The organism is Flavobacterium glaciei (assembly GCF_003350545.1).
Taxonomy (GTDB): Bacteria; Bacteroidota; Bacteroidia; order Flavobacteriales; family Flavobacteriaceae; genus Flavobacterium; species Flavobacterium glaciei.
The window spans coordinates 1-111,543 of sequence record NZ_QQBA01000011.1 but is presented as its reverse complement, the minus strand read 5'-3'; the positions used below and the strand labels follow the sequence as shown (position 1 = coordinate 111,543).

Below are 111,543 nucleotides of genomic sequence, written 5' to 3'. Positions count from 1 at the left end.
CGCTTATAACGGATGTTTAAAATCCTGTTATAAGCGTTTCTTTATTGTCTAAAAAACGACTCTAATCAAAATAAGCGAAGTTTTTCAGTGCCCTCATTTTCTTGGGAGGCTTTTGCTATATAAGTTTTAATTTAATCTTAAGCAATACGCGACCCACAGGAATTTTCCTTAATGGATTTTGACATATTACAAACATTAAATTTCATATTTTGTTTTTTATTAAATCAAAAATGTTAACTATTTCTGAATTTTCCAAATATGTTATAAAAAAATTAAGAAATCCCAACACTCTCTCCTTTTTTGAATGCACATACGAATAGAAAAACATTTATCATCAAAAAAAAGTTAAGTTTAATTTGCAATTCAAAATGGTTTCATACATTTGCACCCAAATACAAGAGGAAAAATTTGAACTGATTGCAACCTCTTCATAATGAAACAAATTCATTATGGATGCTGATAATTTTTCAGTAGAAAAAATGCTAAAGCAGGAACCCTCCTTTAGTCCTTTTCAGCAATTATTTTTTCTCGCTTAATTTAAAAATAATAATTATTATGGCCTATTTATTTACGTCAGAATCTGTAAGCGAAGGACATCCAGACAAAATTGCAGATCAAATTTCAGACGCATTAATTGACAATTTCTTAGCATTTGATGCTGACTCAAAAGTAGCTTGCGAAACTTTAGTAACTACTGGCCAGGTAATTTTGGCAGGTGAAGTAAAATCAAATACGTATTTAGACGTACAACAAATCGCTCGTGATGTAATCAAAAAAATTGGTTACACGAAAAGCGAATATATGTTTGAAGCCAATTCTTGTGGAATCCTTTCTGCTATTCACGAACAATCTGCTGATATCAATCAAGGTGTTGACAGAGCAAGCAAAGAAGAGCAAGGCGCTGGTGACCAAGGAATGATGTTTGGTTATGCAACTAACGAGACTGAAAATTACATGCCATTGGCACTTGATTTGTCTCATAAATTATTACAAGAATTAGCTGTTTTAAGACGTGAAAATAACGAAATAACATATTTACGTCCTGATGCTAAATCACAAGTAACTTTAGAATACAGTGACGATAACAAACCAACTCGTATTGATGCGATTGTTATCTCTACTCAACACGATGATTTTGACGAAGAAGCTGCCATGCTAACTAAAATCAAAAAAGATATTATCGAGATATTGATCCCGAGAATCATTGCTAAAAATCCTGAGCATGCTCATTTATTTAACGATGCGATTCAATACCACATTAACCCAACGGGGAAATTTGTAATTGGAGGACCTCACGGAGATACTGGACTTACTGGAAGAAAAATCATTGTAGATACTTACGGTGGAAAAGGTGCTCACGGTGGTGGTGCATTTTCTGGAAAAGATCCAAGTAAAGTAGATAGAAGTGCGGCGTATGCTACACGTCATATCGCTAAAAATCTTGTTGCAGCGGGTGTTGCTGACGAGATTTTAGTACAGGTTTCCTATGCGATTGGTGTGGCTAAACCAATGGGGATTTTTATTGATACCTACGGAACTTCAAAAGTGAATTTGACTAATGGTGAAATTGCTAAAAAAGTAGAAGCTATTTTTGATATGCGTCCGTACTTTATAGAGCAACGATTAAAGTTAAGAAACCCAATTTATAGCGAAACTGCTGCTTACGGACACATGGGACGTACTCCAGAAACTGTAACCAAAACTTTTAAAGCTCCTGGTGGATTAGAAAAAACAGTTACTGTTGATTTATTTACTTGGGAAAAATTAGATTTTGTTGACCAAGTTAAAACTGCTTTCGGATTGTAATACACAATTTATATTATAGAAAAAGGGGATTTTGCCAACGCAAAATCCCCTTTTTTAGTTTCCGAACTTTCTCCTATAAGTTGTACTTTACAATAAAAGTTACAAAGCGTGGTAAAATTACGTTTTCATTGGCATTAAAACCATTTACACTAAAACTGTTGTTCAACCTAGATCTAGTATTTAACAAGTTATTCGCCTGAATTCGGTATTCAAACTTTGCATCTTTCTTGATGTAATTCAAACTAGCAGTCATGATTTTAAAATCGTTTGTCACACCATTGGTTTCATTTTTAAATCTGTTAAAAGCATAATCCCAATTAACATTCAAACCATTCAAGAAATAATAATTAAGCTTTACAGTTGGCGTCTGTGTGGTGAATTTATTAGATGCTTGCTCTGAAAAATTCACACGGTAACCCAAATCTAGGTTTGGATATTTTTTGAATTGCGTTGCAAAGGCCAGGTTGTACGAATGATTTACATTTTCAATTCCTTGAATAAACTCTTGAGTAGCGCCGTTACTAACTCTTCTGTTTAATACAAAATTACGGTTCCAACCTGCATTGGCGCCAGCGGTAACTTTGTAATACTTTTTGAAACTTTTAGAGTAAAACAAATTTCCGTTTAAATTTTCGTTTTCAGCATCTAAATTCAAACGATCCGAAGTGGAATAAATACTTTGAAAAGAAACTCCATTAACCACTGGATCTTTGGTAGTTGTATAACTGATGTTAGCAAAAATTGTAGTGAAATTATACAAGTTGTACTTAGAATAATTCAAACGATGGCTGGTAATTAATGAATTTTCTAATTGCGCATTTCCTCGTGACAAACTGTTAAAATTGGTAAAAATAAATCCTTCAACTAAAGCATTTACATCATTAAAGCCGTTACGCATGTTGAAATTGTAGGTTACATTTTCTGATTTCTTCAAGTCCCAACGCGCAAACATATCAGGCAATAATCTGGTAAAATTAAGTTTGAATGGCGATTCAAATTGTTCGTTTGAAGTGTTGTATTGGTGCAAAGAAAAACCAGGATTAAAAGTAAACTTACCTCTAATAAACTTATAATGTAAACCTATAAAAGCATCATTAAATTGGTAACGCACATCATTATTATACGTTGCTTGCTCCACTGGATTTACTGAATTATCTTGAAGAATTTGCAAAATACTAGAATTGTACGATTGGTAAGCATTCGTATTTCCCGCAGTTACATTCAAGATACTTTTGTTCGAGATTTGATAAAAATAGTCAATTTTTGCATCTAACTTATTGGTTTTTACAAAACGAGATTGCTGGATGTTTAGGGCATTTTCATTTACAAAAACTGCACTTGGATCGTTGGGATTTGTCGAACTCGCATTTTGATACGGATTTATCGAAAGCTGCGGATTGTAAAATGGATCTTCATCCTCGTATTGATGTTGCATTTCTAACACCCAAGTTGACTTTGGATTTTGAGTATAAAACATATTCAAACTCTGATTGAACGATGCTGGCGCTTGCTTTTGAAAAGCAATTACAGTGTTATTATTAGTTACCGTATTGCCGTTTGAAGTAGAGGTGAAATTGGTTTGACTATTGTCTACATCTTGCTGATCATTCTTCCTGAAAAACGCGTCATAATCCAATTGAAAATTATCATTAGCCTTGTATTTCGAACCAAACTTAGAAATGAAAGCATTATTACGAGACTCGGTATTATTTTTTCTGTTTTCTAAAGTTGCAATATTGGTGGTATTAGGTTCAAAAATTCCGCGTTCTGAATTGGTAATAGACTGATTGAATGTTGCTGAATACGCCGCAAACCCAGACAATGTCCATTTTTTAGAAACCGAATGATTGATGTTGATCGTTCCAAATTTATCACTCGCTTTGGCCACATTATCGCCACCTGATAAACCAAAAAAGTTTCGATTAAGAGATAATGAAGTACCGTTACGGCCAATCGTGTTTCGAGCGCCACCATTAATTCTGAAAAAATCAGCCGAAGTCAATGAAACCTCACCAATGTTATTGAGGTTTACAATGGAGTTGATGCTTGTTTTTGGCGAATAATAAAACAATTTCGGGTTAAAAATATACCCTTTATCGTTTGCCAAACCACCACTAACATCCCCAAACCAAAATTTATCTTTACCTTTTTTGAGTTTGATATTAATAGCAATATCGTCATTATTGTTTTCGAGGCCTTTCATTTGCGACACCTCATTAAAATTACGCAATACCTGCACTTTATCAACCGCATCAGATGGAATGTTTTTAGAACCCAGTTTCGTATCGCCTTCCATAAATGGCTTTCCGTCTACAAAAAGTTTAGTTACTTTTTTCCCTTCCACTTGCACCTGTCCATCACTTGTTACTTCAAAACCCGGTAATTTTTTAAAAACATCCTCTAATTTACGTTCTTCTCCGGTTTTAAACGAATCAGTATTATACACTATGGTATCCCCTTTGATAGAAACTGGCATTTCGCGCACAATTTCTACACCATCAAGCTCAATTCCACCAGATTCCATGGTGATATTTTGTACCATGTTTTGAGCAAGTGTAGAAATGGTGACTTCCTTATTTTGCATACCTAGATAACTTAGTTTTAAAACATAAGTCGTGTTAGCTTTTAAATTCAAAATGAACTTTCCTTTATCGGTGGTAATGGCGTAAGCATCCATTGCCTTGGTGGTTTGATTCACTGCCATTACGTTGGCCATTTCTAAAGGTTGTTGTTGTTTATCTTGCACCAAACCTTCTAATTTTATGTTTTGGGCATAAGAAACAGACACCGCAATTAGAGCGATAAATACTAAAATTTTTCTCATTATAAAATGGTTGTAACTATTGGGTTGGTATTAATTTCCGAAACGTATTTGCATGCCGCCATTTCCTCCACGACCTTGATTCATTTCCCTAAATTCTTCCATTTTTTTTATCACGGCATCATCATACTCTTTTTGAGAAACTACTTTTCCTTTGGCAACAGCTTTAATTTCAACTTTATCTTTTGGGTTTAAAACTACTTTTGAACACAAAATAGTGGTGCGTCCGTCATTGACTTCCAAAATTAATCCTGGCAAACCCCAATAGCCTTCAGGTCCTTGGCTTACTGGAATTTCGGGAGTATACCAAGCAGTGATTACGATTTCTTTTGGCACCTCAATTGCATCCAAGAAATTGGTTTTTTTCTCCTCAGCAGGTTTTGCACTATCTTTTATCTCGCTTTGTTCTTTTCGAGGACGCATATTTCTAAAATCAGTAGCACTTGGTTTTTTGATAGCAGTTGCTTTGTAACAGGTATATCCACCAATCACTCGAGTTTCAGCTTCCATTTTCCAATTCAAACTGGTTAAGGAATCTTTTATCATAAATTCTTTCCCCATAAACTCTTTATCGTTGCTGTATTGTTTGTCTTTTACGTTTTTGTAATACGTTCCGCCACCACCAGCAAAACTTGACATCATACGGAAACCGCCACCTTGAGCCGAAGCTTCAAGTTTTTCTTCTTCTTTATAAATAGAAGCCGTTTTGTTAAAGTTGAGAATAAATGTTTTTTCGAACATTTTTTTCATTCGTTCTTCAATCATTTTTTGCATGTCCGGAGTCATGTCCTTATTGCCTTCCATTCGAGTTTTGAAATCGGAAGTACTGGTTTTTGATTCATAAACAGCCATTCCTTGGAATTCCTGAGCTTGAAGTCCCATAAATGATGCGACTGTTACAATTAATGCTAAAATTACTTTGTACATAACTATTGGATTTTAATAAATAAGAGTGAAAAATACTATTTTTGTTACAAGTATTCTGTTAAAATAATAATAAGACTATCATAATTATATATGGTTTAATCTTCAAGAATTTGTAATTGAATCACGCCATCTTCATCTTTCATCTTTTCTAATTGTTTCTCAACTAAAATATCATATTCTTTTTTAAAAATCATTTTCCCTTTTGTTGGAATTTTAACGATTGTCTTTTTTAACGGATTTAATATTAATTTTGAACATGACCAAACCGCACCATCATCATTGACCTCTAAAATCAATCCAGGCAGCCCTTGATATTTTTCTGGACCATGACTCACGGGTATTTCAGGTGTATACCAAGCGATGATAGTTTTGTCCTTTGGTGGATCTATCGATAATAAACTGATACTTTTTAAATTATTTTTTGAAATTTGATTTTCATAATCAGCAACATCTTTGTCTGAAACTTTTACAACAGAAATTGCCTTATAGCAGATATAGTCTCCTATTGTTTTTGTACTGTTTTCCAATGTCCAATTGTATCTTGATAAACTATCTTTAACCAAATATTTTCTAGAGTCCCACTCGTTCTCAACCTCTTCAATCAATACCTTTTTTGAAAGGTTTGAATACAGCCTATCAAACGTAGCGTTTCCTGAACCGTCTTTCATAGTAACCTTTTGAAATTCTTGATAAATTGCTTCTGTTTGATTAAAACGTAATTCAAAAGTTTTTTCATAACTCTTTTGAATTTTTTGCATTATATTTTGGTCCAACGCTTCAGATCCGTTTGAAGTTTGAAAAGTAACCTTCCCAGCCATATCTTCTTTGTATTCATAATGTACAATCCCGTGGGAATCTTGAGAGAATATTGCGGTAGAAAATGCTAAATTCGTGATAAGCATTACTAAGTTAAATCTTTTTTTCATAGTGTGTTTTTTTTCGATTAGTATGCAAAACAAAGACTATTATTGATGGTAAATGGTTAATGAAAGTTAACGTTTGTTAACCATATGTATAATGAACAATAAGTCCCTATTTTTGTGAAATGAAAAACATAAAAACCAATTTAGTAGTCTGTTTTATAACCGTTGTAATAATTATAACAGTTGCCATTCAATTATTTTGGAATATAAAAAACTACGAAGAGAACAAGCGAAGACTTCTTAATGACGTACATACAGCATTTGAAAAAAGTGTCACTAATTATTATGAATTGGGCATTAAAGATGATTATGTGATATTTATAAATCAAGATGCAAATCTTAGTGAATCTGATTTTTTTGATCAATTAATTAAAAGCAATGTTTTTAAAAAAGAAATCTCGAAAGGTAAAAAGAAGCCAACAAACAAAGAAAGCAATTCGGCTCCGAGCCTTTATGTAAGCTACGATGTCACTCCAGATTCTCTCATTTTGGCACATAATGAATTGCAAAAAAAAGAAATGCAATCTCTTACAAAAACTAAAGATAAAAACCTAAAAACAAGAACCCTTAAAGGGATTAAAACTTTTGATAGCATTGCGAGCCTTAAAAACAAAAAAAATACTATTTCTTTTGCAACTGTACGAGATTCTATCGATTTCCAGTTTGTTAGCAAATCATTCGATAATGAACTTAAAAATAAGGATATTAAACTTTCCTATCGAATAGAACACTACCGCTCAAACGCACTTTTTGATCATTACAAAAATGATATTAATTCTATTTTACCTTTAAAAATAAAGTCGAACTCAAAATACCTACCTAAAAATGAAGAACTTGTTGTGCGCTTTTCAAATCCAAAATATGTATTGTTTAAGTACAGTTTAGCAGGAATACTGCTATCACTAATTCTCTCATTATCTGTTATCAGTTGCCTACTATATTTAGTTCATATCATAAAGAAACAGAAAAAAATTGACGCCATTAAAAGCGATTTAATCAGCAATATAACTCATGAATTTAAAACACCTATAACAACTGCTTCTGCCGCATTAGAAGGAATAAAGTTCTTTAACAATGAAAAGGATATTGATAAAACAAACCGCTACATTGAAATCTCGCAAAGTCAATTAAAAAAACTTGAAATACTAGTTGAGGAATTTTTAGAAACCGCTTACTTAGAGAATGAACAATTACAATTAGAGAAACAAAGAGAAAACATTGTACCACTATTGTACAAGCTAGTTGATACTTTTGCAAAATCAAATCCTAACAAGATTTTCAAATTCGAAACCAACATTGATAGCATCTTACTTGATATTGACCTCTTTCATTTTGAAAATGCTATTTCGAATTTAATTGATAACGCAATAAAATATGGAGGTGATTCCATAAAAATTAATCTAAATAAGAACCATGATGAATTAAAAATAATAGTGAGCGATAATGGAAATGGCATTGCAAAAAAAAATCTCTCTTATATTTTCGATAAATTTTTCAGAGAGTCCGAAGGAAATATTCACACTGTAAAAGGATTTGGTATAGGTCTTTTTTATACAAAAAAAATTATAGAAAAACATGGCGGGGTCATACAAGTTGAAAGCAGTCCTAATCTAACCAATTTCACAATCTACTTAAATGACAAAAAATAAAATAACAGCTTTATTAGCAGAAGATGAAGAAACGCTGGCACAAATAATAAAAGAAAGTCTTGAAACAAGGGATTTTAAAGTTTTTCATTGTCATAACGGACAAGAAGCGATCGATTCTTTTTATGAATTTAAACCCGACGTAATGATTCTAGACGTAATGATGCCTGTAAAAGATGGTTATTCCGTTGCTGCTGAAATTCGGAAAACAGATAAGCATATTCCAATAATTTTCCTTTCAGCAAAATCGCAAACACATGACGTTATTGATGGGTTCAAAAGTGGAGGAAATGATTATCTCAAAAAACCATTTAGTATGGAGGAATTGATCATTAGAATACGAGCTTTATTATACAGAAATGAATTGATGCAAGAAGACACAATATTTAAAATTGGTAAATACAATTTTAGTAGGGTAAAACAAGAATTAGTTTTTCAAAATACTTCCCAAAAACTAACGCATCGCGAATCAGAGCTTTTATATTGCTTGTACCAAAACAAAAATCGCATTATCGAGCGTTCTATTATTTTGATTCTTTTATGGGGGACCGAAGATTTTTTCACCACTCGTAGTATGGATGTTTTTATCACCAAATTAAGAAAAAAATTAGATCAAGATGACTCGATAGAAATTATAAATATTCGGAACCAAGGGTACAAACTACTGTGCCCCTAACAAATTTTTATTTTTTGTACTGCTCAATTTTATATAAGCCGATAAACATTTAATAAAATAAAAGAATTAATCGTAATTTCGCTTTCATGAAAAAATTAGTACTTTTGCTCTTTATTACCTCGTTTTCAATTGTTTTCAGTCAGAACCCAAAACTAACTGCTGTTAAAATCGATTCTATTCGTTTTGATGGAGATGCATTTGTAGGTTACGATTCATTTGGTTTTTATTACACCATCAAAAACAATGTTTTTTCTAAAATAGGAACACTTCAAACTTTAGAATATAAAAATATTTCATTGGGCAAAATCACAAAAGTTGACCTACAAAATCCGCTTAAAATTGTATTGTTTTACGAAAATTTTAATACAGTTGTCATTTTAGACAATCAATTAAATGAGACGCAAAAAATCAATTTTTCAGAAAGTATTAGTCCAATCGTAGCCACTGCAATTGGGATTTCTTCTCAAAATCAGTTGTGGGTTTTCAATAGTTTGAATCAGCAATTGGGTTTTTTTGATTATTTAAACAAGGAATATAAAACCGTTTCTGTTCCTTTTGTAGAAAGTATTAAGAATTATTCTTCAGATTTCAATATCTTTCAATGGATTGATAATAAGAACAATTGGTACGCTTGCGATATTTTTGGTAAAATAAAAAGCAAAGGAATAATTCCTGATTTTGAATGGATTGAAATAATTAATGAAAAGCAGTTTATTTATTCTAAGGACGCTGTTTTGATTTTATATGATTTAGAAAAAGATAAAAAAACTGAAATTGAAATTTCAGAAAAAACGTTTAAAAAATTCTGTTACAAGGACCAAATTTTATCTATTTTTACAACAGCAGGAATTACAAATTATAAAATCTCAATACCGTAATGCACATAGCAATAGCAGGAAATATAGGTTCCGGAAAAACAACCTTAACTCGATTATTAGCGAAACATTTTAAGTGGGAACCGCATTTTGAAGATGTCGTTGACAACCCATACTTAGACGATTTTTATCATCAAATGGAACGTTGGTCGTTTAATTTACAAATTTATTTCTTAAATAGTCGTTTCCGTCAGGTGATGCAAATTCGCGAAAGCGGTAAAAAAATTATTCAGGACCGAACTATTTATGAAGATGCCCATATTTTTGCTCCTAATTTATATGCAATGGGTTTGATGACCAATCGTGATTTCCAGAATTATTCTTCTCTGTTTGAATTGATGGAGTCTACAGTTAAAGCGCCTGATTTATTGATTTATTTAAGAAGCTCCATTCCTAATCTAGTAGGGCAAATACACAAGCGTGGTCGCGAATATGAAAATTCGATTTCTATTGATTATTTGAGCCGTTTGAACGAACGATATGAAGGTTGGATTCAAACCTATGACAAAGGAAAATTATTAATTATTGATGTTGACAACATAAATTTCGTGGATAATCCAGAAGACTTAGGAAATATTTTTAACCGTATTGATGCGGAGTTGAATGGGTTGTTTTAGATTAAAAAAAAAAGATAACCCGTTATTATAAAACATAAATGCCTTGCAAATTGCAAGGCATTTATGTTTTATATGATATGCTGTTTTACTTCGCAGCTTCAATTTTAGCTTCTACTTCAGCTTCTGTACCTTCAAAAACCGCTGTTGTTGTTTTTCCGTTTACTATTTTAGTTACTTTCCCAACGGTCTTTCCGTTTGTATAAGAGATACTAACATTTACGGTTTTTTTCTCGTATTTACTGGTATCAAAACAATCTGTTTTTTGATATTTATATTTACCATTGGCATCAAAATTTGCCAAACATTTTGCTGTTTGTATAGGTGTACATCCGTTTTCTTTACACATCGCTTTACATTCTACTTTTGTCATGTTAGCCATTTTTGATGGGTCACATTTGCCAGTATCGTAAACCATTTCTGTTTTTGAATGAGCAGTGCAACAAGACATAACTGAAGCCACATCTGAATGACCATTCCCTAAAATAGGAGCAATAACCAAACCTATTAAACAAGTCAATTTGATCAAAATATTCATAGATGGTCCTGAAGTGTCTTTGAAAGGATCACCAACAGTATCTCCGGTAACCGCTGCTTTGTGCGCATCAGAACCTTTATATGTAATTTCACCATTAATCATAACTCCTGCTTCAAAAGATTTTTTGGCATTGTCCCAAGCACCACCAGCATTATTTTGGAACACTGCCCAAAGTACACCTGAAACGGTAACTCCAGCCATATAACCACCTAACATTTCGGCAATTAATTGATTGTTATCAGCATACACTAACTTCCCTAAAAGTACAATAGCAATAGGGAAACCTATAGTCAAAATTCCCGGTAACATCATTTCGCGTAAAGCTGCTTTTGTAGAAATATCGACACATTTTGCATACTCCGGTTTTCCGGTTCCTTCCATAATTCCTGGAATTTCCCTGAACTGACGACGAACTTCATACACCATATCCATTGCCGCTTTCCCCACAGAATTCATGGCTAAGGCAGAGAAAACTACAGGTATCATTCCACCCACAAATAGCATTGCTAAAACTGGCGCTTTAAAAATATTGATTCCATCAATTCCCGTAAAAGTTACATACGCTGCAAATAAAGCTAAAGACGTCAATGCTGCCGAAGCAATAGCAAATCCTTTTCCAGTTGCTGCAGTTGTATTTCCTACAGAATCCAAGATATCAGTTCGGGTACGTACTTCTTTTGGTAATTCGCTCATTTCAGCAATTCCACCTGCGTTATCTGATATTGGTCCGAAAGCATCTATTGCCAATTGCATTGCTGTTGTTGCCATCATCGCTGAGGCAGCCAAAGCCACACCGTAGAATCCTGCTAATGCATACGAAGTCCAAATTGCTGCTGCAAATAATAAAACCGTTGGAAACGTAGAAATCATTCCCGTAGCTAAACCTGCAATTACATTTGTTCCTGCTCCTGTTGAAGATTTTTGAACAATAGCCATAACAGGTTTTGTACCCAATCCTGTGTAATATTCAGTAACAGATGAAATCACAGCGCCCACTACTAGTCCAACTATAGTCGCATAAAAAACACGCATGGACGAAATCTCTTTAGTGCCTTCACCAAAGAAATCCATTTTCATCGTTTCTGGGAGCATATAGTCAACTAAAAAATAACATGCAATTAGGGTTAATCCTATCGAAAGCCAATTCCCCATATTTAAAGCACTTTGTACTTGCGCTTCTTTAGCATTATCATCGGTAATTTTAACAACCATAGTTCCTACAATAGAAAATAAAATTCCAAAACCTGCAATAGCCATTGGTAATAAAATAGGCCCTATTCCGCCAAAAGCATCTTGAATATTTCCTCCCATATCTTTGATAACATAATTCCCCAGAACCATAGCCGCTAAAACGGTTGCTACATAAGAACCAAATAAATCAGCTCCCATTCCGGCAACATCACCCACATTATCTCCTACGTTATCTGCAATTGTAGCAGGGTTACGCGGGTCGTCTTCAGGGATCCCAGCTTCTACTTTTCCCACTAAATCAGCTCCAACATCGGCAGCTTTAGTATATATTCCGCCACCAACTCTGGCAAACAAAGCGATAGACTCTGCTCCAAGAGAAAAACCTGCTAAAGTTTCTAGAACAATAGTCATATCTTCGGTTGAAGTCCAAATTCCATTCATAAAAAAGTGAAAGAAGAAAATAAAGAAAGTAGTTAGCCCTAAAACAGCTAAACCTGCAACACCTAATCCCATTACGGTTCCACCGCCAAAAGAGACTTTTAAAGCTTGCGGCAAACTCGTACGTGCTGCTTGTGTAGTTCTAACATTTGTTTTTGTTGCTATTTTCATCCCCATATTACCTGCTAAGGCCGAGAAAAAAGCACCAAAAATAAAAGCTACCACTATTAATATATGTGTGGTGGGAACAATAAATGAAATTCCTGCTAAAACAATACTTGCTCCAATTACAAAGAAAGACAATAATCTATATTCTGCTTTCAGGAAAGCCAAGGCTCCTTCGTATATGTAATCTGAAATTTCTTTCATCTTACCGTCACCCGGATCTTGTTTTAAAACCCATGCACGTTTTGTAAACATAAATGCCAGTCCAATAAATGCCATAGCAATTGGCAAATAAATCATTATTGTATTCATAATTTTGGTTTGGTTTTTGGTTAATATTAATAGTGTAACAAAACGAATTTAAACAAAAAAGCAATACTCTTAACAGAATATTGCTTTTTTTGTTTAAAATAAAATGTAAAATTACTTAATACTAAATAATCCTTCTGGTTTATTTTCAATTTGATTGAAACGCTCTGTACATTCTTTAATAATTGCGTACGCTTCATTTACATCTCCCCAACCTTCAACATCTACTTGTTTGTTTTCAAGATCTTTGTAAACTTGAAAGAAATGTTCAATTTCTTTTAATAGGTGTGGATTCATATCTGTTAGGTTTTCCAATGAATTCCAAATTGGATCTGAAACTGGTACACAAATTACTTTTTCATCTGGTCCTTTATCATCTGCCATGTGGAAAACACCAATAGGCTTCACTTCCATTACACAACCAGGAAAAGTTGGTTCGTTTACCAAAACCAAAACATCTAATGGATCTCCGTCTAATGCTAATGTCTCAGGAATAAATCCGTAATCAGCAGGATACATCATTGACGAAAATAACATCCTGTCAAAACGCATTCTTTTTATTTCGAAATCATATTCGTATTTATTTCTACTTCCTCTTGGTATTTCGATTAAAACATCGAAAGTTGTTAATTTGTCTGCAGTCATTTTAGTTTTTCTTATCTATAATTATGGCTGCAAAAGTAAGGAAAGTATCCCTTTTTACAATAAAAAATTCATGTTATCTATTGATTAAATTTTAACAGTGAGTGCTTTAGTAAACCACTGTCCTATTTCGTTTCTTTAAATAATGATGCCACAAAAGATAAGTAGCATAAGAACGATACGGACTCCATTGTTTTGCATGAATTTCCATAGCATCTTTATCGTGAATATCCAGCAATTCCTTTATGGTATTTACGACCGCAATATCTCCTAAAGGCAATAAATCAGGGGATTCCAGACAAAACATTAAGTAAATATCGATGGTCCAGTTTCCTATTCCTTTGATTTTGATGAGTTCTTCGCGTACTTGATGAGCCGTTTTTGCTGGTAAACTTTCTAAATCTAGCTCTTTATTTAATATCGCTGTTGCCAAAGCTTTGATATAAGATGTTTTTTGTCGGCTTACGCCAAGATTCCTAAATTCTTCGTCCGATACGTGAAGAAGAATTTCAGGGGCTATGGCTTTTTGACTGGCTTTTATTTTTAAAAAAGTGGCTTTCGCCGAATCTATCGAAACTTGTTGTTCTAAAATCAACAACACCAAAGTCTCAAAACCTTGTGGTCTTTTGGGAATAATTGGCATTCCGTATTCTTCAATGATTGACTTGAAAATGGTATCTTTTTCTAAAAGGTAGTCGATGGCTTCTTGCATAATCTGATGTTTTTTTAGCCCGGATGGAAACGACATCGTTTTTTATAAGGCGATTTTTCTTCGCCTTATAAAAAGATATAGTGTATCCCGATGCATCGGGAGAAATAGCTCCTAAAAATTAAACCCGAACGAGCCTTTTACCGTAAAATTATTGGCTCCAGGAGTGTTGAGATAATTGCCTCGCCAAGCAAAATCGATGCGGAATACTTTGAAGATATTCCCAATTCCGGCGCTGTATTCCCAATAGCCTTTTTCAGGTGCATTGTAAATTAAACCCGATGCATTAATCGCTCGATTTTTATCAGAAATGGTTCCATAAACCCCTTTTACAGATACAATTTCTCTCCAATTGAGTTTGCGCATAAACGGAATTCTGGAAAAAATTCGGCCATTGAAATTGTGATTCCACTGCAAAGTAGCATACTGGTCTGACACAAATTCATAGAAATTAAGGTTGCTAAACGTGTTTTCGATTGTAAAATAAGTCTGATTCCCAGGAATAACACTCAGTAATCCTAACGGCACTTTCCCGAAGGTTTTCCCCACTTCCATAATAATATTTGTTCTTCCTAAAGGCCCTATAATTATGGGCTGTTTATAATACAATTGTACTTTATCATATTTAAAATCACTGTTCAAAAGCCCTTTGAATCCATGACTATAATTAATAAAGAAACGACTAAACGGACTGTCAACATTGCTTCTTTCAACCCCAAAACCAATTGTTTTACGCTTTGGCGAATATTCGATCTGAAAGTTCGCTTCAGATTGTTTTACATCACTTTTAGTAATCAAATTTGCTATATCCGTATAATAATCCAAGCTAAAAGTTGGCGATGCGGATTCCAGCGTACGGTAAGAAATACCAGCCTGGAAAATCAAATTCTTAACAGGCTCAATTTCTAAGGCTATATTTGTCAAATTGATGTTAGTCAATTTCCCGTTGCTACCGGACGAAAACACGGAGGAGGAAGCAAAACTTCTGCCCAAGACATCGTTAGTAGTGGTTAAACTGGCGCCTATTTGTTCAATGTCACGTCTATTTCCTCCGGACAAAATGATTCGGTTTTTCTTGTCAACCATCCATTTTCCTGAAAGTCCGTATTTAAATTTATCATCATCAAATCCATACGCCGTGTAGGCTTGAATACGCCAAGGATCGTTGGGTCCAAAATAAGTTCTACCTCCCACTCGCAAGCGCACACCTTCTACTTCATTGTATCCAAATGTGGAAAAAACAGGTCCGTAATCGAAGTTTTTAAATTCGACATAACCGCTTCCAAGAATAGAAACCAAACTATACAATCGCTTAAACTTATCTACTGTTTGCAACGTATCCAGTATTTTATAAACGCCCAATTCATCCTTACTCAAGTTCTCAAAACGGTTTTCATTCCAGTATTCATCAGATTTATTATAGACTTCATCATCCATATAATTGACTTCATCTTTATAGAAAGCTACTGGTTTCTCCTTATTAAATTGATGATTCCTATAAAAGCTGGTTCGTTTACCGTAAACTCCTTTAGAATTTTCTTTTTTGTTCAAAGCAAAGTCGGACATTAGATAATCCTTAGTCAATAAGAAAACCGAATCACTTAATACTTCAAATTCTTGCTCTAAGTAAATATCTTTTACCCAATTGATATTAGCGCTTTTAGTAACCGCCATATTTATTTTCTTGAGGGCAAATGTGGAATCATTGACCCAGAAATCCCCTTTGAAAGTCAATTCATTTTTACGTCTTGGATAAAAAACAATATTATAACACCATTTATTGTCAATATATGCACTGTCTTTTAAGACATAATTATAGACATCAATCCCTGTTTTAGATAACGGACTAGTGAAACTTTTGTCAAAAAAAGTTAAATAGTTATTGTAAATATCATAATTAGAATACAAATCTTTTACAAAAGATAAAATTTGCTGGTTTCCATTAAACCCAGAAGTTTTATTCGCTTTGATTTTCTCTTTTACTTTCTTTAATTTATTATCTCCGTAAACATCCTGGAGTGATTCGTTTACAAAAATGGGTAAATAGGTTTTTCCGGTTACTCTTGAAGTGTCCATTTGATTAAAAATAAACTCCATTCCTTTAAAGAGCTTGCTTTTCATAAAAGCACTATCAATAGAATTCATATCAAATTCTATTTTCTCATACTTCTCCATCTGGTATTGGTCAAACTGATACAATCCATTTTTACGTTTTCTTTCCCATATTTTTCTGAGAATATCTAGCGCAGGATTATTTTTTTTAGATGTTTTTCCGGCAAAAACCATAACTTCACTTAAACTCTCTGCTTCACTCAGTTGAATTTTGAAATTGTAATTTACTTGCTTGTCTAATATAATTTCCTTCTCCGAAAAACCAACTGAAGATATTAGCAAAATGGAGTATACTTTTTGGGATTCAAGATAAAACTTACCGTCTTCATTAGTCACAATCCCTTCACTGGAACCTTTAAAAACAACATTGGCAAAAGGAATAGGTTGATTTGATTTATCTACTACAACACCACTCACCTTAGTTTGTGCATAAACTGCACTTGCAGAAACCAACAACAAAAGCAGGAAAAACAAGAAATTCTTTTTCATAATCATTCAAAAAAAAACTTCATCAAAAAAATAATTGATGAAGTTTCAAATATAGGCATTTAGATATCTAAATTATTTTAAGTTTAGACAGTCGTTTGTTAAAATTTATATAAAAATCAAAAGCTAAAAAAAAATCTATTTTTTATACATTACTTTTTTAACCGCTTTTACAACATCACCCGCATTTGGCAACCATTCTTTCAATAAAACTGGAGAGTAAGGTGCTGGAGTATCTGCTGTTGTGATACGTTGGATAGGCGCATCTAAGAAATCAAAAGCACGCTCTTGTACAATATAAGTAATCTCCGAAGCCACACTTGCAAAAGGCCAAGCTTCTTCAAGAACCACTAATCTGTTTGTTTTTCTAACAGAAGTCAAAATAGTGTCATAATCCATAGGACGAACTGTTCTCAAATCTATAATTTCACAAGAAATTCCTTCTTTAGCTAATTCATCAGCAGCAATATGTGCTTCTTTAATAATTTTTCCGAAAGAAACAATCGTTACATCGGTACCTTCGCGTTTGATATCCGCAACTCCTAACGGAATAACATATTCACCATCTGGAACTTCACCTTTATCACCATACATTTGTTCTGATTCCATGAAAATCACAGGATCATTGTCACGAATAGCCGCTTTCAACAAACCTTTAGCATCATAAACCGTAGATGGAACTACTACTTTAAGACCTGGAGTATTCGCAAACCAGTTTTCTAATGCTTGTGAGTGTGTCGCTCCTAATTGTCCCGCTGAAGCTGTTGGACCACGAAAAACGATAGGCACATTAAATTGCCCACCAGTCATCTGACGCATTTTAGCAGCATTATTTATAATTTGGTCAATCCCAACTAAACAAAAATTGAACGTCATGTATTCCACAATCGGTCTGCATCCGTTCATAGCTGATCCTACTGCAATTCCAGTAAAACCAAGCTCCGCGATAGGAGTATCAATAACTCTTTTCTCGCCAAATTCAGCAAGCATTCCTTTTGATGCTTTGTAAGCACCATTATATTCTGCAACTTCTTCACCCATTAAGTATATGGACTCATCGTGACGCATTTCTTCACTCATCGCTTCGCAAATAGCCTCTCTAAATTGTATCGTTCTCATATTTTTTTTATATTTTATCCTCCTCAGCGCAGTCGAAGGATATTTTTCGAAAAGCAAAAATAAATATTTTATATTACTTAAAAGCATAAATTACCCTAAATTAATTCAGGATTTACAACGTTAATTTTCAGGAGCTATTTCCGGCTCTCCGCTGTATCTTCCTGTGTCTAAAGGAGCCACAAGAAGGATGTCGCTACTATCCGGGCTACGAAATCGAAATAGTAACAAAAAATATTATGCGTGCATAGTAAATTATTCGAATTAATATTTTAAATTTGTAAAAGAAATTACGAATAATAAAAAATATAAGTATGAAAATATTAGTTTGCATCAGTCACGTTCCTGATACTACTTCAAAAATTAACTTTGTCAACGGAGATTCAGAGTTTGACACTAACGGAGTACAATATGTAATCAACCCTAATGATGAATTTGGTTTAACACGTGCTATTTGGTTTCAAGAGCAACAAGGCGCAACGGTTACTGTTGTAAATGTTGGAGGACCTGATACGGAACCAACATTAAGAAAAGCTTTAGCAATAGGCGCTAACGAAGCAATCCGTGTCAACGCTACTCCTACTGATGGATTTTTTGTAGCCAAACAACTTGCGGAAGTTATTAAAAACGGAAATTATGATGTTGTAATCGCAGGTAAAGAATCTTTAGATTATAATGGTGGAATGGTTCCTGGAATGATTGCTGGAATTTTAGGATACAACTTCCTTAATTCTTGCACCAGTTTGACTGTTGATGGAACAAGCGTAAAAGCAGTTCGCGAAATTGATGGTGGAAAAGAAACCGTTGCTACATCTTTACCATTAATTATTGGTGGACAAAAAGGACTTGTAGAAGAAAAAGACTTGCGTATTCCAAACATGAGAGGAATCATGACTGCAAGAACTAAAGTATTGACAATTCTAGAGCCTGTTGACGCTACTGTAAACACAAAAGCAGTAAAGTTTGAAAAACCAGCTCCTAAATCAGCCGTGAAATTAGTAGCAGCTGATAATTTAGATGAATTAATCAATTTATTACACAACGAAGCGAAAGTAATCTAACTGTCATAAAGTCGAATGTCGAAAGTCGAAAGGATAGAAGTTGACAATAATTTCCCTTTATGACTTTAGACTATAAAAACTTTAAGACTAAAATAAAAAATTATGTCAATATTAATATACGCGGAATACGCAGAAGGAAAATTTAAAAAAGTTGCATTCGAACTAGCTTCTTATGCAAAAAAAGTTGCTGAAAGTTTAGGGACTACGGTTACGGCTGTGACTGTAAATGCTGGAGATGTTTCAGAATTATCAAAATATGGAGTAGACAAAGTTTTAAAAGTAAACAACGATAAATTATCAGGATTTACAGCAAAAGCGTATGCTGATGTAATCAAACAAGCTGCTCAAAAAGAAAACGTAAAACTAGTTTTACTTTCATCAACTACAGATAGCATTTATCTTTCCTCACTTGTTGCAGTAGCTTTAGAGGCTGGTTATGCATCAAATGTGGTTGGATTACCAGTTTCAACGTCGCCTTTTCAAGTAAAAAGAACCGCTTTTTCAAACAAAGCTTTCAATATTACTGAAATCGCTACAGACGTAAAAGTGCTTGGCCTTGCTAAAAACTCTTATGGGATTTTTGAAACACCTTCAACACTAACAGAAGAAGATTTTAATCCAACAATTGGAGATAATGATTTTGGTGTAAAAGTAGAATCTGTAGAAAAAGTTACTGGAAAAGTTTCTATTGCCGATGCAGATATTGTTGTTTCAGCTGGTCGTGGATTAAAAGGACCAGAAAACTGGGGAATGGTAGAGGAATTAGCAACCGTTCTTGGTGCAGCAACTGCTTGTTCTAAGCCAGTATCTGACTTAGGATGGAGACCTCACGGAGAGCACGTAGGACAAACAGGAAAACCGGTAGCTACAAACCTTTATATTGCGATTGGAATCTCTGGAGCAATACAACACATAGCAGGAATCAACTCCTCAAAAGTAAAAGTGGTAATCAACAGTGACCCAGAAGCACCATTTTTTAAAGTAGCTGACTACGGAATTGTAGGCGATGCTTTTGAAATTGTACCTCAATTGATTGAGAAATTTAAAGCTTTCAAAGCTCAGAATTCATAAATTAGAGCATCCCATTAATTTAAATGCTACTTAAAAACAAGATTTTGTATCTTTGCTTTTAAGTAGCATTTCTTTTTAGAAATTGCTACTTAATTTTTATCAAAAAAAGTACAACGTACTTTCCCATAACAACAATTATGAGCTTAGTTAAATTATCCATAAAAGGAATTTCATACAGTCAAACTCAGAACGGAGCCTACGCTTTGATCTTGAATGAGGTTGACGGCGAAAGAAAATTACCCATTGTAATAGGTGCTTTTGAAGCCCAATCCATTGCTATTGCATTAGAAAAAGAAATAAAACCACCACGTCCTTTGACGCATGATTTGTTTAAAAATTTCGCAGAACGTTTTGATATTGTGGTCAAACAAGTAATCATCCATAAGTTAGTCGATGGAGTTTTTTATTCGAGTATCATTTGCGAAAGAGATAAAATCGAAGAGATTATTGACGCAAGAACTTCCGATGCAATCGCACTTGCTCTGCGTTTTAATGCACCAATTTTCACTTACAAAAACATCTTGGACAAAGCCGGAATTTACTTAAAATCAAATTCTTTAGATCCAAATAAAGAATCTCAAGAAATTGATGATGTACTTTCAAATCCAGATACATTTGGACGTGAAGAGGAAAGCAATCAATCAGGTGAAACCTATTCTAAGCATAGCATACAGGAATTGAATGAGCTTTTAGACCAAGCGGTTTCTCATGAAGATTACGAAAAAGCAGCAAAAATCAGAGATGAAATCTCAAAGAGACAACTGTAGTTTTGAATTTTATTTTTGCAATATTTTATAAATGATTCACAAATAAAATGCGGCTGTATTAGAGGCTACACTTTTTAATATATTTTATAAACAACTGTTATAAAACTAATTTATGAAAACAAAAATTATTCTTATTGCCATAACCTTATTTATTTCTACAGCCGTATTTTCTCAAGATTATTATTTACACTGCGGGAAAATTCTAAACACTCAATCTGGCAAAGAGTTATCCAACCAAACCATAGTTGTTTCTAAAAATAAAATCATAAAAATACAAGATGGGTTTGTATCTAAATCCAAACCAGAAGACATTGAAATCGACCTTAAAAACAAGTATATATTACCAGGCTTGATCGATCTTCATGTACATATCGAAGGCGAAAATAACACTAAGAGCTACATGTCAAAATATTTAGACAATGAGGCAGATGTTGCATTTCAAGCAGTTCGTTGTGCAGAAATCACGCTTCTGGCAGGATTCACCACCGTACGAGATTTAGGAGGAACCGGCGTTAATATATCCATAAGAAATGCTATCAATAAAGGAATTGTAAAAGGTCCCAGAATATATACCGCAGGAAAATCGATTGCCACAACAGGCGGACATGCAGACCCAACAAACGGAAGCAACAGAAAACTTGTAGGCGACCCAGGCCCACATGAAGGTGTAATTAATTCTCCTGAAGAAGCAGTAAAAGCAGTAAGAGAACGTTATAAAGAAGGAGCCGATGTTATTAAAATTACAGCTACTGGCGGCGTTTTAAGTGTGGCAAAAAGCGGGAAAAACCCTCAGTTTACTTTTGAAGAAATAAAAGCTATCACAACAACTGCAAAGGATTACAATATGCTTACCGCAGCCCATGCCCACGGTGATGAAGGAATGCAAAGAGCCATATTAGGAGGTATAAAAACCATTGAACACGGTACCTTTATGAGTGAGGAAACAATGGAATTAATGAAAAAATACGATGCGTATTTAGTGCCTACGTTAACGGCTGGTAAAGAAGTGGAAAAAAATGCAGAAATTACCGGTTTTTATCCTGAAATTGTAGTTCCTAAAGCGAGAGAAGTTGGCCCACAAATTAAAGCTACTTTTGCTAAAGCATATAAAAAAGGAGTCAAAATTGCTTTTGGAACTGATGCTGGAGTTTTTGCTCATGGTACAAATGCAAAAGAATTTGGCTATATGGTTGAAGCCGGAATGCCAAATTTAGCCGCAATACAATCTGCAACAACAACGAATGCCATGTTATTAGGCATTGGAAATGAAGTAGGTCAAATCAAAGAAAATTTTTTGGCAGACATTATTGCAGTTGATGAAAGCCCTTTGAATACTATTAAAACACTAGAAAAGGTAGTATTTGTAATGAAAGACGGAAAAATATATAAAAACTAAATCGTTTACCGCAAAACAGAATAAAAATATACAATGAAACAATATTTAGATTTAGTGCAACACGTTATGGAAAACGGTTGTCAAAAAGGAGATCGTACTGGAACAGGAACAAAAAGTGTCTTTGGATACCAAATGCGTTTCGATTTGAATGAAGGTTTCCCAATGGTTACCACCAAAAAACTGCACCTAAAATCTATTATTTATGAATTGCTGTGGTTTTTAAAAGGTGATACTAATATCAAATACCTACAAGAAAATGGCGTTAAAATCTGGGATGCCTGGGCCGATGCCAATGGCGACTTAGGACCTGTTTACGGTCATCAATGGCGCAACTGGAATAGTGAAGAAATTGATCAAATTTCAGAATTAATAAAAGAATTAAAAACCAATCCTAACAGCCGCAGAATGTTAGTTTCGGCATGGAATCCATCGGTGCTTCCTGACACTACAAAATCATTTGATGAGAATGTAGCCAACAATAAAGCCGCTTTGCCTCCTTGTCATGCTTTCTTTCAGTTTTATGTCTCTGACGGTAAGTTATCATGTCAATTGTACCAGCGAAGCGCTGATATTTTCTTGGGAGTTCCTTTCAACATAGCTTCTTACGCTTTACTAACCATGATGATTGCACAGGTTTGCGACTTACAACCTGGAGAATTTATTCACACTTTTGGCGACGCACATATTTACAACAATCATTTTGAACAACTAGAACTGCAATTATCCCGTGAGCCAAAACCATTGCCTAAAATGATTTTGAATCCCAATATAAAAGACATCTTTGCGTTCAATTTTGAAGATTTCACTCTCGAAGGCTATGATCCGCATCCTTTGATAAAAGGTAGCGTAGCAGTATAACATAAAAAAACGGTGTTTTAGTTAAACTACTAAAACACCGTTTTCGTTTCCTGCAAATTCATTCCACTTGAAAGAATCAGCTTCCGGTTCATTGACGAAAGCACCATCAATTACGTATTTAAATTCATATGCCGCATCTTTGTTTAGGTCGAAAACCCCTTTGAAAGTACCATTTTTTAATTTGATCAAAGCACCTTCTTCAACATTCCAATTATTGAAATCTCCTACGACAGAAGCTTGACTTGCTTCCTTAGCAGTTACCGAAAAAGTAACTTTACAAACTGGTTTTGTTTTAACGAATTGTTTCTTGATAGCCATAACTATTTCATTTATAGATTTATAAAACAAAGGAACTAAAAGATATTGAACTTACAACAAAAAGCCAAAGATTTAATAGAATAGGCTAAACTATGTTAATTTATAAACAATTCTATAATTATAGACAGGCTAAATTTAATATTCAAAAATCAGAAAACGTTTTCATAATAAATAATCTACAAGCAAAATAGTGACTTTCCAAAATAAATTTTACCTTTATAAACTAAATTTTGAGTAATGGAAAAAGAACTACACGAACAGTACGAATATGCGAGGAGAAGAATTAAACAAAAAAAAAGACTGTATTTTCATTTTGTCCTTTTCGTTTTAGGAAGTTTACTTTTATTTATTGCTAATAAATTTTTTGAAATTGCTGTAGATTCTAATTGGTCAATTTGGGTAATCACCATCTGGTTATTCCTATTTATTTTACATTTTATAAAAATTTTCATCACGGATCGTTTTATGAATAAAAATTGGGAAAGAGAACAAATAGACCGACTTGTAGCGCTGCAACAAAAAAAACTAGATCAATTACAAACTCAAGTCAACAACGACGAACTTAAATAACAGTTAATCAATTATGATAATAATGATTGCAGCCGTTGCCGAAAATAATGCTCTCGGAAAAAACAACGAATTAATCTGGCATTTACCCAATGATTTCAAAAGATTTAAATCTCTTACATCTGGACATCATATTATAATGGGCAGAAAAACATTTGAAAGTTTTCCAAAGCCATTACCCAATAGAACCCACGTTATAATCACTAGACAGAAAGGATATCAAGCCGAAGGCTGTATTATTGTAGATAGTATGGAAAAAGCATTAGCCGTTTGTCCAGAAGATAAGAACACATTTATCATTGGCGGAGGCGAAATTTATACTATAGGACTTCCCTTTGCAGACAAATTAGAAATTACTCGGGTGCATCACAACTTTGAAGGTGATGCGTATTTCCCTGAAATAAATGATGAAGAATGGAAAATAATAGTTTCAGAATATAATGAGAAGGACGAAAAACACCTTTATGATTATTCCTATCAAACATTCATTAGAAAATAAAACAAAAAAACATCCTTTTTACGGGATGTTTTTTTTAACCATTAATTAAAGAGAGGATCTACTCTTGAAAGAGTATTTGATAACATAAAATAAAAATTACAAATATTAGTAATACTCCAGAAATGAAGATTATAACATTTGATGATTTCTGAGAATACATCTCAAAAAAGCCTTTAATACCAAATACCACGAAGGTACTAAAGACGAAAAAAATTAAAATTTCCAAAAACAAATTTAATCCTAAGAACGTATGTTGCGTTTTAACAACAACACTGCTGTTTGAAACAGTGCTTTCAAAACTGCAAACAAGAACAAATGAGATAAAAAACGCTAAAATTATCCACTTGATTTGGTTGATCGATTCTCTTTTAATCATTTAATATGGTTATTTTCCTGAGTAACAAATTTGTACAATTTTATCTTTAGTTGCAATACCCACTTTTAGTGATATTTCAAAAAAAATGAATTTTAGTTTTTAGTGTATTTTAAAATTTAAAAATAAAACTTGTTTCTAATTTTTGAAACTCATTTTAAGTTCATCAAGTTTGTATTATATTTGTACAAAATAAAAAAATGTCAGAAAAAATAACGCCCTATAAAGATTCAGCATTAGGTAAAAAAGAACAAGTTGCTAAAATGTTTGACACCATTTCTGGAAATTATGACAACCTGAATCGTGTCATTTCTTTCGGTATAGATATAAAATGGCGTAAAAAAGTTTTGCAAATTGTTTCTAAGTCAAACCCAAAGATAATTCTGGATATTGCAACCGGAACAGGAGATTTGGCAATTTTGATGGCACAAACACAAGCTGAAAAAATAGTTGGATTAGATATTTCCGCAGGAATGCTTGAGGTAGGCGAAAAAAAAATTGCTGCAAAAAATCTTTCCAATACTATCGAAATGATTCTAGCCGACTCAGAAAACATGCCTTATGAGGATAATTATTTTGATGCCATAACAGTTGCTTTTGGGGTACGTAATTTTGAAAATTTAGAAAAAGGTTTAGCTGAAATTTTAAGAGTTTTAAAGCCTAACGGAGTATTTGTAATTCTAGAAACATCTGTGCCAGATAAAACGCCTTACAAACAAGGATATAATTTTTACAGCAAAAACATATTGCCATTGATAGGCAAATTGTTTTCTAAGGACAATGTTGCTTATGGTTATTTATCTGAATCTGCCGCTGCATTCCCTTATGGAGAAGCATTGAACAATATTTTAAGAAAAACTGGGTTTATAGATGTTGTAGCGTTACCCCAAACATTTGGAGTTGCTACTATTTATTCAGCTTCTAAAAAATAACATGAAAAAAATAATAGTCTTTCTTTTTTTTGCTTCTATTTTAAACGGATACTCACAAAAATCTAAAAACATATTTAGTAAAGACCCTATTATCAATTTAGAAAACTTTCAGAAGAAAAGAATCTACTATGGTTTTTATTTAGGTTTTAATTCTTACGATTTTAAAATTGATTACAAATCCGAAACACCAGATATTCTCGTAAATAAAACTACAGGTTTTAATGTGGGAATTGTAAGTGATTTAAAACTACAGGAATACATCAACTTGCGTTTTGAGCCTGGACTTTATTATACAAAAAGAGATTTAAATTATCCTAATTTCACTAACAGTAATGATGCGTTAAGAGAAGTAAACAGCACTTACATTCATTTCCCGTTATTACTAAAGTTTTCATCACTAAGAACTGGGAATATTCGCCCTTATGCTTTAGGAGGTTTTTCGGCTACTTTAAACTTATCTAGTAATTCTAAATTAGTAGATGACAATCTAGAGCAGCGATTTAGAGTAAAAGCTTGGACAACTAATTATGAATTGGGTTTTGGAATTGATCTTTTTTCAGAATATTTCATATTCTCCCCTTCGATTAGAGGAGTGTTTGGAATAAATGACGAATTGATAAGAGATAAAGACCCAAACAGTCCCTGGACAAGCAATATAGAATCTTTGAAAACTCGAGCAGTCTTCATCAATTTTACATTCCACTAAATAGTTTTGAGTCACAGTTTCAAACCTCATAGCAATCCTATGATTAAAACTAACCGCGACAAAACTCACTTAACACAATAGCGGTAGCAGTAGCAACATTAAGACTTTCTGTTTTTTGAAGATCTCCAAATCGAGGAATTGTGAGTCTGTTTTTAATTAATTTTTCAAGTACTGCAGAAACTCCATTAGCTTCATTACCCATAATTACAATTCCTTCTTTGGGTAAAACTGATTTATAAATATTCTCTCCGTCCATAAAAGTACCAAAAACGGGTAGTTTTGTTTCTGCAACAAAAGCAGCTAGTTCAATATAATTTACGTTGACTCTGGCTATTGAACCCATGGTTGCCTGAACAACTTTTGGATTATAAATATCAACTGTTTCCTTAGAACACAACAACTGCTTCACGCCAAACCAATCACACAATCGCAATATAGTCCCTAAATTTCCCGGATCACGGATAGCATCTAGCGCTACAATTAATCCGGTTTCTATAATTGGTTTTTCTGCTGGCATTTTAAAAACGGCTAAGCATGTATTAGGTGTTGCTAATGCGCTGATCTTTTTTAAATCATTTTCTTGAATAATCGTTTTCCTGGCACTAGGAACTTCTTCAAAATCATTTAGGGTGGTGTATAAATGTTCCAATTCAAAATTAGATTCTAGCAGCTCGTTAATCCCTTTTACGCCTTCGGTAAAAAATAATTTGTTGGCTATTCTATATTTTTTTTGCTGCAAACTCGTTATAAGCTTTATTTGGTTTTTACTAACCATAAAATAATGTACTTTTGAATTAAATATTTTAGAACACTTGAAAAAAACTTCCACAAAAATAACTGCATTTATTCTAATTGCAATACTTATTTGCGCTTGTAACGCTGTAAAAAGAGTTCCGGACGGAAAACATTTGCTTACAAAAAACGAAATTACTGTAAATGACAAAACAATTAAGGATGAAAATGTTTTTAATCAACTTTATCAAAAACCAAACAGCACCTTGCTTGGTTACCGTTTAAGATTGAATCTATACAATCTTGCCAATTTAAATCCAGATTCAACGTATCAAGCCAAGTTTACAAATAATCCTGAAAAATTTAGAAGAAAATCAAAATGGTTGTCAGAAAAACAAGTCAATCGACTCGGCAAATCCTTCTGGTACCACGGCATCCACGATTTCTTAAAAAAAACTGGCGAACCACCCGTAATTATTGATAAAGAAAGAGCTGATAAGTCATTATTGCGTTTGAAATACTACTATTTCAACAACGGTTTTTTTAACGTAAATGCCAACTACAAAATAGACACTTTGAATATCAAAAAAGCCAAGATAAAATACGCCATAACTCCCGGAAACGCCTTTTTTTTAGACTCCTTGAGAACTACTATTTTAACACCGGCTTTAGACTCTTTATATGAGACTAATAAGTCAAACACATTTATCAAATCTGGGAGTCAATATAAAACCGAAGAATTTGAGAATGAGAAAAACCGAATCACAACTCATTTTAGAAATAATGGAGTGTATTATTTTCAACCTAATTATGTGACTTTTGATATAGACACCATTAAGAAAGTGAATCAGGCAAATATTAACTTGAGAATTGCTAATTATTCATACCAGCAGCAAGATTCAAGCAGAACAGAACCATTTAAAATTTACAAAATAAGCGATGTAAATATTTATACTGACTATTCACCAAATAATAACAGTATAAAAATTACGGATAGTACAACTTACAACAACTTTAATTTATACAGTCAGAACAAACTAAAATATAAGCCACGTGCCATAACCAATGCTATCTTCATCACAAAAGGTGGGTTATTTGCAGATTATAAAACCGTCTTGACAACCCGATACTTAAACAATCTTAAAATTTTCAACTATCCGTCAATACAATATGAAGTTGACCCAAGAGATTCTACTGCACAATCATTGATTGCAAAAGTATATCTAACACCAAGAAAAAAATATAGTTTTGGGACTACACTAGATGTTACCCATTCTAATATTCAGGATTTTGGGGTGGGATTGAGTTTTTCTGAAACAATACGCAACGTCTTCAATGGAGCAGAAACGCTGGAAATCGCAGCACGTGGAAACATTGGAGCATCAAAAGATTTAGCGAACCCTAAAAATAATTTCTTTAATGTTTCAGAATATGGTCTTGACTTAAAACTGAGTTTCCCGCGAATTTCTGTGCCTTTCAACACAGAAAAAATTATTCCTAAAAGCATGATACCATCTACTTTGATTACAGTAGGTTTTGCAAAACAAAGGAACATTGGTTTAGACAAAGAAAATTTTACAGGAGCATTATCATACAATTGGACTCCAAAAATAAATAATACAGCCAGATTTGATTTGTTCAACACTCAGTTTGTACGCAATTTAAATCAACAAAATTACTTTAATGTTTACGGTTCATCCTACAATGCATTAAATGAAATCAGCAAAGAATACAATACAAATCCTTCCTATTATAACAATGACATCGATAAAGATTTGTTAATTGAAAAGGGGACCATTGGATTTACAAATGATGTTCTCACGGGCAACGCAAACTTTTCAAAGCCATTAGAACCCGCAGATTTTCAATCTGTAAAAAGTATTGAAGAAAGAAGACTGAGACTTACTGAAAATGACTTTATTTTAGCCACAAGTTTTACTTTTTCAAAAACAACAAAAAAAGACTTAACAGATAATACTTTTTATCTTTTTAAAACAAAAATAGAATCGGCAGGAACCCTTTTGTCCGCTTTTGCAGCAACAACAAATCAGAAGAAAAATTCTACTGGTAATTATGAAATATTCAATTTAGAATATTCAGAATACATAAAAACAGAATTTGACTACATTAAACATTGGGATTTATCCAAAGAAAAAATATTTGCATTTAGAACCTTTTTTGGGATAGCTATCCCATTTGGAAACTCAGACTATATACCCTTTTCACGAAGTTATTTTTCAGGAGGATCAAATGACAACAGAGCATGGCAACCCTATGGTTTAGGGCCTGGTAGCAGTGGTGCATTAGACGATTTTAATGAGGCAAATATGAAAATAGCCATAAGCGGAGAGTATCGATTTAAGATATTAGGCAGTTTAAAAGGAGCTCTTTTTGCCGATGCTGGTAATATTTGGAACGTATTGGATAATGTAAAAGATACGAAATCTACATTTACACAATTTAAGGACTTAAAAGATATGGCATTAGGAACTGGATTCGGGCTTAGATATGACCTAAGTTTTTTTGTAATTCGTTTTGATTTAGGATTTAAAACCTACAATCCAGCCAATGAAACCCGCAAAAGATGGTTTAGAGAATACAATTTTGCTAACTCCGTTTTAAATTTTGGAATAAATTATCCGTTCTAATGCTAATTAATTCTTATTTTTGCAAACTAAAAACTAAATAAAATAACTAAAAAAAGCACAATGGCACACAACATAAAACCAGGCGTAGCTACAGGAGATCAAGTTCAGGAAATTTTTAATTATGCTAAAGAAAAAGGATTTGCACTTCCGGCAGTAAATGTTACAGGATCAAATACTATCAATGGTGTACTTGAAACAGCAGCAAAACTTAATGCTCCGGTTATCATTCAATTCTCAAACGGAGGAGCACAATTTAACGCAGGAAAAGGACTTTCTAACGCAGGTGAAAAAGCTGCAATCGCTGGTGGAATTGCTGGTGCATTACATATTCATACTATGGCAGAAGCTTACGGAGCAACCGTAATTTTGCATACTGACCACTGTGCAAAAAAATTATTACCTTGGATTGACGGTTTATTAGATGCTTCAGAAAAACATTTTGCTGAAACTGGAAAACCATTGTATTCTTCTCACATGATTGACTTATCTGAGGAGCCTATCGAAGAAAACATCGAAATTTGCAAAGGCTATTTAGAAAGAATGAGCAAAATGGGAATGACACTTGAAATCGAACTTGGAATTACCGGTGGTGAAGAAGACGGAGTTGACAACTCTGATGTTGATAGTTCTAAATTATATACACAACCTGAAGAAGTTGCTTACGCATACGAAGAACTTTCTAAAGTAAGCCCAAGATTTACAATTGCTGCAGCTTTTGGAAACGTACACGGAGTATACAAACCAGGAAATGTAAAATTGACTCCAAAAATCTTAAAAAATTCTCAAGATTTTGTTCAAAATAAATTCAACACAGGACACAACCCAGTAGACTTCGTTTTCCACGGAGGTTCAGGTTCTACTCTAGAAGAAATTAGAGAAGGAATTAGCTACGGTGTTATAAAAATGAATATTGATACTGATTTACAATTTGCTTTTACAGAAGGTATTCGTGATTACATGGTAAAAAACATCGATTATTTGAAAACCCAAATTGGAAACCCAGAAGGCTCTGATGTTCCAAACAAAAAACATTACGATCCAAGAAAATGGTTGCGTGAAAGTGAAGTTACTTTCAACACTAGACTTGAGCAAGCATTTGCTGACTTAAACAACGTGAATACATTATAATAAAAAGTTTAATGTTTCAGGTTTAAGGTTTCAAAACTTTAAACTTTAAACCTGAAACAACAAAAACAATAAATATGGCTTGGTTTAAAAGAAAAGAAAAAGGGATTACTACTGCTACCGAAGACAAAATGGATATTCCAAAAGGACTTTGGTATAAATCTCCAACTGGAAAAATTATTGATGCCGATGAACTAGCTCGTAACTTATTTGTAAGTCCCGAAGATGGTTTTCACGTGAGAATTGGAAGTACAGAATATTTTCAAATTTTATTTGACAACAATGAATTTGTTGAACTTGATAAAAACATGACTTCTAAAGATCCTTTGCATTTTGTGGATACAAAAAAATATGCAGATCGATTGAAAGATGTAATGGAAAAAACCAAACTTAAAGATGCTGTTCGTACTGGAGTTGGAAAATCAAAAGAAAAAGATGTTGTCATCTGCTGTATGGATTTTGCCTTTATTGGTGGTTCTATGGGAGCTGTAGTGGGAGAGAAAATCGCAAGAGGAATTGATCACGCTATTAAAAACCAAATGCCATTTATCATGATTTCTAAATCAGGTGGTGCCAGAATGATGGAAGCTGCCTATTCTTTAATGCAGTTAGCAAAAACATCTGTAAAATTAGCACAACTTGCCGAAGCAAAACTACCTTATATCTCACTTTGTACCGATCCTACAACTGGAGGAACAACTGCTTCCTACGCGATGCTAGGTGATATAAACATCGCTGAACCAGGAGCGTTAATTGGATTTGCTGGTCCTAGAGTTGTAAGAGACACCACTGGAAAAGATTTACCTGAGGGTTTTCAGACTGCTGAATTTTTATTAGAACATGGTTTTTTAGATTTTATTACTCCTAGAAAGGAACTAAAAGACAAGATAAACTTGTATATCGATTTGATTCAAAACAATCCTATTAGATAATTTTACTATATTTATAAAATGCAAAAATCCTGTTCGCGAAAAGATGAACAGGATTTTTTGGTTTAATACTAGCGTTTTAGAAATTAAATCTAAATCCAAAGTATAAATTTCGTCCTGGCGCATTGATACCCGATGAAAAAGTGCGGTATTGCGTGTCCAGAATATTTTCTACTCCCGCAAAAAGTGTAGTACCATTGAACACCTCAATACTGGTTTTTAAGTTATAAGTTTCCCATGCTGGCATGCCATTTACTGGAGCATATTGTAAATTGTCTTCACCACTAGAGGAATAATCCTTTCTATTTTTTTGACCATTATAAAGCAAATATGCTCCTAAATTAAAAGTAGCATGAGTATACAAAAACCCGATTTTACCATAATAAGGTGCAATATGATCTAATGGTGATTGCACACTATTTTCTACAATTCTACCCAGATTGTAATTAAAATTAGCTTCGAACTTGAAGTTCGATAGTATCAATGCACTAAAGCTTGTTGATAGTCCTGTTATAAATGCTTTGCCCCTATTTTGATTTGCAAAAACTTTGCTTACTGTTCCATCATACACAATCTCGCTTTGTCCTTCATATTGAAATTCACTAGTCACGATGGCATCAATCATTCTCGTATAGAAATACGTATTTTCGAATTTTATTTTTTTTGAATTGGAATGGAACGCAAAACCTAAATCGGCAGTAATCGTTTTCTCCGGTTTTAGAGCAGCATTGGGCACAATGATAATCCCTTTCACTGATTCAAAAATCTTTGACAAGTCATCTATATTTGGAACTCTAAATCCGCTAGACAAATTTGCTTTTAAAGTGGTGTATTTAGAGGTGTTTTTGACTATTCCTACAGTGCCGCTGTAAGTGAAGTTATCTTGTGTGATTGTTGTAAATGGCAATAAAAAAAAAGAATCGTCAGCTACTGAACTATTCAAAGTAGTAAATCCAAGTCTAGCGCCAGCATTCCACCACGTATTCTCGGCAATTTTATCCACGTAAGAAACATAGATGTCATTGCGCAACATCGAATTGTTGCCATTTGGATATCTTGTACTGATGGAGTTTATTGCACCTGTGTTAATATCATAAGAGAAAGCGTTCGATTGCAATACTTCATAGTAGGATTCTAATCCGTAAAATAATTCGGCTTGTTTGATTTTTTTTACCAAGTCAACACCAATTGAGTAAATTTTCACTTCTTCTTCTCTATTTTGAAGCGTATAATTGCCAAATCTCCTATTATGCCTGCTTTCCTGCACATTCTGAAAAGCTAGAGATGCTTTCAAATTTGTAGCTTGAAAAATATTTTCTTTACCTAAAGAATAAATACCTAAAACTCTTTCTTGTGGTCCATAATACCACTGCGCGTGTCTTAGTCCGGTTGAAGAGTCTGTTTCTGTTAACCGGTCGTAACGAGGAATAGATGTAGATGTGGAGTATTGCAAATTTAGGCCATGCTCAAAACCCGAACGCGTTTTACAGCTAACTTTTTGCATGAAATTGTATTGCTTAAAAGCGCTATTTTTTTGCACATACCGATTTTCATTTGCCATTAACTGATCCACACCATTTATTGTAGCGACGTAAAAGGGTCGCTCTCCAAAAAAGTCCAGATTGCGATTCTTACTTTTACCCATTCTTAAATCTCCAAAGTCATTAAACGATAGTAACGTCAGGGCAGCAAAATTCTTAGAGGCAAAATTCAAATTTAAAGCTAGGGATTGCTCTAAGTTAGCGGCGCTGTAACGCGCATTGACACCGCCTGTCCATTTATTTTCAACTTCATTAATAAACTTTGCTTTTTTAGTTGTCATTGCGACTGCTCCGCCAAGTGCATCACTGCCAAATAGTGTAGACGCAGGGCCATAAAAAATACCTATGTTTGCGAGCATACTTTCATCAACAGTAATAACATTTTGAAGATGTCCTGATCGAAATATCAAATTATTCATCCGTACACCATCTACAAGCAATAAAACTCTACTGGCCTCAAAGCCACGTATGGATGGACTTCCACCACCTTGTTGTGATTTTTGTACAAATAAAGAACCTGAATTAGATAAAACCTCTGCAGTACTTTGAAAATTTTGAAAATCAATTTGCTTAGCGGTAATAGTAGCTACTTGATACGACAATGCAGAAATAACAATAGGAATTTTATTGATTAAAACGACATCAGCAAGGTTTGTAGTGTCTTTCTGGGCTTGCGTATATCCCGAAAGTGAGCACACTAAAAAGCATAAAGTGATGATGTTTTTTGTCAAACTAAAAAAATTATTGAAATACAAAATAGAAAATGTTTTTACATTCCAGTACGAATTGCTTCGACAGGATCTAGCTTTGAAGCAGAAATCGCAGGAAGTATTCCTGAAATTACACCCACAATAATTGACAATCCTGAGCCAATAAGTATATTCCAAAAACTCAATACAAATTCGAAATCTAATACACTAGTTAAAAGCATTGAAAGTAACCAAACGATCAATAATCCTATAGCTCCACCGATAACGCATAAAATAACAGCTTCAAATAGAAACTGGAAAAGTATAAACCTATTTTTTGCACCTAACGATTTTTGAATTCCTATTAAATTGGTACGCTCTTTAACAGAAACAAACATGATATTAGCTACTCCAAATCCACCAACTAGAAATGAAAAAACACTAATCAAAATACCTCCACCGCGCATGGCACTAATAATTCCATCTAATAAATCCGTGAATCCAGAAAGAACATTGATGAAAAAATTATCAGATTCATCTATTTTCATACCGCGATAATTACGTAGTTTCTGAGTTAGTTCCGCTTTAAAAGCATCCATATCAACTCCTTTTTGAGGCTTTACAAGAATAACAGGTGTTAAGGAATCATTATTATCTCCATACATTCTTCTTAAAAAATTAACTGGGATAAAAACAGAAGTATCATTACTGTCGCCAAACATGCCTTCTCCTTGTTTTTTTAACACACCAATAACTGTAAAGCGCTGTCCATAAAGACGAAGGTTTTTTCCAATAGGTTCGCTTTCGCCAAAAAGACTGTTCGCTATCTCATAACCCAAAACAATAACAGGAGCTCCAGAATTAGATTCAGATTCATTATAAAACCTTCCTTTTGCAAACTCAAGTCCTTGAATTTCTATAAACTCATGAGATACTGGAACAACATTCACGCCACTCACAGATTCCGATTCGAATTTCATAACCTCTCTGCCTACAAAAAATTGATAAGCCATTTGATCTAAATTATTCATCGAACTTTTCAAATATTCATACTCATCATATTTTACATCAGGAAATTGTTCTCTTTTCCAGAGTGGAATTTCAGAAGGCCCAAAAGAAAATCGCATCAAATAAATGGTGTTTTTATCTAAACTGCTTAAATCTTTTTTTATTTTTTTGTCCAAAGAATCTACAGCCGCAAGTACAGCTATAATCGAAAAAATTCCAATAGTAACTCCTAACAAAGAAAGCAACGTTCTTAACTTATTGTTTCGCAATGCATTCATTGCAAAACCAAAACTCTCTCTTAATAATCGAAGGTAAACTAGCATAAAATCTTTTTTGTATTAAAGTAAAATTCCATAAATATTATTCAAAAACCTAATGAAAAATGTATTCGTTGCCGTGTGAATCAATTATTTTATATTTGCCAATAAAATAGCAGTAAAAATTACATATTATCTCATTTTCAAATGGCTTAATTTTCACATTAAAAAACTATTTTTGCACTTTATAACTATAACTACACAATGAACACAACAAAAAAAATTCAATCTGCATTAATCTCTGTCTTTTCAAAAGAAGGATTAGAACCTATAGTAAGACAACTAAACAATCAAAATGTTACACTTTATTCTACTGGAGGAACTGAGGATTTTATAAAAAATTTAGGAATTCCTGTAATTCCTGTTGAAGATGTTACTTCTTACCCTTCAATTTTGGGCGGTAGAGTAAAAACATTACACCCAAAAGTTTTTGGAGGCATCTTGAATCGACAAGACAACGAGAGTGATGTACAACAAATGATTGAGTTCAATATTCCACAAATAGACTTAGTAATTGTTGACTTATATCCTTTTGAAAAAACAGTTGCATCAGGAGCAAGTGAAGCTGATATTATTGAAAAAATAGATATTGGTGGTATTTCTTTGATACGTGCTGCCGCAAAAAACTTCAAGGATACAGTAATTGTTTCTTCAGTTGATCAATACAGTTTGCTTTTGGATTTAATAACAGAACAAAACGGCGCGACTACATTAGAAGACAGAAAATTATTGGCAACAAAAGCATTTCATGTTTCATCTCATTATGACACTGCGATATTCAATTATTTTAATACTGACGAAACAATATACAAACAAAGTATTGCTAACGGTCAAGTTTTGAGATACGGCGAAAACCCTCATCAAAAAGGATTTTTCTTTGGAGATTTTGATGCAATGTTCAACAAAGTTCACGGAAAAGAATTGTCGTATAATAATTTATTAGATGTAGATGCAGCAGTGAATTTGATTAATGAATTTAAAAATGACGGCCCTACATTTGCCATTCTAAAACACAATAATGCATGTGGTTTAGCATCTAGAACTACCATAAGCGAGGCTTATCTTGCGGCTTTGGCCTGCGATCCAACTTCAGCTTTTGGAGGTGTTTTAATTTCGAACACAAAAATTGATGTTGCAACAGCTTCAGAAATAAACAAATTATTTTGCGAAGTGGTGATTGCTCCAGAATATGATACTGAAGCCCTTGCAATTTTACAAGAAAAGAAAAACCGAATTATATTAGTCCAAAACGAAGTTGAATTACCACAAAAACAAGTTAGAACTTGCTTAAACGGAATTTTAGTTCAAGACAGAAACAACATAACTGACAATAAAGAAGACTTAAGAACCGTTACTATAACTGAACCTACTGAACAAGAAATTCAAGATTTGATTTTTGCTTCTAAAATTTGTAAAAACACAAAATCAAATACGATTGTTTTTGCAAAGAACGGCACACTTATCGCGTCAGGAACGGGACAGACATCAAGAGTTGATGCTTTGCAACAAGCAATAGAAAAAGCTAAAAATTTTAACTTTGACTTGCATGGTGCAGCGATGGCTAGCGATGCGTTTTTCCCTTTTCCAGATTGTGTAGAAATAGCTAAAGAAGCTGGAATAACTGCTGTAATTCAACCTGGAGGATCAATAAAAGACGAATTAAGTATTAATTATTGTAATGAAAATAAAGTTGCAATGGTATTTACAGGAACTCGTCATTTTAAACATTAATTTGTTTAACTTTGCCCGTCACAAATTTATAACTTTTAACCCTTAAAAAACTTATGGGATTTTTTGATTTCATGACCGAGGATATTGCGATAGACCTTGGTACCGCCAACACTTTAATCATACATAATGATAAAGTTGTCATAGACAGCCCTTCAATAGTTGCTCGTGATAGAATATCAGGAAAAATCATCGCTGTTGGTAAAGAAGCTAACATGATGCAGGGAAAAACACATGAAAACATTAAAACGATAAGACCTTTGAAAGATGGTGTAATTGCTGATTTTGATGCTTCTGAAAAAATGATCAGTATGTTTATAAAAAGCATACCGGCATTGAAAAAAAGAATGTTTACTCCCGCATTAAGAATGGTTGTTTGTATTCCTTCAGGAATTACTGAAGTAGAGATGAGAGCTGTAAAAGAATCTTGCGAAAGAGTAAATGGAAAAGAAGTTTATTTGATACATGAGCCTATGGCTGCTGCTATAGGTATTGGAATAGACATCATGCAACCTAAAGGAAACATGATTGTAGACATAGGTGGAGGAACAACTGAAATTGCAGTAATAGCATTAGGTGGAATTGTATGTGACAAATCAGTAAAAATCGCTGGTGATGTATTTACAAATGACATTGTTTATTACATGCGCACGCAACACAATCTTTTTGTTGGAGAAAGTACTGCCGAAAAAATCAAAATTCAAATTGGTGCTGCTATTGAAGACCTAGAAACTCCTCCAGAAGACATGTCAGTTCAAGGTAGAGATTTACTAACCGGAAAACCAAAGCAAGTAGAGGTTTCTTACAGAGAAATTGCTAAAGCTTTAGACAAATCAATACAACGAATAGAAGATGCTGTAATGGAAACTTTGTCACAAACACCTCCTGAATTAGCAGCTGATATTTACAACACAGGGATTTACTTAGCAGGTGGAGGTTCAATGTTAAGAGGTCTTGATAAAAGGATTTCACAAAAAACAGATTTACCTGTTTACATTGCTGAAGACCCGTTAAGAGCAGTAGTTAGAGGAACTGGTATGGCACTTAAAAACATTACAAAATTCAAAAGCATTTTGATTAAGTAATCCGTTTTTGTTGCACCAGTAAACCTAATAGCTTACAGCAATTTAAACAAATAAGATTACAAAACAAGACATACAGTTATTTACATTATACCGTTAAGAAATGCAGCAAATATTTAATTTTATTTTTAAAAACAGTAATAGATTACTGTTTTTGCTGCTTTTGGGTATCTCGTTATCACTCACCATTCAATCCCATTCTTTTCATAGGAGTAAAATAATTAGTTCAGCAAACTTTTTAAGTGGAGGAGTGTACGAAAAGGTTAACAACCTTAACGAATACTTGAATTTAAAAACACAAAATGAAGCGCTTGCTTTAGAAAACGCAAAACTAAAAAGCATTTTATTTAATCGCAAAGACACTACAGCAATAAAAAAACTGGATAGTATCAAAGGTGTAAAAAGAGACGATATTGTTGTTTCTAAAGTGATACACAATTCCTATAATGTTCATGAAAATTACTTAACCTTAAACTCAGGTGAATTACAAGGTGTAAAACCAGATATGGGAGTAATTAACAGTTTAGGAATAGTTGGAATAATAGAAAATACATCTCCAAACTATTCAACCGTAATCAGTATTCTGAATAAAAAATCTCAAATCAATGCTAAAATTAAAAAGTCAAATCACTTTGGATCTTTGATTTGGAATGGAAAAAGCACTGGATTTGTTCAATTAGTAGATGTTCCTAGATTAGCGGCTATAAGAAAAGGAGATACAATTGTAACTGGAGGTCAATCTGTAATTTTCCCAGAGAACATTAATATTGGGACTATTGACAAAATAGAAAAAGACGATCAAACTAATTATTATACAATAACTGTTAAGCTTTTTAATGACATGACAAACTTAGGTCATGTATACATCATTAAAAGGAAAGATCGCGATGAAATCATTAATTTAGAAAAGAGAGAAAAGGATGAATAGCGCATTGTTAGTCAATATTTTTCGATTTATTCTGTTATTGGCAGTTCAAATTATCATATTCAACAATATGAATATTTTGGGCTACATAAGTCCATTTCCATATATATTATTTATAATACTATACCCTGTAAACGGTAACAAGTCAGGGCTAGTAATTGCTAGTTTCATCCTTGGACTTATTATGGATATGTTCAGCAATTCAGGCGGAATACATGCCACAGCGTGTTTGGTTCTTGCTTATTTTAGACCGTCTATTTTTAAATTTGCTTTTGGACTAAGTTATGAATATCAAACCGTAAAATTAAATGACGTTTTAACTCCAGAAAGATTCTCGTTTATATTACTTTCGGTTGTTATACACCATTTCACATTATTTATATTAGAAGCATTCCAATTTAGCTTAATTCTTGATATACTAATAAGAAGTCTTTTAAGCACTATATTCACTATCATTATTTGTATTATCATAATATACCTTATTAAGCCTAACAAAAGATGAGAAAAGTCTTGTTGCCTTCTTTAATAATTATAGCTACATCTTTACTTGTGATGCGAATTTTTTATTTGCAGATTGTTGACGATACTTTAAAACTAAAGTCCGAGAACAATGCCATAAAAAAAAAATATGAATATCCCGAAAGAGGATACATATATGATAGGAAGGGTAAGTTACTAGTAGCTAACCAAGCATCTTACGACATTATGGTCATTCCTCGAGATATTAAAAACATTGATACTTTAGAATTTTGTGAATTATTGAATATTACAAAAGAAGATTTCATCAAAAAAATTGAAAAAGCTGCAGTTTATAGCCCGCGCTTACCATCAGTCTTTTTACCTCAATTGAACAAAAGTGAATTTGCAGCTTTCCAAGAAAAAATAAGAAAATATGAAGGTTTTTATTTTCAAAAACGTTCGCTTCGTGATTATGAAGTAGAATTTGGAGCTAATATTTTTGGATTCATCACTCAAGTAAATGAAAAACTAGTTGCCAAAAACCCGTATTATAACAGCGGTGATTTAATTGGTCGACAAGGGGTTGAAGAAAGTTATGAAGATCTTTTACGTGGAGTAAAAGGTGTAAAATACATTCAAAAAGACAAATACAATAGGGAAATTGGCTCTTATAAAGAGGGGAAATACGATACAATCGCTGTTCAAGGAGAAGACATAAATCTTACCATAGATGCTGAAATTCAAAAGTATGGTGAGGAATTAATGATTAATAAACGTGGTGGAATTGTAGCAATTGAACCAAGTACGGGAGAAATATTAGCACTTGTTACCGCTCCATCCTATGACCCAAGCATATTGGTAGGAAGAAAACGATCTAAGAATTATACCGAATTATACCGCGATTCTATAGCAAAACCACTTTATGACAGAGGCTTGCTAGCTGAGTACCCTCCTGGATCTCCTTTCAAAATTTTAACTGGGCTTGTTGCGCTACAAGAAGGTGTTATTGATGGAAATTCGACTGTTTTTTGTAATCGAGGATTTAGTTATGCCAGAGGCCGCTTTATGGGGTGCCACTGTAATGGTGGTGCGTTACAATTACACAGGGGCATATTTGAGTCTTGCAACTCATATTTTGCAACAGCTTACATGAAAACTATAAATAAATATTCAAAACCAGCTCAAGCAGTTGATGTATGGAGTAAACACGTGAAAAGCTTTGGACTTGGACAATTCATGGGATATGATTTGCCAACTGGTAAAAAAGGAAAAGTACCTGATTCAAAAACATACAAACGTATTTATCCTAACGGTGGCTGGAGAAGTACTACAATTGTTTCTAATTCTATTGGACAGGGTGAAGTACTTATGACTCCTATTCAACTAGCAAACATGATGGCAACAGTTGCCAATGAGGGATATTATTACACACCTCATATCATCAAAAAGATTGAAGGACACAAAATTGACGAGAAATTCACCACTAAACATGTAACCACAATTGATAAAAAACATTTCAAACCAATTATCAGTGGTTTATTTGATGTTTACAACTTAGGAACAGCCAAGTCACTCCGTGTGGAAGGGATAGAAATATGCGGAAAAACCGGAACAGCAGAAAATTTTGCAAAAATAGGCGGAGTACGAGTAAAAATGGAAGATCACTCCATATTTGTAGCCTTTGCACCAAAAGATAATCCTAAAATTGCAATTGCTGTAATGGTTGAAAATGGAGGTTATGGAGCAACAATAGCTGGACCAATTGCAAGTTTGATGATAGAAAAATATCTTAGACAAAAAATTACCAGAGTTGACTTAGAAAAAAGGATTCTTGCAACAAGTTTACAAAGTCGTTATGCTAAATTAGGTGGACTGTCTGAAGCAGTAAAATTACAATTAAAAATTAATGATTCTCTTCTAAAAAAGAAAACAACAATTCCAACAATAAAAACAAAAACAGACACCACTAAATCGAATAAACAAGCTATTTAATTCAGATGAAAAACCAAAGCATAACAAATAACATTGACTGGATAAGCATAATAATCTATGCTTTATTAGTTATTTTGGGCTGGCTAAATATCTATTCGTCTTCACTATCATCAATGGAAGAAACTCACGAAAAACAACTTTTATTCATTATATTGACTATTCCCTTAATTTTTATTGTGCTTTCAGTTGATGGTAAATTTTATGAAAAATATGCCAGTATCATTTTTGGAATCTCTTTAGTTACATTAGCTGGGCTGTTTTTATTTGGTAAAACCATAGCAGGCCAGCGTTGTTGGTATGCAATTGGGAGTTTTACAATCCAGCCTTCTGAATTTGCAAAAGCAGCTACAGCTTTGGCGCTAGCGAAATATTTAAGTGACACACAAATAAATTTAAAAGAGGTGAATCGACAGGTTCAAGCCCTTGCCATCATCCTTTTACCTGTCTTACTAATACTTCCTCAACCTGATCCAGGAAGCGCATTGATTTACAGCATCTTCATCATTGTTTTATATCGTGAAGGATTACCTTCATGGTATGTTTGGACAGGATTTATTACTATACTTTTATTTGTATTAACACTGTTATTAGAGCCCCAATATGTAATACTCATAGCATTAATTACAATAATATTAGTTCATTTTAAATCAAGATTAGCTGATAGAAATATCGTTTTGAGCAGTATCCTTTTTGTTATTATTTCAGGATTTGTACTGTCAGTAGGCTATGTTTTTGATAATGTTTTCAAACAGCACCACAGAGATCGTTTTAATATCCTTTTAGGAAAAACTGTTGACTTGCAAAATGATGGCTATAATACCAATCAAGCAGGTATAGCTATTGGCTCAGGAGGTTGGTTTGGAAAAGGGTTTCTAGAGGGAACACAAACTAAAGGGGGATTTGTTCCTGAACAACATACAGATTATATATTCACAACAGTAGGAGAAGAATGGGGATTTGTAGGCTCATTAGTTATTATTGCTCTTTTTTCAGGTTTATTACTCAGAATAATATATTTAGCAGAAAGACAAAAGACAAAATTCAGTAGAGTATATGGGTATTGTGTTGCCGGAATTTTATTTACTCATTTCTTTGTAAATATTGCAATGGTCATTGGTATATTCCCTACAATTGGAGTTCCACTTCCGTTCTTTTCTTATGGAGGTTCTGGTCTTTGGGGCTTCACTATATTATTATTTATATTTATAAAAATGGATGCAAACAAAGTAAACGAATGGTAATTTAATAGATTTTAAGTAAAAAAAAACTATTCTTAAAAGCTAATTAAAACTCCAATTTTTATAATCATTGTTTTTCTCCAACTGATTTTCAATATTGTCATTCAATTTAGGAAAGAAGTCAATCCCAGTTAATTTTTCGATATGGTCAACTGATACTACAAAACTATATAATGGTTTATTGCTTTCTGCATTAGGAACTAAAAAGCCAATCATTTTTAATTCTTCACCAGAATCATCCAATAATATTTTAAAAAAATACTCAGGGACAGAAACCTTCTCTCTCCCTATCGTGGTTAGTGAAGAATCTAGAACACCACCAGTGATTACATAAATACCATCATATTTTACGGCCCAATAACGTACTTTCTGTTCTAACCTATTCCAAACTCCGTTATTAAAACTCCGTTTTTGAGGAGATATATTTGAAGTAAAAAAAGTATCATTATAAGCATCTAAATTAAACTCCATATCACCAGCTGGACAAAGATGACCCTTATCGTATATTGTATTTTTATAATTCCTCCAATCAGCCGAACCTGTTTTGACTTTTACATCCTCAATAAAAAAAGGACGCTTAAAATTACTATTTTTAATATAATCCTTCTTAAGCTCATACGCGACCCACTCCGCCTGTTCATGAGACTCATTATATGATAAAGTATAATATTGGTGTTTCACAATTTGCTTGGTTGTAGACGAGGGTAAAAAATCAAAGTTCCTCGATATCGTTTCTCGATTATTAACCAAAGGAATATTACTTTTAGACTGATGTGAGTCAAATTCATTTTCCTCAATGTAAACTGCTGAATTATCTACTTCTAGGGCCTTATTACACGATGTGAAAAGGTTTCCTATAAAAAGCGCAACAATTAAAGCATAAAATTTTATATTTCTCATATGTAGTTAAGTATTGAGTTTGCCATTATTCTTAAATTTACAAATTAAAATAAGCTGACTCCACCGATTAATCCATGTATTTTATGGCTACTACTAAATCTTCAATTTAGCGAAAATACAACACATAATTTACTAAAAAAACGCTTCAAATAATCTTTCTGATTTTTTGAAGCGTTTTTTTATTCATGAAAATAGTATAAATTAACCCATCTTTAATTAAGATTTCGCTAATTTATTTTTTTTTATTTTCACTGGGATATTTTTTTTCGAAATTGGTTTAGGCTGCAAATCATCAAGAACATTAATTGCCTCTTCCACATAAATATCTTTAGATAAAGCTTCGTGCCATATTTCTCTTTTTTCTTTCAACGAGATATCTTTTGCCATAGCATCAATTTCATGAGGCAAAGAAGAAAATATCAATGAGTTTTTATAGTTAGCTATTGGTTTGTATTTTTTTGCTTTCTCTTCTATTTCTGCTTGAGCAATTTTAAATTGATCAATATTCAAACTATAAATATTCTCTTCGCTTCTCGTATCAATCCATTTAGCATTTTCTTCAATTAATTGAAACTGTGGATTATTACTAATTCTATTTTTACTATTTGCAATTGCTTGATTAAAATTAGCATTTTTACTCCATACTTGATAATCCGCTTGATCAATCTTATCCCAAGGCATTGCATTCTCTAAATCGCGTTCTCCCATTTTTAGATAAGCATATCGATCTGGCATCACAACATCACTGCTAACTCCCTCTAATTGTGTCGAACCACCATTTATTCTATAAAATTTCTGTGTAGTTGTTTTGACAGCACCTAAATCTCCTACAGAACTACTACGTACAAATTGATTTAGGTCAATCACATTTTGAACAGTTCCCTTACCATAGGTTTGTTTGCTTCCAATGATAATCCCTCTTTTATAATCTTGTATTGCTGCTGCCAAGATTTCTGAAGCTGAAGCAGAAAAACTATTTACCATAATTACTAACGGTCCATCCCATTCAATTTTGGGATCCCTGTCGTACAAAACTTCTTTCTTTCTACCTGCAGATTTAATCTGTACGATTGGCCCTTGTTCAATAAACAATCCTGCAATGTCAACAACAGTTGATAAAGAACCACCACCATCATCACGAACATCTAAAACAATTCCGTTTACTCCTGCTTTTTTCAATCGGTCTACTTCTATTGCAATATCTTTTCCTGCATCTCTACCATCTGCATTTTCGAAATCTATGTAGAACTTTGGCAAATAAATCACTCCGTATTTTAGGCCGTCTTTGTTTACAATACTAGACTTTGCATACGTTTCTTCAATTTCAACAACATCTCTAATAATAGATATAATCTTTATTGTTCCGTCTACTTTTTTAACGGTAAGACGTACCTCTGACCCTTTAGGTCCTTTTATTTTCTTCACCACATCATCAAGACGCATCCCAACCACATCAACTGCTTCTCCATTTCCTTGAGCAACTTTCATAATTAAATCACCAGCTTCTAATTGCTTTCCTCTCCAAGCAGGACCACCTGAAATAAGTTCTGAGATCTCAGTTAAATCATTTTTCTTTTGAAGACGTGCCCCGATTCCTTCTAATTTTCCGCTAATACTTACATCAAAACGTTCTTTTTCTTCGGCTGCAAAATAATTTGTATGTGGATCATAACGAGCTGTAATAGAATTGATATATACCGAAAACCAATCGTTTCTATCTAAATCTTTTATAAATCCAAAATACTCATCAAGTGATTTTACTGAATTTTCTCTGGTTTCTTTTTCTAAAACTTCAAAAGTTTTTACAACATAACTAGCATCATTTTTCTTTTTGTCCTCTTCTAATTTCTGTTTATCAATTAAGGAAGATAGTGCAGACAATTTTATTTGTTTGCGCCATTTATCATTAAGTTCAGCAACGTTTTTAGGGTATGGCGCTTTTTCATAATCAATATTAAAACTTTCATCAATAGTAAAATCAAAAGGTTTACTTAGGATATTTTTGTAGATTTTAGTGCTTTCATTCATTCTTTTCATCAAACGATCGTAGGTCAAATTAAAAAAAGACAAATCTTTATTTAATAATTGATCGTCTAATTGCAATTCAAATTTTGAAAACTCATCGATATCAGATTGCAGAAAGAATCTTTTAGAAGGATCTAAAGCTTCGATATAATCTTTGTAAATTCCTTTCGAAAAAGTATCATCGATTGTCGCAGGACTATAATGTGCTTTCTCAATAACAAAAGTCAATATCTCTAAAAGCAACTTGTCTTTTTCTGGATCATTCGCTTTTGAGGAATTCATTTTAAAAGCAAATAATGTTACCGAAAGAAACACGACAACAAGGATAATTTTATAATTTCTTTTCATAAAGTTAAGAATAGTATTCATGAATTTTTTATTCTAAGTTATGGTAAAAACTATGCCATAGTCAGCAGGGCTCCCATAAATTTTTGTTAAAGATATAAAAATGTTTTTTTTTATTGAGCTAAATGAATCAAGATAACATATTTTTATCTTTTGTTTACTTAATGCCATTCTGTGTCATTACATTTGCCATCAATATCACAAAAATCAACCTTTTTTTGCCAAAATAATAATGAAGAAAACTAGACCTTTAATTTTAATAACAAATGATGATGGCGTTTCAGCTCCCGGAATAAGAGCCTTAATTTCGGTTATGGAAGAATTAGGAGAAATTGTGGTAGTCGCTCCAGACACCCCACAAAGTGCCATGGGTCATGCCATTACCATCAACAGCACATTGTATTTGAATAAAATTTCAAAAGAGTCGGACCCTTTTTTAGAATACAGTTGCTCCGGAACACCTGTTGATTGTGTAAAACTGGCGGTTAACGAAATTTTAAAAAGGAAACCTGACTTGTGTGTTTCTGGAGTAAATCACGGTTCAAATTCGTCAATAAATGTCATTTATTCCGGTACAATGAGCGCAGCCGTTGAAGCAGGGATAGAAGGAATCCCCGCCATTGGATTCTCATTATTAGATTACGATTGGAATGCCGATTTTGAGTCTATAAAATCATTTATCCGCAAAATTTCATTGGAAGTTCTTGAAAATGGATTGCCGGAGGGCGTCGTTTTAAATGTTAATTTTCCAAAATTAAAAGAAGACGATATCAAAGGAATTCGAATTTGTCGCCAAGCGAAAGCAATATGGGTAGAGAAATTTGATAAAAGAAAAACGCCACAAGGAAGAGACTATTATTGGCTTGCAGGGGAATTTGTAAACCAAGATAAAGGAGAAGATACTGATGAATGGGCTTTAGAAAATGGTTTTGTATCTGTGGTTCCGGTGCAATTTGACTTGACTGCATACCACGCCATACAACAACTTAACACCTGGAAATGGAATGAATAAAAAAGACTTAATACTCGGGTTTTTAATAGGGTTTGCTACTACCCTACTTGGATCGTATATTTTTATAACCATTTTTACGGAATTCAAATTTATCACTGGATTACAAATCATGAAATCACACGGGAATTTAGGCAAAATAATCACCTTGGGAACAATTTTGACGCTGATAGCATTTGGACTTTTACTAAAAATGAATAAAGAAATGATGGCCCGTGGTGTTGTACTTGCAGTCATTGTCATGGCAATTATCACTTTATTTATTTAAGTTTATCTTTGCAACAGAATAAAATGATTGCAGCAAAAATGATTATATCCATTTGATTTTAAAAATACAAAATCGAAAAAACATGAAATATTATATAATAGCGGGAGAAGCTTCAGGTGATTTGCACGGTTCTAATTTGATGAAAGAACTGTACAAAAAAGATCCAACTGCTGACATCCGTTTTTGGGGTGGTGATTTGATGAAAAATGTTGGCGGAACTTTAGTAAAACACTATCGTGAATTAGCATTTATGGGATTTATTGAAGTGATTTTTAATCTAAAAACCATTTTGAATAACATTAAAATCTGCAAAAAAGATATTCTTGAATTTCAGCCTGACGTCCTTATATTCATTGATTATCCCGGTTTCAATTTGCGTATTGCCAAATGGGCGAAAGCATTGGGAATGAAAACTCATTATTATATTTCTCCACAAATTTGGGCTTGGAAAGAAAGTAGAATTACAGATATTAAGCGTGATATTGATAAAATGTATGTCATTTTGCCTTTTGAAAAAAAGTTCTACGAAGACAAACATAATTTTCCAGTAGAATTTGTTGGTCATCCACTCATTGATGCGATTCACAACCAAAAAGCGATTGACCCGGCTCTTTTTAGGAATGAAAACCAATTAAACGACAAACCTATTATTGCCATTTTACCTGGTAGCCGAAAGCAAGAAATTACTAAAATGTTATCCGTAATGCTAAGTGTAGTCAATGATTTTCCAGACTACCAATTTGTAATTGCGGGTGCTCCAAGTCAAGAATTCTCTTTTTACAAAGAATTTATCACGCAGGAAAACATCAAATTCATCTCTAACAAAACTTACGATTTGTTGCGAAATGCTACTGCAGCATTAGTCACCTCAGGAACTGCAACACTGGAAACCGCATTATTCAAAGTTCCCGAAGTAGTTTGTTACAAAGGCAGTTGGGCTTCGTACCAAATTGCGAAACGAATTATTACACTCAAATACATTTCACTTGTAAATTTGATTATGGATGAAGAAGTGGTAACTGAGTTAATTCAAGACCAATGCACTTCCAAACGCATTAGGGAAGAACTCGAAAAAATACTAAAAACGAATCATCGCAATACGCTTTTAGAAAAATATGCGTTATTAGAAGAGCAATTAGGCGGAATTGGAGCCAGTGAAAAAACGGCAGCATTGATTGTAAATGATTTAAAATAGTCTACAATTTATTATTAAATTTTAAAATCAACTAAAAAAAACTCTTTTGAAACGTTTATTATTCCTTTTACTGCTTGGCATCTTTTTTACCGCTTGTAAATCGACATCGCCTATTGTAACTTCGAAAAAAGGAGAACCAAAAGAAAAAATATCTCGAGCCGAAAAGAGAAAAGCTAATCAGCTCGCCGAACAATTAATTGATGTTGCTACTGAAAATTTAGGTATAAAATACAAATATGCCGGCACGACAAAAGCAGGTTTTGACTGCTCTGGTTTAATGTATACTATATTTAAATCCGAAAACATCAATTTACCCCGTAATTCATTTCAGCAATCTAAAATTGGCGTTGTCTTAAATCTACAAAAAGATGAAGCCCAAAAAGGCGATTTGATATTTTTTAAAACTACTAAGAATAAAGAAATAAATCACGTAGGAATTGTCATTGAAGTAACCGATGAGGAAATAAAATTCATCCACTCCTCCACTTCAAAAGGAGTTATCATTTCCTCCACCAAAGAACCGTATTACAAAAAAACATTTGTTCAAATCAACAGAGTACTTTAATTCGTATTGATTTTTTGGGGAAAAATTTAGTTTTTAAAAAATATAAAAAACTAAAGAAAAACAAATTTGTTTCTTGCTAAAAATGTGTACTTTAGAGTTATGAAAGTACTACAATTCCCACTAGCAAGAATAACAATCGGGCTTGTTATAGGTTTGCTTATTGGACATTATTTCCATCTCACTATCACAACACTTTTAGTTGTTCTATTTGTATTCATCAGCATTTTTGTGGTATTATATTTTTTATCAAAGAGAAACAAAAAAGCCTCTATTTATTTTGGAATCAGTACTTATTTTCTTTCTGTAATTATAGGAATTTCAACCCAAATCGTTCACACCGATCACTTTCAAAAAAACAATTACACCCATAACAAAGAGGTTTTTGAACAACCCCGTTACATTACATTAACAATTAGAGAAAAACTGAAAAGCTCACCGTTTAGTGATCGTTATTTAGCCATTATTAATCAAATCGACCAGAAAAAACAAACAGGAAAAATCATTTTAAATATTCAAAATGACAGTTTACATCATGTTCTTGAAGTTGGGAATTCATTATTGATAAAGGGCACCCTAACAAAAAACAAATCACCAAATAATCCAAATCAATTTGATTATCGCAAATACCTTGAAAACAAAAAAATCTATGCGCAGTTGTATGCTGATGCTACCGACATAAAAATTGGAACTATAATAGATAAAAACATTTGGTATTATTCATCAAAATTACGAACAAGAATTATTCGCAATTTAGAAAAAAACAACTTCAACAAAACTGAGCTAAATGTCGCCATAGCATTAATAATGGGACAACAACAAGATATTTCACCAGAGATTATTCGGGATTATCAATATGCTGGAGCAGTGCATATTTTATCTGTATCTGGATTGCATATTGGATTCATTTTGATTTTTGTAACCTTAATTCTAAAACCAATACCTAACTCAAAGCGTGGCTCATTAATAAAGCTACTTATCATTCTTGTTTCTTTATTTACTTTCGGGATCATTGCAGGATTAGCACCTTCGGTAGTGCGTTCTGTAACCATGTTTTCATTCGTAACGATTGGAAATCATTTAAAAAGAAGCGTTAATATATATCATACTTTATTAGTTTCCATTTTACTTATTTTGCTTTTTGAACCTTCCTTTTTATTTGATGTTGGCTTCCAGTTAAGCTATTTTGCCTTGTTCTTCATTATTTGGTTGCAACCGCTTCTTGCCTCCATTTGGTCACCAAAAAACAAGATTTCAAAATACATTTGGGATATTCTCACTGTTTCGTTTGCTGCTCAAATAGGGACTTTACCGTTGAGTATTTATTACTTTCATCAATTCCCAGGTTTGTTTTTTGTTACCAATTTAATTATCATTCCACTATTGACCATCATTATGGTTTTAGGAGTTGTGGTAATGCTTTTAGCGGCGTTTAATATGATTCCGGTATTCTTATCCCAATTACTTGAATGGAGCATTTATTATTTAAATAAAATCATCAATGCAATTGCTTCCTTAGAGCAATTCATCATTCAGGATATCCCGCTTCATTATTATATGCTACTTAGCGGTTATTTACTATTGTTTGCTTTAATCATTTGGTTAAAAAAACCAAACTTTAATAAATTGGCTTTAGTATTGATTTGCGCTCTCATTGTACAATTTACTTATATAAAAATACAATGGAAAATTCAGACTGAACAAGAATTAGTAGTTTTCAACAGCAGAAAAAATACGTTGATTGCAGAAAGAAAAGGAGAAAGTATTTTAATTTATGCTAATGACAGCATTTTGAAATCTGCACAGAAAAACAGTCTTTTAAAATCCTATCGTATTGGAAACTTTAGCACATTGAAACAGAAAAAACGAATTCAAAATTTCATGTTTTTTAACGGGAAAAAGATTTTCATCTTAGACAGTTCGGGTGTTTTTCCAAAAAACATACATCCTGACATCCTTATTATGGTCCAGTCTCCAAAAATAAATTTTGAACGAATGCTACAAACTATTAAACCAAAAATGGTTGTAGCTGATGCTTCTAATTATAAAACCATTCAAAAACAATGGAAAGCAACTTGTATAAAACAAAAAATCCCTTTTCACGCTACTAGTGAAAAGGGATTTTATAAGTTGAATTAATAATTTTTATTTTTTCAGAAAACCATTAGCTACTGCTAGCCAAGCTGAAGGACCACCAGCTACATAACCGGTACTTCCAATGCCTTCAAAATTGACTTTACCATCTTTTATTTTAGCATTTGCAAATATTATGGTTGGAAATCCTTGAATTCCGAAAGCCATTTGCAACTCATTATTTTGTTTTTTAATTTCATCAGTTTGAGGTGTTTTTCTAGGATAATCCAATTCTACTAAAATAACATTTTCCGTGGCCCAAGCCGCAAATTCTGGTGTTTTCAAAACTTCCTTTTGTAGCCGGATACACCAACCACACCAATCGCTACCTGTAAAAAACAAAAGCATTGGTTTTTTGGTTTCATTCGAAGTTGCCATTGCCTTAGTGACATTGGTTTCCCATACTAGTTCTTGTGCTTCAGCGGCAAATGAACCCACTAACAATACTAAAACAATTATTATCTTCTTCATATTTATACTTTTTAATAAATAACAGTTCAAAAACAATGCCTGAATTTATCGAACACCATGCATCAATTTTTTAATAACCGGGGTCATCACTACAGAGAATAAAGCAACTACGATGGAAATAATAGTCAACATCCAAAAGAAGTAACTCAATCCATGTTCATTAGCAATTTTATCAATATTTTCACCAAACATTCCCGCTCCTTTCATTCCAATTGCTACTGCAAGATACCAAACTCCAAACATAAATGCAATCATTCTTGCTGGGACTAATTTGCTCACATATGACAATCCTACAGGTGAAATACACAATTCTGCCATAGTGTGGAAAAGATATACTAAAATTAACCAAATCATACTTACTGAAGCTGTTTTTGCTCCTGCTTCGATTCCGCTTGAGCCAAAAGCTACACAAGCCATACCAAGCGCTAGCAATCCCATACCGATTCCGTACTTTAAATTTGCCGATGGATTGTATTTACTTTCCCACCATTTTGAAAACAGTGGAGCTAATGAAATAATAAACAATGAATTTAAGGTAGAAAACCAAGTTGCAGGTACTTCTGTCAGTGCTGTTGTCACTTTCTCAATTTTCAACGCTTGCAACGTTTCATCAGACAATGATAAATACCCTGCTGTATAATAATCTTTTGCCAACATCCAGATTGCTATTGTCCAAATAATTACAAAACTCACACTTAAAATAATATTTGCAAGAGCATATAATTTAAAAGTTTGTTTGAATAATAAAATTAACACCCATGTAATGATTACTAATGGTAAAATAGTAATCAAAGAATTCATTACTAAAAAAACAAGGCTCCAATTACCCGTTAAAACTCGATCCGTATAATCATTAGCAAAAATGGTTAAGCTGTTAGGAGACTGTTCAAAAATAGCCCAGAAGAAAATAGTCAAAAATGCAAAAAATGTAACTGCAATTAATTTCTCCTTAGTAATTTTAGAATACTGAGTAAATCTATAAATCAACAATACTATAAAAACAACCAACGCCGAAATAATTGCGATAGCGTTTCCATTAGGTCCAAGGAAAGAAAAAACATTTATTTTACCCCCTGAAATTTTAGAAGCAGGATCATTTACAAGCCATAACAAAGCTAAAATAGAAGAGAAGGCAATTGCTGCCAATTGAATTGGAGTAAATGGATTTCTTTTATCTGTATCCAAAGCTTCCGCTTTGGCTTTGCTTTCTTTATTTGGTTTCAAACCAATATCTCCAAAAATATCTTGAGACAACCAAAACTGTAACATTCCGAAGAACATAAAGATTCCAGCTAAACCAAATCCATAAGTCCAACCTACTTTTTCACCTAAATAACCACAAAGCAAAATCCCAAAGAACGCTCCGGCATTTACACCCATATAAAACAAAGTATACGCACCATCTTTCTTTTCAGGACGGTCTTTGTACATTTCAGAAACGATTGATGTCATGTTTGGTTTAAAGAAACCATTTCCAAAAACTAACAACACTAATCCTAAATAAATAGAAAATTCAGTTTCAACAGCCATAGAAGCATGACCTAAAGTCATCAATGTCGCTCCTACAACCACAGCCCATCTAAAACCAATTACTTTATCGGCAAAATAACCTCCTAACATTGTGGATAAGTAAACCAATCCTACATAGGATCCAAATAATGCAGATGCATTCTCACGAGTCCATTCCCAGCCACCATCTGTAAAGGAAGCGGTTAAAAACAATATCAATAATGAACGCATTCCGTAGAATGAGAATCGCTCCCACATCTCTGTGAAGAATAAAACGAATAATCCCGCAGGATGTCCTAAAACGGTACTTTTAAAAAATTGATCTGTAGTATTTTGACTCATATTATTAATTGTTTAATTCTTTATCTACTCCGTGCATTAATTTTTTTATTATTGGCGAAAGTACTAATAACAGTAATCCGAAACCAAGTCCTGTATAAAATAAGTATTCAAAAAGCACTAAATAACTCTGTTTTGCTAAATTCAAGTCTGGCGCTGTCCCATTTGAAGTATCGACAGAAGCGATATTTGCTAAAATAGAAGCAATAAATTCGGAACTGGCTGTTGCCAAAAACCAAACGCCCATCATGAAACCAACTATTTTTGCCGGCGATAATTTAGTCACAGCAGAAAGTCCTACTGGTGATAAACTCAATTCCCCACATGTATGTAAAAAATAAGCCAACACCAACCAAATCGCAGCTACTTTTCCTAGGCCAGATAGGTTTATTCCCATAACTAATGCTCCAAAACCTAAACCAACAAAAGCTAATGCTAAAGCAAATTTTACTGCTGTATTAGGATTGTACTTTCCTAAATTTGGCCATATCCAAGCAAAAACCGGAGCTAATAAAATTATAAACAAAGCATTTAAACTTAAAAATTGTCCAGCAGATATTTCATACCCAAATATAGTTCTGTCTAAAATCCTATCCGCAAATAAATTCATGGAGGTATAGGCTTGTTCAAACAATGCCCAGAAGACAATAGTAAAAACAATTAGAATAGTTAAAGCGATCAATTGGTGACGCGCTTTACCATCGAGCTGCGTTGCCGCGTAATAAACAATATAGATAAAAGAAATTCCACCTGCAATTTTCAAAGCCCATGAAACTGCATCATGATTTTGAACCATTTGCCAAAACAATAACGTTGACAAAACACTTCCAATATAAATTAACCATTCATTTTTAAGTCCAAACGATTTGTTTTCAAGGAAAGATGGATTATTTGATTCCCCTTTTCCTAGTAGCAATTTTCTACCGGAAATAAAAGTCAGTAATCCAAAAAACATTCCGACTCCAGCGGCACCAAAACCATAACTCCAACCGTATTTTTCACCTAACCAAACACAAATCAATGTAGCCATAAAAGATCCTAAATTGATTCCCATATAAAACAGCGTAAATCCAGAATCTCTCCTTTTATCACCTGTTTCATATAATTCTCCAACCAATGATGAGATATTGGCTTTTAGAAATCCAACTCCAACAATTATTAAGGATAGTGAAAAATAAAATATTTGCAAAGCCGTTTCGTCCCGTGTAATTTCACCCGTCATGGATTGTGTTGCAGCATTCCCTTCATAAGCCATTCCTATATGGCCCAATACTAACATAATACCACCAAAAACGATGGCTTTTCTAAATCCCAAATACCTGTCGGCAATAAAACCACCCAAAACTGGAACAGCGTACACTAAAGCAGCATAACTCCCAATCAATAAATTCCCTGAAGAATCCGAAAATAAATGATATTTGGTAAGATAAAAAATCAATAATGCTTTCATACCGTAGAACGAGAACCGTTCCCACATTTCAGTAAAAAACAATATAAAAAGCGCCTTTGGATGTCCAAAAAACTCTTCCTTATTCAATGCGTCGTTTGTCATAAAGCGCTGTTATAAATTTTCTTTAATAAAATTAGTCATTTTTGTGTACAACTGAACCCTAGTTTTCCCACCGTAAATCCCGTGATTATTGTCTGGATAAATCTGGGAATCAAATTGTTTATTAGCCTGAATCAAAGACTCCATCATTTGCATAGAGTTTTGAACATGCACATTATCATCTCCTGAGCCGTGTATCAAAAGGAATTTACCTTTTAATTTATCCACATGATTTATTGGAGAATTATCATCGTATCCACTCGCATTTTCTTGAGGTGTGGTCATGTAACGTTCCGTGTACACACTGTCATAGAATCTCCAGTTTGTAACCGGAGCTACAGCAATTGCCATTTTGAAAACATCATTCCCTTTCATAATACAATTAGACGCCATAAAACCACCATACGACCAGCCAAATATACCAATTCTAGATTTATCCACAAATGAGTAATTCCCTATTACTTTAGCAGCATCAATTTGGTCTTCTACTTCGTATTTTCCTAATTGCAATTGAGTTACTTTTTTGAAATCAGCACCTTTAAAACCAGTTCCTCTTCCGTCAACACAAGCTACAATGTATCCTTGTTGTGCCAACATCATAAACCAATAGTCATCCGTACTATTCCACTCATTGTTTACTTGCTGCGAACCAGGACCAGAATATTGATACATAAAAACCGGATATTTTTTAGCTGGATCAAAATCTTTCGGTTTAATAATCCAAGCATTTAGTTCATTTCCTTTTGCCGTTTTCAAAACAAAAAACTCTTTTGAAGGTAAATCATAGCTTTTTAGCTTTGCAGCCAATGATTCATTGCTTTGAATAACTTGAATTTGTTTTCCTACTTTAGCATCGTTCAACGTATAAGTTGTAGGCTGAGATGCACTAGAAAAAGTGTTGATGTAGTATTGAAAATTTGGGCTGAAAGTCGCTGCATTAGTTCCTGTATTTTGCGACAAACGCACTTTGTTTTTACCGTCAAGACTTATTTTGTAAACATCTCTATTAATAGATCCATTCTCCACTGACTGATAGAAAACCGTATTTGTCTTTTCGTCTAAACCATAATAATTCGTTACTTCCCATTTTCCTTTGGTCAGTTGGTTTTTCAATTTCCCGTTTTTGTCATATAAATATATATGGTTATAACCGTCTTTTTCGCTAGTCCAAATAAAACTGTTGTCTTTCAAGAACGTCAAATTATCTGTAACATCAACATAAGCCTTGTCTTTCTCGTTCAAAACTACTTTTGAAGCTCCTGAATTACCATCAATAAACAACAAATCTAAATTATTTTGATGACGATTCAATACCTGTGCAGACAATGTATTCGCATCGTTTGTCCATTTTATTCTAGCGATATAAAAATCATTGTAATTACCTAGATTTACATTTTTTACCGCATTTGCATTTACATCATAAACATGCAACGAAACTAATGCGTTCTTCTCACCTGCTTTTGGATATTTAAACGTTTGCATCATTGGGTACAACTCTTTTCCAAACATAGACATCGAAAATTCCGGAACTTGACTTTCGTCAAAACGGATGTAGGCAACTTTTTTGCTATCAGCACTCCAATCAAAAGCTTTTACAAAAGCAAATTCTTCCTCGTAAACCCAATCCGTAATACCGTTGATGATGCTGTTTTTTTGTCCATCTGTAGTTATTGGAGTCGATTTATTTGAAGCTAAATCATATACATACAGATTGTTTTCTTTGGCGTAAGCAATCTTTTTTCCATCAGGTGAAAAAGTAGGCTCCTGAACCTGAAAATCAAATAGTTTTATTAATTTCTTATTTACGATGTCATACAAATAGTAATCCGCAGTAAATGAGTGTCGGAAGATTTGATTAGTGTTGCAAGCCAAAAGAATCATTTTTTCTGATGCGTCAAAAGTATAACTATCAATCCCGCCTGATAATTCTCGGTGTGACTTTGTGTCAATTAATGTAGACACCTTTTTAAGTGTAGCAAAATCATACAAATCAATCTGCATACTTCTGGACTGTCTGTCCGCATTCAAAACAGTGTATTGATTAGTGTTTTTTAGCGATTGCAATTCGTCCATTCCCTGAGCACGAAATGTACCATTATACAATTCATCAATTGTGATTTTTTGTTGACCTACAACTGTAAAACAAAAGAATAAAAATAATGCTATAATTTTTTTCGAATACATATTATTTATTTAAAGATAAAAACCGTCAATTTTAGTGAAAAAATTACAATTATCGGTCATTTTATATGTTAAATGTAAAAATTAATATAAAAAATAACCTTCCGCTGAATATAATTTGATTGCAAATAAAACGGCTAAAACCGTATCTTTGCAACTAATTACACCATAATCAATTGAGAATGAACAAGGCTATTAGCGGATTTTCTAAATTATCCAAAGAAGAAAAAATTAAATGGATTGCCAATCAATATTTTTCAACACCTTCAGAAGCTATCGCCTTGCTGAAAAACTATTGGAATTCTGACGAAAAAATACAGAAATTACACGATGAATTCATCGAAAACACGATAACCAATTTCTACATTCCTCTTGGAGTTGCTCCTAATTTCTTAATTAATGGAAAATACAGCACCATTCCTATGGCAATCGAGGAAAGTTCTGTGGTTGCCGCTGCCTCAAAAGCAGCTAAATTTTGGTCTACGCGTGGAGGATTTAAAGCAACGGTAATCAATACCGAAAAAATTGGGCAAGTTCATTTTATCTATAAAGGTGATGTGTCCAAATTGAATTTGTTTTTTGCTCAACATAAAAGCAAATTTTTCTCAGAAACCGAGTCGATTACCACAAATATGCAAAAACGCGGAGGCGGAATTCTAGACGTTATTCTAAAAGACAAAACCGATTTATTGCCTAATTATTTTCAGCTACATGCCACTTTTGAAACCAAAGACAGCATGGGAGCCAATTTCATCAATTCGTGTCTGGAACAATTTTCTAAAACCTTGAAAGAAGAAGCTCATAATTATGACTTGTTCTCGGAAACGGAGAAAGAGATTGAAGTGGTGATGAGCATTCTTTCTAATTATGTTCCAAATTGCATCGTAAGAGCCGAAGTTTCTTGTCCAATTGAAGAATTAGAGGAAAAACACATTCTAAACCCTAAAGAATTTGCCGAGAAATTTGTGCAAGCCGTTCAAATTGCAGAAGTGGAGCCGTATCGTGCCGTAACGCATAATAAAGGAATCATGAACGGAGTAGATGCAGTAGTTTTAGCAACAGGAAATGATTTCCGCGCTGTCGAAGCAGGAATACACGCCTACGCTTCCCGAAACGGAAAATATTCGAGTCTTTCCCATGCCAAAATAGAAAATGGTATTTTTACTTTTTGGCTAGAAATTCCATTGGCATTAGGTACAGTTGGCGGTCTAACTTCCTTGCATCCCTTAGTAAAACTATCCTTAGAAATGCTGGAAAACCCATCTGCCAAAGAATTAATGCAGTTTGTAGCCGTGGCGGGTCTGGCTCAAAACTTTGCCGCTCTGCGCTCTTTGACAACAACAGGAATTCAAGAAGGACACATGAAAATGCATTTGAATAACATCATCAACCAGTTTGAAGCTACGGATGAAGAAAGGGTTTTAATACAGAAATATTTCAAAAAAAACACCGTCTCGCATAGTGCCGTGGTTACATATATTGAGAGTTTAAGAAAATAATTTTATCTGGAAGCAACAAGAAAACAGATTGCTTCGGTCCAAAAAAACAATGAAGAAAACATTCTACAGCAACGGAAAACTTTTAATAACAGGAGAATATTTAGTTCTTGATGGCGCCAAAGCTTTTGCATTACCCACAAAAATGGGGCAAAACCTCATTATAGAAGATGGAAGCAACAATGAAATCATCTGGAAGAGTTTTGATGCAGATGGAAGCATTTGGTTTAAAGACACGCTTTTATTTTCTGATATTTCGAAAGAAGTAAATACTGAAAATGAATCAGTCAAGACTACACTTACTACCATTTTACACGAAGCTTTCAAACTAAATCCTGACTTTATTTTAAATTCAAGGGGATACACAATTACTACTGAACTTGGATTCCCTAAAAGCTGGGGTTTGGGAACGTCATCAACTTTAATAAACAACATTGCCCAATGGTTGCAAATTGATGCCTTTGCATTGCTTAAAAACAGTTTTGGAGGCAGTGGTTATGATATAGCTTGTGCGCAAAACGACATTCCTATTGTATATCATTTAGAACAAGGAAATCCCATAGTTGAAAAAGTAACTTTTAATCCAGATTTTGCAGACAACCTTTACTTTGTATATCTGAATAAAAAGCAAAGCAGTAAAAGCGCAATTGCTGCTTACAATATGAATAAAAAGAATAATCTTGCTAGAACAATCGCTTTAAATGATCAGATATCATCTGAAGTTATGAATGCTACTACAATTCAATCTTTTGCTGCAGCCATGCAAAAACACGAAACAAAAATGAGTGTTATTCTGGAAACGCATACGATAAAGGAATCTTTATTTCCTGATTTTAATGGTGTGATAAAAAGTCTTGGTGCTTGGGGAGGTGATTTTGTAATGGCAATTGCAACTGTAAATCCAACAGACTATTTTATTTCAAAAGGATACGATACGATTCTTACTTATCGCGAAATGATAAGGTCTTAATCTTTATCATTCCCAAGAAAGCTTAATAAAAATAAAATCCCGATACATTCAACATGTATCGGGATTTTTTATAAAACTAATTACTTATTCGAAAATTAGTAATTGAAATCTATTCTGTTGTCTTCAATTTTAGCATTAGCTTTCAATGCAGGAATAACTCTGTTTGCATCAGAAGCACTTTGTGCTTTTAATTTAGTTACATATTCAGAATGGCTCTTTAATGCTGGTGCTTTTACTGTACTCATGTTTTTCACTACATAAACTCCAGTATTTCCTTCAATTGGAGCAGACAATTTGTTTGCAGCTAATGCAAATGCATTACCTACTACTTTTGGTTCTTGACCAACACCTGGTAACATGGTGTTTTCCATTGTAAGACCCACTGCTTGTTGTACTGTAACCCCTACTGCTTTTGCAATTGCTTCAAGTGAAGAACCAGTCATTTTAGCTTTTATAAGTTCCGCTTTTTTCCTATTTTTAAGAATTGGCTCTACATAAGGTCTAACTACTGAAACGGCTACTAAACCAGATTTATCAATAGATTTTAATTTAGCAATTACGTGCCCTACATTAGCTACTTCAAATCTTTTTACTCCTCCAACTTTCACACCATCCTCAAAAGCCCATCTTACGATTGATCTCTGGTTCCCTAATGTTCCAAAATTCTCATCCATTCCTTTTACAGAAACAGCAGGTGAAACTTTAAGACCTAAATCTTTTACTACTTTATTAAAATCTTTGTCAGCAGCATCCATTTCTAATTTAGTTGCTTGTGTAAATATTCTATCAGAAGTTGCTTCAGAAGCTTCGATTTTTTGAGCTACAGTAGCCAAACGAATTCCGTCTTGTTTGTCTGTAATTTTAATAACATGAAAACCGAAATCAGTTTCAACTAAACCAACTTTACCAATTCCATTACCAAAAACAAAATCATTAAAAGGTTTTACCATTTGGTTTGGACCAAAATAACCTAAATCACCACCTTGTTGCGCTGAAGAATCATCAGAATTTGTGAAAGCCAACATCATGAAACTTTCTGGATTGGCATTTACTTGTGCTAAAATACTTTCTGCTTTAGCTTTAGCTTGTTCTTTAGTTCTTTTTTCTTTTTGATTAGGAGTTTGTGTTCCTTCGTAACCAATTAAAATATGACTAGCTTTAACATTAACTCCTGATTTCATTCCCATCGATTTTGAAATACAGTAGTAATTCCCGAACATATATGGTCCATAAACTGCACCTGGAGCAAGATTAAATAATTTGTCAGCATCTACAGCTGGCAAATCTTTTTTAGCGATGTAAGTTGAATCATAAGGCACATCTGAATTTGAATTTACAAAATCAATTGTGTTTGTAGTAGTTCTAAATCCTGGTACTGTATCATTTTTGCCTGTAGCTTGGTTGTAAACTACACTTCCTGTCAACAATGAATTTATTTTTGCTTTAATTTCTGATTCATCATCAGCAGAAGCTTTTTCTTCAATCAAAACATATTCTACTTCGCGTGATTCATCAGCTTTGTATTTTTTTTCGTTTTTCTTCATGAAATCAACAATTTCAGCATCAGTAACTTTTACTTCACTGTCTTTAATTGTAGAATATAAACCAGCAACGTAAGCAAAGTTTACTTTGTTTGCTTCCATTTCGTATTTCAACTTTCCTTCGCTTTCAGTAGTATAAACTGCAGCTTTAATCAAAGTGTTATACATTTGGTATTTAGCATTCAAATCAGCATCTTTTTCTCTATCCTTAAGGAATTGAGCTTGTGCAGGATTTGCTTTAAAGTATTCTTTGAATTTTACAACATCAAAAACACCAGCAGAATTCAAGAATAATGGATTACCACCAATATTTTGATCCGCTTTCAAAACTTCCAATAAGTGTTTTTCACCTACTCTAAGTCCTAATTTTTCAAATTCAGAAGTCAATAAAGCTATAGAAACTTCTTGTTCCCAAACTCTGTTAGCTGCTTCAGTAGACGTAATCCCCTGTCCACTTTTTTCAACATTACTTACTTTAACTCTGAAATCTTCAAATGAAATATCTTTTCCATCGATGCTTCCTACATCTTTTGATGTACTGTTGAAACCACCGCTATTGAATATATCACCTATGATAAATGCTAATAAACAAAACCCGATAACGAGTATCAGAAGAAGTGAACGTTGTCTAATTTTTTGTAAAACTGCCATTTTATTGTTGTTAATTTTTATATTCAGTTTGCGAAAATACAATTATCTAATTAATAATTATACTAGTAGCGTTTTATTTTGCAAGAATTTTTTTTTTCACAAAAAAAATTACTCTAGCACAGTCATTTTTACTAATTCTATTTTCTTATTTGTGGCTTCTTCTATAATAAAATGATAGCTGCCTATGGTAATTGCCTCCCCTATTTGAGGGATTTCCTTTGTAAAATCCACAATAAAACCACCAAGGGTTCCATAAGAATCACTCTCTGGAATTGCCAATTTATAGGTGTCGTTTAAGTATTGTACATCAAAACGAGTTGAAAAAACAAAAACTCCATCTCCCAACTCTTTTTCTATTAATTCTTCGTCTGAATCGTGCTCGTCTTCAATCTCTCCAAAAAGCTCTTCTACAATATCTTCGATAGTAATAATTCCCGAGGTTCCTCCATATTCATCTAATACTACCGCAACACTTTTTCGTTTTTTAGTAAGCAAATTCATGGCGTCTTTAATGAATATTGTTTCTGGAACAAACTCAACAGAAATTACAATTTCCTTGATATTATTTGGTTTTTTAAACAAATCAAACGAGTGGACATAACCAATAATATCGTCGAGTGAATTTTGATACACCACAATTTTAGAATAACCTGTTTCTATAAATAGTTGCTTCAAATTTTCTATTGAATCATATACATCAACCGCTATAATTTCGGTTCTTGGACTCATAACATCTCTAGCTTTGACACCTGAAAATTCTAAGGCGTTTTGAAACATGAGTATTTCAGAATCTACCGTTTCATTATCCTCTACACTACTCATTTGTTCCGTAATGTAATTCCCAAGTTCTATTTTACTAAAATACAACTGGATAGTATCACCTTCTGTTTTGAAGAATTTCTTTAAAATAAAATCAGAAATCCCAATAAAAAAGGTAGAAATAAAATAGAAAAACCGATAAAAAATATATGCCGGAACAGCAAAAATCTTAATTAAGGAATTGGCATAAATTTGAAAAAAAACTTTAGGAAGAAACTCGGCGGTAACTAGTATAATTAGTGTCGACACCAGAATTTGAAGCACTAAACTGAACCAATCTGACAAATGATACTCTAAAGTCGCAAGCCAGCGCAATAACAATTCGCCCATAAAAAAACCATAAACCACCATCGCTATAGTATTTCCAATAAGCATGGTTACTATAAAATTAGTTGGTTTTTCAGTAAGTTTAGTAAGTATTTTTGAAACGAAATTATCTTGTTTTTTTTCTATCTCAAGATAAATTTTATTTGATGAGACAAAGGCTATCTCCATTCCTGAAAAAAAAGCACTTAGTATTAGACACAATATGATAATACTAATTTCCATTAATTAGGATTTTTTGTTTCGATCATCAAATTTTCTAGCAAATTTTCTTCTAAAGAAAAACATGAAAATAGCCAATCCTGCAATCATAAAGCTTAACCAAAACGTTCCTTGGGGCTCGTTTAATTTAGTAAAACCATCATAAATAAAATAGGCGCCAAAAACAAGGTAAACGTATTGTGTGTATTTTAGGTAATTCATAACATATCTATATTAATCGGCAGATTCTATTTCGCCAGTTATTTTTTGAGAATTAATCACTTTGAAATCTTTACTAAAATCGATTCCTTGTCCATTAGAAGTTCCTTTGGGATCTGTTAACTTAAATTTTCTTTCTGTAAAAAACCATTCATTTTTTTGATCAAAATACAATTGTTCGGTTTCTAAAGTCTTACCATCTTCCGTAAAGATCTTTACTTTTCCCTGTAAATCAATAATACTTGTGCCTTTATACGAAATAGCATAATTAGACTTTATAAATGTTTTCTTAGCTTTTTTATCGTACAAAGTAACATCAATTCCTTTTGGAAATTCAGTAAAAGGAAATTCAACACTAGAATAATCAAGCATTTTAGTGCTTACAAGAGTTGCAGTAATTCGCCCTGAATCAGTATATTTCACATTTACTATATCAGTACTACTACTAGGAATAAATTCCGAAAAATTAATCTTTTGAATTTCCTTGAAATTACTTTCGCAACCAAAAAACAGTGTCACAGCAAAAACTGTGACGACTGATCTAAGATATTGATTTTTGACTAAAGTCATACGCTGAACTTGGCCAAGACTTTTGGCATTACTACCAATTCTTGTTGTTAGTTGAATTTTCGTTTTTCAAACCATTTGTCATTAAGTGAAAAACTCACACTTACATTTGCATAATTCTCTTGAACAAGATTTGCTTTTGTAGTTCCTTTTTTCCCTAATTCGAAACCAAAATTTACATTTGAAAAACTACCTGTTATAGGAAGACCAAGACCAAAAGTTAATCCCATGTCATTTATAGATTCAGAGTTGATAACCAATCCTGTTTTTTCATATTTAAGACCCGCTCTGTATACAATTCTTTTTGCATAACTAGAAAACGAATTGTAATTAGGAATGTAATACCCTCCTAAACTCACACTACCATATTTCCCATAAACAACATTGGATGCATCATTATATTCATTTGCCTGACCCGAAGTTTTACCGAAAGAAACATTACCACCAAGAAGCCATTTTTTAATTTCTCCTATTCCCCCACTTAACGATACTTTGCTAGGCATTGCTAAGTTTACCTGAGTATTAACATCATCAAGCGCATCAACTACAGCTAAATCAAAATTTGAATTATAGATTACCGTTGAAATATTTCGACTATTCTTAGATGTTAAAGAACTTTCTAATGAATATGTTAAACTACTAAAAAGCGTTATTTTTTTATAGATTTTGGTTTGATACATCATTCCAAGATTAAAATTAACCCCAGATAAATCCGCTGAATTCAATTCGCGTGTCCCAACAGGAACCCCGGTAATAAATTCCAGATTATTGGTTTCAATTTTCCCAAAGTTATAATTTACATCAGCACCAATGTTGAAGTTAGGAGCGATTTTATATCCAATACCTAAAAAAGCTTTATTCAAACCACCCGTACCATTAAAACGCTTATTGTTTTCAGTACCAGTTTCTGAAATAGATTCAATTTTATATCCAACAGAAGAATATGGAATCAATCCAAAACCCAAACCAAACTTACCCAAAGGCAAACCAACAGCTAGGTAATCTAATGTAGTTCTAGTGGTATTAGCTGATTCAGAATTATTTTTTAGAGTTGTTGTGGCATAAGTTCCTCCTAAAGTAAAAGTAGTTAATTTAAGACTTGCATAACTGGCTGGATTTTGTAAGTTAATGTGTATACTGTCTTGTTCAACTGCCAATCCTGCCATAGAGCGGTTTTCATGCGTACCTTTAAATCTTACATTCCCAATTCCGTAAAAAGAATATGGAGAAGATGTTCCTTCTTGAGCAAAAGACACTAATGATAAAAGCAAACATACGCTTATTATAATTTTTTTAATCATTTTTGATTTTATATTGAAATGTTTGATTCAAACTCTCCAGAAGAAAATTTGAATTGGCAAATATGGTATTTTTTAATCGTTTAGCCAAAAAATCTGTATCGCCACCCGTTAAAATTATTATAAAATTTGAATATCTTGCTTTATATTCATCGATAAAACCGTCGATCTCATAGACGAAACCGTTTACTACACCTGAATGAATCGATTCAGCAGTAGATGTCCCTATTAAATCTTTTGGACTTTCTAATGACAACAAAGGAAGTTTAGCCGTAAAATTATGCAATGCTTCATAGCGCAATCGCAATCCTGGCGCTATCGCTCCGCCTAAATAATTATTTTTCTCATCAACAAAATCATAAGTAACACAAGTTCCCGCATCTATAACCAATCGATTTTGATTGGGAAACACAAGCGTGGCTCCTGCAGCCAAAACCATTCGGTCAATACCTAAAGTTTTAGGAGTTGAATACCTATTATAAAAAGGGAAAGAATCTTCATGTGATAGAAAATGCACATTCAAAACGTTGTTGTAATCTAAAAACGACTGTTTTTCGACGTCCCCAACAGATGAAACGACCAAATCAGTTATTTTTTCAAAATTTTTTAAAATATTTTTAATATTTTTTTGAAGTTCTATTTTAGAAAAAACAAAAATCTCAAAAAGGGTAGCATCCTCAAAGACAGCCGCTTTAATTCTGGTATTTCCAACATCGACAACTAAAATCATAATTTGGTTTTTGATGTTGCGAAGGTACGAATTGATTTTTTTTAAAAAATGTTTTGGATAAACTAAAAATCATTCTATATTTGCACCCGCATTAGCACGGTACCTTAGCTCAGATGGTAGAGCAATGGACTGAAAATCCATGTGTCCCTGGTTCGATCCCTGGAGGTACCACAAAACCCGAATAGAAATATTCGGGTTTTTTGTTTTTATGCTTTTTTGAAACACTCTACTTCTTCCCAATCAGAGATTTACATCAAAAATACACTCGAAATTTCTGACTTTAAATCGCCACTAACTCCCCAGACTATTTCTGTTGTGCAAAAAAAAGTTTAGTTCTGGATATTTTTAGAAAAAATGAATTTATCAGTTCCTCCTAGAATACATTAAATAAAAAAAATAACATAAAGTACTTTATGTTATTAAAAACTCATCAATAACTCAACAAAAATAAAGGGTTCGTATTTATTTTCTACAATTTTTGCGAAATTCAAACAACAATAATTGCTAAATTACTATATTTATGCAAAATTTATATATATGGAGATTTTAACCTGCCCGAAATGCCAGAGCAACCACATCATAAAAAGTGGTATAATCAATAGCAAACAAAGGTACTTATGTAAAAAATGTAATTATTTTTTTACCGTTAATAAAATAGGCAAAAAAATCGATGATTACTATGTTTCTAAAGCATTACAACTTTATCTCGAAGGTTTGAGTTTTCGTGAAATAGAGCGTATCATTGGGGTTTCTCATGTCACGGTAAGCAATTGGGTGAAGAGCTACAATATCAAAAAACCTTCCCATGCTAATTACCATCCTACCTATAAGATTTTCAATCATATAGAACTAATCGAATATCTAAAAAACAAACATTTATTATCAGGAGCAGGAATGATAATAACTGAACTTGGAGATAAGTTTATGTTGATAAAATGGGAACGTTTCAAAGATTAACTATACTAGTTTACACATAAATATATCAAAATTTTTTTTCAGAATAAAATAATAGAATTTGGCACTTTATTAACCAACCATTTACTAACCAATTCCTATTTATGAAAAAAATATTTTTTACAGCTTCAGTCCTCTTACTGACTCTGCAGGGCTTTTCTCAAGGCTCAACAGATTATGCTGCAGGACTAAAATTTAACCTGAACGAAGACGGCTCCAAGTTCATGCGTGTGATTGCTTGGAATCAAATCTGGATGCGTTCTTCCGAAATGAATCCTGGAACCATGATTGGAGGAGAACCAACATCAACTGCTACCGACATTGGTAACAGACGTTTGCGTTTTTTAGCTTATGCTCAAGTATCCAAAAGATACATGATCTTAACCCATTTTGGGATCAACAACCAAACTTTTATTAACGGTGGCGCAGCAGGAACCTCAGGTACTGGTGGCTACGGTGCCGGAAAAAAACCTGGTTTATTCTTTCATGACGCATGGAATGAATATGCAGTTGTATTGCCAGAAAAAGACAAAAAATTTAGTTTTACCCTTGGTGCTGGATTGCACTATTACATGGGATTGTCTAGACTAACAATGGCTTCAACGCTAAACTTCTTAACCATAGACGCACCAATTTTTAACTGGCCACTAATTGAAAACTCTGATCAGTTTGCCAGACAAGTAGGTTTATTTGCTAAAGGAAAATATGGCAAACTAGAATACCGCTTGAGTTACAACAAACCTTATGCTACCAACTTAACACCTACAAACACCACGACTGCATCGAATGCCGTAGCTGTAGACAACAGTGGTGTGACAAAATGGTCTAAGGCTGGTTATTTAGAATACCAGTTTTTAGATCAAGAAGCCAATGTATTGCCTTTTAAAGTAGGTAGCTATTTAGGAACTAAAAAAGTATTCAACATTGGAGCTGGTTTTTACACTGCGCCAGATGCCACAAAAACTTCTGTAAACAGTACTATCAACAAACATGATATCAAACTTTTCTCTGCCGATGTATTTCTTGATATGCCTATTGGAAAAAAAGAAAACAAAATGGCCTTTACGGGATACAGTGTACTTTATGATTATGATTTTGGCCCTAATTACTTGCGTAATGTTGGAATTATGAATATTGGCTCAGTAGATCCAAATTTTACAGGTAGTAGAGCTATAGCGGGAGCCGGAAATGCACAGCCAACGATTGGTTCTGGAAATATTTGGTACACACAAGCGGGTATTTTATTGCCTAATAAAGAGGCAAAACCAAAAGTAAGAATCCAACCCTTTGGTGCTGTTACTTACAAAGATTTTGATGCTTTAACACAGTCAAGTACACAATTTGATATAGGATCAAACTTTTTCTTAGATGGTCACCATGCCAAAATAACGGCACAATATTCAACTAGACCTGTATACACCTCACTATCAAACCGCTCAGAATCATTAGGAGACTTCGTAGTACAACTACAAATTTATCTTTAATCAATTTTAAAAATAACAATACATGAAAGAAAAATCAACAAAAGGAATTTGGAAAGTTATTTCTGCATCCTCAATGGGTACCATGATCGAATGGTATGACTTTTACATCTTTGGAAGTTTAGCAGTTGTAATTTCAACAAAATTTTTTCCATCGGATAATCCCACAGCTGCGTTCTTATCTACTTTGGCAACATTCGCAGCTGGATTCGTAGTTCGACCTTTCGGAGCTCTTTTCTTCGGAAGATTAGGAGATTTAATTGGAAGGAAATACACATTTATGGTTACATTATTATTAATGGGTGGAGCTACATTCTTGATAGGTTGTATCCCAAGTTATGAAACCATTGGTTTTATGGCACCTTTATTAGTATTAATTCTTCGATTACTTCAGGGTCTTGCACTGGGTGGTGAATATGGTGGAGCAGCAACCTATGTGGCCGAGCACGCTCCCGTCGGGCAAAGAGGATATTGGACTTCTTGGATTCAGACAACCGCAACAGTTGGTTTGTTCATCTCTTTAATGGTAATTCTTGCTACAAGAAATGTCTTAACTCCAGAACAATTTGATGAATGGGGATGGAGAGTTCCGTTTTGGTTATCCATAGTTATGGTTGGAGTTTCGTATTTGATTAGAAAGAACATGGATGAATCTCCAGTTTTCGCCAAAGCTAAAAGCGAAGGAAAAACAAGTACAAATCCTTTGAAAGAAAGTTTTGGAAATCGTTACAATTTAAAATTTGTATTGTTAGCTTTATTCGGAGCTACAATGGGACAAGGAGTTGTATGGTATACGGGTCAGTTTTACGCGATGAATTTCATGAAAACAGTAATGTCTATTGACTCCTCTCAAGTGGATACTTTATTAGGAATTGCGTTAATTATTGGCACACCATTATTCGTGTTTTTTGGTTGGTTGAGTGATAAAGTAGGTAGAAAATACATTATGATGGGAGGAATGTTATTGGCTATTTTACTATACAGACCAATTTACAAACAAATGTATGAAACCACATCGGTAAAAAACAAAACCGAAATGGTCGAAAAAACTACGGTACTTGCTGAATTGAAAGAAAACAAAAAGCAAACCAAAGATTCTATTTACACTACCAACAAAGAGTATGCAGATGGAACAACATTAGTAGAAATAAAAACGGTATCTTTAGAAAACGGTGTGGCTAAAGTTGTGGATGGAAAACCTAAAGTAGAAACCAAAACAACTATCAAAATTAACTCTAGTGACAATTGGGCTTTGATATTTCTAGTTTTTGTACAAGTAATATTTGTAACTATGGTTTATGGACCTATTGCGGCGTTCTTGGTTGAAATGTTCCCGGTAAAAATTAGATATACATCAATGTCATTACCATACCACGTAGGAAATGGAATTTTTGGTGGATTACTTCCCGCAATTTCAACTTATTTTGTGACTAATGCAAAAGACTTAGGCCACCCTGAATTTTACTTGGAAGGACTTTGGTATCCAATTGTTATCGCTGCAGTCAGTTTTGTAATTGGAATGGTTTACATAAAAAACAAAGATAAAAACGCTCACGTATAAAAAACACAAATATGAAATAAGCATAATTGTAATTGGGTTACAAACACCAAATATGATATGCAAATTACATACAACCGTTTAAAAATAATAAATATCAATATATGAATCAGATAAAAAGAATATTAGGATTGGTATGGATCGCATTTGCAGCTGCAGCAGCTTATTTTTGCATCTTTACTTTTGGATTGCCCAAGTTTATGTCAGGAAAACAAGAGGATTTAGTCTTTGGAATAATTATCCTTTTTATACTCACACCGTTAATCGTCTTAGGCTTAGGCACCTTTGGTTATTACTCCTTGATGGGTGATTATGACGAAAAAAATAATTAACTAAACTAATAATAGACAGTCTCTGCATGCATTTGTAGAGATTGTCTATTTTAAAATTAAAAACCCCGATTCAAAAATAGAATTGTTAAAAAGTTAAAGCAATACTGCTAAAAAGCAAATTGCACCTTCTTATGAAAAAGAGACATGAACAAAAGTTGGTTATCCTTTCAATGCTAATATTATTAGCTTTGAACGTACCACTCTTGCTGTTATTTGACAGTTCAAAACCGCTTTTCGGGTTTCCAATTATTTACATTTATATCTTCTCGGCATGGCTATTTTCTATAGGCATATCGTACCTAATAATAAAAAGATATTATGAATAGCATTGGACTCTTATTAATATTAGTACTTTACTTGTCGATTCTTTTTTACATTGCCTATTGGTCTGAAAAAAGAAGCCATTCTAAATGGACAAATAATCCCTACATCTACTCCTTTTCATTAGCCGTTTATTGTACAGCCTGGACCTACTATGGAAGTATTGGTGTTGCTGCTGATTCTGGCTTGAGTTACTTACCCATTTATTTAGGTCCCATATTAATTATCCCGACATGGATGATTATTCTCAAGAAAATTATCCGAATTTCGAGAGTAAATAAAATTTCCAGCATTGCAGATTTTATTTCTTTACGATACGGAAACAGTAGATTTCTGGGAGCATTGGTAACTATGATTTGCATTTTTGGAATCTTACCCTATATATCATTACAACTAAAATCAATTTCAGACACCTTTCATATTGTTACAAAAACACAGGCCAGTTCAAATATTTTTACAGATACTACAACTTACGTATGTCTTGCTCTAGCACTTTTTGCCTCTTATTATGGAACCAAATATGTTGATGCATCTGAGAAAAGACGCGGAATCGTAACTGCCGTAGCTATGGAATCTATTTTGAAGTTAGTTTTCTTTTTGATCGTAGGTATTTATGTTACCTATTTTGTTTTTGACGGTTTTGATGACATTTATCAAAAAGCAGCTATCCTTAAAGATTTTGGCAAAAAAAATACGATTGGTGGCATTACAAACGGAATCAACTGGTTCTTCCTTTGTATTCTATCCATGTTTGCTATTTTCCTTTTGCCAAGACAATTCCATACTGCGATTGTCGAGAACAATAAAGAAAGCCACATCCGAACAGCCATTTGGCTTTTTCCGTTGTACCTGCTACTTTTCAACCTTTTTGTTTTTCCAATAGCTTGGGGCGGCAATATTCTTTTTGAAGGCAAAGGAAATAATTCAGATACGTATTCCTTATTGATTCCACAGTTTTTTGACAATAATGTATTGACAGTTATGGTTTTTCTGGGTGGATTTTCGGCAGCTATTTCTATGATTATTGTATCTTCAATAGCTCTTGCTACTATGTTAAGTAACAACTTATTGATTCCGTATGGATTTATAGGTTCCTTAGAAAATTCGTCACAAGAAAAAAACAACAAACGCATCGTAAACAGTCGTAAAATCGGAATTTTTTCTCTAATTATTTTGGCCTATGCCATCTACAGATTATTTATTCTAGACTATTCACTGGTTTCAATCGGTTTAGTAGCTTTTGTAGTCATTGCCCAATTAGCGCCCTCCTTTTTTGGCGCTATCTTTTGGCGACGAGGCTCAAAAAATGGCGCTATCACAGGAGTCATTCTCGGATTTGCTGTTTGTTTTTACACCTTACTAATTCCGTATGCAACTGGAATGACCAATTCAGTCAGTCTTTTTGTTACCGAAGGACCTTGGGGCATTTCCCTCTTAAAGCCATTTCAACTTTTTGGATTGGATTATTTAGAGCCTATTCCGCATGCTGTTTTTTGGAGCTTATTAATTAACATCATGAGTTATGCTGCAGTATCGGTGAGTTTCAAAGGAAATTACAGGGAACGCAATTATGCCGAAATGTTTGTAGATATTGACAAGTACATTACCAATCATGAAAATGCATTTGTGTGGAAAGGTACCGCTTACATCTCTGACATTCAAAAAGTATTGCAACGTTTTCTAGGAGAAGAAAGAACCAAACGTGCACTTACTATTTTTAATTTAAAATACAACATTGACAAAAACATAACCACGGCCGATGCCCGATTTATAAAGTTTGCCGAGAATTTATTAACAGGTCACATTGGTACGGCTTCCGCCAAAATATTAATATCGAGTGTGGTCAAAGAAGACAAAATCAGTTTACCCGAGGTATTGCGAATTTTGGAGGAATCCAAAGAAAACATCATCATCAACAAGAAGTTGACGGATACATCAAACGAATTAAAAAAAATATCGGAACAGTTAAAAAATGCCAATCAAGAACTAGTCAACAAAGACATTCAAAAAGATGAATTTCTGGATACAGTTACTCACGAATTGAGAACGCCAATAACTGCGATTCGTGCCGCGACGGAGATTCTTCACGATGACGAAGACATTCCAGAAGAATTGAGAAAACAGTTTTTACAAAACATCATTTCGGAGTCAGACCGATTGAATCGTCTGATTGATAAAATTTTAGATTTAGAAAAATTTGAAACAGGAAAACAAAAAATATATTTATCTAAAAACGACATTACAAAAACCATTAAAAACACGATCGATTCCCTGAATCAATTAATCAAAAACAAAAATATAAGTATTGAATTTGCTGATTCTAACAAGGTAATTAAGGCTTTCTATGATGAAGAACGAATCGTTCAGGTCATTCATAATTTAGTTTCAAATGCCATAAAATTTTGTTCAGAAACAAACGGAAAAATTGCTATTTCTATATTTGAAAATGAAACCAATATAGAAGTTAAAATTCACAATAACGGAAAAGTTGTTAAAGAAGAAGACGCCGAAGCAATTTTTGACAAATTCTATCAATCTAGAAACCAGAATATCAAAAAACCAACTGGAAGCGGCTTAGGATTAGCTATTTGCAAACAAATCATAGAACACCATAAAGGAAATATCTGGAGTGAAAGTAATGTTACTGACGGAGCCACTTTCATCTTTACATTACCTAATTATAATACAACAGAAAATAGTTGAAAAATGAAAAAGATCTTAATTGTAGATGATGAGCCAAACATTGTAATGGCTCTAGAATACACTTTCAAAAAGAACAATTTTGAAGTTTTCATAGCGCGTGACGGCCAGGAAGCTTTAGACATTTTAAAAATACAACTTCCAGATGTAATTATTCTGGATGTGATGATGCCCATGGTGGATGGTTTTGCCACATTAGAACAAATAAAAAAAGACGAACGACTGCGGCATTGCAAGGTCATATTCCTTTCGGCAAAAAACAAGGAAAAAGATATTGAAAAAGGACTTTCATTAGGAGCTAATTTATATGTAGTCAAGCCTTTTTCAGTAAAAAAATTAGTCGAGCAAGTTCATGAATTAATACAATAAGAAACAAATTCAACACAATGGAATACAAGGAAATTTATGAGGACAGTATTGCACATCCAGAAAAATTCTGGACAGAACAAGCTGATGCAATTGAGTGGTACAACAAACCGGAAACAATATTATCGAAAGACGAAAATGGATATCCGCTTTGGTTCAAAGATGGAGAATTGAACATTTGTTATTTGGCGTTAGATAAGCACATTCAAGATGGTTGTGGAGATCAGGTCGCTTTTATTTATGATTCTCCTGTGACACAAACCGTAAAAAAATATACTTTTTCAGAAGTAAAAACCGAAGTGGCAAAACTTGCAGGTGGTATGCAATCACTGGGATTAAAAAAAGGAGACACAGCCATAATTTACATGCCTATGATTCCACAAACTGCATTTGCAATGCTGGCTTGCGCTAGAATTGGCGTGATTCATTCGGTTGTTTTTGGAGGTTTTGCGCCACATGAATTGGCCATCAGAATCGATGATTGCAAACCCAGAGCTATTATCACCGCTTCTTCTGGAATAGAAGTCGACCGTCTGATAGCGTACAAACCATTAGTAGATGAGGCCATTGCATTGGCAAGTCACCGACCAAAAAAAGTAATTGTTTTTAATAGAAAATTAGGCGCCCGAATTCCGTTTAAAAAATATGATGTGGATTATGATGCATTAGTTTATGGTTCAGAAGAAGCGCCTTGTGTTCCTGTTAATTCGAATCATCCGTTGTATATTTTGTACACATCCGGAACTACAGGAAAACCTAAAGGAATTGTTAGAGATACTGGTGGTTATGCCGTGGCATTGCAATTTTCGATGAAATATATATACAATGTAGCGAAAGATGAGACTTTTTGGGCAGCATCGGATATGGGTTGGGCAGTGGGTCACAGCTATATTCTTTACGGACCATTATTAAACCGAAATACTACCATAATTTTTGAAGGAAAACCGATAAAAACTCCGGATGCAAGTACTTTTTGGAGAATAATTTCGGAGCACAAAGTGGGCACGATGTTTACGGCTCCAACTGCCATTCGAGCCATCAAAAAAGAAGATCCTGACGGAGAATTCATCAAACAATATGATTTGAGCGCTCTTAAAAATCAATTTTTGGCGGGAGAACGTTGTGACAATGCCACATTAGAATGGTATCAAGAACACATTCCTATTCCTGTAATTGACCATTGGTGGCAAACAGAATCTGGCTGGCCCATGATTGCCAACTCCCTAGGAATCGAAAAAATGCCAGTCAAATCTGGCTCAGCTACAAAAGCAGTTTGTGGTTATGACATTCGGATTTTCAATGAAAACGGACAAGAACTAGGTCCAAATGAAGAAGGGCTAGTGGTCATAAAATTACCTTTACCTCCTGGAAATATGTTGGGTATTTGGGAAAACGAAGCACGTTTCAAAGCTGGATATTTCAGTAAATTTGACGGTTATTATTTGTCTGGTGATGGTGGTTACAAGGATGAAGAAGGTTATATTTTCATCACCGGAAGAACGGATGACGTGATAAATGTAGCGGGACATCGCTTGTCAACGGCTGAAATGGAAGAAGTTGTTGCTTCTCATCAATCTGTTGCTGAATGTGCTGTTATTGGAATTCACGATGAGTTGAAAGGACAAATTCCTCTGGCTTTGGTAGTAACCAAATCAGGCGATACAATCGAACATTATCAATTAGAACAAGAAATTATTAAACTGGTTCGCCAGCAAATTGGGGCAGTTGCTTCATTGAGAAATGTTGTAATTGTACAGCGATTACCCAAAACATGGTCTGGCAAAATCCTCAGAAAACTAATGCGTAGCATTGCTGATGGCGAGGAATTCCAAATTCCGTCAACCATTGATGACGAAACTATAGTGGAGGAAATCAGTGCAACATTAAAAAAATATAAAATAGGAGTTTTTAACACATAAAATCAACGCTAATCATGAGTTACTATCAAATAAATAATTTAGAAGAATATTTTAAACATTACAAAAAATCAGTACGTGAGCCAAAAAAATTCTGGGAAAAAGTGGCTTCAGAAAACTTTACATGGTATCAAGAATGGGATAAAGTAGTCGATTTTAATATGGCTGAGGCCGATATTAAATGGTTTACCAATGCTAAAGTAAATATTGTAAAAAACTGTATTGACAGGCATCTTGCAAAAAAAGGTGACAAGACCGCAATCATTTTTGAACCAAACGACCCAACAGAACAAGCGCTGCACATCACTTACAATGAATTGTACGAACGTGTTAGCAAAATGGCGAATGTTTTAAAAGAACAAGGTATACAAAAAGGAGATCGTGTTTGTATTTACTTACCAATGATTCCTGAATTAGCCATTACTACTTTGGCTTGCGCTAGAATTGGAGCCATTCACTCGGTTGTTTTTGCAGGATTTTCGGCTTCGGCAGTTGCGGCAAGAATCAACGACAGCGAATGTAAAATGGTCATCACCTCAGATGGTGGGTATCGCGGGAACAAAACAATCGATTTAAAAAGTATCGTTGATGAAGCCTTATTGAATTGTCCTTGTGTAGAGAACGTTCTAGTGGCTAAAAGAATCAACTCCACGATTAATATGAAAGAAGGTCGTGACCAATGGTTGCAACCTCTTTTAGACCAAGCTTCGGATAATAATGTGGCTGAAATCATGGATGCCGAAGATCCTTTGTTTATCCTTTATACTTCTGGTTCAACTGGAAAACCAAAAGGAATGGTACACACTACGGCGGGTTACATGGTGTATTCTGCCTATACATTTAAAAACGTTTTCAACTATGAAGAGAATGATATTTTCTGGTGTACTGCTGATATTGGCTGGATTACCGGACATTCCTATATTCTTTACGGGCCATTATTGAACGGAGCTACAACGGTAATTTTCGAAGGCGTTCCGTCCTATCCTGACTTCAGTCGCTTTTGGCAAACCATCGAAAAGCACAAAGTTACCCAATTTTACACGGCACCAACAGCGATTAGAGCTTTGGCAAAAGAAAGCATCGAATACGTGCAACGTTATCAATTGACCTCTTTGAAAGTAATTGGGTCTGTGGGAGAACCCATCAACGAGGAAGCTTGGCACTGGTACAACAACCACGTGGGAGACAAGAAATGTCCTGTGGTGGATACGTGGTGGCAAACAGAAACCGGAGGAATTATGATTTCGCCAATTGCTTTTGTAACGCCAACAAAACCAACCTACGCTTCATTACCATTACCTGGAATCCAGCCCGTTTTGATGGATGAAAGACGCAATGAAATTGAAGGCAATCAGGTTACCGGAAGCTTGTGTATTAAATTTCCATGGCCAGGAATTGCCAGAACGATTTGGGGCGATCACCAGCGATATAAAGACACTTATTTCTCTGCCTTTCCAGGTAAGTATTTCACTGGCGACGGTGCTTTGCGTGACGAAGTTGGATACTATAGAATTACAGGCCGTGTTGACGATGTAGTTATTGTTTCGGGACACAATCTAGGAACTGCACCAATAGAAGATGCCATCAATGAACATCCTGCGGTTGCTGAATCAGCCATTGTGGGTTTCCCTCATGACATCAAAGGAAATGCTTTGTATGGTTTTGTAATTCTAAAAGAAACCGGAGAATACAGAGACAGAGAAAACCTAAGCAAAGAGATCAATCAGCACATATCAGATCATATTGGACCAATTGCCAAATTAGACAAAATCCAGTTTGTTTCTGGTTTACCAAAAACTCGTTCCGGTAAAATCATGCGTAGAATTCTGCGCAAAATTGCTGAAGGTGATTATTCTAATTTTGGAGATACCTCAACATTGTTGAATCCTGAAATTGTGGACGAAATCAAAGACGGTAAAATTTAATTTTTAGTTTTAATTTGTTGTTGAAAAACTGCTTCATAAACGGAGCAGTTTTTTTATGTAAAAAAAGGCTGTCTAATTAAAGACAGCCTTTCAAACACTTAAAACAAAACAAACAAAACATATTATTCCTTAATGAATTTTAATACCTGAACTCCATCGTTATCATCATACGCTTTTACTAAATAAAGGCCCTGATTCAAATCACTAACCGAAAATTGAAATCCTGCGGTTTGATTGGCATCAAAACTCTTTATCAATTGTCCTGTGATGGAATAAATCTGAACTTTAGAAGTCGCTGCATTCAAAGTAAAATAACTAGACGCAGGATTTGGATACAACAAAACTGATGGTGTTTTTTCATAATCAGCTATTGCTAAAGAGGCCATCTTGTTTCCATAAATTCGAAATTCACCCGGTGGAATCGTTATAGGGTCATTTACATTAGTCACCGTGATTGTTGTATTATCCATCAAATTATACCACTGCCCTGTATAAGGAAATCCTGTTGCCACATTTTGCGTGGTTACGTTAAAATTAGACAATATCAAAACATCTTTCAATTGGGTTGACGCCAAAGAAGCATTTGTTATTTTGATGTTTGGATACAACGAATTCGTATTTGCCATTGTTGCAGTTCCTGAAAACACAGGTTCTACAATTTTCATCGTAATCATTTTTGCCCAATCGTTATAAATTTTATTTCTGTTGGTATCACCAAGCCAATTACTCGCCCATTGTGGTTGTGGTTTTGTATCTAGCTTACAATCCCCAGACGTTGCATCCGATGGAGTGTTTACAGTACCATTGTTACAGGTAAAAATAGAATTTTCCCAACCTAGTTCTCCAAACTGCCAAATCATCTTTGGTCCAGGAACTAATAAAGAAACGGCTCCAATTGCTGACATTCGGGATAAAGCAATATTTAATGTTTTTACATTATGAGCTGCATTAGCACTATTCCCGAATTGTAAATTTTTGTACATCAGTCGCTCCTCATCATGACTTTCGGCATAACCTATAAGTCTGTGAGCCTCAAAACCTCTACTAGAACTATTCATACGAGAAATATTTCCAGAATATCCCATAGACAATTCATTATAAGGATTAGTCATTATTCCCCACATCATAATTCCTTTACTTGGCGTTTCATTTATTCTGTAATTTGCCCAAAGCTGCTCTTCATCATCATTTCCTAAGTGTTCAAAAATTGTGTAATGCGTTGGGTCTAAACTCCAAGAATAATCAGCATATTTTTGCAAAACAGCCACTCGATCTGATTGCTTAACACCAGTACAAGCTTCTTGACCACCAACTACATTTGCAGGACAATTTTGAGTAAATCCTTTGGTTAAATCCCAACGGAAACCGTCAATTTTATATTCTTCAACCCACTGTTTGATGACACGTTGCACATAGTTTTGTGTTCTTGGCTGTTGATGATTAAAATCTTCTCCAACATTATAACTGTGCATTGCTGTTGAGTTAAAATATGGATTTTCTGAAGAAGGAGAACCCCAACCATCGCCGTCTGCATCGTTCATCCACATGCGTACCATTGGATTTCTTCCAAAAGCATGATTCAGTGCGATATCAAGAATAACAGCTATTCCGTTTTGATGACACAAATCAATAAACTCTTTTAACTTATCTGAAGTACCGTAAAATTTATCTAAAGCCATGTGAAAAGAGGTATTGTATCCCCAACTTTCATTGCCTTCATATTCCATCACAGGCATTAACTCAATTGCGTTTATCTTCAAATTTTTGAAATAATCGATTTTATTGATTAAGTCCTGATAGCTTCTGTTAGCATCAAAATCACGCACTAGCAATTCGTAAACCACCAGTTTTTCTTTAGCAGGCTTAACAAAATTTGTAGTAGCATTACTCCATGCATAAGGCGTTTTTCCTGTTTGTAATACCGTCACTTCCCTCTCTTGACCCGCTGGATACACCGGTAAATTTGGATAAGTCGAAGCAGGAATATAAGGATCATCAAAAGGAGACAAAACCAATGTCGAATATGGATCAGCGGTTTTGACTAATGAAGGCGTTCCTGCAATCGGACTAGCATCAACTACCCAATACTGGTATGTATAATTTGTCCCTGAAACCAATCCAGTCAATTCTAACCAAAATTTGCCCGAAGCCGGATCTTTTTTCATGGCAAAAGAACCCGTAGGTTGCCAATTATTGAAGCTTCCAGCAACGTAAATAAAATCTTTGAACGGCGCATCCAACACTAAAGTTGCTTTTGTAGCATCAGTAGCATTATAATTTATTCCGTCTAATAAACCTGCGGGCATCGACTCGCTAACTACATTTGGATTCACAATAGCACTGAACTTTTTAGTAATAACCGTGGTTCCTTGAGTAACCTGCAATTCGTAGTTTTGATTTCCTGTAATATTTGTGTGATTATAAGAATAACTAGAAGTAGCTGCGTTTGTATTTAAAGTTGTACCATTCGCCTTTAATACATAACTAGCATTTCCACCGGTATTAGTAGCTGAAATACTTAAACTCCCGCCTGAAGCAATAATTGTAGAACTATTTTCAGCCGGTGTTGATAATGTCACTTGATACGCACCCACTTCAACATAATTATCTTGGGATTTTCTGTCTCCTGTCCCATCTTTAGCTTTTACAAGAAAACCGATTCTACCTATTCCATTTCTGTTATAGAAAACATTTGGAGTAAATGTAATTCTATAGATATCTGCACCTGCAGTGTAGGTTAATTTATTTGCTTCATTAGATGATGTCCATGAACCATTTGTTGGACAATCTAAACTGTTAGCATCATTCGTATCATAAGACCAAGCCCACAGATACAAAGAATGATCAGAAATTCCCCAAGCTGCTTCATCTACAGAACTTCCGCTAATAGTTACGGTAATCGATGTTGTTTCTTCAAAAGGATTAGGGCTAATCGTATTTACCACCGTTTGTTGCTGAGCCGAAGCCAATATTGACAGGAATAGCGATACTAAAAGTATAATTTTTTTCATAGCTTTTGGTTTTATAAAAAAAGGGCTATTCATAAGATAGCCCTTTCAAATTAAAAAAATATTATTGTTTAACCATAGTGTAAGTGTATGCTCTTGGATTACTTAGATCTAAAGTGATTAAATAAATTCCCGCAGTTGTACTTATATTTGTTCCACCGCTTTCCAAACTACCGTTTGCACCGGTGTCACCAAAATTATAATCCCAATTGTTATTAGCTCTAAATTTCATTCCGTTATCTGGAGCAGATTGAGTTGTTAAAGTTACAGTTATAGTCCATTTTTTAGTAACTTTATCATAAGTCATTGGCGTATCTAAGTCCCAACCGCCTGGTGTACCATTACCTACAATTCCCCAAACCATTTTAGTCGCTTTGTAAGTTAATTTTTCAGTATCTACTTCCATTTTATAATACCCAGCAGCAGGAATTTTAAGATTATCTCCTGTAAGCGCCAATGTCCCTGGAGTTGCTCCCGCAGCATATTCCCCTTTCCACTCTGGGAAACTTGTGAATTTATATTCTGCGTTAGCATCATTAAAATTAATGTACCCTTCAAAATCTACTTTACCAAATCCTGAAGCAGAAAGTTGTGGCGATGTAGCAGGATCCCAATCATTAGGATATCCAGAAGCCTTCGCGTAACCACCAGGAACCCATAATTTAGGGTTTTCAGTTGTGTAAGGAGTAACAACGATTCCTACTACGTTAGAAAGCATTGGCGCCATTGCACCTGCAGTAGATTTTACTCTAACTTCTAATTCAGCAGGAGCAAAAGGTGTTAATTTAAGTGCTAATGCAGCATTATTCATCGCTTCTACAGTAACTGAAACTTGATTTCCAGCAATTACAGATCCAATAGCTTGTGGAGTCTTAAATGCATTTCCTTTTTTATCAACTTCAACTGCATAAGTGATTTGAACATCACCGCCGTAGTTAGCAGATTTCCATGTAAAACGTTCCGCTTGTGCAGTTGCGTTTTCTGGTTTTAAAACATATGCCGCACCAGCTGTTGGAGCAGTAATTACAGGCGCATCAACACCTTCGATTACGGGTCTGTCCTGAACATCTTCTACGCTGCAAGACAAGGCAACTACTGCAAATAAAGCAATTATTGATCTAGTTATATTTTTCATTTTTATCGATTTTTTTAATTATTAGTATCCTGGATTTTGTTGTAATTTACTATTTGAAGCTAAAGCTAATGCTGGAATAGGGAATAAATCTCTGAAAGATTGTGTTGGTGATCCACCAGCAACTCCGCCTTTCCAAGGCCACAAATAACTACCTCCAGTAAATTTACCAAAACGAATCAAATCCGTTCTTCTTTGTCCTTCCCAATGCAATTCTCTTGCTCTTTCGTCAAGTATGAAATCTAAGTTTAGGTCTCCTGTAGTTACTGTCGCTCCTTTTGCTCTTGTACGTAATGCATTAACATACCCTACAGCTGTTGCAACATTACCACCCGCTCCTCTTACGGCACATTCAGCGTACATTAAGTAAGCATCTGCCAAACGAAAGATTGGATAATCAGAATCCGAGAAATTCCCTGCTTTATCTGAACCTGGTGCTCCAGCTACGGTTACGTTTCTAAATTTCTGAACCGCATATCCATCTGTAAAAGTACCTATGTTTTTTATTTCTTTACTTTGACCATCTTTGTAAAATTGTCCACGTGTATCCGTTGTGTTTGCACTGAACTTATCAACAAAAGCTGCCGTAGTTCTGATTCCTGCCCATCCACCGTTGATACCAAACTCAGAAGCTTTCATACTTCCGCCTACTGGCGCGTGCGTTAAGAAGGTAGTTCCACCGTACGTTTGTGTACGAAGACCATCAAAAGCAATAGCAAAAATGAATTCGTTTTGCGCTCCATTTTTATCATTGTCAGCAAAAAACAATTGGTTATAATTAGTATGCAATTCATAAGGAGAAGCAATCACTTTATTAATCAAACCAATTGCATCAGCATATTTATCAGTTCCTACATATACCTTTGCGTTCATGTACAATTTAGCTTGCAACATCCAAGCAGCTGCCTGATCTACACGAAATGCTTCATTCGTTTTTGGAGCTTTCAATAGAGCAGTAATTGCTGTTAACTCTTCATCAACAAATTTGAACAATTCAGCTCTTGAAGCGTACTCTGGGTAAAAGAATGTACTTGGCGAATTTTCTGTTACCAAAGAACCTCCACCAAAAGTGTCTATTAAATGCCAGTATGTCATCGCTCTCAAGAAACGAGCTTCAGCTCTGTATGTTGCAATTTCAGCTTTTAAAGCCGCATCAACACCTCTAGCTGTTAACTTTTCATCTGTAGTTTGTCTTAAAAACTCATTACAGTTTACTATTTGAAAAGAGAAACGTGCAAATGTAGCTGCAATAAAACGGTCTAATGATGTCCATGTTTGAGAATGAAAATCTTTAATTGTTCCGTCATTCCAGGCAATAACTGCTTCATCAGTAGTTAATTCTTGCATTAACCAAAGTCCTCTAATATATTGGCTTTCCCCTTCATCAATTCCAGAGATATCAGGAGATCCTGAAGGTCCCGATTGTCCTGAGGTAGCAAAACCCGCATATAATTTGGCTAAATTTTGTTTATAAGAAGCCGCATCGGTAAAAAATTGTTCTCCTGGAATGGCATTCTCACTTTCTGGAGCTTGGTCTAAATCATCTGTACACGATGGGAATAACATCACCAACAGTAACAATGAAATACCCAATAATTTTATTTGTGTCTTTTTCATTTTCTTGTTATTTGTATTAGAAATTAACGTTTAAACCTAACGTAAAAGTAATTGGTCTTGGGTATAAATTATTATCAATACCTCCTGAAATTTCAGGATCTATTCCGCTATAATCTGTTATTAATAAAACATTTTGAGCAGCTAATGTCAATTTAATTAATGAATTAGAGTTTTGTTTTTGATTAAAAGTATAACCGATACTTACATTATCTAATCTCACAAATGAGGCATCTTGAATGTAGTAATCTGATTCGTATCTTTTCGAATCTTGCGAAGCAAAATTAGTTTCTAATACATTAGCTACACCATTTGACAAATCAGTCTCTCTTAACAATATATTTTGGTAAGAACCATTGTTAGAATCGACATTATTGTAGTTATAGTTACCCCAAGAACCTCTCCAGTTCATAGCCATATCAAAGTTTTTGTAGGTTACACTTGTATTAAAACCGTAAAAAACATCAGCAGCTGGTTTGTGAAAACGGTATTTATCTTGCTCGTTTACAATTCCATCTTTATTTCGGTCGATAAAAACACCATCTATTGGTTTTCCGTCAACACCGTATCCTTGTTCATATACAAAAAATGAACTCGGAGAAAATCCTACTTGGTGATTCTGGATTGTATTCCCCGTTGCACCTGCATAACCTCCTACATTTATTCCAGGTGTATTGTCAAGTGTAGTCGTTAACTTGGTGATTTTTGAATCTTGAAACGTTACATTACCTCCTAATGTCCATTCGAAATTATCTGTTTTAACTGGCACTACCTCAGCAGCCAATTCAATACCTTTATTTTCTATAGTTCCAATGTTGTAATTGTCATAATTTGAGAATCCAAAGAATGATGGATTTTGTGTGTACAGTAATAAATCTTCTGTATCTCTTTTGTATAAATCGATACTACCATTAATTCTGTTGTTTAAAAATCCATAATCAAGACCTAAATTCATCGTTGTAGTCTCTTCCCACTTCAAATTACTATTGTAAGGTTGTGGTCTGTATGTATTAGTAAAAGTATTACCAAATTGATATTGTGCAGTACTATTAGATATTAAATACAATGGAATAGATGGATAGCTAACACCAATATCTTGCTGTCCTGTAATACCCCAACCACCACGAAGTTTTAAAGTAGAAATACTTTCAATATCTTTCAGAAAGTCTTCTTCGTTCAATTTCCATGCTAAAGCAACTGCTGGGAAATTTGCCCAACGATTTTCTTCAGTAAATCTTGAAGTCCCATCACGTCTGTAAGACAATGTCAATAAATACTTGTCAGCGATAGAGATATTTGTTCTTGCGAAAAAAGATTGTAAATTCACTCTTGATGGAACTGGAACTCCTGCCACAGTTACATTGTTCTCAAAATTGTAAGATGATCCATTCCCATTATCTCTGAAATCTTGGTAAGAATATCCACCAGTCAAATCGATTTGTGTGTTAATTGACTCTACTTTTTTATTATAGTTCAAGTACAAATCCATCAATTTGTTATTTCTGGTACTAGTATTTTCGTACGTATTATTGAATCCTGAACCAGGTGTTCCATTTAGATATTTAGCATCTGTATTACCATAAGACCTTCCGCTCAACTGATCGTAACCTAAATTAGCAACTGCTTTCAATTCCGGCAAAAAGTGCATTTTATATTCGGTTTGAATATTTCCAATGCTTCTGTATGAAGTTCCGTAGTTGTTTTGTTGTTCGATTAATGATAACGGATTTCTACCTGCCAATTGATTCAATTCTTCCTTTCCGTTATTTAAATTATACCATTGGTAATAATTTCCGTCAGAATCTCTAGTAATTCTTTGAGTAGGATCATAGCTAATTGCAGCGCCTATAGCCCCACGATTACTGTAATTATTTTTAATCAAAGACGTGTTGTTGTTTAATTCAATTTTTAGGTGGTTATCCAAGAAATTTCCTGTGACATTTACACCTAAAGTTGATCTTTCCATATTGTCTCTTTTTAGGATACCATTTAAATTAGCATATCCTACAGAAGCTCTGTACACAACATTATCAACCCCACCGCTCAATGCGATATTGTGGTCTGTACCTATTGCTGTTCTGAAAATTTCATTTTGCCAATCTGTATCTGCATCACCCAGTAAAGCTATTTGAGCAGCTGTTCCGTTTGCATTTACAAAATCTCTAAATTGTGTACTATTCAAAGCATCTACTTTGTTCACTATTTCTGAAACTTGGAAATTTCCATTATAATTCACCTTTATTTCACCCGCTTTTCCTCTTTTAGTAGTAATGATAATTACCCCGTTAGAAGCACGAGAACCGTAAATAGCAGTTGCCGAAGCGTCCTTTAATACCGAAATAGATTCGATATTGTTTTGATTGATTGTTGACAATGGGTTTCTACCACCCGTAATTCCACCTGCAGCAACTGGAATACCATCAATTACATATAAAGGATCGTTATTTGCAGACAAAGAAGATCCACTTCTGATTCTAATTGTAGCACCTTCACCTGGAGATCCTCCACCATTAATAATTTGCAAACCAGCAACTTTACCCTGAATCATCTGATCCGCAGAAACTACAGGTCCTTTATTAAAATCTTTAGTTGTCAGAACTGTTACAGATCCTGTAGCATCTTTTTTCTTAACAGTACCGTAACCCACTTGGATTACAACTTCTTTTAGTTGATTAGCATCTTCTTCTAAAGAAACGTTTATTGATTTTTGGGCAACATAATCCACAACAGTATTTTTATATCCGATATAAGAAAAAACGATTTTATCGCCTTTCTTAACATTAGATAACTGATATTTACCATCAAAATCAGTAGAAACACCATTAGCCGCACCTTGCAAATTTACATTTACCCCAGGAATTGGCTGTCCTGAGACTTTATCAAGAACAGTTCCGCCAACAGTATTCTGAGCTAGAATACTAAAAGGGAGTAGCAGTACTAAAATCAACAACTTTTTATAAATTGTTTTCATACTTTTTGTTTAAATTAATTTAATTTTTTTTTGAGTTTTCAACCTTAACTATTACTTCGAATGTTAAATTTATGTAAATTTTATCACGCCCGACAACACCACTTTTTATTTGACTTACGAAAACGTAATAGTGTTGAAAACTTTCTGATTAATGTAAATTTTAACCTGATTAATTACCATTTATAAAATTTAATTTTATCTTTAGTAAGAATTAATACTTTTACCACATTTTCAACATGAAAAGGAAAATAACGCTCAAACAGATTGCAAAAGAATTAGATGTATCCATTTCTACCGTTTCAAAGTCATTGAGAAATAGCCTGGAAATAGGTGAAGAAACTAGATTAAAAGTGCAGGCATTTGCTAAATTTTACCACTACAAGCCAAACAATATTGCACTTAGTTTAAAAAACAGAAAAACTAAAACAATTGGAATTATTATTCCTGAAATAGTACACCACTTCTTTTCAACAGTCATTAATGGAATCGAACAGGTTGCAAACGAAAATGGATATAGCGTTATCATCTGCCTATCAGACGATTCATTTGACAAAGAGGTCCTTAATATGGAAATGCTCGCTAATGGAAGCATCGACGGTTTCATCATGTCACTTTCTAAAGAAACCCAATTTAGAGGAGATTTTCACCACATCACCGAAGTCATCAATCAAGGAATGCCTGTTGTAATGTTTGACAGGGTTACTAATGAGATCCTTTGTGATAAAGTAATTATAGACGACAAATCTGCCGCATATGAAGCTGTTCAAAGTTTGATTGATAAAGGACGAAAAAAGATTGCACTTGTTACCACTGTTGATTATGTTAGTGTAGGAAAACTGAGAACAGATGGATACACAAAAGCACTTCTTGATAACGGAATCCCCTTTAATGAAAAACTAATCATCAAAATTGAAGATATAGACACTTGCGAAATCACTATTGGAAAATTATTAGAAGACAAAGCTATTGATGCCGTTTTTGCTGTAAATGAACTTTTTGCCGTAACCATAATCAAAACTGCTAATAAAATAGGGCTCAATGTTCCTAAAGACCTAGCCGTTATTGCCTTTACAGATGGTATTATTTCCAAATATTCTACACCTACTATTACTACCGTAAGTCAGAGTGGAATAAAAATGGGAAATAAAGCTGCAAAAATGCTAATTGAAAGACTGGAATCCGAAGAAGATGAAGAGGATGAGAATTACAAAACGGAAGTAATTGAAACGCATTTGATAGAAAGAGAATCCACTAATTAGTTTTTATTTGTTAGTTTATTCATTACTACAACCTTGTAGTTAAAAATGTTTCCTTTTATTTCTTTCTGAAAAACAAAAGTTTGAAATATATTTTTATATTTACCACTTCAAAGCTTTCACTTTTACTTCGAAAATAAGACAAGTTTTGATAAGCATAGCGCTTATCGTATTAATTTTTAAATTACGATAATGGAAAAGCGTGAATTAAGTTTCTGGCAAATTTGGAACATGAGTTTCGGTTTCTTGGGAATACAATTTGGTTTTGCACTGCAAAACGCAAACACTTCAAGGATTTTTGAAACATTAGGTGCTAAGGTTGATGAAATCCCTATCTTATGGATTGCTGCTCCTGTAACAGGTTTAGTTATCCAACCCATAATTGGTTACTTTAGTGATAGAACTTGGACAAGATTAGGCCGACGCAGACCTTATTTTCTGATAGGCGCCATTTTATCATCAATAGCCTTGTTTATAATGCCCAATTCCCCTTCGTTATGGATTGCCGCAGGAACATTGTGGATGATGGATGCCTCAATCAATATTTCAATGGAACCTTTCCGTGCCTTTGTTGGGGATAATTTACCCGAAAAGCAGCGTACTTTAGGTTTTGCGATGCAAAGTTTTTTCATTGGATTGGGTGCCGTAGTTGGTTCATTACTTCCTTATATTTTTACAAACGTTTTTGGCGTAAGCAATACCGCAACTGAAGGAATTATACCAGATTCTGTAAAATGGTCCTTCTACATTGGTGGAGTTGTCTTTCTGCTAGCTGTATTATGGACAGTTTTTAAATCTACAGAATATACTCCTGCAGAATTAGAGGCTTTTGAACAAAAAGACAAAGACACTAAAGAAGTAGCTCCAATTGAGACTGAGTTGGAGGCTAAAGCAAATATCAAAAGACAATTTAATTTAGGACTTATAATGTCTTTGTTAGGAAGCGTCATTTCTTTTCTTATTTACGAAAACGAACTTACTAAAGAGCTATACATTTTATTTGTTGGATTAATTATGATAGGAATTTTATTCATGGTTTCCGCCAGACTTAGAGTTGTCCAAATAAAAAATGGTTTCACAATCATCATGACCGATTTATTGAACATGCCCAACACTATGAAAAAACTGGCTTGGGTTCAATTCTTTTCATGGTTTGCACTTTTCTCAATGTGGATTTACACAACACAAGCCGTAACGCAGCATATTTTTGGGACAACAGATACAACTTCAAAAGTGTACAATGATGCTGCTGACTGGGTATCCGTACTTTTTACTGTATATAATGGAGTAGCCGCTGCAGTTGCTTTTTTACTACCTGTAATTGCAAAAAAAGTAGGCGTTCGATACACACATTTATTGGCTTTGTGCTTTGGTGGTGTAGGATTACTTTCTATTTATTTTATTGGAGACAAATATTTATTATTAATCCCAATGTTAGGAGTAGGTATTGCTTGGGCAAGTATTTTATCAATGCCTTACGCAATGTTGTCAGGGGCTTTGCCAGCCGCAAAAATGGGTTATTACATGGGAGTTTTTAACTTTTTTGTAGTTATTCCTCAAATTGTTGCTGCTACAATCTTAGGTTTTATTGTAAAACAATTTTTTCAAAACGAACCTATTTACGCATTATTAATTGGCGGAGTATCGATGATATTTGCCGGTTTACTTACCCTTAGAGTAAACAACAGAACAAAAATTGAAATTCATGAATAATACAAAAGCATTTATATTCGATCTAGACGGAGTGATCGTTGACACGGCTAAATACCATTATTTAGCGTGGCAAAAAATCGCAAATGAGTTACATATCGAATTTACACACGAACACAATGAATTATTAAAAGGAGTAAGTCGAGTGCGCTCTCTTGATATTATATTAGAGTTAGGAAAAGTAACCGCTTCGCAAGAAGACAAAGACCGATGGTTAGTTCAAAAAAATGAAGACTACTTAACCTATCTAGTTGACATGGATGAAAGCGAAATTCTTCCAGGAGTTTTTCCTATTTTAAAATTTTTAAAAGAAAACAAACAACCTATCGCATTAGGTTCTGCCAGTAAAAACGCCAGACCTATCTTAGAAAAAACAGGACTACTTCCCTATTTTGATGCTGTTGTTGATGGTAATGATGTGACCAATGCCAAACCAGATCCTGAAGTTTTCTTGATGGCTGCAAAATTGTTAAACATCTCTCCAGAAAACTCGATCGTTTTTGAAGATTCAGTAGCGGGTGTTCAAGCGGCTAATATTGCAAATATGATTAGTGTAGGAATTGGAGATGCAACTACTTTGCATGAAGCGAAATATATCTTTAAAGACTTTACGGAGATAGAAACATCATTCATTGCAAATTTGATAAAATAAAACGAAATGTATTTTTAAAGTTTTGAGACAACTTGAAACCTTAAACTTTAAACAAAAAATAAAATGAATCAAGATTACATAAAACCAGACAATTGGTCTATCATAGAAGAAGGATTTGATGCCGAACGTGTAAAATCATCCGAAAGTTTGTTTAGTATTGGTAACGGTGCTATGGGACAACGTGCTAATTTTGAAGAAAGCTACACAGGAGAAACCTTTCAAGGAAGTTACATTGCCGGAATCTATTACCCCGATAAGACAAAAGTGGGCTGGTGGAAAAACGGATATCCAGAATATTTTGCTAAAGTATTGAATGCACCTAACTGGATTGGGATTGACATTGAAATCAATGGCGAAAAATTCGATTTAAATACTTGCAGCAGTATCAAAAACTTTCGCCGTGAGCTAAATATGAAAGAAGGTTGGTACCACCGTTCTTTTGAAGCTACATTGAAAAACGGAACTGAAATCGCAGTTAGTATTCGTCGTTTTCTTTCTATCGTTCTAGATGAAGTTGGGGTTATCAATTATCAAATCACACCTTTAAACAAAGATTCTAAAATTGTTTACAAACCGTATATTGATGCTGGTGTAACCAATGAAGATGCGAACTGGGAAGAGAAATTCTGGGAACCGCTTGACGTAAAAAAATCAGGAAATGAGGCTTTTGTTACGGCTCAAACCTTCAAAACTCATTTCAAAGCAACCACTTTCATGCAAAACACCATTTTGACAAATGGTGACAAAACAGGAATTTCTCCATCTAATATTGAAGCTACTACTGATAAAATTCAGTTTAGCTATGATGTAATTGTGGCTCAAGGCCAAAAATCATCCATCCAGAAAATTGGCGGATACACCGTTTCCTTAAATCATGAAAACACAGTAACTGCTGCCGAAAAAGTGATTCAATCCGCTTTAGCATTAGGCTATAACCAAATGTTACAGGACCAGATTGATGCTTGGGCAAAAATTTGGGAAATGTCAGATATTACTATTGATGGCGATGTAAAAGCACAACAAGGAATTCGTTTCAATATTTTTCAATTGAACCAAACCTATCTTGGTAAAGATTCGCGCTTAAATATTGGGCCTAAAGGTTTCACTGGAGAAAAATACGGAGGTTCTACCTATTGGGACACTGAAGCGTATTGCATTCCGTTTTACATGGCGACCAAAGACCAAGAAGTAGCTCGTAATCTGTTGACCTACCGCTACAATCAATTGGACAAAGCCATTGAAAACGCAGCAAAATTAGGATTTACAAACGGTGCCGCTTTGTACCCAATGGTGACCATGAACGGTGAAGAATGTCATAACGAATGGGAAATTACCTTTGAAGAAATTCATAGAAACGGAGCCATTGCTTTTGCCATTTATAACTTTTACAGATACACAGGCGATTATAGCTATATTCCTGAAAAAGGATTGGAAGTACTTATTGGGATTGCACGTTTTTGGCACCAAAGAGCCAACTTTTCGACGAATTTAAACCAGTATGTAATTCTTGGTGTTACAGGTCCAAACGAATATGAAAATAACGTAAACAATAATTTCTACACTAATTATATTGCAAAGTGGTGTCTAGAATACACTTTCGAACAAATTAAAAAAGTGTCTCTGGAATACCCTGTAGATCACAAACGAATTACGGAAAAAGTAAAAATCACAGACGCAGAATTACAATCTTGGAAAAAAGTTTCAGATAATATGTATTTCCCTTTTTCGGAAGAGCATAATGTCTACTTGCAACAGGATGGCTTCTTAGACAAGGAATTAGTTCGCGTAGCTGATTTAGACAAAAGCCAAAGACCTATCAATCAAAAATGGTCTTGGGACAGAATTTTACGTTCACCATACATCAAACAAGCCGATGTTTTGCAATGTTTCTATTTCTTCGAAGATCATTTTTCGAAAGAAGAACTAAAAAACAACTTTGAATTTTACGAATCCTTTACGGTTCATGAAAGTTCACTTTCGCCTTGTGTACACTCTATTCAAGCCGCTTTACTGGACAAAATGGATATGGCGTACACGTTCTATTTAAGAACTTCACGCTTAGACCTAGATGATTACAACAAAGAAGTGGAAGAAGGCTGTCATATTACCTCAATGGCGGGCACATGGATGAGTATCGTAGAAGGTTTTGGTGGAATGAGAATTAAAGAAGATACACTTCATTTTTCTCCAAAAATTCCAAAAGAATGGGAAGGTTATTCGTTTAAAATCAATTTCAGAAACCAAATTTTAAAAGTAGCGATTAATCATAAAGAAACTTCCTTCTCTATTGTTGGCGACAAAGAATTGACAATCGTTGTAAACGGAAAATCAGTTGTAATAACTCCTGGAAATTTAATTACTGTATAACCATTTGTTAGAACTTGTAGTTTATTCTATCATTTGACTCAAGCCTTAGCAAGCTAACCAATAATCCCAATTCACATTGGGATTGTTTTTATGTAGCTGATTCATAATTCTAATTACATCAACTAATAATTCCCTGACAAAACCGATCTATTATTTGTCAATCTCGTTAAAAATTTAATGTAATCAACGTATTTCACCATGAATAAAATTATTTCTTTACCTTTCCAGAATAGGAACTTTTTAAAAAAAATAACCTTATTCCTTTTTTTTATGTCTGTAACCTTACACGCTCAAATCGATAAAATGGAACCTCCGTTTTGGTATGCTGGAATGCAAAATCCAGAGCTGAAAATTCTGTTTTATGGCAAAGACATTTCTCAATACCAGGTCACGGTTTCTAATGGTATAAAAATAATTAATGTTAAAAGAACGGAAAACCCCAACTACATTTTTGTAACCATTGATACCAAAAAAGTGGAGTCCTCTGATTTTGTGTTTACTTTCAAAAGTAAAAATAAAGAAACCCTTTTGCAAAAATATTCATTGCGCCAAAGAAGACAAAACTCAGCTCAACGCAAAAGTTTCGATTCTTCTGATATGATGTATTTATTGATGCCAGACCGCTTTGCTAATGGAAACAGCAACAACGATAGTGAAAATACGACCCAAGAAAAATACAATAGAGAATTACCTGGCGGAAGACACGGTGGCGATATTGAAGGAATTATAAAAAACTTAGATTACATTTCGTCATTGGGTGCAACAACCATTTGGAGCACGCCTCTATGTGAAGACAACGATGCTAAATTTTCGTACCACACTTACGGGCAATCTGATGTGTATAAAATAGATCCTCGTTACGGAACCAATGCCGATTATGTTAGACTCGCTGCTGAAATGCACAAGCGAGACATGAAACTGGTGATGGATTATGTTACGAATCATTGGGGAATTGAACATTGGATGATGAAAGATTTACCTACAAAAGATTGGATCAATCAATTTGATACCTACACGCAAACCAATCATAAAAGAACGGTTATCCATGACACCAACGCCTCTGAAATTGACAAAAAAATAGCTATTGACGGCTGGTTTGTTCCCTCAATGCCCGATTTAAATTTGAGAAATCCTTTGACTTTAAAATACCTGATTCAAAACGCCATTTGGTGGATTGAATACGCTGATTTAGATGGTTTCAGAGTCGACACTTATAATTATTCCGACCCACAAGGCATCGCAGAATGGACAAAATCCATTACTGATGAATACCCAAATTTTAATATTGTTGGGGAAGTTTGGATGCAAAGTCAGGCGCAAATGGCGTATTGGCAAAAAGATAGTAAAATAGCTGAAATCCAAAACTACAACTCGTATTTGCCTAGTGTAATGGATTTCACTTTATATGAGGCGACAACCAAAGTTTTCAATGAAGACGATGGAACTTGGGATAAAGGAATGGTAAAAATATATGACAATTTTACCAATGATTTCCTGTATCCAAACATCAATAATATGTTGATTTTTGTCGAAAATCACGACACCAATCGCATCAATCAAACGTACACTAACGACATCAGAAAATACAAAATGGCCATGACTCTAATAGCAACCGTTCGTGGAATTCCGCAATTGTATTACGGTAGCGAAATAGGTATGGCCGGTGATAAAAATAAAGGAGATGCTGATATTAGGCATGATTTCCCTGGTGGATGGGAAGGTGACGAGAACAATGCTTTTGTCAAAGAGGGAAGAACTCCGGGTCAAAGTGAGTATTTTGATTTTACATCTAAATTATTCAATTGGAGGAAAACAAAACCAGCCATTCATACTGGAAAAATGATACATTACATTCCAGAAAATAATGTTTACGTGTATTTTAGATACAATGCAGCCGAAACAGTAATGGTTATAATGAACAACAGTAACGAAACCAAAACGGTAAAAACTGATCGTTTTAAAGAAAACATCAAAAACTTTACATCAGGAAAAGATCTAATTTCTGAACTTACATTTGATGTTACCAACGAAATTATAATAGAACCTAAGTCGGTTTTGATTTTAGAGTTGAAGTAATTAACATTCTATCAGAAAAAGCATAAAACAAAAGCACTTGACAGAAAATGTATCGCTATTATTTCAACTTATATGACTTATATGTTCCAAAAAAACAATCATTTAACACTAAAAAAATGAAAAGATATTCAATTCCACTTTTACTATTAACCATGACAATTCTAAGCAGTTGCTCCAGCACAAAAACGGTTGCTGAGAGTAACAAAACACCTTTCGTTTGGGAAGGTGCCAATGTGTATTTCCTGATGACAGACCGTTTTAACAATGGCGACATTTCTAATGATATTAACTACAACAGAACCAAAACAACGGGAAAACTTCGTGGTTTTGAGGGTGGCGATATCAAAGGGATTTCTCAAAAAATTGACGAAGGTTATTTTGATAAATTAGGAATCAATGCCATTTGGTTTACACCAATAGTGGAACAAATTCACGATGGTGTTGATGAAGGAACCGGTTTGAGTTATGCGTTTCATGGCTATTGGGCCAAAGACTGGACGGCTTTAGATCCGAACTTTGGAACCAAAGAAGATTTAGCGGCATTAGTTCAAAAGGCTCATGCACACGGCATCCGAATTATTCTTGACGGCGTAATCAATCATACTGGACCGGTCACTCCTATTGATACAGTCTGGCCAAACGATTGGGTACGAACGGGTCCTACATGCGATTACAAATCATTTGAAAACACAACCGCCTGCACGCTCGTAGCCAACTTACCTGATATTAAAACAGAAAGCAATCAAGCTGTAGCTTTACCTCCTCATTTAATCGAAAAATGGAAAAAAGAAGGTCGTTACGAACAAGAAATGAAAGAACTCGATGCGTTTTTTGCTCGCACCGGTTATCCAAGAGCGCCAAAGTATTATATTATCAAATGGCTGACGGATTATATTACGGAATACGGCATTGACGGATACCGCGGCGACACCGTAAAACACACCGATGAAACCGTTTGGGCCGATTTCAAAACACAATGTGATTACGCATTTGAAACTTGGAAGAAAAATAATCCAACAAAAGTATTGGATAACAACTCCTTTTACACCATTGCCGAAGTATACAATTATGGCATCAGCGGTGGTCAAGATTTTGATTTTGGCGACAAAAAAGTAAACTACTTCACTAATGGTTTCAACAACATGATCAATTTCGAATTCAAATGGGATGCTCAAAAGGACTATGAATTCATTTTCTCTAAATATTCGACTAAACTGAACAATGACTTGAAAGGATTTAGTGTCTTGAACTATATGTCATCGCACGACGACGGCGTACCATTTGATGCGAAACGAACTAAAAATAAGGAAACGGGAACCAAATTATTGCTTTCGCCAGGTATATCGCAAGTCTATTACGGTGACGAAAGCGCTCGCTCATTAGTAATCGAAGGAACACAAGGTGATGCTACCTTACGATCGTTTATGAATTGGGATGCTATTAAATCGAATCCTGAAACTCAAAAAACACTGTTGCATTGGCAGAAATTAGGTCAATTCAGAAGAAATCATCCATCAGTTGGAGCTGGAATTCACAAGCAAATTTCGGCTCAACCCTATACTTTTTCTAGAACTTTCTCAAAAGGAGATTATACGGATTCAGTGGTGGTAGGATTGGATTTAAAAATAGGTACTAAAGAAATTTCTGTTGGAACTATTTTCGCAAACGGCACATCATTAAAAGATGCATACTCCGGAAAAGAAGCAACTGTTGTAAATGGAAAAGTAAATATTGATTCAGAATTTGACATTGTTTTATTGGAATTAAAAAAATAACAGAAAGCACTTCTAAATTACAGAAAACATAAAAAAGCATCAAAGCACAAATTAACTACGATTTGTGCTTTTTTGTTATGTACGACTTCTAAGAAAACAATCATAAATAAGTACCATTTTGTAACTTTTTGTAAAATTTTACGTCTAATAACAATACTAACTAACCTCGATTATGGACTTTCTAGAAAACTACGATTCTTTACTTAAAGCTTTTTGGTACATTGCCATACCAGTAAGTATCTTTTTTGGTTTACAAACTATTATGACCTTTGTTGGTTTAAGTGGCGGAGAAACTGATATTGATACTGAAGCGAGCGATGGCGATCTTCCTTTTGAAATTTTCACCTTACGAAATTTAATTAATTTTCTTCTGGGCTTTAGTTGGACTGGAATTTCTTTTTACGCTGTAATTCAAAACAAAGTAGTATTAATCATTGTAGCTATACTGATTGGATTACTCTTTGTTGGTTTGTTTTTTCTGATGATCAAACAAATTCTAAAGCTATCAGAAAATAACAGTTTCAAACTAGAAAACACGTTGCATCAAACTGCCCAAGTTTATTTAACAATACCTGAGGCGAAATCAGGTAAAGGAAAAGTAATGATTAGTGTTAATGGTGCGTTTCACGAATTAGATGCCATGACATTAAACCCAGAAAAAATCCCTACTAACTCCTCCGTAACTGTAGTGGGCTTTGAAAACAACCTATTAATTGTAGAAAAAATTAAACTAAAATAAACCATGACTGAAATTATTATTATTGTTGTTGCTGTATTTGTTGTTTTTGTAACTTTCTTAACCCTAATCTCACGTTACAAAAGATGTCCTTCGGATAAAATACTCGTTATTTATGGTCGTACTGGTGGTACATCTGCAAAATGTGTACACGGAGGCGGCGCCTTCATTTGGCCTGTAATTCAAGATTATCAATACTTAGATCTTAAACCCCTTTCGATAGAAGCAAATTTAACGAATGCCTTATCACGCCAAAACATTCGCGTCGATGTCCCTTGTCGTTTTACCATTGCTATTTCAACAGAGGCTGAAAGTATGAATACGGCTGCAGAAAGACTTTTAGGACTTTCACCAGAGCAAATTCAAGAGTTAGCCAAAGATATCCTTTTTGGACAATTGCGTTTGGTTATTGCCACAATGACTATCGAAGAAATTAACTCGGACAGAGACAAATTTTTAGATAATATCTCGAAAAACGTCGATTCAGAATTACGAAAGATTGGTCTAAAATTGATCAATGTTAACGTGACGGATATCAAGGACGAATCAGGTTATATTGAAGCTTTAGGTAAAGAGGCTGCAGCCAAAGCAATCAACGAAGCTAAAATTTCGGTTGCTGAACAAGAAAAAATTGGAGAGACCGGAAAAGCAATGGCCGACCGTGAAAAAGATGTTCAAATAGCAGAGACCCACAGAGATCGAGATGTAAAAATCGCAATCACCAACAAAGATAGAGAAGTATCAATAGCAGCTGCCTTTAAAGACGAAAGTATTGGAAAAGCAGAGGCGCAAAGGGACACCCGTGTAAAAACATCAGAGGCAAATGCCATTGCCATCAAAGGAGAAAATGAGGCAAGAATTGCAATTGCACAGTCTGAAGCAACTCGACGTGAGCGTGAAGCAGAAGCCTTAAGAACAGCTTTAGCATCTGAAAAAGTACAAAGCGCAAGAGCATTAGAAGAATCGTATGTTGCCGAGCAAAAGGCGGAAGAAGCGCGTGCCGAGAGAGAACGCTCGACACAAAATGCTAATATTGTAATTCCTGCGCAAATTGCCAAGCAAAAAGCCATCATTGATGCACAAGCAGAAGCCGAAAAAACAAGAGAGTTAGCAAAAGGGGAAGCAGATGCTATTTTTGCAAAGATGGAAGCTGAAGCTAAAGGTTTATATGAAATATTAACTAAGCAAGCAGAGGGGTATAAGGAAGTAGTTAGCGCTGCTGGTGGTGACCCTACCAAAGCTTTCCAATTGTTGTTAATCGAAAAATTACCTGAATTGGTTAAAACGCAAGTCGAAGCTGTCAAAAACATCAAAATTGACAAGATTACCGTTTGGGATTCTGGCAATAATAACGACAATGGAACAGGATCAACAGCCAACTTCGTGTCAGGAATGATGAAAACAGTTCCTCCTTTAAACGACCTATTTAATATGGCCGGGTTAAACTTACCAACCTATCTAAAAGGAGATGACATTCCAGAGGAAACGTCAACTCCTAATACTACAGAGGAAGTAAAATAAAAATCATCTCTTCAACAAAGTGGTTGTAAACATAACTTTTTCAAAGCACGAACAAGCGTTCGTGCTTTTTTATTTTAGTTACCTTTACCAAAAAATAAAAAGACAATGCTCAAAATTGGACATCGTGGCGCAAAAGGAAATGAACCAGAAAATACTTTGGTTTCGTTTCAAAAAGCATTGGATCTACAAGTAGATGGCATTGAACTCGATGTGCATTTGAGTGCTGATGGTGATATAATCGTAATTCACGACGAAACTATCGACAGAACGACCAATGGAAAAGGTTTTGTAAATACTTTATCTTTGCGCGAATTGAAAACTTTTTTAATAGATGAAAATTACGAAATCCCTACTTTAACAGAGGTTTTTGAGTTGGTCAACCAAAAATGCTTCATCAATATCGAACTCAAAAGTTATGACTCAACAGACAAAGTAGTTTCGCTTATTGAAAAATACGTCTCTAAAAAAGGCTGGAAATACGACCGATTTTTAGTTTCCAGTTTTGATTGGAATGCACTGCAACAAGTGGCATTTTTAAATGATAAAATTCCCATAGGAGTTTTAACGGAAACCGATTTAGACTTGGCTTTAGCTTTCACCAAATTCATTCAGGCAAAATCCATTCACCCATATTTTCATTTATTGACAAAAGAAAACACGGTACAAATACAGGAAAAAGGATTACAGGTTTTCCCATGGACCATCAATGAATTAGAAGATATTCAAAAAATAAAAACATACAACGTAAACGGAATCATAACCGATTTCCCTGATAGAATATGAATCAAAATTTCGATATAATAATTGTAGGTGGTGGCGCAGCAGGATTTTTTACAGCAATTAATATTGTAGAAAAAAATCCAAAACTGAAAGTCGCAATTTTAGAACGTGGTGCAGAAGTATTGCAAAAAGTACGCATTTCTGGTGGCGGACGTTGTAACGTAACGCACGCATGTTTTGAACCAAATGAATTGGTAAAATTTTACCCTCGTGGCGAAAAAGAATTGCGCGGACCTTTTCATCAATTTTGTTCAGGAGACACGATTGAATGGTTCGAGAAACATGGCGTAGAACTCAAAATTGAAGCAGACGGACGCATGTTTCCGGTTTCAAATTCCTCACAAACAATTATTGATTGTTTTCTTAAAGCAACACAAAAACTGGGAATCGCAGTTCTTACGGGACAAAGCGTACAATCTATTTTCAATCCCGAAGTTTCGGGAGAAAACGTTTGGAAGATAGAAACCCAAACCGAAAATTACCTTGTCGAAAAGTTAATTCTGGCTACAGGCAGCAATCCAAAAGTTTGGGAAATGTTGCAGAACTTTGGTCATGCAGTAGTCAGCCCAGTCCCTTCCCTATTCACTTTTAACATTAAAGATTCCAGAATAAAAGAATTACCCGGGGTTGCCGCACAAGTTACTGTAACCGTCAAAGACACTAAACTTACATCAACAGGGCCGTTATTAATTACACATTGGGGAATGAGTGGGCCAGCTATTTTGAAACTCTCTGCTTGGGGAGCACGAATCTTGCATGACAAAAATTATCAGTTTACCATTTTCGTAAATTGGTTGAATGATGAAGACACAACGGAAGTTGAGAAAAAGCTAAAAGACTTAAAACAAGAACATGCTAAAAAATCAATTTCAAAAAAATCACCTTTCGAACTGACCAACAGGTTATGGGAAAGTTTGGTACTTGCTTCAGGAATTGAAGAAGAGACCAAATGGGCCGATTTGTCGAAAACACAATTGCAAAATCTAGCGAATCAGTTGACAAAAGGAACTTTTCAAGTCAACGGAAAAAGTACTTTCAAAGAAGAATTTGTAACTGCCGGCGGAATTGATTTAAAAGAAATCAACTTCAAAACGATGGAAAGCAAACTGCATAAAAACCTCTATTTTGCTGGTGAAATTGTAAATATTGATGCGATTACTGGCGGATTCAATTTTCAAAATGCTTGGACAAGCGGGTTTATTGTGGCGAACTCTATTTGATTTTAATTAACAAGAGTTTAAAACTTCAGTAAGTTTTATTTAAGATGATTCTGATACCTTTATCAGTCTATTATCAGAACTTTATGAAAACAAAATTACTCGCTTTTCTTCTTTTTGGATTTTATCAAAGTGGATTTTCACAAGTTACAGAACGCATTCAAGGGCAAGTGGTTTTTGATAAAACTGTGGCAAACAAGGTAGAGGTTATCAATGCTACAAGTAAAAATGTCGCCTTAACAGATACTGAAGGCAAATTTACCATTACGGTTGAAGCCAAAGATCAATTGGTTTTTGTGGCAAAAAATCATGAAATAAAAGAATTGAAAGTTACAGCTGCAATTTTAAAACAAGGTTTCATCAGCATGACTTTAGTCGCCAAAGTGGAAGAACTAAAAGAAGTAGTGGTGCAAAACACTCCATCAATCAAATTAAGTAAAGATGCTAAATGGGAACAAGCTAAATTGGATCAATACACATTAGAGAAAAATGCATCATCACTCAAAAACCCTGGTGTTTACAATGGCAGTATTGAAAACGGCATGGATTTAATGCGGATTGGCGGAATGCTTTTAAAGTTATTCATAAAAGAAAAAGAAGTAGTTAAAAAAAGTCCACCACAAATTGAATTCAAACAATTGGCAAGAAGCAGCTGCGACGAAAAATTTTATCTTCAAACTTTAAAATTAAAACCAGAAGAAATATCTCTTTTCCTTCAGTTTTGTGATGCAGATCCAAAATCGAAAACACTACAAGAAAACAGTAATATCTTATCGATGATGGATTTTTTATCAATCAAAAATATTGAATTTAAGAAGTTGTAAAACCTCAAAAATTAGTTTTTAACCTATAAAAAAACTGATTACTGCAACTAAAAACTTTCAACTATCTATTCAACCACCAAATACTTCCATTCAAAACCGTTGCAAAACTTACCCAAGCTATGTACGGAATAAACAAGTAACCAGCAATTTTATTGATTTTAGCAAATTGAGTGTAAGTTTCAAAAATCATCAACCATAAAATAATAATTTCTAAAAATGATAGTAATGGATTGTGCAATCCAAAAAACAAATAAGACCACAACGCGTTTAAAAACAATTGTGTAGCAAAGAAAAGCAATGCTTTTTTTACTGTTTCTTTTTCAAATTCAATTTGGTTCCAAACCAATCCTGCAGCAATACCCATCATAATGTACAATATAGTCCAGACCGGAGCAAAAACCCAACTCGGTGGATTGAAAATTGGCTTTTCAATGGTAGGAAACCAAGTCGTAACTCCCGTGCGAGTCACCATACTTGAAATGTAACCAACAGCAAGACACGTAACAACTAAAAGGATAATTCGGAAGATTTTATTCATTTTTATTTTTTTAAAATGTATTGTTTTCTTGAAACATATAAGCCGTTTAGGGAGCAATAAGTGTATTGATTATCTTGTAAACTTTATATTTCTAACCATTAAGGAATTAATAAAAATGAATGTCAATACATAATGAAGCTTCATTCCTTAATGATTAAAAAATCCTTGATGGACTTCTATGATTATTTTAATTGTCCAAATTTACTTAAATCTTTCTAACGATTAACCATCTAATCCAATAAACAAATAACGCAAAAAAAGTATCTTTGCGTAAATTTATACATTCATGATTTCAGCAAACGATTTTATTCCATCAAAATATACGCATTCAGTTGAAGAGGGAAATTTTCAATGGAGCGCACCCAGTAATATTGCACTTGTAAAATACTGGGGGAAAAAAGAGAATCAAATTCCAGCTAATCCATCGGTGAGTTTTACCTTGAATAATTGCAAAACGATTACCAAATTGGCTTTCGCCAAAAAAGAAAACGACGGTTCTTTCTCTTTTGATTTGCTTTTTGAAGGAAAACCCAAAGAAGATTTCAAACCGAAAATTCAAAAGTTTTTGGAGCGAATAGAAATCTATTTGCCGTTTTTAAAAGACTATCATTTTACAATTGATACTGAAAATACGTTTCCGCACAGTTCCGGAATTGCGTCATCTGCATCAGGAATGGCAGCTTTAGCAATGAACTTGATGAGTTTAGAAAAAGCGTTAAACCCAGCGATGTCTGACGATTATTTCTATCAAAAAGCGTCTTTATTAGCGCGATTGGGTTCTGGAAGCGCTTGCAGAAGTGTAAAAGGACAAGTAGTTGTTTGGGGCAACCAAGCCAATATCCCAGGAAGTTCAGACTTATTTGGAGTTGAATTTCCTCATGCGATTCATGCTAACTTTAAGAATTTTCAAGACACAATTTTATTGGTTGACAAAGGTGAAAAACAAGTTTCAAGTACCGTTGGTCATGACTTGATGCACAACCATCCTTTTGCCGAAAGGCGATTTGCACAAGCGCATGAAAATTTAGACGCTCTAATTACTATTTTCGAAAGTGGTAATCTTGACGAATTTATCAAAATTGTTGAAAGTGAAGCCTTGACATTGCACGCCATGATGATGACATCGATGCCTTATTTTATCCTAATGAAACCGAACACTTTAGAAATTATCAATGCAATTTGGAAATTCAGGAATGAGACAAAAACACCCGTTTGTTTCACGCTAGATGCTGGTGCAAATGTGCATGTTTTATATCCTGAAAATGTTGCCGAAAAAGTTTTACAATTTATTAAGAACGAATTAGTTGGCTATTGTCAAAATGGTCAGTACATTTGTGACCAAATTGGAAATGGAGCAGCGATTGTTTAATATTTTTTATGTATCTTTAAACATTCTTAAAAGAAGTAGATGGATATTCAATCACAAAAAATAGAATTAATCAAAATAATACTCGCTACTACTGATGCCTCTTTATTAGCAGCAGTACAAAACATTTTAGAAACACAGCAACAAACCCTTTGGAAAGAGCTGTCACAAGAAGAACAAGAACAAATTGAAATTAAAATCCAAGAAGATAATCGAGGAGATCAACTAGATTTGTAAAAAACAATAAAATTATAATTACCAATCCCAAATTGTTAATTGAAAAAACATATATGAAAGGACCTTTATTTTACTCAAAAATATTACTCTTTGGAGAATACGGAATTATTCGTGACTCAAAAGGGCTTTCTATTCCTTATAACTTTTACAACGGTGCGCTTAAAAGAGATGAAAATCCATCTGACGAAGCCATCAAATCTAACGGTCACTTGAAACGATTTGTAACATATTTACAAACATTACAAAACGAGCAACCAAGTTTAGTCACTTTTGACATAGACTTGCTGAAAAACGATGTGGAAACCGGAATGTATTTTGATTCCAGTATTCCTCAGGGATACGGTGTAGGTAGCAGTGGTGCTCTTGTAGCGGCCATTTATGATAAATATGCACACAACAAAATCACGGTTTTAGAAAACCTAACTCGTGAAAAATTATTGGAACTAAAAAATATTTTTTCACAAATGGAGAGTTTTTTCCATGGGAAAAGTTCTGGTTTAGATCCTTTGAATAGTTATTTGAGTATTCCGATTTTGATTAATTCTAAAGATAATATCGAAGCTACCGGAATTCCTACTCAAAGTTTTGACGGAAAAGGCGCTGTGTTTTTGTTAGACTCAGGAATTGTGGGCGAAACTGCTCCTATGGTCAACATTTTTATGGAAAGCTTAAAAGACAAAGGTTTTAGAGCAATGTTGAAAAATCAATTTGTAAAATATACTGATGCTTGTGTAGAAAATTTCCTTGGTGGAGACATGAAATCATTGTTCATGAACACAAAGAAACTTTCAAAAGTAGTTTTGAACAATTTTAAACCAATGATTCCAGAACAATTTCACGGAATTTGGCAACAAGGAATTGACAGCAATGACTATTATTTAAAATTATGCGGTTCTGGTGGTGGCGGATACATCTTAGGTTTTACCGAAGATTTAGAAAAAGCTAAAGCAACGCTGAAAGATTATAAACTAGAAGTGGTATATCAGTTTTAGCCCCTAACCCCTGAAGGGGCATTTAAAAATTAAATTATACTTCTATAATGTTAAGCAGGCAGAACAAACTTCTCATAATGAAAATTGCAAGTTTGTTCTCTGTGGTGAGAGGTTATAACATTCCAGTCATTATTTTGGCGCAATACCTTTCGGCTATATTTATTTTGGCTCCGGAAAAAAGAGCACTCGATGTTTTACTCGATTTCAATTTATTTATATTAGTTTTTGCGTCGTCACTTACGATTGCTTCAGGATACATCATCAATAACTTTTACGACAGTCAAAAGGATTTAATCAATCGTCCAAACAAGTCGATGCTAGATCGATTGGTGAGCCAAAAAACAAAACTAAACGTCTATTTTACGTTGAATTTTATTGTTGCCTTGATGGCGTTGTTTGTTTCCTGGCGCGTGTTTTTATTCTTTTCAGGATACATTTTTTTCATCTGGTTTTATTCCCATAAAATAAAAAAATACCCAATAATAGGGAATCTAACTGCAGCATTATTAGCGGTTTTGCCTTTTTTTGCCATACTATTGTATTTTTACACACGGATTCCTTTTGAGGAAATTGAAAATTACAAAAGACAATTAGGTGTGATTTTTTCTCATGCCACTTTTTTGTTTTTGCTGCTATTGATACGGGAAATGATTAAAGATTTAGAAAACCTAAAAGGGGATTTAGTCAATGATTACAAAACGATTCCGATAGTTTACGGTGAAGAAATTTCAAAAATAACCATTACTGTTTTGACAATTCTGACTGTATTCCCGGTTTATGCTTTAATAGATGTTTACGATGTGGGTTACATGGATATTTATTTTTATTCTTCCCTGATTATCCTCGTTTTCTTCTTGCTTTACCTGTGGAAATCAAATGCGAAACCACAGTTTTTATTGCTTCACAATGTATTGAAATTCCTTATTGTTGCCGGAGTATTTTGCATTGTCTTGATTAACCCAAGTGTTTTATGGCACGGAAAAAGATTGTTGATGGTTTAATGTTGCCTTTTTCCAAATTATAAAAAGGATAAAAAACCATTCTCGAAATTCTCCTATATTCCCCGATTAGCATAGCCCCGATTACTTCACAGGACAATATTGTCATAGGAGTTTAGTGAGCTTCGTTTGCAACAGCATCCTTTTTCTTTTTCCTTTAAAAAGAAAAAGACAGAGTGGAAAGCGGGACATCGAAGATTCAGCACAGCTAAATAGCTCTAAAAAATCAAAAGAATCATATTAATTAGCTTACTAACTAGATAGTTAGCGTTTTTATAATTGGTGGTTATTGATTGTCAAGTATATAAATAGTATCTTTGCACAAATTATTGGAATATTATGAATAACAAGGAAGGCAATAATAAGAAAAGTGGTCCTAGAGCAGCTAGCTCAAGACCAAGTTCGAATAAGCCAAAACCTGCCATGCAGAAGCGCGCTCAAGGGCCGAAAAAAGTAAAAGTAAATACTAAAGTTGCCGATATTGCTACTGATAAAGTAGAGAAAAAACCAAATCAAGCACCAAAAAGACCGAAAGTAAAAGACGAAATTCGTTTGAATAAATATATTGCTAATTCTGGTGCGTGCTCGCGTCGTGATGCAGATATTTATATTCAATCTGGGACGGTAAAAGTAAACGGAATTCCTGTTACCGAAATGGGATACATGGTAAAACCTGGTGATGTTGTAAATTTTGACGGAGCTACTTTGACTCCAGAGAAAAAAGTTTACATCTTGTTGAACAAACCTAAAAACTTTACAACTGCGATGGACGAAGGTCAGGAATATCGTAATGTATTAGAATTAGTTAAAGGTTCTACAACTGCTAAAATTGGTGCAGTGGGAAGAATGGACAAAAACACTACGGGTTTGTTATTGTTTACCAATGATACCGACATGATTCGTAAATTTACGTTACCAAGTCAAAAATCATCTAAAATTTACCAAGTTTCATTAGATAAAAACTTAAAATTTGAAGATTTAGAAAAAATCCAAAAAGGATTGACGCTTGATGGACACCGCGTTTTTGTAGAAGACGTAAGTTATATTGAAGGCGAAGCCAAAAGTGAAATTGGATTGCAATTAAGATCGTCTAATGTGAAAGTAGTTCGTTCTATTTTTGAACACTTTAGTTACGATGTATTGCGTATTGACAGAGTTTCTTTTGCTGGTTTAACTAAAAAGAACTTGCCAAGAGGAAACTGGAGATTGCTTACTGAACAAGAAATTATCAATTTGAAGAACGTATAACCGTTTTTCAAAATTTCATTTTAATCCCTTTCGGTTTTTTTCGAAAAGGGATTTTTTTATACACAAATTAACACGTATGACACCAGAAAAATTACAATCAATTGCATTTAAATGGTTTGAAACTTTCAATAATAAAGAATTAGAAAAACTATTGTCGTTATACGACGACGATGCTGTTCATTTTAGTCCAAAATTAAAAATGTACAAGCCAGAAAGCGAAGGTTTTGTTACTGGCAAAGAAGCCCTGCGAGAATGGTGGAAAGATGCTTTTGAGCGTTTGCCAAGTTTAAATTATAAAGTAAAATCGCTAACCGCCAATGGCGATCGTGTTTTTATGGAATACACAAGGACAGTTACCGGTGAAGAAGATCTCCTAGTTGCCGAGGTATTAGAAATTAAAGAAGATAAAATAATAGCTTCTCGCGTATACCACGGGTAAGCACTTTTTGATAGCACAAAAAAAAGCCCTACAACAGCAACATACTGTTCTAGGGTTTTCTTGTATGTAAAAACTAGGATTAACCTTTTACTTTTTTAACCGAATCTACTTTTTTGTCCAGACCACGTTTTCTTAACAGTGGTTCGATACTTGGTTCAGCACCGCGGAAACGTTTGTATAAAACCATTGGATCTTCCGTTCCTCCTTTTTCAAGTACATGAGTACGGAATAATTTAGCTTTTTCTGGATTGAAAAGAGTTGTTGTTTTAAAAGCTTCAAAAGCATCGGTATCTAAAACTCCTGACCAAATGTAGCTGTAATATCCAGAAGAATAACCTCCTGAAAAGATATGACTAAAATACGTACTGCGGTATCTTGGAATAATTGATTCAATCAAACCAATTTTTGTCATGGCTGCTTTTTCGAAAGCGTTGGCATCTACAGTGATGTCTTTAGTTTGCGAATGGTATTCTAAATCCAATAAAGAGGCTGCTAAGTATTCAGTAGTTGTAAAACCTTGGTCAAAAGTTCCCGCTTTTTTAAGTTTGTTTACTAACGTTTCTGGAATCACCTCACCTGTTTTGTAGTGCTTTGCGTAAATTTTTAAAACCTCAGGCTCTGCTGCCCAGTTTTCCATAATTTGCGATGGCAGTTCGACAAAATCTCTTGGTACGCTCGTTCCTGCCAAACTTCTGTACGTTACATTAGATAATAAACCGTGTAAAGCATGTCCGAATTCATGAAAGTAAGTAGTTACCTCATCAAAAGTTAATAATGCTGGCGCAGTTGCAGAGGGTTTAGTAAAATTACAAACGATAGAAACTACAGGAGCAACACGCTTGCCACCCACCGTTTTCTGGCTACGGTAAGATGTCATCCAAGCACCGCCACGCTTGGACTCACGAGGATGAAAATCCATGTACAAAACTCCTAAGTGCGTTCCGTCTTTCTCGGTTACTTCCCAAGCCGTTACACCCTCATGATACGTTGGCACATTGGGTATTGGTTTAATTTGAATCCCGTATAAGTTTTCAGTAACCTGAAAAACACCTTTACGCACTTGGTCTAAACTGAAGTAAGGTTTTAGTTCTTCCTCATCAAGATCAAAACGTTCTTTCCTGATTTTCTCGGTGTAATAACGCCAGTCGTATGGTTGAACCGCACCTTTAATGCCATCTTTAGCCATCATTTTTTGAATGTCGGCAGCTTCTGTTTTGGCAATTTCAAGAGCTGGTTTCCACAAATCATTCAATAGTTTGTTCACATTTTTGGGCGTCTTAGCCATTGATTCCTCTAAAACATAATCAGAGTGTGATTTATACCCTAACAATCGTGCTTTTTGTCCACGTAAATTAGCTAGTGCAACCGCATTTGCTTTATTGTCAAAAGCATCATCATGGTTGGCTCTAGTTTGGTAGGCATTCCAAATCTGTTTGCGCAATTCTCTGTTACTGCTGTATTGTAAAAACGGCATCACACTCGAGTTAGAAAGTGTAAAAACCCATTTGCCTTCTTTGCCTTTTGCTTTCGCATCTGCAGCAGCGGCATCAATAAGTCCTTGAGGCAATCCAGCTAAATCTTTTTTTGAATCAATCACTAATTCGTAACTATTGGTCTGCGCCAAAATGTTTTGACCGTATTTTAAACTTGTCAAAGACAAATCACCGTTGATTTTGCGTAATATTTCTTTATCAGCATTAGACAAATTAGCGCCGCTTCGCACAAAATCTTTATAGGCATTGTCTAAAATTTTAGCTTGTTCTAAATTCAATCCTAAACTTTCTTTTTGGTTCCAAAGCGACTTTACTCTTGCAAATAACTTTTCGTTCAGGTAAATATTATCGCGATGCGCCGATAGATTAGATGCTGTTTCTTTGGCAATAGTTTGAATTTCCTTGTTGGTATTTGCAGAGTTCAAATTATTAAAAACCGTATTCACATTAGCTAATAATTCGCCAGCATTTTCCATCGCAAGGATGGTATTATCAAAAGTAGCTGGTTGCGTATTATTTGCAATAGCATCAATTTCTGCTTGATGTTTCGCTATTCCTTCTAAAATGGCAGGTTTAAAATGTTCGTTTTTGATTTTGTCAAACGGCGGAACATTGAATGGCGTGTTATAAGCCTGAAAAAATGGATTCATAGTTGTGTTTTCTTTTTTTTCTTGTGCTTGGATAGTGAACATATTTCCTATGACTAGCATTAGGAAAAGGGATTTTTTTCTCATTTAAGGATGATTTATTAGAATAGTAAATTTAGCCGAAATCTATTTAAAACAAGAACAACAACGGCGTGTTAACTAAAATTTATGACAAACAAAGATAGTTTTACAAAGGAAAAATTATTGTTACTGTAGAAATAGAAAAAAATCAATAAATTAGCTCAATCTATTAGAAAAATATACATTATGAAAAAAATAACCGCTCTTTTCCTTTCAGTAACTACTTCGCTTTTGTTAGTTAACTGCAAATCGGAAGAAAAAAAACAGGACTTCAGTAGTCTGACAAAAAACTATTTTGACGACAAAAACGCCTTGAGTCCACTAGATGCGACTCAAAGTGGTCAGAATCAATACAACGACCAGTTGCAATTTGAAATGACGGATAGTTTCAGAAAATCGCAAGAAGATTTCTTCAACAAATACGAATCCGCATTGCAAAAAATTTCTGTCGAAGATTTATCAGAAGAAGAAAAAAATAGTTACGAAATCATCAAATGGGAAGTTGAGATTGGTAAAGACTTATTAAAACAACCTACTAACTTACTTCCTGTTCATCAATTTTGGGGGACGCACCTGACTATGGGACAATTTGCGGGAGGAACTGGAGCGCAACCTTTTAAAACAGAAGAAGATTATACCAACTTTTTGAAACGAATGGATAAATATGCTGTTTGGATTGATTCGGCAATGGTGTACATGAAAAAAGGACTAGACAAAGGAGTGGTTTTGCCAAAAGCCTTGACCGTAAAATTGATTCCGCAATTTGCAGAAATGGCTACACCAAACATAGAAGACAATTTATTTTACTCGTCGATCAAATTAATGCCAGCTTCATTCCCAGAAAGCATCAAGAAAGATTTAACGGCAAAATACACAGCGACAATCAACACAAAACTGATTCCGCAGTACAAGAAAATGGCTGATTTCCTGAATAAAGAATATCTTCCTGCTTCTAGAGCAACTAGCGGAATAGGAAGTTTGCCTTTTGGAAAAGAGTTGTATGCCGCGTATGTAAAACAATGGACTACTACCGAAATGACTCCAGAGCAAATTCATGAACTGGGATTAAAAGAAGTAGCGCGATTGAATGCTGAAATGGAAAAGGTAAAAGCCCAAGTAGGTTTCAAAGGCACTTTGTTAGAATTTTTTGAAGAAGTTCGTAACAAAAAAGAGCTGAAACCTTTTACCAAACCAGAAGAGGTCATTGCTAACTTTAACAGTATTTACACCCGCATTAAACCTAATGTTGACAAGCTATTTGCTTTGCAGCCAAAAACGAAATTTGAAGTAAGACGCACCGAAGCTTTTAGAGAGCAAACCGCTAGTGCTGAATACAATCAAGGAACGGCTGACGGTACGCGTCCCGGTATTTTCTATGTTCCGATTCCCGATGTAGCAAATTATAATATGTATGGAGATGAAGATTTGTTTTTGCATGAAGCCATTCCGGGGCATCATTTCCAAATCTCTTTACAACAAGAAAATGAGAGTCTTCCTGATTTTAGAAAATTCAATTGGTTTGGAGCTTATGGCGAAGGTTGGGCTTTGTACACCGAAAGTTTAGGGAAAGAGCTAGGATTGTATCAAGATCCGTATCAGTATTTTGGGATGTTGGGTAACGAAATGCACCGCGCGGTTCGCTTAGTTGTAGACACTGGACTACATGCAAAAGGCTGGACCAGAGAACAAGCGATTCAATATTCCTTAGCTAACGAAGCCGAAAGTGAAGCGAGTATTATTCCAGAAATAGAGCGCTACATGGCTATTCCTGGTCAAGCTTTGTCATATAAAATTGGACAATTGAAAATAATGGAACTACGCAAAAAAGCTGAAACTAAAATGGGTACAAAATTTGATATTAAAAAGTTCCATGAAAAAGTATTGGAGTCAGGTGTAATGCCATTGGCATTATTAGAAAAGAAAATTAATGCTTGGATAAACTAAATTTATAATATGAAAAACCCGTTGGGTGAAATTAAATTAAGGAAAAAAATCGGGGAAAGATATTGGTCAAGATACTGAAATTCAGTATCTTGAAGTTGCAAAACAAACCAA

At 34.2% G+C, this 111,543-nt stretch carries 86 protein-coding genes and 1 tRNA gene; 57 read left to right on the top strand and 30 right to left on the bottom strand.

From position 1 onward, the window contains the following. The first annotated feature begins 555 nt into the window (after positions 1 to 555). Positions 556 to 1,806, top strand: a complete 1,251-nt coding sequence (gene metK, locus DFR66_RS10645; RefSeq protein ID WP_114754827.1) for a methionine adenosyltransferase — start codon at positions 556 to 558, stop codon at positions 1,804 to 1,806. A 73-nt stretch (positions 1,807 to 1,879) separates the two neighbouring features. Here the strand turns inward: metK and DFR66_RS10640 are convergent, their stop codons facing one another. The 3 genes from DFR66_RS10640 to DFR66_RS10630 form a co-directional block, all read right to left on the bottom strand. Continuing rightward, on the bottom strand, positions 1,880 to 4,630 hold the full coding sequence (locus tag DFR66_RS10640) for a TonB-dependent receptor (protein ID WP_114754826.1): 2,751 nt from the start codon (positions 4,628 to 4,630) through the stop codon (positions 1,880 to 1,882). A gap of 30 nt (positions 4,631 to 4,660) precedes the next feature. Then, positions 4,661 to 5,554 (bottom strand): GLPGLI family protein, encoded by an 894-nt coding sequence (locus tag DFR66_RS10635; protein ID WP_114754825.1) that lies wholly within the window; start codon positions 5,552 to 5,554, stop codon positions 4,661 to 4,663. A gap of 95 nt (positions 5,555 to 5,649) precedes the next feature. Next, positions 5,650 to 6,480: a GLPGLI family protein gene (locus DFR66_RS10630; protein WP_114754824.1), complete on the bottom strand. Its 831-nt coding sequence runs from the start codon at positions 6,478 to 6,480 to the stop codon at positions 5,650 to 5,652. A 119-nt stretch (positions 6,481 to 6,599) separates the two neighbouring features. On the opposite strand from DFR66_RS10630, the gene DFR66_RS10625 reads away from it, so the two are divergent. The 4 genes from DFR66_RS10625 to DFR66_RS10610 all read left to right on the top strand — a co-directional run bounded on the left by DFR66_RS10625 (position 6,600) and on the right by DFR66_RS10610 (position 10,291). Next, on the top strand, positions 6,600 to 8,126 hold the full coding sequence (locus DFR66_RS10625; protein WP_114754823.1) for a sensor histidine kinase: 1,527 nt from the start codon (positions 6,600 to 6,602) through the stop codon (positions 8,124 to 8,126). Then, positions 8,113 to 8,799 (top strand): response regulator transcription factor, encoded by a 687-nt coding sequence (locus DFR66_RS10620; protein ID WP_114754822.1) that lies wholly within the window; start codon positions 8,113 to 8,115, stop codon positions 8,797 to 8,799. The genes DFR66_RS10625 and DFR66_RS10620 overlap by 14 nt, the downstream gene beginning before the upstream one ends. 86 nt (positions 8,800 to 8,885) lie before the next feature. Next, positions 8,886 to 9,677 carry a hypothetical protein gene (locus tag DFR66_RS10615; protein WP_114754821.1) on the top strand — a complete coding sequence of 264 codons (792 nt, stop codon included), beginning with the start codon at positions 8,886 to 8,888 and terminating at the stop codon, positions 9,675 to 9,677. After that, positions 9,677 to 10,291: a deoxynucleoside kinase gene (locus DFR66_RS10610; RefSeq protein WP_099713600.1), complete on the top strand. Its 615-nt coding sequence runs from the start codon at positions 9,677 to 9,679 to the stop codon at positions 10,289 to 10,291. Before DFR66_RS10615 ends, DFR66_RS10610 begins: the two co-directional genes overlap by 1 nt. 85 nt (positions 10,292 to 10,376) lie before the next feature. On the opposite strand, the gene DFR66_RS10605 is transcribed toward DFR66_RS10610, so the two are convergent. From DFR66_RS10605 to DFR66_RS10585, 5 genes are all read right to left on the bottom strand, one after another. After that, positions 10,377 to 12,932 (bottom strand): sodium-translocating pyrophosphatase, encoded by a 2,556-nt coding sequence (locus DFR66_RS10605; protein WP_114754820.1) that lies wholly within the window; start codon positions 12,930 to 12,932, stop codon positions 10,377 to 10,379. A 111-nt stretch (positions 12,933 to 13,043) separates the two neighbouring features. Beyond that, entirely contained in the window at positions 13,044 to 13,574 is a 531-nt protein-coding gene (locus DFR66_RS10600) for an inorganic diphosphatase (protein ID WP_114754819.1), read from the bottom strand. A 106-nt stretch (positions 13,575 to 13,680) separates the two neighbouring features. Then, complete coding sequence (locus DFR66_RS10595) at positions 13,681 to 14,283, bottom strand: DNA-3-methyladenine glycosylase family protein (RefSeq protein WP_114754832.1); 603 nt, start codon at positions 14,281 to 14,283, stop codon at positions 13,681 to 13,683. Positions 14,284 to 14,394: 111 nt separating this feature from the next. Then, complete coding sequence (locus tag DFR66_RS10590; RefSeq protein ID WP_114754831.1) at positions 14,395 to 16,881, bottom strand: DUF5686 and carboxypeptidase-like regulatory domain-containing protein; 2,487 nt, start codon at positions 16,879 to 16,881, stop codon at positions 14,395 to 14,397. A gap of 135 nt (positions 16,882 to 17,016) precedes the next feature. Continuing rightward, positions 17,017 to 18,084, bottom strand: a complete 1,068-nt coding sequence (locus tag DFR66_RS10585) for a pyruvate dehydrogenase complex E1 component subunit beta (protein ID WP_262510421.1) — start codon at positions 18,082 to 18,084, stop codon at positions 17,017 to 17,019. A gap of 224 nt (positions 18,085 to 18,308) precedes the next feature. Between DFR66_RS10585 and DFR66_RS10580 the strand changes: the two genes are divergently transcribed. From DFR66_RS10580 to DFR66_RS10560, 5 genes are all read left to right on the top strand, one after another. Then, on the top strand, positions 18,309 to 19,055 hold the full coding sequence (locus DFR66_RS10580; protein ID WP_114754817.1) for an electron transfer flavoprotein subunit beta/FixA family protein: 747 nt from the start codon (positions 18,309 to 18,311) through the stop codon (positions 19,053 to 19,055). A 102-nt stretch (positions 19,056 to 19,157) separates the two neighbouring features. Beyond that, positions 19,158 to 20,126, top strand: coding sequence for an electron transfer flavoprotein subunit alpha/FixB family protein (locus tag DFR66_RS10575; protein WP_114754816.1), 969 nt, complete (start codon positions 19,158 to 19,160; stop codon positions 20,124 to 20,126). 137 nt (positions 20,127 to 20,263) lie between these two features. After that, positions 20,264 to 20,893 (top strand): bifunctional nuclease family protein, encoded by a 630-nt coding sequence (locus tag DFR66_RS10570; protein ID WP_114754815.1) that lies wholly within the window; start codon positions 20,264 to 20,266, stop codon positions 20,891 to 20,893. Between the two features lie 112 nt (positions 20,894 to 21,005). After that, complete coding sequence (locus DFR66_RS10565; protein ID WP_114754814.1) at positions 21,006 to 22,289, top strand: metal-dependent hydrolase family protein; 1,284 nt, start codon at positions 21,006 to 21,008, stop codon at positions 22,287 to 22,289. A 33-nt stretch (positions 22,290 to 22,322) separates the two neighbouring features. After that, the gene (locus tag DFR66_RS10560) at positions 22,323 to 23,147 is read left to right on the top strand and encodes a thymidylate synthase (RefSeq protein ID WP_114754813.1); all 825 of its coding nucleotides are present in this window, start codon (positions 22,323 to 22,325) and stop codon (positions 23,145 to 23,147) included. Positions 23,148 to 23,168: 21 nt separating this feature from the next. Here DFR66_RS10560 and DFR66_RS10555 read toward each other — a convergent pair whose 3' ends face one another. After that, positions 23,169 to 23,465 carry an isoamylase early set domain-containing protein gene (locus tag DFR66_RS10555; protein WP_114754812.1) on the bottom strand — a complete coding sequence of 99 codons (297 nt, stop codon included), beginning with the start codon at positions 23,463 to 23,465 and terminating at the stop codon, positions 23,169 to 23,171. Positions 23,466 to 23,702: 237 nt separating this feature from the next. Between DFR66_RS10555 and DFR66_RS10550 the strand changes: the two genes are divergently transcribed. The 4 genes from DFR66_RS10550 (at position 23,703) to porT (ending at position 26,542) form a co-directional block, all read left to right on the top strand. Beyond that, a complete protein-coding gene (locus DFR66_RS10550) occupies positions 23,703 to 24,035 on the top strand; it encodes a 2TM domain-containing protein (protein ID WP_114754811.1) in 333 nt (110 codons plus the stop codon). A gap of 13 nt (positions 24,036 to 24,048) precedes the next feature. Next, positions 24,049 to 24,531, top strand: coding sequence for a dihydrofolate reductase (locus DFR66_RS10545; RefSeq protein WP_114754810.1), 483 nt, complete (start codon positions 24,049 to 24,051; stop codon positions 24,529 to 24,531). Positions 24,532 to 25,104: 573 nt separating this feature from the next. Further along, positions 25,105 to 25,836: a bifunctional demethylmenaquinone methyltransferase/2-methoxy-6-polyprenyl-1,4-benzoquinol methylase UbiE gene (gene ubiE / locus DFR66_RS10535; protein ID WP_114754809.1), complete on the top strand. Its 732-nt coding sequence runs from the start codon at positions 25,105 to 25,107 to the stop codon at positions 25,834 to 25,836. Position 25,837: 1 nt separating this feature from the next. Further along, a complete protein-coding gene (gene porT, locus DFR66_RS10530; RefSeq protein ID WP_114754808.1) occupies positions 25,838 to 26,542 on the top strand; it encodes a type IX secretion/gliding motility protein PorT/SprT in 705 nt (234 codons plus the stop codon). A gap of 49 nt (positions 26,543 to 26,591) precedes the next feature. On the opposite strand, the gene DFR66_RS10525 is transcribed toward porT, so the two are convergent. Further along, positions 26,592 to 27,317, bottom strand: a complete 726-nt coding sequence (locus DFR66_RS10525; protein ID WP_114754807.1) for an RNA methyltransferase — start codon at positions 27,315 to 27,317, stop codon at positions 26,592 to 26,594. A 37-nt stretch (positions 27,318 to 27,354) separates the two neighbouring features. On the opposite strand from DFR66_RS10525, the gene tamL reads away from it, so the two are divergent. The 3 genes from tamL (at position 27,355) to accD (ending at position 31,979) form a co-directional block, all read left to right on the top strand. Continuing rightward, positions 27,355 to 29,922 carry a translocation and assembly module lipoprotein TamL gene (tamL, locus tag DFR66_RS10520; protein ID WP_114754806.1) on the top strand — a complete coding sequence of 856 codons (2,568 nt, stop codon included), beginning with the start codon at positions 27,355 to 27,357 and terminating at the stop codon, positions 29,920 to 29,922. A 60-nt stretch (positions 29,923 to 29,982) separates the two neighbouring features. Then, the gene (gene fbaA / locus DFR66_RS10515) at positions 29,983 to 31,050 is read left to right on the top strand and encodes a class II fructose-bisphosphate aldolase (RefSeq protein ID WP_114754805.1); all 1,068 of its coding nucleotides are present in this window, start codon (positions 29,983 to 29,985) and stop codon (positions 31,048 to 31,050) included. A gap of 74 nt (positions 31,051 to 31,124) precedes the next feature. Continuing rightward, positions 31,125 to 31,979: an acetyl-CoA carboxylase, carboxyltransferase subunit beta gene (gene accD, locus DFR66_RS10510; protein WP_114754804.1), complete on the top strand. Its 855-nt coding sequence runs from the start codon at positions 31,125 to 31,127 to the stop codon at positions 31,977 to 31,979. A gap of 76 nt (positions 31,980 to 32,055) precedes the next feature. Here the strand turns inward: accD and DFR66_RS10505 are convergent, their stop codons facing one another. Next, on the bottom strand, positions 32,056 to 34,248 hold the full coding sequence (locus DFR66_RS10505; RefSeq protein ID WP_158634648.1) for a TonB-dependent receptor plug domain-containing protein: 2,193 nt from the start codon (positions 34,246 to 34,248) through the stop codon (positions 32,056 to 32,058). Positions 34,249 to 34,286: 38 nt separating this feature from the next. Then, complete coding sequence (locus DFR66_RS10500) at positions 34,287 to 35,537, bottom strand: ABC transporter permease (protein WP_114754802.1); 1,251 nt, start codon at positions 35,535 to 35,537, stop codon at positions 34,287 to 34,289. A 198-nt stretch (positions 35,538 to 35,735) separates the two neighbouring features. Here DFR66_RS10500 and purH point away from each other — a divergent pair, with 198 nt between their 5' ends. From purH to rodA, 6 genes are all read left to right on the top strand, one after another. After that, positions 35,736 to 37,262 carry a bifunctional phosphoribosylaminoimidazolecarboxamide formyltransferase/IMP cyclohydrolase gene (gene purH / locus DFR66_RS10495; RefSeq protein WP_114754801.1) on the top strand — a complete coding sequence of 509 codons (1,527 nt, stop codon included), beginning with the start codon at positions 35,736 to 35,738 and terminating at the stop codon, positions 37,260 to 37,262. Between the two features lie 53 nt (positions 37,263 to 37,315). Further along, entirely contained in the window at positions 37,316 to 38,344 is a 1,029-nt protein-coding gene (locus DFR66_RS10490; protein WP_114754800.1) for a rod shape-determining protein, read from the top strand. Between the two features lie 100 nt (positions 38,345 to 38,444). Then, positions 38,445 to 39,269 (top strand): rod shape-determining protein MreC, encoded by an 825-nt coding sequence (gene mreC / locus DFR66_RS10485; protein ID WP_114754799.1) that lies wholly within the window; start codon positions 38,445 to 38,447, stop codon positions 39,267 to 39,269. Beyond that, complete coding sequence (locus tag DFR66_RS14040) at positions 39,262 to 39,768, top strand: rod shape-determining protein MreD (RefSeq protein WP_114754798.1); 507 nt, start codon at positions 39,262 to 39,264, stop codon at positions 39,766 to 39,768. Before mreC ends, DFR66_RS14040 begins: the two co-directional genes overlap by 8 nt. Continuing rightward, a complete protein-coding gene (gene mrdA / locus DFR66_RS10475) occupies positions 39,765 to 41,717 on the top strand; it encodes a penicillin-binding protein 2 (RefSeq protein ID WP_114754797.1) in 1,953 nt (650 codons plus the stop codon). The genes DFR66_RS14040 and mrdA overlap by 4 nt, the downstream gene beginning before the upstream one ends. 5 nt (positions 41,718 to 41,722) lie before the next feature. Further along, a complete protein-coding gene (rodA, locus tag DFR66_RS10470; protein ID WP_114754796.1) occupies positions 41,723 to 42,958 on the top strand; it encodes a rod shape-determining protein RodA in 1,236 nt (411 codons plus the stop codon). Between the two features lie 39 nt (positions 42,959 to 42,997). On the opposite strand, the gene DFR66_RS10465 is transcribed toward rodA, so the two are convergent. Then, positions 42,998 to 43,855, bottom strand: coding sequence for a DNA/RNA non-specific endonuclease (locus DFR66_RS10465; RefSeq protein ID WP_114754795.1), 858 nt, complete (start codon positions 43,853 to 43,855; stop codon positions 42,998 to 43,000). 216 nt (positions 43,856 to 44,071) lie between these two features. Then, positions 44,072 to 46,249, bottom strand: a complete 2,178-nt coding sequence (locus tag DFR66_RS10460; protein ID WP_114754794.1) for a carboxy terminal-processing peptidase — start codon at positions 46,247 to 46,249, stop codon at positions 44,072 to 44,074. A gap of 208 nt (positions 46,250 to 46,457) precedes the next feature. Here DFR66_RS10460 and surE point away from each other — a divergent pair, with 208 nt between their 5' ends. The 5 genes from surE to DFR66_RS10435 all read left to right on the top strand — a co-directional run bounded on the left by surE (position 46,458) and on the right by DFR66_RS10435 (position 51,398). Beyond that, positions 46,458 to 47,237 (top strand): 5'/3'-nucleotidase SurE, encoded by a 780-nt coding sequence (surE, locus tag DFR66_RS10455; RefSeq protein ID WP_114754793.1) that lies wholly within the window; start codon positions 46,458 to 46,460, stop codon positions 47,235 to 47,237. Next, on the top strand, positions 47,230 to 47,502 hold the full coding sequence (locus tag DFR66_RS10450) for a hypothetical protein (protein WP_114754792.1): 273 nt from the start codon (positions 47,230 to 47,232) through the stop codon (positions 47,500 to 47,502). The genes surE and DFR66_RS10450 overlap by 8 nt, the downstream gene beginning before the upstream one ends. Before the next feature lie 82 nt (positions 47,503 to 47,584). Continuing rightward, a complete protein-coding gene (gene lpxB / locus DFR66_RS10445; protein WP_114754791.1) occupies positions 47,585 to 48,697 on the top strand; it encodes a lipid-A-disaccharide synthase in 1,113 nt (370 codons plus the stop codon). Between the two features lie 46 nt (positions 48,698 to 48,743). Beyond that, positions 48,744 to 49,262, top strand: coding sequence for a C40 family peptidase (locus tag DFR66_RS10440; protein ID WP_114754790.1), 519 nt, complete (start codon positions 48,744 to 48,746; stop codon positions 49,260 to 49,262). Between the two features lie 99 nt (positions 49,263 to 49,361). Continuing rightward, positions 49,362 to 51,398, top strand: coding sequence for a ComEC/Rec2 family competence protein (locus tag DFR66_RS10435; protein WP_114754789.1), 2,037 nt, complete (start codon positions 49,362 to 49,364; stop codon positions 51,396 to 51,398). A 6-nt stretch (positions 51,399 to 51,404) separates the two neighbouring features. Here DFR66_RS10435 and DFR66_RS10430 read toward each other — a convergent pair whose 3' ends face one another. The 4 genes from DFR66_RS10430 to DFR66_RS10415 are packed head-to-tail and all read right to left on the bottom strand — an operon-like array spanning position 51,405 to position 57,444. Beyond that, entirely contained in the window at positions 51,405 to 51,863 is a 459-nt protein-coding gene (locus DFR66_RS10430) for a thioredoxin family protein (protein WP_114754788.1), read from the bottom strand. Positions 51,864 to 51,908: 45 nt separating this feature from the next. Further along, a complete protein-coding gene (locus DFR66_RS10425) occupies positions 51,909 to 53,714 on the bottom strand; it encodes a peptide MFS transporter (RefSeq protein WP_114754787.1) in 1,806 nt (601 codons plus the stop codon). Positions 53,715 to 53,718: 4 nt separating this feature from the next. Continuing rightward, a complete protein-coding gene (locus DFR66_RS10420; protein WP_114754786.1) occupies positions 53,719 to 55,263 on the bottom strand; it encodes a peptide MFS transporter in 1,545 nt (514 codons plus the stop codon). A 9-nt stretch (positions 55,264 to 55,272) separates the two neighbouring features. Continuing rightward, entirely contained in the window at positions 55,273 to 57,444 is a 2,172-nt protein-coding gene (locus DFR66_RS10415; protein WP_114754785.1) for a S9 family peptidase, read from the bottom strand. 179 nt (positions 57,445 to 57,623) lie between these two features. Here DFR66_RS10415 and DFR66_RS10410 point away from each other — a divergent pair, with 179 nt between their 5' ends. Further along, positions 57,624 to 58,940, top strand: a complete 1,317-nt coding sequence (locus tag DFR66_RS10410; RefSeq protein ID WP_114754784.1) for a hydroxymethylglutaryl-CoA reductase, degradative — start codon at positions 57,624 to 57,626, stop codon at positions 58,938 to 58,940. Positions 58,941 to 58,989: 49 nt separating this feature from the next. Next, positions 58,990 to 59,907: a GYDIA family GHMP kinase gene (locus DFR66_RS10405; protein ID WP_114754783.1), complete on the top strand. Its 918-nt coding sequence runs from the start codon at positions 58,990 to 58,992 to the stop codon at positions 59,905 to 59,907. Positions 59,908 to 60,002: 95 nt separating this feature from the next. Here the strand turns inward: DFR66_RS10405 and DFR66_RS10400 are convergent, their stop codons facing one another. From DFR66_RS10400 to DFR66_RS10375, 6 genes are all read right to left on the bottom strand, one after another. Continuing rightward, positions 60,003 to 62,099 (bottom strand): peptidylprolyl isomerase, encoded by a 2,097-nt coding sequence (locus tag DFR66_RS10400; protein WP_114754782.1) that lies wholly within the window; start codon positions 62,097 to 62,099, stop codon positions 60,003 to 60,005. 108 nt (positions 62,100 to 62,207) lie between these two features. Continuing rightward, positions 62,208 to 63,467: a hemolysin family protein gene (locus DFR66_RS10395; RefSeq protein WP_114754781.1), complete on the bottom strand. Its 1,260-nt coding sequence runs from the start codon at positions 63,465 to 63,467 to the stop codon at positions 62,208 to 62,210. Between the two features lie 3 nt (positions 63,468 to 63,470). Next, positions 63,471 to 63,665 (bottom strand): hypothetical protein, encoded by a 195-nt coding sequence (locus tag DFR66_RS10390; RefSeq protein WP_114754780.1) that lies wholly within the window; start codon positions 63,663 to 63,665, stop codon positions 63,471 to 63,473. 12 nt (positions 63,666 to 63,677) lie between these two features. After that, positions 63,678 to 64,232, bottom strand: a complete 555-nt coding sequence (gene lptC, locus DFR66_RS10385; RefSeq protein ID WP_114754779.1) for an LPS export ABC transporter periplasmic protein LptC — start codon at positions 64,230 to 64,232, stop codon at positions 63,678 to 63,680. 47 nt (positions 64,233 to 64,279) lie between these two features. Continuing rightward, positions 64,280 to 65,530: a hypothetical protein gene (locus tag DFR66_RS10380; RefSeq protein WP_114754778.1), complete on the bottom strand. Its 1,251-nt coding sequence runs from the start codon at positions 65,528 to 65,530 to the stop codon at positions 64,280 to 64,282. Next, a complete protein-coding gene (locus DFR66_RS10375) occupies positions 65,523 to 66,257 on the bottom strand; it encodes a type III pantothenate kinase (protein WP_114754777.1) in 735 nt (244 codons plus the stop codon). Before DFR66_RS10375 ends, DFR66_RS10380 begins: the two co-directional genes overlap by 8 nt. Positions 66,258 to 66,355: 98 nt before the next feature. On the opposite strand from DFR66_RS10375, the gene DFR66_RS10370 reads away from it, so the two are divergent. From DFR66_RS10370 to acs, 9 genes are all read left to right on the top strand, one after another. Next, positions 66,356 to 66,428: transfer RNA gene (locus DFR66_RS10370), tRNA-Phe, on the top strand. Between the two features lie 366 nt (positions 66,429 to 66,794). Continuing rightward, on the top strand, positions 66,795 to 67,214 hold the full coding sequence (locus DFR66_RS10365; RefSeq protein ID WP_146841165.1) for an IS1/IS1595 family N-terminal zinc-binding domain-containing protein: 420 nt from the start codon (positions 66,795 to 66,797) through the stop codon (positions 67,212 to 67,214). Between the two features lie 101 nt (positions 67,215 to 67,315). After that, positions 67,316 to 68,695, top strand: coding sequence for a porin (locus DFR66_RS10360; protein ID WP_114754775.1), 1,380 nt, complete (start codon positions 67,316 to 67,318; stop codon positions 68,693 to 68,695). A 22-nt stretch (positions 68,696 to 68,717) separates the two neighbouring features. Beyond that, on the top strand, positions 68,718 to 70,253 hold the full coding sequence (locus tag DFR66_RS10355) for an MFS transporter (RefSeq protein WP_114754774.1): 1,536 nt from the start codon (positions 68,718 to 68,720) through the stop codon (positions 70,251 to 70,253). Between the two features lie 101 nt (positions 70,254 to 70,354). After that, positions 70,355 to 70,582 (top strand): DUF6814 family protein, encoded by a 228-nt coding sequence (locus DFR66_RS10350; protein WP_114754773.1) that lies wholly within the window; start codon positions 70,355 to 70,357, stop codon positions 70,580 to 70,582. Positions 70,583 to 70,900: 318 nt separating this feature from the next. Continuing rightward, the gene (locus tag DFR66_RS10340) at positions 70,901 to 73,606 is read left to right on the top strand and encodes a sensor histidine kinase (RefSeq protein ID WP_114754771.1); all 2,706 of its coding nucleotides are present in this window, start codon (positions 70,901 to 70,903) and stop codon (positions 73,604 to 73,606) included. 3 nt (positions 73,607 to 73,609) lie between these two features. Further along, positions 73,610 to 73,972, top strand: a complete 363-nt coding sequence (locus tag DFR66_RS10335) for a response regulator transcription factor (RefSeq protein ID WP_114754770.1) — start codon at positions 73,610 to 73,612, stop codon at positions 73,970 to 73,972. Between the two features lie 17 nt (positions 73,973 to 73,989). Then, a complete protein-coding gene (locus DFR66_RS10330; RefSeq protein ID WP_114754769.1) occupies positions 73,990 to 75,888 on the top strand; it encodes an acetate--CoA ligase in 1,899 nt (632 codons plus the stop codon). A 14-nt stretch (positions 75,889 to 75,902) separates the two neighbouring features. Beyond that, positions 75,903 to 77,810 (top strand): acetate--CoA ligase, encoded by a 1,908-nt coding sequence (gene acs / locus DFR66_RS10325; protein ID WP_114754768.1) that lies wholly within the window; start codon positions 75,903 to 75,905, stop codon positions 77,808 to 77,810. Between the two features lie 122 nt (positions 77,811 to 77,932). Here the strand turns inward: acs and DFR66_RS10320 are convergent, their stop codons facing one another. The 4 genes from DFR66_RS10320 to DFR66_RS10305 form a co-directional block, all read right to left on the bottom strand. After that, complete coding sequence (locus tag DFR66_RS10320; protein WP_114754829.1) at positions 77,933 to 80,821, bottom strand: alpha-amylase family glycosyl hydrolase; 2,889 nt, start codon at positions 80,819 to 80,821, stop codon at positions 77,933 to 77,935. A 61-nt stretch (positions 80,822 to 80,882) separates the two neighbouring features. Then, positions 80,883 to 81,953, bottom strand: a complete 1,071-nt coding sequence (locus DFR66_RS10315) for a SusE domain-containing protein (protein WP_114754767.1) — start codon at positions 81,951 to 81,953, stop codon at positions 80,883 to 80,885. A 21-nt stretch (positions 81,954 to 81,974) separates the two neighbouring features. After that, positions 81,975 to 83,567, bottom strand: a complete 1,593-nt coding sequence (locus DFR66_RS10310) for a RagB/SusD family nutrient uptake outer membrane protein (protein ID WP_114754766.1) — start codon at positions 83,565 to 83,567, stop codon at positions 81,975 to 81,977. Between the two features lie 16 nt (positions 83,568 to 83,583). Continuing rightward, entirely contained in the window at positions 83,584 to 86,535 is a 2,952-nt protein-coding gene (locus DFR66_RS10305; protein WP_114754765.1) for a SusC/RagA family TonB-linked outer membrane protein, read from the bottom strand. 236 nt (positions 86,536 to 86,771) lie between these two features. Here DFR66_RS10305 and DFR66_RS10300 point away from each other — a divergent pair, with 236 nt between their 5' ends. From DFR66_RS10300 to DFR66_RS10250, 11 genes are all read left to right on the top strand, one after another. Then, positions 86,772 to 87,794, top strand: coding sequence for a LacI family DNA-binding transcriptional regulator (locus tag DFR66_RS10300; RefSeq protein WP_114754764.1), 1,023 nt, complete (start codon positions 86,772 to 86,774; stop codon positions 87,792 to 87,794). A gap of 189 nt (positions 87,795 to 87,983) precedes the next feature. Next, complete coding sequence (locus DFR66_RS10295) at positions 87,984 to 89,504, top strand: MFS transporter (protein WP_114754763.1); 1,521 nt, start codon at positions 87,984 to 87,986, stop codon at positions 89,502 to 89,504. After that, positions 89,497 to 90,153, top strand: coding sequence for a beta-phosphoglucomutase (gene pgmB, locus DFR66_RS10290; RefSeq protein WP_114754762.1), 657 nt, complete (start codon positions 89,497 to 89,499; stop codon positions 90,151 to 90,153). The genes DFR66_RS10295 and pgmB overlap by 8 nt, the downstream gene beginning before the upstream one ends. 63 nt (positions 90,154 to 90,216) lie before the next feature. Beyond that, positions 90,217 to 92,520: a glycoside hydrolase family 65 protein gene (locus tag DFR66_RS10285; RefSeq protein ID WP_114754761.1), complete on the top strand. Its 2,304-nt coding sequence runs from the start codon at positions 90,217 to 90,219 to the stop codon at positions 92,518 to 92,520. 270 nt (positions 92,521 to 92,790) lie between these two features. Beyond that, on the top strand, positions 92,791 to 94,596 hold the full coding sequence (locus tag DFR66_RS10280) for a glycoside hydrolase family 13 protein (protein WP_242008667.1): 1,806 nt from the start codon (positions 92,791 to 92,793) through the stop codon (positions 94,594 to 94,596). Positions 94,597 to 94,712: 116 nt separating this feature from the next. Then, a complete protein-coding gene (locus tag DFR66_RS10275) occupies positions 94,713 to 96,371 on the top strand; it encodes an alpha-amylase family glycosyl hydrolase (RefSeq protein WP_114754759.1) in 1,659 nt (552 codons plus the stop codon). A 172-nt stretch (positions 96,372 to 96,543) separates the two neighbouring features. Next, positions 96,544 to 97,110, top strand: coding sequence for an NfeD family protein (locus DFR66_RS10270; RefSeq protein WP_199755512.1), 567 nt, complete (start codon positions 96,544 to 96,546; stop codon positions 97,108 to 97,110). A 3-nt stretch (positions 97,111 to 97,113) separates the two neighbouring features. Further along, positions 97,114 to 98,628, top strand: a complete 1,515-nt coding sequence (locus tag DFR66_RS10265; protein ID WP_114754757.1) for a flotillin family protein — start codon at positions 97,114 to 97,116, stop codon at positions 98,626 to 98,628. Positions 98,629 to 98,733: 105 nt separating this feature from the next. Further along, positions 98,734 to 99,411 (top strand): glycerophosphodiester phosphodiesterase, encoded by a 678-nt coding sequence (locus tag DFR66_RS10260; protein ID WP_114754756.1) that lies wholly within the window; start codon positions 98,734 to 98,736, stop codon positions 99,409 to 99,411. After that, the gene (locus tag DFR66_RS10255; RefSeq protein WP_114754755.1) at positions 99,408 to 100,628 is read left to right on the top strand and encodes a BaiN/RdsA family NAD(P)/FAD-dependent oxidoreductase; all 1,221 of its coding nucleotides are present in this window, start codon (positions 99,408 to 99,410) and stop codon (positions 100,626 to 100,628) included. Before DFR66_RS10260 ends, DFR66_RS10255 begins: the two co-directional genes overlap by 4 nt. 83 nt (positions 100,629 to 100,711) lie before the next feature. Beyond that, on the top strand, positions 100,712 to 101,449 hold the full coding sequence (locus DFR66_RS10250; RefSeq protein ID WP_114754754.1) for a hypothetical protein: 738 nt from the start codon (positions 100,712 to 100,714) through the stop codon (positions 101,447 to 101,449). 61 nt (positions 101,450 to 101,510) lie between these two features. Here the strand turns inward: DFR66_RS10250 and DFR66_RS10245 are convergent, their stop codons facing one another. Next, complete coding sequence (locus tag DFR66_RS10245) at positions 101,511 to 101,987, bottom strand: TspO/MBR family protein (protein WP_114754753.1); 477 nt, start codon at positions 101,985 to 101,987, stop codon at positions 101,511 to 101,513. A 286-nt stretch (positions 101,988 to 102,273) separates the two neighbouring features. Here DFR66_RS10245 and DFR66_RS10240 point away from each other — a divergent pair, with 286 nt between their 5' ends. From DFR66_RS10240 to DFR66_RS10215, 6 genes are all read left to right on the top strand, one after another. Next, on the top strand, positions 102,274 to 103,356 hold the full coding sequence (locus DFR66_RS10240) for a diphosphomevalonate/mevalonate 3,5-bisphosphate decarboxylase family protein (protein WP_114754752.1): 1,083 nt from the start codon (positions 102,274 to 102,276) through the stop codon (positions 103,354 to 103,356). 39 nt (positions 103,357 to 103,395) lie between these two features. Beyond that, on the top strand, positions 103,396 to 103,590 hold the full coding sequence (locus DFR66_RS10235; RefSeq protein ID WP_114754751.1) for a hypothetical protein: 195 nt from the start codon (positions 103,396 to 103,398) through the stop codon (positions 103,588 to 103,590). 53 nt (positions 103,591 to 103,643) lie between these two features. Next, a complete protein-coding gene (locus DFR66_RS10230; RefSeq protein ID WP_114754828.1) occupies positions 103,644 to 104,582 on the top strand; it encodes a mevalonate kinase family protein in 939 nt (312 codons plus the stop codon). A gap of 47 nt (positions 104,583 to 104,629) precedes the next feature. Next, a complete protein-coding gene (locus tag DFR66_RS10225; RefSeq protein ID WP_114754750.1) occupies positions 104,630 to 105,583 on the top strand; it encodes a geranylgeranylglycerol-phosphate geranylgeranyltransferase in 954 nt (317 codons plus the stop codon). A gap of 336 nt (positions 105,584 to 105,919) precedes the next feature. Continuing rightward, positions 105,920 to 106,828: a pseudouridine synthase gene (locus tag DFR66_RS10220; protein ID WP_114754749.1), complete on the top strand. Its 909-nt coding sequence runs from the start codon at positions 105,920 to 105,922 to the stop codon at positions 106,826 to 106,828. Between the two features lie 76 nt (positions 106,829 to 106,904). Beyond that, entirely contained in the window at positions 106,905 to 107,267 is a 363-nt protein-coding gene (locus tag DFR66_RS10215) for a nuclear transport factor 2 family protein (protein ID WP_114754748.1), read from the top strand. Positions 107,268 to 107,346: 79 nt separating this feature from the next. On the opposite strand, the gene DFR66_RS10210 is transcribed toward DFR66_RS10215, so the two are convergent. Then, positions 107,347 to 109,494 (bottom strand): M3 family metallopeptidase, encoded by a 2,148-nt coding sequence (locus tag DFR66_RS10210; protein ID WP_114754747.1) that lies wholly within the window; start codon positions 109,492 to 109,494, stop codon positions 107,347 to 107,349. Between the two features lie 180 nt (positions 109,495 to 109,674). Here DFR66_RS10210 and DFR66_RS10205 point away from each other — a divergent pair, with 180 nt between their 5' ends. After that, a complete protein-coding gene (locus tag DFR66_RS10205) occupies positions 109,675 to 111,432 on the top strand; it encodes a DUF885 domain-containing protein (RefSeq protein ID WP_114754746.1) in 1,758 nt (585 codons plus the stop codon). Positions 111,433 to 111,543 lie beyond the last annotated feature (111 nt).

What these genes read in the sequence shown, in the direction of transcription:
- pgmB (WP_114754762.1), top strand. Translation starts at nt 89,497, where the DNA reads ATGAATAATACAAAAGCATTTATATTCGATCTAGACGGAGTGATCGTT.
- DFR66_RS10465 (WP_114754795.1), bottom strand. Translation starts at nt 43,855, where the DNA reads ATGAGAAATATAAAATTTTATGCTTTAATTGTTGCGCTTTTTATAGGA.
- DFR66_RS10600 (WP_114754819.1), bottom strand. Translation starts at nt 13,574, where the DNA reads ATGACTGCAGACAAATTAACAACTTTCGATGTTTTAATCGAAATACCA.
- DFR66_RS10365 (WP_146841165.1), top strand. Translation starts at nt 66,795, where the DNA reads ATGGAGATTTTAACCTGCCCGAAATGCCAGAGCAACCACATCATAAAA.
- purH (WP_114754801.1), top strand. Translation starts at nt 35,736, where the DNA reads ATGAACACAACAAAAAAAATTCAATCTGCATTAATCTCTGTCTTTTCA.
- DFR66_RS10635 (WP_114754825.1), bottom strand. Translation starts at nt 5,554, where the DNA reads ATGTACAAAGTAATTTTAGCATTAATTGTAACAGTCGCATCATTTATG.
- DFR66_RS10620 (WP_114754822.1), top strand. Translation starts at nt 8,113, where the DNA reads ATGACAAAAAATAAAATAACAGCTTTATTAGCAGAAGATGAAGAAACG.
- DFR66_RS10220 (WP_114754749.1), top strand. Translation starts at nt 105,920, where the DNA reads ATGAATAACAAGGAAGGCAATAATAAGAAAAGTGGTCCTAGAGCAGCT.
- ubiE (WP_114754809.1), top strand. Translation starts at nt 25,105, where the DNA reads ATGTCAGAAAAAATAACGCCCTATAAAGATTCAGCATTAGGTAAAAAA.
- DFR66_RS10420 (WP_114754786.1), bottom strand. Translation starts at nt 55,263, where the DNA reads ATGACAAACGACGCATTGAATAAGGAAGAGTTTTTTGGACATCCAAAG.
- DFR66_RS10580 (WP_114754817.1), top strand. Translation starts at nt 18,309, where the DNA reads ATGAAAATATTAGTTTGCATCAGTCACGTTCCTGATACTACTTCAAAA.
- DFR66_RS10355 (WP_114754774.1), top strand. Translation starts at nt 68,718, where the DNA reads ATGAAAGAAAAATCAACAAAAGGAATTTGGAAAGTTATTTCTGCATCC.
- DFR66_RS10625 (WP_114754823.1), top strand. Translation starts at nt 6,600, where the DNA reads ATGAAAAACATAAAAACCAATTTAGTAGTCTGTTTTATAACCGTTGTA.
- lpxB (WP_114754791.1), top strand. Translation starts at nt 47,585, where the DNA reads ATGAAATATTATATAATAGCGGGAGAAGCTTCAGGTGATTTGCACGGT.
- DFR66_RS10390 (WP_114754780.1), bottom strand. Translation starts at nt 63,665, where the DNA reads ATGAATTACCTAAAATACACACAATACGTTTACCTTGTTTTTGGCGCC.
- DFR66_RS10545 (WP_114754810.1), top strand. Translation starts at nt 24,049, where the DNA reads ATGATAATAATGATTGCAGCCGTTGCCGAAAATAATGCTCTCGGAAAA.
- DFR66_RS10415 (WP_114754785.1), bottom strand. Translation starts at nt 57,444, where the DNA reads ATGTATTCGAAAAAAATTATAGCATTATTTTTATTCTTTTGTTTTACA.
- surE (WP_114754793.1), top strand. Translation starts at nt 46,458, where the DNA reads ATGAAGAAAACTAGACCTTTAATTTTAATAACAAATGATGATGGCGTT.
- DFR66_RS10525 (WP_114754807.1), bottom strand. Translation starts at nt 27,317, where the DNA reads ATGGTTAGTAAAAACCAAATAAAGCTTATAACGAGTTTGCAGCAAAAA.
- DFR66_RS10450 (WP_114754792.1), top strand. Translation starts at nt 47,230, where the DNA reads ATGAATAAAAAAGACTTAATACTCGGGTTTTTAATAGGGTTTGCTACT.
- DFR66_RS10590 (WP_114754831.1), bottom strand. Translation starts at nt 16,881, where the DNA reads ATGAAAAAGAATTTCTTGTTTTTCCTGCTTTTGTTGTTGGTTTCTGCA.
- DFR66_RS10560 (WP_114754813.1), top strand. Translation starts at nt 22,323, where the DNA reads ATGAAACAATATTTAGATTTAGTGCAACACGTTATGGAAAACGGTTGT.
- accD (WP_114754804.1), top strand. Translation starts at nt 31,125, where the DNA reads ATGGCTTGGTTTAAAAGAAAAGAAAAAGGGATTACTACTGCTACCGAA.
- DFR66_RS10275 (WP_114754759.1), top strand. Translation starts at nt 94,713, where the DNA reads ATGAAAAGATATTCAATTCCACTTTTACTATTAACCATGACAATTCTA.
- lptC (WP_114754779.1), bottom strand. Translation starts at nt 64,232, where the DNA reads ATGACTTTAGTCAAAAATCAATATCTTAGATCAGTCGTCACAGTTTTT.
- DFR66_RS10555 (WP_114754812.1), bottom strand. Translation starts at nt 23,465, where the DNA reads ATGGCTATCAAGAAACAATTCGTTAAAACAAAACCAGTTTGTAAAGTT.
- mreC (WP_114754799.1), top strand. Translation starts at nt 38,445, where the DNA reads ATGCAGCAAATATTTAATTTTATTTTTAAAAACAGTAATAGATTACTG.
- DFR66_RS10285 (WP_114754761.1), top strand. Translation starts at nt 90,217, where the DNA reads ATGAATCAAGATTACATAAAACCAGACAATTGGTCTATCATAGAAGAA.
- DFR66_RS10350 (WP_114754773.1), top strand. Translation starts at nt 70,355, where the DNA reads ATGAATCAGATAAAAAGAATATTAGGATTGGTATGGATCGCATTTGCA.
- DFR66_RS10615 (WP_114754821.1), top strand. Translation starts at nt 8,886, where the DNA reads ATGAAAAAATTAGTACTTTTGCTCTTTATTACCTCGTTTTCAATTGTT.
- mrdA (WP_114754797.1), top strand. Translation starts at nt 39,765, where the DNA reads ATGAGAAAAGTCTTGTTGCCTTCTTTAATAATTATAGCTACATCTTTA.
- DFR66_RS10305 (WP_114754765.1), bottom strand. Translation starts at nt 86,535, where the DNA reads ATGAAAACAATTTATAAAAAGTTGTTGATTTTAGTACTGCTACTCCCT.
- metK (WP_114754827.1), top strand. Translation starts at nt 556, where the DNA reads ATGGCCTATTTATTTACGTCAGAATCTGTAAGCGAAGGACATCCAGAC.
- DFR66_RS10375 (WP_114754777.1), bottom strand. Translation starts at nt 66,257, where the DNA reads ATGATTTTAGTTGTCGATGTTGGAAATACCAGAATTAAAGCGGCTGTC.
- DFR66_RS10460 (WP_114754794.1), bottom strand. Translation starts at nt 46,249, where the DNA reads ATGAATACTATTCTTAACTTTATGAAAAGAAATTATAAAATTATCCTT.
- DFR66_RS10595 (WP_114754832.1), bottom strand. Translation starts at nt 14,283, where the DNA reads ATGCAAGAAGCCATCGACTACCTTTTAGAAAAAGATACCATTTTCAAG.
- DFR66_RS10315 (WP_114754767.1), bottom strand. Translation starts at nt 81,953, where the DNA reads ATGAAAAATATAACTAGATCAATAATTGCTTTATTTGCAGTAGTTGCC.
- DFR66_RS10425 (WP_114754787.1), bottom strand. Translation starts at nt 53,714, where the DNA reads ATGAGTCAAAATACTACAGATCAATTTTTTAAAAGTACCGTTTTAGGA.
- DFR66_RS10340 (WP_114754771.1), top strand. Translation starts at nt 70,901, where the DNA reads ATGAATAGCATTGGACTCTTATTAATATTAGTACTTTACTTGTCGATT.
- DFR66_RS10250 (WP_114754754.1), top strand. Translation starts at nt 100,712, where the DNA reads ATGAAAACAAAATTACTCGCTTTTCTTCTTTTTGGATTTTATCAAAGT.
- rodA (WP_114754796.1), top strand. Translation starts at nt 41,723, where the DNA reads ATGAAAAACCAAAGCATAACAAATAACATTGACTGGATAAGCATAATA.
- DFR66_RS10320 (WP_114754829.1), bottom strand. Translation starts at nt 80,821, where the DNA reads ATGAAAAAAATTATACTTTTAGTATCGCTATTCCTGTCAATATTGGCT.
- DFR66_RS10215 (WP_114754748.1), top strand. Translation starts at nt 106,905, where the DNA reads ATGACACCAGAAAAATTACAATCAATTGCATTTAAATGGTTTGAAACT.
- DFR66_RS10330 (WP_114754769.1), top strand. Translation starts at nt 73,990, where the DNA reads ATGGAATACAAGGAAATTTATGAGGACAGTATTGCACATCCAGAAAAA.
- DFR66_RS10235 (WP_114754751.1), top strand. Translation starts at nt 103,396, where the DNA reads ATGGATATTCAATCACAAAAAATAGAATTAATCAAAATAATACTCGCT.
- DFR66_RS10490 (WP_114754800.1), top strand. Translation starts at nt 37,316, where the DNA reads ATGGGATTTTTTGATTTCATGACCGAGGATATTGCGATAGACCTTGGT.
- DFR66_RS10280 (WP_242008667.1), top strand. Translation starts at nt 92,791, where the DNA reads ATGTCTGTAACCTTACACGCTCAAATCGATAAAATGGAACCTCCGTTT.
- DFR66_RS10430 (WP_114754788.1), bottom strand. Translation starts at nt 51,863, where the DNA reads ATGAAGAAGATAATAATTGTTTTAGTATTGTTAGTGGGTTCATTTGCC.
- DFR66_RS14040 (WP_114754798.1), top strand. Translation starts at nt 39,262, where the DNA reads ATGAATAGCGCATTGTTAGTCAATATTTTTCGATTTATTCTGTTATTG.
- DFR66_RS10630 (WP_114754824.1), bottom strand. Translation starts at nt 6,480, where the DNA reads ATGAAAAAAAGATTTAACTTAGTAATGCTTATCACGAATTTAGCATTT.
- DFR66_RS10265 (WP_114754757.1), top strand. Translation starts at nt 97,114, where the DNA reads ATGACTGAAATTATTATTATTGTTGTTGCTGTATTTGTTGTTTTTGTA.
- DFR66_RS10405 (WP_114754783.1), top strand. Translation starts at nt 58,990, where the DNA reads ATGAAGAAAACATTCTACAGCAACGGAAAACTTTTAATAACAGGAGAA.
- DFR66_RS10310 (WP_114754766.1), bottom strand. Translation starts at nt 83,567, where the DNA reads ATGAAAAAGACACAAATAAAATTATTGGGTATTTCATTGTTACTGTTG.
- DFR66_RS10335 (WP_114754770.1), top strand. Translation starts at nt 73,610, where the DNA reads ATGAAAAAGATCTTAATTGTAGATGATGAGCCAAACATTGTAATGGCT.
- DFR66_RS10225 (WP_114754750.1), top strand. Translation starts at nt 104,630, where the DNA reads ATGTTAAGCAGGCAGAACAAACTTCTCATAATGAAAATTGCAAGTTTG.
- DFR66_RS10380 (WP_114754778.1), bottom strand. Translation starts at nt 65,530, where the DNA reads ATGATTAAAAAAATTATAATAAGCGTATGTTTGCTTTTATCATTAGTG.
- DFR66_RS10610 (WP_099713600.1), top strand. Translation starts at nt 9,677, where the DNA reads ATGCACATAGCAATAGCAGGAAATATAGGTTCCGGAAAAACAACCTTA.
- acs (WP_114754768.1), top strand. Translation starts at nt 75,903, where the DNA reads ATGAGTTACTATCAAATAAATAATTTAGAAGAATATTTTAAACATTAC.
- DFR66_RS10640 (WP_114754826.1), bottom strand. Translation starts at nt 4,630, where the DNA reads ATGAGAAAAATTTTAGTATTTATCGCTCTAATTGCGGTGTCTGTTTCT.
- DFR66_RS10295 (WP_114754763.1), top strand. Translation starts at nt 87,984, where the DNA reads ATGGAAAAGCGTGAATTAAGTTTCTGGCAAATTTGGAACATGAGTTTC.
- DFR66_RS10585 (WP_262510421.1), bottom strand. Translation starts at nt 18,084, where the DNA reads ATGCTTTTAAGTAATATAAAATATTTATTTTTGCTTTTCGAAAAATAT.
- DFR66_RS10360 (WP_114754775.1), top strand. Translation starts at nt 67,316, where the DNA reads ATGAAAAAAATATTTTTTACAGCTTCAGTCCTCTTACTGACTCTGCAG.
- DFR66_RS10270 (WP_199755512.1), top strand. Translation starts at nt 96,544, where the DNA reads ATGGACTTTCTAGAAAACTACGATTCTTTACTTAAAGCTTTTTGGTAC.
- DFR66_RS10565 (WP_114754814.1), top strand. Translation starts at nt 21,006, where the DNA reads ATGAAAACAAAAATTATTCTTATTGCCATAACCTTATTTATTTCTACA.
- DFR66_RS10575 (WP_114754816.1), top strand. Translation starts at nt 19,158, where the DNA reads ATGTCAATATTAATATACGCGGAATACGCAGAAGGAAAATTTAAAAAA.
- DFR66_RS10410 (WP_114754784.1), top strand. Translation starts at nt 57,624, where the DNA reads ATGAACAAGGCTATTAGCGGATTTTCTAAATTATCCAAAGAAGAAAAA.
- DFR66_RS10205 (WP_114754746.1), top strand. Translation starts at nt 109,675, where the DNA reads ATGAAAAAAATAACCGCTCTTTTCCTTTCAGTAACTACTTCGCTTTTG.
- DFR66_RS10210 (WP_114754747.1), bottom strand. Translation starts at nt 109,494, where the DNA reads ATGAGAAAAAAATCCCTTTTCCTAATGCTAGTCATAGGAAATATGTTC.
- DFR66_RS10605 (WP_114754820.1), bottom strand. Translation starts at nt 12,932, where the DNA reads ATGAATACAATAATGATTTATTTGCCAATTGCTATGGCATTTATTGGA.
- DFR66_RS10500 (WP_114754802.1), bottom strand. Translation starts at nt 35,537, where the DNA reads ATGCTAGTTTACCTTCGATTATTAAGAGAGAGTTTTGGTTTTGCAATG.
- DFR66_RS10300 (WP_114754764.1), top strand. Translation starts at nt 86,772, where the DNA reads ATGAAAAGGAAAATAACGCTCAAACAGATTGCAAAAGAATTAGATGTA.
- DFR66_RS10245 (WP_114754753.1), bottom strand. Translation starts at nt 101,987, where the DNA reads ATGAATAAAATCTTCCGAATTATCCTTTTAGTTGTTACGTGTCTTGCT.
- DFR66_RS10240 (WP_114754752.1), top strand. Translation starts at nt 102,274, where the DNA reads ATGATTTCAGCAAACGATTTTATTCCATCAAAATATACGCATTCAGTT.
- DFR66_RS10255 (WP_114754755.1), top strand. Translation starts at nt 99,408, where the DNA reads ATGAATCAAAATTTCGATATAATAATTGTAGGTGGTGGCGCAGCAGGA.
- DFR66_RS10570 (WP_114754815.1), top strand. Translation starts at nt 20,264, where the DNA reads ATGAGCTTAGTTAAATTATCCATAAAAGGAATTTCATACAGTCAAACT.
- porT (WP_114754808.1), top strand. Translation starts at nt 25,838, where the DNA reads ATGAAAAAAATAATAGTCTTTCTTTTTTTTGCTTCTATTTTAAACGGA.
- DFR66_RS10395 (WP_114754781.1), bottom strand. Translation starts at nt 63,467, where the DNA reads ATGGAAATTAGTATTATCATATTGTGTCTAATACTAAGTGCTTTTTTT.
- DFR66_RS10435 (WP_114754789.1), top strand. Translation starts at nt 49,362, where the DNA reads ATGAAAGTACTACAATTCCCACTAGCAAGAATAACAATCGGGCTTGTT.
- DFR66_RS10550 (WP_114754811.1), top strand. Translation starts at nt 23,703, where the DNA reads ATGGAAAAAGAACTACACGAACAGTACGAATATGCGAGGAGAAGAATT.
- DFR66_RS10230 (WP_114754828.1), top strand. Translation starts at nt 103,644, where the DNA reads ATGAAAGGACCTTTATTTTACTCAAAAATATTACTCTTTGGAGAATAC.
- DFR66_RS10260 (WP_114754756.1), top strand. Translation starts at nt 98,734, where the DNA reads ATGCTCAAAATTGGACATCGTGGCGCAAAAGGAAATGAACCAGAAAAT.
- DFR66_RS10400 (WP_114754782.1), bottom strand. Translation starts at nt 62,099, where the DNA reads ATGGCAGTTTTACAAAAAATTAGACAACGTTCACTTCTTCTGATACTC.
- fbaA (WP_114754805.1), top strand. Translation starts at nt 29,983, where the DNA reads ATGGCACACAACATAAAACCAGGCGTAGCTACAGGAGATCAAGTTCAG.